This is a genomic window from Devosia sp. P3_B2 (assembly GCF_056402875.1).
In genome coordinates this window covers 1-111,907 of sequence record NZ_JBFUGO010000012.1, presented here as the reverse complement: position 1 = coordinate 111,907, position 111,907 = coordinate 1, and the positions used below count along the sequence as shown (strand labels likewise).

Genomic DNA, 111,907 nt, shown 5'->3' with positions numbered 1-111,907 from the left:
CATCACCGCGAACTTGAAGTCGTTCCAGTCGAAATAGTTGAAGGCGTCAGAGCCGCCCGCGCCCATGCCCGTCGCCGGCAACCAGTTGAGGTTGACGGCGAACAGGATCACCAGCACCACCGAGAGCCAGAAGGTGGGCACCGAGATGCCGAACACCGCGATCGCCGTTACCAGGCGGTCGACGACACCGCCCTGCCGGGTGGCGGCGATGACGCCGAGGACCATCGAGGCCACGAACGCCAGCACCACCGAAATCAGCGCCACTGTGAGGGTATTGAAGAATGCCCGCAGCACCTCGCCGGCCACCGGCATGTTGTTGGCGATTGACATGCCCAGGTCGCCGCACAGCACACGCCAGAGCCAGACGAAGTACTGGATCACCACCGGCTGATCGAGCCCGTAGTAAGCTCGCAGCTTGGCGATATCTTCCGGGCTGGTCTCAGGCCGAACCAGGTTCTGAACCGGATCGCCCGGAGCAAGCTTGACCAGGGCAAAACAGATCACCGTGACCCCGAGCAGGATTGGAATGGTCATCAGCAGGCGGCGCAATGCGTAGAGCCACACGTCACTATCTCCGGCTTTGGACACCACGGGAGGATCGCGGGCGCTTTGCAGCGCCCACGATCAGGATCAGGGATTGACCACTATCGGAGTCAGGTCCTGGAACCAGCTCTGGGCCTGCACGAAGCCGGTGAGCTTGGGCGACAGGGCGCGCGGGTTGAGGTCGTGGACAATGAACAACTCGGGCGCGTCCGCCATGACCATGGTGTTCATCTCGGTCAGCAGGGCGTCACGCTTGGCGCTGTCGAACTCGGCCATGGCCTCGAAGCCGAGCTTGTCCACCGCTTCGTTCTTGTAGAAGCCCCAGTTGCAGCAGTTCGGCGGCTGCATGGTGCTCATCCACTTGCCGATCACCCCCTGGGAGGCATCGATCGGCGCCATGGAGAAGTTGATGCCGTCAAACCCAGAGGCTTCCGCCCCCTGGAAGAACACGCTGATCAGGGCGTTCCAATCCATGGGGACCAGTTCGACCTCGAAGCCGGCCTCGTCGAGTTGCTCCTTGACCAGCTCGTTCATCGGCAGAGGCTGCATCTGGCCCGAGCCCGAAGTGGAGATGCCGATCTTGATCTTGCACGGCAGGCAGCCGGCCTCGGTCAGCAAGGCCTTGGCCCCCTCAGGATCGTACTCGTAGACCGGCGGCGAGCCATACCAGGGCTGGGAGTCGATCAGCGTGTTGAAGGCGGGGGTGGCCACGCCCTGCAGCATGTCAACCAAGTCCTGGCGGTTGATCGCCATATTGGCGGCCTGACGGACCTTGAGGTCGGCGAACGGTCCCTTGTCAACGCGCAGCAGGTAATCCCAGTTGTGCGGATAGGGCACGGTGATGATTTGCATGCCCGCGCCTTTGAGCGCCGGGATGGTGTCGGGCGAGGGGGCTTCGACGAAATCCACCTGGCCCGAAAGAAGCGCGGCGGCACGTGTCGAGGCTTCCGGCATCGGCAGCAGCACGAGCCGATCGTGCTTGGGGATGCGGTCGGGGTTCCAGTAGTTGGGGTTCTTGACCAGCTCGAGCCGCTCGTGCGGGACGAGCTTATCGAACATGTAGGGTCCGGTGCCCGCCGGGTGTTCGGCGTACTTGACGTAGTCGTTGCCGAGCTTCTCCACGCCGCAGTTGGAGATCATGTACAGCATGGCCATGCTGTAGGGCAGCATCGAGGACGGCACGGTGGAGTGCAGCTTGATGGTGTAGTCGTCGACCTTCTCGTAGGAGGCGACACTGCCAACCGCCCAGCCCTGCATGCCGGCATGGCGCGCATTGTACTGGGGCGAGGCCGAGTTCTTCACGCGCTCGAGATTCCAGATGGCGGAATCGGCATTCCACGGGCAGCCGTCATGGAAACTGACGCCCTCGCGCAGGTGGAACGTCCAGGTCAGCGGGTCGGCCGGATCGACCTCCCAGCTGGTGGCGAGGCCGGGGACGATATCCGCCGCCTTGTCCGAGCTCGACAGGTCCCACAGCGCCAGCGCGTCGTACATGGTGTAGCCAGCGAAACGGTAGCCCTCGTAGCCTTGGTCCGGGGCGCCGGTCCAATCCGGAATATCGGCCGCGGTCATTGCGACGCGCAGAACAGTCTCTTGCGCGGCGGCATGCCCGGCCGCACCAACGCTCGCCAGGGTGGCGAACGCGGCGGCCCTGAACACGCCTCGCAGTCCAGTCGATCTCATGATGCTTCTCTCCTGCAAACGGGGGGCGCCCATCGGGAAGGCGCACCAGGACAGCGTTGCAAGGGCCGTGCCAGCGTTGTCAGCGGTGGACGCATGCCAGACTAGCGTTGAGCTAAAATATTCAAATCTCTACGATTTCGCTGCAGTTGCGAATTGGAGCATCAGGTTCGGGCGTCGCAAAAGCGCCTTCCTGAGCAAAGAGATAGGCCGACCTGCCGGGACTTCTCTGCGCAAAAAACAAGCAAGCTGACCATTATTTTATCTCTCCATATTATCGTTTTCAAATATTTCATGGTGTAGTATATGAAGCCGGTTCGCCGAGGAGTCGCGCCATGAGCCAACCTATGACCACGCCCCCGCTGTTCGCGCCCGAAACCGAGTTGCGCTTCCGCCTCGCGGGTGTGGTTCCACCCGATGAGCGGGCGCACGGCACCTATGCCAACGCGCAGCGGCTGATGGCGACGCTGCATTGGCTGCGGCAGCCTCGCACAGTGGCGGCCGAGCCGTCGAACGTCTTCAGTCTCGTGGAGGGCAAGTGAGATGGCAGCCCTCGGTCCACTTAACGAGCTTTCGATTGCCGAAGCCGGCGCAGCGCTCAGAGCCGGCGACGTCACCTCGCGCGCGCTCACCGAAGCCGCGCTCGGCCAGATCGCCGAACTTGATCCGCTGGTCCACGCCTTCGTGCTGCTGACGGCGGAGCGAGCGCTCGCCGACGCGGACCAGGCCGATGGGGATTTTGCCGCCGGCCGCGATCACGGTCCGATGCACGGCATCCCCTACGCGCTCAAGGACATCTATTGCACGGCGGGTATCCGCACGACCTGCCACTCCAACCTCCTCCGCGATAATGTCCCGTCCGCCGACAGCGCGGTCCAGGAAAAGCTCGCTGCAGGCGGAGGCGTCCTGCTGGGCAAACTGGGGACCTTCGAGTTCGCCATCGGTGGCCCGAGCTTCGACCTGCCCTTTCCGCCGGCCCGCAACCCGTGGAACCTCGATCATTTCACCGGTGGCTCGTCGTCCGGCTCCGCCGCGGCGGTCGCTGCCGGCATGATGCGGATGGCGATGGGCTCCGACACCGGCGGCTCGATCCGCGGACCAGCAGCGTTCTGCGGTACGGTCGGGCTGAAGCCCACCTACGGCCGGGTGTCGCGGCGCGGTGTCTATCCCCTCGCCTATTCGCTCGACCACTGCGGGCCGCTGTCGCGCACTGTGCTGGACACCGCGCTCACTATGCAGGTGATCGCCGGCTACGACCCGCTCGATCCGGCATCCGCCAACGTGCCGGTGCCCGATTTCACGGCCTCGATCGGCGCAAACCTGACCGGGCTCCGCCTCGGCTACACGCGAAAGTTCTTTATCGAGAACCCGTTCCTCTCGGCCGAAGCCACCATGGCGCTCGACGCCACGGCTGAGCAGATGGCGGCGCTCGGCGCCGATGTCGTGGAAGTCGACATGCCGCCGTTCGAGCAGTTCGACGCCTGCGTGCGGACCATCCTGTTCGCCGAAGCCTATGCGATCCATGAGACGGACCTGAAGACCCGGCCCAACGCCTATGGCCGCTATGCCTACCAGCACCTCGTCTCGGGCGCGGTGTTGTCGGCGGCCGACGTGATGCAGGCGCAGCGGCTGCGGCGCGAGTTGACCGCCGCGGTGGACGGACTGCTCACGAGCTATGACGCGCTCCTGGCGCCCAACGCTCTCGACACCGCGGCGCCGTTCTCGAGTTTCGGGCTCGATGCCAACCGCTGGGGCGGCATCCTGACCGGGCCGTTCAACGTTACCGGCCACCCTGCCCTCGCCCTGCCGATCGGCTTCGCCTCCAATGGACTGCCGCTCAGTGCGCAGATTGTCGGCCGGCCGTTCGACGAACCCACTGTGTTGCGCATCGGCGCTGCCTATGAGGCCGCAGCCGGCGTCGTGGCGCGCCGGCCCGAGTTCCCTCTCATCGCGAAAGCCGCCTGACATGCTGAAGAGCCTGCCCCGGACCGACGACCTCCACTACGCCTCGCTGCTGGAAATCTCCGGCCTGATCTCATCCGGCGAGATCTCGCCGGTCACCGTCACCGAGATGATGCTCGAGCGCATCGCCGAGGTCGATCCGTCGCTCAATTCGTACCTCTCGGTCACCGCCGAGAGCGCCCTGGCGGACGCCGAGGCTGCGAAGGCGGAAATCGACAGCGGCCGGCGCCGCGGCCCGCTACATGGCGTGCCGATCGCCATCAAGGACCTGTTTCACACCACAGGCGTCGCCTCGACCTTCGGATCGGTTGCTTACAAGGATTTCGTCTCGGACAAGAACGCGACCATCGTCCACCGACTGAAGATGGCCGGCGCGGTGATCCTCGGGCGGTTGCACCTCCATGAAGGAGCCTTCGGCGAGCACCATCCGGCGCTGCCCAAGTGCCTCAACCCCTGGAACAAGGACTATTGGCCCGGCGGCTCGTCCTCTGGCTCGGGCTCGGCGACGGCCGCGGGGTTGTGTTTTGCCAGCCTCGGTACCGATACTGGCGGCTCGATCCGCTTTCCCTCCGCAGCCTGCGGCGTCACCGGGCTGAAGGTGACCTGGGGCCGGACCAGCCGGTACGGTGTGTTCCCGCTATCGGACTCGCTCGACACCATCGGACCCATGGCCCGCGATGCGGCCGACTGTGCGGCGATGCTCTCGGCCTTTGCCGGCGCCGACCCGATGGACCCGACCTGCCTCACCGAGCCGGTGCCCGACTACCTGGCCGGGCTAGACGGCATCCTCGGCGCCCGCGGCTTCCGTATCGGTGTCGACGAGGCCTATCTCGAGAGCGGCGTCGACGGCGAAACCATCGCCGCGATCCGGGCGGTGATCGCCGTCTACCGCGACCTCGGCGCCATCATCGTGCCGGTGAAGGTTCCCGCCCGCGGCGACGCGATCACCGCGCAGATGGTGATCACCGACACCGAGAGCGCCTTCTTTCACAAGCCGGTCTACGAGGCGGACAAGTCCCGGTTCGGCCCGCAACTGGCCAAGGCCATGGAGCGGGGGCTGAGCTACGACTCGATGGTGCTGGCAAAGGCCTACATCACGCAGGACCGCTTCAAGGGCGAGCTCAAGGCGATGTTCGCCGGCGGCATCGATGCGCTGATCTCGCCGGTCTACCCGATGGTCGGGGCGCGTTACGACGAGATGGACGCGCACCTATCCGACCTCCACGCCTTCCTCGGCTACACCTCGCCGTTCAACCTGGCGGGCGTTCCCAGCATCACCCTGCCCTGCGGTATCGCCGGGGTCGGCATGCCGCTCGGGGTGCAACTGATCGGGCCGCACCTGGGCGAGGCGAGCCTGCTCCGGGCCGCCCATGCCTATCAGCAGGCGACCGGCTGGCACCTGCAGCGCCCGTCCCTCCACTGAACTCCCCACAAGGCACGAGACATGCTCAGCACCAGCGACATCCCCTTCATGGCGTTGACCGACATCGCCGCCAGCATCAAGGAGGGGACGGTTTCACCCGTCACCCTCACCGAGACGATGCTGGCGCGCATCGCGTCGGTCGATCCCGAACTCCACAGCTTCATCGCCGTCACGGCCGACGAAGCCATGACCCAGGCGCGGCAGGCCGAGAGTGAGATCCGATCTGGCCGCTATCGCGGTACTCTGCACGGCGTGCCGATCGCCATAAAGGATCTGTTCTTCACCAAGGGCACGCCGGCGACCTTCGGCTCGATGGCTTACAAGGATTTCGAGTCCGACTACTCGGCGACAGTGGTCGATCGGCTGCTCGCCGCCGGCGCCGTGATCCTCGGGCGCCTGGCGCTGCACGAGGGCGCGCTGGCCGATCACCATCCGGGCTTCGGCCCGCCGCCGACCCACCCCTATGTGGCCGGGTTCTGGCCGGGCGGTTCCTCGTCCGGCTCGGGCGTCGCCACCGCGGCCGGCCTCTGCTTCGGCAGCCTCGGGTCCGACACCGGCGGCTCGATCCGCTTCCCGTCCGCCACCAATGGCCTGACCGGCCTGAAGCCGACCTGGGGCCGCGTCAGCCGCTACGGCGTGTTCACGCTCGCCGACTCGCTCGACTCAGTCGGGCCCATGTGCCGGTCAGCCGCCGACACCGCAGCGATGTTCGACGTCATCGCAGGCCACGACGACAACGACCCGACCAGCCTCACGGCCTCGGTTCCCAATTACTCGGCAGCGCTCGAGGGCGTGTTCGGTGCCCGCGACCTCAAGATCGGCGTCGACTGGGGCTATTTGAGCGACGGCGTCGACCCCGAGCTGGTCGAAGGCATCCGCGCCGCACTCGACATGTTCGCATCGATCGGCGCCAGGATCGTGCCGATCACCCTGCCGCCGATCGACAAGGTGACGCGCATGCAGCGCTTCATCATGGAGACCGAGTGCGCCAACTATCACCGCGAGCGCTACGCCGCCGACCCCGCGGGGTTCGGCCGGCTGCGCGAGACCATCGAGCGCGGCCTGCACTACGACCCGGCCGTTGTCGCCAGCGCCTATATCGAGAAGGAGCGCTTCCGGGGCGCCCTAAGCAAAGTGTTCGAGACGGTGGACGTCATCCCGGCGCCGATCATGCCGTGGGTCGGCGTGCGCTACGAGGAACTCGACAAGTTGTTCGAGGAGCTGCCGACCTTCGGCCGCTTCACCGGCCCCTACAACATGGCCGGCACCCCCACCATCACCTTCCCGGTCGGCAGCAATGCGATCGGGCTGCCGCTGGCCATGCAGCTCATCGGTTCGCACCTCAGCGAGGCGACGCTGTTCAAGGCCGCGCACGCCTATCAGCAGGCGACCGACTGGCATTTGCGCCGCCCACAGAATTTCACGACCTACAACTAGCGGAGACCCCAATTCATGTCGCTCGACACCATCCATTTTCAAGCGCTTACAACCGTCGCAAAGCACATCCAGGCGGGCGACATTTCCCCCGTCGAGGTAACCGAGGCGATCCTCACCCGCATCGAAACCTACGACCAGGGCCTCAAAAGCTACACCACCGTCACCGCCGACCTTGCGCTCGAACAGGCAAAGAAAGCCGAGGTCGAGATCACGAAAGGGATCTATCGCGGGGTAATGCACGGCATCCCGATCGCGGTCAAAGATCTCTGCTTTACCAAAGGGATAACCACCACCGGCGGGATGACCATCTATTCCGATTTCAAGCCGGACCACGACGCCACAGTCGTCACCAAGCTCAACGACGCCGGCGCCGTGATGCTCGGCAAACTCCATATGACCGAAGGCGCCATGCTGGAGCACCATCCGGACCTGCCCGAGCCGGTCAATCCGTGGAAGAAGGACCTGTGGACTGGCGTCTCCTCCTCCGGCTCCGGCGTCTCCGCCGCCGCCGGCCTGGCCTACGCAACCATCGGTTCCGACACCGGCGGTTCGATCAGATTTCCCGCTGCCTGCAATGGGTTGACCGGGGTGAAGCCCACCTGGGGACTGATTAGTCGCTACGGCATCTTCGATCTCGCGGCGACCTTCGATCACCTCGGGCCGATGGCTCGTTCCGCCGCCGACGCGGCAGCAATGCTGCAAACGCTGGCCGGCTGGGACCCGAACGACACTACCTCGCTCTCTACCCCGGTGCCCAACTACCTGGCGGCGCTCGACGGCATCTATGGTGCCCGCGGCGTCAAGATCGGGCTCGACTGGGACTTCGTCGCGACGGATGCCGACCCGATCACCATCGGTTTCGTCAAGGATGCCGTCGCGGTGCTGGAGGAAATTGGCGCGCTGACTCAAGTGGTTAAGTTCCCCTCGATCGCCAACCTCTTGAAGATGAACATGGCCGCCACCATGGCCGAGACAGCGGCGCATCACGACGCAACCTATCCCTCGCAGGCCGACAAATACGGCCCATCGGTCAAAGCGATGATCGAGCTTGGCCGCACCGCCAGCCCCGTCGATATCGGCAAGGGCATCATCGAGCGGCGGAAGTTCCGCGGCGCGGTGATCCGCATGTTCGACGACATCGATGTGTTCATCATGCCGGTCTTCAAACTCGGCACACCGACCTGGAGCGAGATGCGGGCGCAAGTGGCCGAGAGCTTTGATATTATTGGAAAATTCACCTCGCCGTTCAACGCCACCGGCACGCCGACCGTCACACTACCCGTCGGCTACACCGATGACGGCCGGCCGGTCGCGATGCAACTCGCCGGCGCGCCGGGATCGGAGGCGCTACTGCTCAAGGTAGCGCACGCCTACCAGCAGGCAACGGACTGGCATACACGCCGGCCGCCCGGTTTCTGAGGCTTTCCGACCCGTCGGAGGTTTGCACCAATCCTCGGACAGCGGGGGGCGCCGTTCCTGTCGCGGCGCCCCTTCTCGTTCGGTCCTCAGAAACAGAACGGCGCCCAGCCATCGCTGGCGGAGGCGAAGTTCATGCGTTGGCGCGTCCACCTACTGGATGAGTTCGCGCAGCAGATTGCGAAGTTCTGTGGCCCGCTCGGACTCGAGCAACTCGATGATGCGCTGCTCCTGCGCCGTCGAGACACCACGCAGGCGCTTGAACAGCGTCTTACCGCCAGCCGCGGTGAGGATCAGCACACGCCGGCGATCGTTCGGATCGGGAGCGCGATAGACCAGCCCCTCGGCCACCATCTTGTCGATGATCTTGGTCAGGGTCGGCGGCTCGATCAGCGACTGCGCGGCGATCTCCCCCATCGCGCAGGGCTCGCTCGTATCGAGCACCTCGAGGATGCGATATTGCTCGATCGGCACGCCACCCGGGCGCAGCCGCTCTTCCAGCTCGTTTTCGAGCTGACGGTTCACGCTGGCGATCATGTAGGCCAGCTGATCCTTCATGCGTGTGGTAGCCATAGCCTCCCCCTCACTTCTCGTCAGAACGATTCATTTTTCTACCATTGTCGTTGCCGGATCGCCTTGACGAGTCGGCTCAGTCTTGGCGCTGCGCTTGAATCGCGTAGCTGTCCGGCGCAGTGGATACCACCGCAGCCGGATACTGACAATATTTCATTATTAAATAGTTTTGGCGCTTAGTGGGTCAACGCGGTGACCACCTGGAGGGTCACGCCGTCGGCCTGGCCGAGATAGACGGTAGGCCGCCGTCCGGCCGCGTCGTCGTCGAGCAGATGCCGCGCGGCGGCCTGCCGCGAAGGGCGTGCGAGGTGATGTGCCAGTTGCCGGCTGTCGGTGGCGCCGAGTTCGCGAGCCAGACCGGCGAGGACATGCAGGCCCTCGTAGTAACCGACGTTCGCCGCCGACACCGGCGGAGCATAGGCGCCGAAGGCATCGTGGTAGAGCTCAAGGAAATGATCGTTGAAACGGGACTGGTGGCCGGCGAAGTAGTTGGCCGCAGTGAAGAGGTTGGTAGTCGCCTCGGCGCCGATGCCGCAGACCACGGTCTCGTCGACGATCAGCCCGAAGCGCAGCATCTTCTCATCGAGACCGGCGGCGGCGAAGGCGCGGTTGAACTCAACCGAGCACATGCCGACCAGCGCCTGGACCACCACCTGGGCACCGCTCCTGGCGATCTGCTTCACTACCTCGGTGTAGTCGTACTCGCGGGTCGCGACCAGCGCATGTCCAACAAGTTCAGAGCCTTGCTGGCGCATCAGGCGCCGCGTGGTGCTGAGCGCCATGCGCGGCCAGATGTAGTCGTTGCCGACGAAGAAGTAGCGGTCGGCGCGCCTGTTGTCCTTCATCCACTGCAGCGACGGGGCCATCAGTTCGTCGTCAACGCTGCCGATCGCCACGGTAGAGGGACCGACGGCGATGCCCTCGTATTGCGCCGTGTAAATGTAGGGTACGCGGCTCGCCACCCGCCGGCTGACGGCATCGCGGTTATTGCTGGTGTGGCCACCGATGATGGCGCCGACACCCTCAATTTCGATGAGAGCATCGACCGCCGAGAGCGCATCGCCGACCGAGAAGCCACAGTCGGCGAACACCAATTCGATCTCCTCGCCAAGGATGCCGCCGGCGGCGTTGATCTCGGAGGCTCCGACCAGTGCGGCGGCATCCATGGACGGGGTCCACATGCCCGTCACGCCGGATCTCGGATGCAACATGCCGATCTTCATCACTCGCCCTTCCCGCCCAAGTCCGCCGTCATCCAGCTTCGCCGCCGGCCTGTTGAGCGACCGGCGAAAAGGTTGCCGAGGAAAGCAACCGGGCGAAGCTGGACGGGGCACACTGCTACGGCTCAGGGCTTCTGTCAAACAATTGCTGAAACTTTGATCGAACGGTCAATATGCCTACCATTTGGGCAAACACCCATCGAGATTGACACTTGCAATTTCGATATTTTCGTATTTGACTATCTGCATTGATAGCAGGCGGATGGTTTGAGGCGACGCGGCCACACCAAACGGCCGCTGGATTGCCGCGACGATGAACACCTCCTGAACGGGAGATGAACGCGTCTTGAACAGACGCAGCCGATCGCCTGCCACATTGACGATTTCAACCGAAAGGTAGCCAGACAATGCACAAGGTTTCCATTCCCTCGCACATCGTCGACCGGATGCGTAGCATCCGCGGCAGCGACCACATCTATGCCAGCCTCGACATGAGCAAGGTGGCGCACGTCTGCGTCGACATGCAGGTCGGCTTCGTTCACGAAGGTGCGCCGATCGAAGTGCCCATCACTCGCGAAATCATCAGCACGATCAACGCCATCTCCAGGGCCGTGCGCGAAACCGGCGGCGTCAACGTGTTCACTCGCTACACCTACGACCCGGCCGAGAAACACAGCTGGGATTACTGGTTCAAGACACTCGGGACGACCCAGCTGGATGGCCAAGCCAAGATGTCGCGCGGCATGCCCGACTGGGAAGTGGCGCCCGAGATGGAGGTCGAGGCCGGCGACATTATCGTCGACAAAACCCGCTTCTCGGCGTTGATCCCCGAGACCTGCGACATGGATGCCCAGCTCAAAGCGCGCGGCATCGACGCGCTTGTTATCACCGGCACGCTGACCAATTGCTGCTGCGAGAGCACGGCGCGGGACGCGCTGCAGATGGGCTACAAGGTGATTTTCCTCAACGACGCCAACGCGACGCTGTCGGACGAGGAGCACAACGCGACGTTGATCAGCATGTACACGATCTTCGCCGACGTGATGGACACGGGGTACTTGCTCGACCTAATCGGCAAGTCCACCGCGACCCGGGCCGCGGCCTGAGGCGACCCGGCGCCCGGGCGGGCCACAGTCCGGGCGCTTCCCACCTGCCCCTCCGCGCTATCGGGAGCTTCCCATGAATGCCCTAGGCCAGACTGCCCAGACTTCCGAAATCGAGGTCGCCGAACTGACCGTCGCCGAGATCCAGCGCGGCTTCGCCGAGGGGCGCTTCAACTCGGAGACCCTTACCCTCGCGCATCTTGCCCGCATCGCGCGCTACGAGCCGTACTACAACGCCTTCACCTTCATGAACCCCTCGGCATTGGCTGATGCCAAGGCGATCGACGCCCGCCGCGCGGCTGGCGAAGCGCTGGGGCCATTGGCCGGCGTGCCGGTGGTAATCAAGGAGGCGATGGATTTCGTCGGCCTGCCCTCGACCGGCGGCTGGGCGCCGCTCTCGAGCGCGGCTGGCGGTTTCGATTTGATGCCGGAAAAGGATGCGCCGGTGGTCAGCCGGCTGAAGGCGGCTGGCGCCATCATCCTGGGCAAGACCAATATTCCGGCCTTCAGCCATGATGGGGCACGCGCCAACACCAGCTGGGACGGCCCGACCTTCAACGCGGTCGACCGCGCCATCGCGCCGGGCGCCAGCTCCAGCGGCACGGCGACGGCGATTGCAGCGAGTTTTGCCGTGGTCGGGCTCGCCGAGGAGACCGGAGGATCGATCCAGAACCCCGGCGCGGCGCAGAGCCTCGTCAGCGTCAAACCGACCTTCGCGCTGATCCCGAACAGCGGCGTCACGCCGCTGGCTGGCTCGACCCGCGACGTGGTCGGACCACACGCGCGGACTGTCACCGATGCCGCCATCCTCATGGATGTGCTCGCCGGCTATACCCCGGAAGACCCCAAGACCGTCGCCTCGATCGGCATGTTGCCCGAGGGCGGCTACACCAGCAGGCTGAGCATCGGGGCGCTGAAGGGCAAGCGCGTCGGCCTCTACGGAGCCGGCTGGCGCCGTAAGCCGCTCTCGGCGGAGGCCATGAAACTCTACGAGGCCGCCATCAAGGAGATCGAGGCGCTCGGCGCGGTGCTGGTCGACGATCCCTTCGCCGGCACCGAGTTCGACCGGCTCGCCGCCAATGACGGTGAGTTCGATCCGCGCGGCATGGAATCGATCGCCCACGATCTCGAAAACTATCTCCGGCGCCTGGGTGCCAGTGCCAAGGCCAGCTCGTTCGCCGCCCTCAAGGCACTGCTGCCAAGCGATCCGTTCGGGCCCGAGGGGATCCTAGGGGCGCATGCCAAGAACATGCCGATCCTCGCAAAATCGCTCGAGGACCCGACCGACGTTCCCGACCTCAGCGACTTCCTCGCAGCGCGGCAGAGCTACCTGCGGCTGTTCAACAAGGTAATGGTCGACAACCGGATCGACGTGCTGGCCTACCCGCAATCGTTCGCCGAACTGCCGGGTGTGTTCGACAAGGCCGAGTACCCCGCCACGACGGTGTCCGAGATCAACATCGCTGGCCTGCCCGGGGTGACCGTCCCTGCCGGCCAGTACGCCAATGGCGGGCCGTTCGCGCTGATCTTCGTCGGCCGGATGTGGAGCGAGGCGGAGCTCCTCGGTTACGCCTTCGACTACGAGCAGGCGACCGGCCACCGCATTGTTCCGAGCCTCGAGGAAACGCCGTTCGTCGCCCCTCAGGCCGCCGAGGATAAGCGGCAGGCGACCGAGCCCGCCTGATCGACTGACCGTACTGGAGCCTCGCCTCCGAAAGGGCATCATGCGCAAACTGCCACTCATCCTTATCGCCACCCTGTTCCCGACAGTCGCCTTCGCCCATCCCGGCGCCGGTGAGACCTCTGGGCTGCTGCTCGGCTTAGAGCATCCGCTTGCCGGCCTCGACCACATCATCGCCATGGTGGCGGTGGGCGTGTTGGCGGTTGTCATCGGTGGTCGGGCCCGCTGGCTGCTGCCGGCGAGCTTCATCGTCATGATGGTGGTGGGCTTCCTGCTCGGATGCACGGGGCTGGACGTGCCGTTCGTCGAGCTCGGCATCGCGCTGTCGGGCATCGCCATCGGCGGCGCCGCGGCGATGGGCCGGCAAATCCCGACGGCCGTGGCAGTGGCGCTGGTCGGCGCATTCGCAGTGTTCCACGGCCACGCGCACGGCTCCGAGATGGTAGCGGGCGCAAGCGGCTTGCAGTATGCGCTGGGCTTCGTCATCGCCACGGCACTCCTGCATGTCGCGGGCATTGCCGGCGCCCTCGGCGTTGGCCACTTGGCGGGCCGCTATGGCCGAACGGCTGCGCAGGTCGCAGGCGGAACCCTGGCGCTCGGTGGCACCTTCTTGCTGGTTTGGTTTTAGAAGCCGCTGCGGGCTCACGCCATGAAGCCTGCCAGCCGCCCTACCAACGCAGGGCGGCGGTGTGTACCGGCTCGTCCCATAGGCTCGTGGTCTCGTCGTCGAGGATGCTAAGCGTGATCGAGCAGCCGGCCATGTCGAGTGAGGTGACGTAGTTGCCAACGAGGGAACGCACGACGCGGGCGCCGCTCTTTTCGAACAGTCGGCGAGCAACATTGTACATGAGGTAGAGCTCCATCGCGGGGGTGGCGCCGAAGCCGTTGACGAACAGCAGCGCCGGCTTGCCGGCGATCGAGCCGAAATCGGCAGCGATCGCGCCGCAGATCTCCTCGGCGATGGCATCGGCGGATTTGAGCTTGTCGCGGCGGCGGCCGGGTTCGCCGTGGATGCCGACGCCGAACTCCATCTCGTCTTCGCCGATCACGAAGAGCGGCTTGCCCGAGGCGGGCACCGTGCAGGAGGTGAGTGCCACGCCCATCGAGCGGGTGGCTGCGTTGACGCGATCGCCCAGCGCCTTGAGGCCGGCGAGGTTCCTGCCCCGTTCGGCCGCCGCGCCGACGATCTTTTCAACCACCAGCGTGCCGGCAACACCACGGCGGCCGGTGGTATAAGTCGAATCCTCGACGGCAACGTCGTCGTTGACCAGCACCCGCTCAACCGGCCCTGCCATCATTTCGGCAGCCATCTCGAAGTTCATCACATCGCCTTCGTAATTCTTGACGATGAGCAGGAGGCCCGCGCCACCATCCACCGCCTCGGCGGCCGCCAGCATCTGATCGGGGGTGGGCGAGGTGAACACCTGGCCGGGACAGGCGGCATCGAGCATGCCCGAGCCGACGAGCCCGGCATGGAGCGGCTCATGCCCGGAGCCGCCGCCCGAGATCAGCGCGACCTTGCCCGGCTTCAACGCCTTGCGCCGGACGAACTTGTGCTCGGCGCCGAGTTCGAGGATGTCGGAACGGGCGGCGACGAGGCCGTCGAGACTCTCGGTGAGGATCGTGTCGACCCCATTGATCAGCTTCTTCATTCGTCCCCTCCCCCGGGGTGCATCAAGGCACCCATCCTTGAAATGAACTCGGCCACCGCCTTGTCGAATGCGGCGTTCTGCTTGTCCCCGATGTCCGGCACCAACAATGTCAGGTGGCGCGTACGCATCGGCTGGCCGATGTCGACCTTGCCGCGATGTGCCTTGCGGTAAGCAGTAACGAAGGCGTCGCGCTCGGCCGGGCTGAAATGGCAAACGGCGAAGATGGTCGCGAGGTGCTTTTGCGGGATCGGCGTGGTGTAGGTGGGGCTGGTGATCTGGGTGATGAAGCTGCGGTGCTTGCCCAGGGCATCGGCGAGGCGCTGCCGGGCGCCGGACGGGCGCGTGTCGAGCACATTGGCGAGCAGCAGCTTGTAAGCGCGGATCGCCTCGTCGGCGGCCTCGCGCGGGGCCTTATCGTCGGCCATCGGCATCGTCCCGGGTGACGGCGCGGGCAATGGCCGCCTTAGCCAGCGGCAACTGCGCCGGCGCGACGGACAGGGTGCGCAGGCCGGCACCGATCAGCAGCGAGATGACTGCCGGGTCGCCGCCGGCATCGCCGCAGAGGCTGACCGGGATGGCATTGGCTTCGCCGAACTGGGTGACATTGCGGATCAGCGAGACGACGGCCGGGTGGCGGACGTCGTTCAAGCCACCGACAGCGGCGCTGTCGCGCCCGGCCGCCAGCACGTACTGCGTCAGGTCGTTGGAGCCGATCGAGAAGAACGCCACGTCGAGGAAGGGCGACGGATCGATGGCGACGGCGGGGACCTCCACCATGATGCCAAGCGGCGGGAGCCGGTGCGGGATGCCGCTATCGGACAGCGCCAGGGCCTCCTCGCGGAAGATCACCTCGGCCGCGCGGTATTCGCCGGCTAGGGTGATCATCGGGAACATGACCTTGAGCTGACCGTGCACAGCGGCGCGCAGCAAGGCGCGGACCTGGGCCCTGAACACATCCGGCCGGGCCAGCGACAGGCGAATGCCGCGCAGGCCGAGGAATGGGTTGGTTTCCTCGATGGTGTAGTTGCGAACCGGCTTGTCGCCGCCGGCGTCGACGGTCCGGATGGTGACGGGCTTGCCCGCGGCCCATTCCAGCACCTTGCGGTAGGCCTGGTATTGCGTTTCCTCATCGGGGAGACCGCGGCTGAACAGGAACTCCGTCCGCATCAGCCCCACCCCGTCGCAGGTCGCGATATCGATGGTGTCGACGTCCACGGGCTCGGCGATGTTGACCAGCACCTCGACCTGCAGGCCATCGGCGGTCACAGCGGGCCGGCGCAGGTGGCTGCGCGCCAGGTTGAGCAACTGGTGGTGCGCCGTCGAGGCCTTGAGGAACTCGCGCTGGGCTTCGGTGTCGGGCAAGACGATGATGCGCCCGTGCTCGGCATCGACCAGCACCAGATCGTCATTCGCCGCTTCGATCGTCCCGACCCCTACAAGCATGGGCACACCACGCGAACGGGCGAGCATGGCGACGTGACTGGCCGAACTGCCGCTGTGGAGGACGATCCCGCCGCCCTGTTTCCAGTCCATCGCCAGGAACTGGGTCGGGGTGATGTCGTTGCCAAGCAGGACCGCCCCGGCCGGCGCCTTGCCGGACTTCGCGCCGGACAGCGCCCTCAGCACGCTGTCGCGGATATCGCGCAGGTCGGCGCTGCGGGCGCGGAAATAGGCATCGTCGGCGGACTCGTAGTCAGCGATCTGCCCGGCGAGCGCGTCGGACCATGCGGTCGCGGCATCGGCACCGGTCGTGATCGCCGCCAGTGCCGGCTCTGCAAGGCTTTCGTCTTCCAGCATCGCGACCTGGAACTCAAGGATCGCGGCAGACTCGAGCTCGGCCTTGGCCATCAGGTCGGCAACGGCATCTGAAGCGCGGCGAATGGCGGCCTTGAGGCGCTCGGCCTCGGTGGCGGCGTTGCCGCTTCCAACATAGTTCGCGGTGCTCCGCTCGATCAGGAACAGCGGTCCGGAGGCGTAGCCGATGGAAGCGACGGTGCCGGTGGCCCTATGCGTCGGCATGGGTCGCGCCCTCGTCGAAATCCCGCTCGACCAGCCCCACCAGCGCCTCGATGGCATCTTCGGCGTCATCGCCCTCGGCGCGAAGGTAGAGCGTCGAGCCCTTGGGGGCCTTGGTGGCCATCACCTTGACGATCGACTTGGCGTCGACCCACGGGCCCTCCTCGGCCAGCGCCAGGACGATGCGCGCACCAAACCCTTTCGCCAGCTTGGTGAGCTTCACCGAGGGGCGTGCGTGCAGGCCCACATCGTGGGTGATGAGCACTTTTGCCTGGGCCAAGTCGGTTGCCTTCTTCATGCCGGTGACAGTTCCTCTGCGGTGGCGCGAACCTCGGCGAGCGAGGCGCCGCCGGAGGCCTCGGTGGCCGCCATGACAGCGCCTTCGACCACTGGCGCGTTGCACACCACGACCTTGCGGCTGCGGTCGCCATCGAGCATCTCGATGGCCATTTCGGAATTCGTCTCGGCACCGCCAAGGTCGACGAGGATCGCAACGCCCCGATCGGACCAGGCGCGGTCGATGGCGGCGATGATCGCTTCCACCGAAGTACCGAGTCCCCCTTCAGGGTTGCCGCCGCACCAGGCGAGCGGCACCTCGTCGCCAACCATCTGGCGCACCATGTCGGCGGCGCCCTCGGCGACCAGCGGCGAATGCGAGACGATGACGATACCGACATTCTTCATTGCAGCGCTCCTGCAACCGCTTCGAGGATGAGGGCGCTGGAGCGCGCACCCGGATCAATATGGCCGATCGAGCGGTCGCCGAGGAACGAGGCGCGGCCGCGGATGGCCTTTCGCGGACCGGTGGCGGCCACCTCGGCATTGGCGATGGCCAGCAACTCGGGCAGCGGTTTGCCGGCGCCCAGGGCGTCGGCGACCGGATAGAGCACGTCGAGCATAGTCTTCTGGCCAATCTCCGACTTGCCGCGGGCGGCGACCGCATCAACGGCGCGGCGGAAGGCGCCGGCATAATCATCCGGTGACACCGCAAGCTCCTTACCCAAGGTCAGGAACAGCGTGCCATAGAGCGGTCCGGAAGCGCCGCCAATGGTCATCACCAGCTTGGTGCCGATGGCCTTGAGCGCATCGGGCAGCGGCTTGCTGGCAATCTGGTCGATGTCGGCGGCCACCGCATCGAAGCCGCGCTTCATGTTGACGCCGTGGTCGCCGTCGCCGATGGCCGAATCGAGCGCGGTCAGCTCCTCGGCATGGGCCGCGACGCTGGCCGCGACGGCGGAAACGAGCGCGTGCAGTTGCGCTTCTGAAATCATAGCGCGGCCCCTCCCACACGGTCGCCATTGGCATCGAAGCAGAGCGGATTGGTGTAGCGGACCATCACCTTGTCGCCGGCGGCAAGAGGCGTATCAGGCGGGGAGAGCGTGATCAACTTGCGCTCGCCGATGCGGACATGGAGGTGGTTCTGGTCGCCCAAATGCTCGATCCAATCCACAGTGCCGTCGGCATGGCCGTTGGTGGCCTTTTCGATGCTCAGGTGTTCGGTACGGGCGCCAATGGTCTGCGCCGTGTCGGGCAGGCCGGCATCGGGCAGAAGACCGCGCGGCAACAGGTTGATCGCCGGCTGGCCGAGGCGCGTCGCGACGTAGGCGCTGACCGGCGCAGTGTAGATCTCGCGGGGCGTGCCGATCTGGATCAGGCGGCCCTCTTTGAGGATGCCGATGCGGTCGGCCATGGTCATGGCTTCGATCTGGTCGTGCGTGACGTAGAGCAGCGTCGCGCCCAGCTCCCGCTGGATGCGCTTCAGTTCGAGCCGCATATCGGCGCGAAGCTTTGCGTCGAGCGAGCTCAACGGCTCGTCCATCAGGTAGATCGACGGCTGGCGGACCAGCGCCCGGCCGATGGCGACGCGCTGCATCTCGCCGCCCGACAGGCGGGTGGCGCGGTTGTCGAGCTTGTGATCGATGCGCACCAGCTTCGCGGTGTGGCGGACGCGGCGATCGAGTTCATCCTTGTCCAGCCGGCGCGCCGGCGAGCGCAGCGGGAAAGCGAGGTTTTCGTACACCGAAAGATGCGGGTAGAGCGAATATTGCTGGAACACGAAGGCCACGTCGCGCGCCGAAGGCGGGAGCGCAGTGACGTCCTCGCCGGCGATGGTCACCTGGCCGGTGTCAGGGCTCTCGAGCCCGGCAATGAGGCGCAGCGTCGTAGTCTTACCGGCACCGGTGGGGCCGAGGAGTACGACGAACTCGCCGTCGGCGATGGTGAGGTCGACAGTGTCGACCGCCGTGGTGCCCTTGAAGCGCTTGGTGATGTGGCGGAGGGTGATTTCAGCCATGGGTGGCTCCCTCGTACAACGCTGTCTCAACCGCGCGACCCGATGCTTTGTCGAACAGCGACAGGTGCTGGCCGCTCAGGCTCAAGCCGACGGTTTCGCCGGTGGCGACCTGGGCGCTGGCGGGGATGCGGGCTTTGACGGTGCCCTCGCCGGTTTCGACGACGACGATCTGCGTGGTGCCCAGATACTCGGCGCCAAGCACCTCGCCGCGCAGCTTCGAGCTGTCGTCGAGGCGGATGTGCTCGGGCCGCACCCCCAGCGCCAGGTCCGCCGGGGCGCGATCTTCGCGCAGCTCCGGCACCGCGACCTCGGCGCCGTTGATTCGCACACTGGTGCTGCCGCGCGCGAGGCCGGCGTGGAAACGCAGGAAGTTCATCGGTGGCGAACCCATGAAATCGGCGACATACATGGTGCGCGGCCGGTCGTAGATTTCGCGCGGCGTGCCGAACTGCTCGATGATGCCATGGTTCATCACGGCGATCTTGTCGGCCATCGACATGGCTTCGAGCTGGTCGTGCGTGACGTAGACGGTGGTCGCGCCGATCCGGTTATGCAACTCGCGCAGCTCGTGCACCATGAGGTCGCGGAACTCGGCATCGAGTGTTCCAAGCGGCTCGTCCATCAGAAAGCACATCGGGCGGCGGACGATGGCGCGCCCCAGCGCCACGCGCTGGCGGTCGCCGCCGGCGAGGCCGGACACGGGCTTGTCGAGGATGTGGTCGATGCGAAGGAGTTTTGCGACGTCCTCGACGCGGGTCCGGATCTCGGATTTGGGCATGCCCTGCGCGAGCAGTGGGAAACCGATGTTCCGGCGTACGTTCATGTGTGGGTAGAGCGCGAAAAGCTGGAACACGAAGGCGATGTCGCGTTCACGGGCGCGCTTCATCGTCACGTCTTCGCCGCCGAGCAGGATGCGGCCGGAGGTGGGCAGCTCGAGGCCGGCGATCATCCGCAGCGTCGTGGTCTTGCCGCAGCCCGAGGGCCCGAGCATGACGAAGAACTCGCCATCCTCGACCGTGAAACTCGAGTCCTCTACCGCCACGAAGCCGGTGAATTCCTTGCGCAGGTTCTCGACGCGGATTTCAGCCATCGCCCTACTCCGGAAACTTGGTGACGACGACGAACATCAGCGTCCCCACCAGCAGGGTGATGAAGGAGTACGAGTAGAGCTCGAGCACGAACGGCTGGAACAGCATGAAGAACCCAAGCCCGATCAGCACGATGGCGAGCATCTCCATCGGCCCGCGGCGGAGAAGTTTTGGCCAACGGGTCATTTCCGCACCGCCCCAAAGGTGATGCCGCGCAACAACTGCTTACGCAGCAAGATCGTGAACACCAGGATCGGCACGAGGAAAATAGTGGTGCCTGCGGCGACGGCCGGCCAGTCTTGCCCGCCCTCGCCGATGATCTGCGGGATGAAGGGCGGCGCCGTCTGGGCCTGGCCTGAGGTGAGGAGTGCCGCGAAGGCATACTCGTTCCAGGCAAAGATCAGGCAGAAGATGGCGGTGGCGGCGATGCCGGTGGTGGCCTGCGGCAGCACCACTTTCCAGAACGCGTGCAGCCTTGTGTAGCCGTCGATCATCGCAGCCTCCTCGTACTCACGCGGGATCTCGTCCATGAAGCCCTTGAGCAGCCACACCGCCAGCGAAACGTTGACCGCCGTGTAGAGCAGGATCATCCCCAGCGCAGAGTCCGAAAGACCGAGCTCGCGGTACATCAGATAGATCGGGATCGCCACGGCGATTGGGGGCATCATCCGGGTCGAGAGGATGAAGAACAGCAGGTCGTCGGCAAGCGGCACCTTGAAGCGCGAGAAGCCGTAGGCGGCGAGGGTTCCGAGGAACACCGCGCAGAAGGTCGAACCGAAGGCGATGACCAGTGAATTGATGAAGCGCGGCAGGAAGTTGGATGGACCGGCGATCACCATGTTGCGCTTGCGCGTGACCTCGTCGCAGAAGTTCGTCGGGGCCGGCAGGCTGGTTATGTATTCGGGGGTCTGACGGGTGCGAGTGGTGAAGAGGTTGCAATAGCCTTCGATCGAGGGCTGGAACACGATCTTGGGCGGATAGGCGATCGAATCCGGCGGTGTCTTGAAGCTGGTGGCGAAGATCCAGAACAGCGGCACGATCGAGATCAGCGCGTAGGCGATGACAAGCGCTGCGGCGACGCGCTTCGACACGCGGCTCGGCTCGACGACGGAATGGGCGGTGGTGAGGCTCATCTCTGCTTCACCCGGTTGAGCGCCTTGACGTAGATGTTGGCGAGGCCGAACACGGCGACGAAGAGGATGATGGCGAAGGCCGAGCTGTAGCCGGTGCGCCACTTCTCGAAGGCCTCGCGCTTCAGCGTGATCGAGGCAACCTCCGTGGTCGAGCCGGGTCCGCCGCCGGTCAACAGGTTGACCATGTCGAACATCTTGAAGTTCTCGATGCCGCGGAACAGCACCGCGAGCATGATGAAGGGCAGCGCCATCGGCAGGGTGATCGACAGGAACTGCCGTAGCGGGGAAGCTCGATCGACCTCGGCCGCCTCGTAAATGTAGTCGGGGATGGAGCGCAGCCCGGCGAGGCAGATCAGCATCACGTAAGGCGTCCACATCCAGGTATCGACGATGACGATGGCCCAGGGAGCCAACTGCACGCTCGAAAGCATGGTGATCTGTGTCGCCGGGATGCCGCTCACGAAACTGACGGCATAGGCGAAGAGCCCGATCTGCGGCTCGAACAGGAAGCGCCAGAAATTTCCGACCACGGCGGGGCTCAGCATCATCGGCACGAGGATGATGGTGGTCCAGAAGGCGTGGCCGCGAAACTTGCGATCGAGGAGGTAGGCGAGGCCGAAGCCGATCAGCGTCTGCAGCGCGATGGTCCAGAACACGAAGTTGGCCGTGGTCTGCATGGCGATCCAGATGTCGGGATCGGTGAGGATGCGCTGGTAGTTGCGTAGGCCCACATTGTCGATCGCCTCGTTGGGGCGATTGGCGCGGTAATTGGTGAAGCTCAGCCCGATCGCCCAGAACAGGGGAAAGATGTTGATGGCGAGCAGCAGCAGCATGGTCGGCGCGATGAACAGCCAGGCGACCATCCGGTCGGAAAGTCCGGTGACGCGCTTGCTGATCCCCAGCGGGGTCGAGCGGGCGGCGACATCCGCCGTGCGATCGAGCATCGATGTTCGGGTGTCGGTCACGGAACTACTCGCTTGGAGGAGGTGACGGCGCCGCATACTAGTACGCGGCGCCGGGGAGGAGAAACGGACGGCTAGAGCTTGCCGTCGTCCTCGAACACTTCGGTCCAATCCGCGACCAGGCCGTCGAGGGCTTCCTTGGCGGTCCCCTGACCGGCGACGACATAGTCGTGGAAGCGCTTCTGGCTGGCCTGCAGCAACGAGGCGTAGGCGGGCTCGGCCCAGAAATCCTTCACGATGGACATCGAGTCGAGGAAGGTCTGCGCGTAGGGCTGGCTGGCGGCAAAGCCCGGGTCCTCGACCACGGCGCGGAGGCACGAGAAGCCGCCGAGCGACCACCACTTCTTCTGCACGTCGGGGTTGGCGAACCACTTGATATACTTGAGCGCCGCTTCCTGCTTGGTCGAGTACGACACCACCGAGATGCCCTGCCCGCCGAGCTGGGCGAACTGCTCGCCATCGGGGCCCTTGGGATTGGCGAAGTAGCCGATCTTGTCGCCGCCGACGGCTTCGTCCTTCTGCAGGCCCGGCCAGGTGAAGGCAAAGTTCATGTGCATCGCCACCTGCCCGGATTTGAAGGCATCGACGCCCTCGCCCATGTAGCTGTTGGCGGCGCCCGGCGGGGTGCAGCAATCATAGAGCGACTTGTAGAACTCGAGGCCGGCCACCGACTTGTCGGAGTTGACGAAGCCTTCCATCTCGTAGGGCTTGTCCGGGTTCTCGTACTTGAAGCCGTAGCTGTAGAGCACGTCCATGGCGCCCATGGTGATGCCTTCGGAGCCGCGCTCGGTGTAGATCGAGGCGCCGTAGACGGTCTTGCCGTCGATCTGGCGGTTCTGGAAGAACTCGGCGATCTGCTTGAGCTGGTCGAAGGTGGTGGGGGCGGCGAGGTCCCAGTTGTACTTGGCCTTGAACTCAGCCTTGAGCTCGGGGTTTTCGAACCAGTCCTTGCGGTAGGTCCAGCCGACGACGTCGCCCATGGCGGGGAGCGCCCAGTAGTTCGGGGTGTTCTTGGGCCACTCGGAATAGCCGACGACGGTGGCGGGGACGAAGTCGTCCATCTTGATGCCGTTGGCATCGAAGAAGTCGTTGAGCTTGATGTAGTGGCCGTTCTCGGCCGAGCCGCCGATCCACTGGCTGTCGCCGATGATCAGGTCGCAGAGCTGGCCCTTGCTGTTGAGTTCGTTGAGGAAGCGTTCGGCATAGTTGGTCCACGGTACGAACTCGAACTTCATGTCGATGCCGCTCTCGGCGGTGAAGTCCTTGCTGAGCTCGACCAGTGCGTTGGCCGGGTCCCACGCAGCCCAGCAAAGGGTCAGTTCTTCGGCTTGTGCGGCGCCCGCAGATACCAGCGGCGCCACGGTTCCTAGAGACAATAGTGCTACGCCCGCAAAAGCGGTCCTCAACGTCGGATTCATGCTGTCCTCCCAATGCGGGACTGCCCACGCAGCCCCTGATACGAGCGCCCCTCAGCGCTCCGTATGGCTCCCTCGACACGCCTCTGCGTGTTTAGTTCTTATGTTTAGTAATGCACTATTCACTAAACAATTCAAGTAGGCATGGGACACTGGATCGGAGGGCTACTCCGCCATCGGGAATTCGCTTGGCAGGACAATGCTTTTGCGGGCGGCTAGGCCGTCCAGCAGGCGGTGCAGAAGCACCGAAGCGCTGGTCACTTGGTGATGGCTGGAGACCCGGCGTTGGTCCCGAGGTAGCGCTCCTCCCACCAGGAAAACAGCATGTCGCGTAGTGCCGCGCCCTCGTCGTCGCCGTAAAGCGGCAACCGTGCCGCGTCGAACATCGCCGCCTCTTGCTCGGTCAGCGTGACGGCAAGCTCCTCGATACGGATCGGCACGTTGGTGAAGGCCGGCGCGTAGGCGGGATCGCGGTAGAGTTCGCGGTCGGCCTTGATGTTGGGCTGGCGGAAGTCTTTCGGCGTCCGCTGGCTGCGGAGGATCGGCGTCGCCGGGACACTCGCGAGGTCCGCCTCCGTCGCCTCGAACACCGTGAGACGGATCGGCTTCAGCGAGAAGTTCGAGGTGCGCATGACGTCGGCGCCGCAGACATTGGGCACGGCCAGCACATCGGTGAGGGCCAGGAGATCGACGTGGTCCCCTGCCCGGCTCGACTGACGGGTGATCGTCGCCCGCCCGTCGGCGCCGATTTCGGTGTTCATGAAGAAGTTGAAGCTGTCATGTACGTCGTCCGGGGTCAGGCCGTACTCGCGCTGCGCCTCGGACTGGATGTCGTGGCAGTTGGTGTGGTCGTGAAAGCCGTAGGCGCTTTCGTAGAGATAGGCCGAGCAGCGCGGGAACAGTACGTCGTTGCGCTTGACGGTGTCTTTGAGGATGTAGAGAAGCGCGCGCTCGCGCGGCGGCTGGCTCCACAGGAACGTGCCCTCGGTGGGGTTGAAGCCGTGCACCGTGCGGGTGCGCCCGCAATGCATGAACTCCTTGTAGTCGTGGAGGTTGAAGGCGTTGAAATCGACGCATTGACCGCCCTCCACCTGCTCGATGCGGAGGATTTGGCCGGCTAGCAATTCGATCGCCTTGCCGGTGCCGGGCTCGAGAACGCGGGTCTGAAGCACCGTCCTCATTTGGCGTGCTTCTCCGCGTGTTCGCGAATGGCGAGCTTCACCAGCGCTGCGCGGTCGGGAGCGGCGCCCTGCGTGATCGTGCGGTCGATCAGTTCGAGCTGTTGCTGGTTGAGCTTGAGGATAATGGTCCTGGCCGGCATGCGCCCCTCCGTGTCTCGGATACCAAAACTGTATACATGATTGGACGATCGGCGATCCGAAATCCTGCAGATCAGCCATGCATTTCCTGCATGTTGGTCACAACCTGCTCAGATTCATAGAGCTTTTGCCTGATCGACGCCGAAATCTTGCATACTTGTCACCTGCAATCTCGTATGCATGAATGTGCGAATAACATGAGGCCCCGATGACCCGACCGTCTCCCCGCATCGATATCGCTCATGAGGCGCTGAAACAGGCGATCCTCGAGCGGGCGCTGCAGCCGGGTACCAAGCTGCCCGAAGACGAGATCGGCGCGCATTTCGGCATGAGCCGGACGCTGGTGCGCGCGGTATTGGCAAAGCTCCAGTCGGAGGGGCTGGTCGACGCCCGCCCCAAGCGCACGGCGATCGTCGCCCAGCCGACCCTGGCGGAAGCCCGCGACGTGTTCGAGGTCCGGCGTGCGCTCGAGGCCCAGGCCGTCGACCTCGTCATCAAGCGCTGGAAACCCAGTTTCGGCGCCGAACTCGAGGGGCTGGTGCGGGAAGAAGATGCGGCGCGCGAGCGGCACGAGGAGCATGTTGCCGGGCGTCTCGGCGGCGAGTTCCATATCCGGTTGGCAAAGCTCAGCGGCAATGTGCTGCTCGAGCGCTACATGTCCGAACTCGTGACCCGTTGCTCGCTGATCCTTGCCGTCTATGGCTCGCCGCATACCCACGATCACGGCGGCCCCAACGAGCACACCGAGATCATCGCCGCGCTGCGGGCCGGTGACGCCGTCAAGGCCATCGCCATCATGGACGTGCACATGGCCGCCGTGGAGCGCCGGGCCCTGCACGATACCGACCCCGCCAGCGTGGCGCTCGGCGACGTGCTGTCCCGCTATGCCGGCGCCATCGCGGGCCGCGGCAGCGCCATCCCGCTCAAGCGGAAACGCGCCAAATGAGCGGCCATCTGCATTTCGACTTTGCCGAACTGAGCGCCCGCGAGCGGTACAAGCTGCTGATCGGCACGGTGATCCCACGGCCCATCGCGTTCATCACCACGCTGAGCCGCGAAGGCCGGCGCAATGCCGGACCGTTCAGCTTCTTCAACGTCCTTACCCACGATCCGGCGATCGTTGCCATCGGCATCGAGAATTACGATGACATGCGGTTGAAGGACACGGCCCGCAATATCCGCGAGACCGAGGAGTTCACTGTCCACATTGTCGACGATGCGCTAGCCGCGCAGATGGAGATCTGCGCCATCAAGTTCGGGCCCGACGTCGACGAACTAGCCGAGGCCGGCCTCGAAACAGTCCCGGGCGAGGCCGTGCGCAGCCCGCGCATCGTCTCTGCGCCCGCGGCGCTGGAATGCCGCCGCCACATGACGATCGAGGTCGGCAAGGCGCGCGAAATCGTCTTGGGCGAGGTGCTGGGCATCCATATCCGCGCCGACATCGTCGATCCGGCGCGCCTCTACGTCGACCAGATCAAGATGGACGCGATCGGCCGCCTCGGCGGCCATGGTTATGCCCGCACGCGCGACCAGTTCGACATCAAGACGCTCAGCGTGGGCGAATACGAACAGCTCAAGGCCGACCGCCTTGTGACTGAAGCCGGCGCCGCCTGACAGCGCGCCGGAGCTAACCGACTAGACCAATCGCCGCGCCGCCGCGCGGCCGAGACGGTGGGCGCATGCCGCGCTCCCCGGACGATGAAACCTGGACTCATGGGGGTGCAACCTTGTCCAACTTCTCAATGAACCGCCGTCACTTTCTCGGCAGCGCCGCTGCCGGATCGCTGCTGCTCGCGAGCGGACTGAAGGTACAGGCCGCGACGCCGCTCACCATCGGCATGATCTATGTCGGGCCGGTCACCGATTTCGGCTGGAACCAGGCCCATGCCGTCGGCGCCGCCGCGCTCAAGGCCCTGCCGGATGTCACCGTGGTCGAGGAGGAGAATGTCCCCGAGACCGATGCCGTCGCCCAGTCGATGGAATCGATGATCAGCCTTGATGGCGCAAAACTCCTGTTTCCGACCTCGTTCGGCTATTTCGACCCGTTCATGAAAGAGGCGGCGAAGAAGCACCCGGACGTCGAGTTCCGCCACCCGACCTCGCTGTGGAACAAGGACACCGATCCGATCAATCTGGGCGGCTATTTCTGCTACCTCGACCAAGGCCACTACGTGAACGGCGTGGCCGCCGGTCTCTCCACCAAATCCAACAAGATCGGCTTCATCGCCGCCAAGCCGATCGCGCTGGTGCTGCGCAACGTCAACGCGTTCACGCTGGGCGTCAAAAAGGTGAACCCCAACGCCGAGGTGCGCCTCATCATCACCGGCGAGTGGAGCCTGCCGGTGCGTGAGGCCGAAGCGACCAATGCGCTGGTGGATGCCGGCTGCGATGTCATCGCCTGCCACGTCGACAGCCCCAAGGTTATCGTCGAGACGGCCGAAGCGCGCGGGGTCAAGAGCTGTGGTCACAATGCCGATCAGGCTTCGCTGGCGCCCAAGGGCTTCATCACTGGCGCCGAGCTGAAATGGGGCACGGTCTACACCGAATACGCCAAACTGATTGCCGCCGGCGAGAAGCTGCCCAACGTTAATGAGGGCGGCTACGACAAGGACATGGTCGCGTCCACCGCGTTCGGCGCGGGGGCCACCGAAGAAGCGATCGCCGCCGCCACCAAGGCCATCGCCGAGACCAAGTTCGGGGCCCCGATCTTCGTCGGCCCGCTCAAGGACAATACCGGCAAGCTCGTCGTCGAGGGTACGCTCGGCCTCTACGACGGCGCACTGTGGGGCACGGACTACCTGATCGAGGGTGTGGTCGGCTCCATCACCTGAGACTGCATTGTGAGCGGGCCCCGTTGTTCGGCGGGGTCCCGCATCAGCCGAGTTCAAGACAGCGGTCACCCCTCCGCCATGCGGTCTGCCGTGTGTTCTGCAAGTTGACCACGCTCAGAGTCCGCGCATCTCACAGACCTAGTTCTGTAGTTCTGTTTGCAACGGCTTTCACGGACATAGCCTGGGACTCGGGAATATCTGCCGATCGGCATCGTTCGCCCGCGGCATCGTTCCTCGGCACCGAGGTACAGGTGACGCCCATGCTACCGCGCGCACTATTCTCCAAATAATCTTGTGAATTCATCTGCCGCCGTGATGTTGCGGTTACGGCGCGACTGATTTGGCGGGCCTCAACCCGGCATAGCCAACCGCTCTCGTGGCCATCCGTTAGGCGCCCCTCAATGTGCTGGTTTGCCCGAACTCTTCCTGGTGATCAGTCTTGGCTCGAACAGTTCTACCTTGCCGGTTGGGGTGGATTTGCTGCGGATTTCGGCGAGGAGGATGTCGGTGGCGCGCATTGGGCCATCTGTTAGGCCGGGGATATCCTCGACGTCGCCCTCCTCGCGCTGTTCGTCCACCTGTTCGTCCGTAACGGCACGGCCGTCGGCGCCAGCGACGATTGGCGTGCGGCTTATCTCACTTAGGCAGGGTCAGCGCGGCGAGGGTGGTGCCTGATAGATCAAGGTTGCCAAGGGTTTGCGGGATGCCGTTCAGCTCAACGTGGGTTGGAGCGTCGACGAAGACCAGTTGATAGCGGCGCGGGAGCTGGGCGGGGGCAGTCACCCTGACGACGCCGGCGAACTGGGTGATCTCGATGCCGTCGTGATGGAGGGGCTGGTTGTCCTGGAGGCCGGCGATCAGGAAGACGGTGACCTGTGGGGCGCCGATGTCGGAGGGCATGGGGGCGCCCAGGCGGATTTCCTGGTCGAAGGCCAGGGGGAGGATGGTGCCTTCGCGCAGATAGACCGGGATTTCCTCAAGCGGAGCAGCGACTTGGTGGGTCCGCCCGCCTTCGTACCAGCGGTTCTGGAAGAGGTGCCACCAGCGGCCTGCGGGGAGATAGACTTCGCGCGACGTTTCGCCTTCGCGGATGATCGGGGCGACGAGCAGATCGCGGCCGAACATGTACTGATCCCAGAGGGGGATAACTCGACTATCCCTTTGATAATCCAGCAGCATTGCGCGCATCAGCGGCTGCTTCCGAGCGACGCACCAGGCCGTCTCCTGCTGCAGGTAGGGCATGAGCGACATGCGGAGGTTGGCGTAGAAGCGGTAGCCGGTGAGGGCGCGCGGGTCGCCAGAGCGCTCGGCGATGTTCCAGGGGGTGCGGTCCTGGTTGAACTCGGCCTTGCTCTCTGCGTGGTACTGCATGATCGGGCAGAAGCACGCCATCTGGGCCGAGCGGATGTAGAGCTCGGCGCTGGGGACTTCGCCGGAGAAGCCACCGAGGTCCCAGCCCCAGAAAATCACTCCCGACATGCCGGCTGAGAGGCCGGCGAGGATCGAGCGTTTGAACGCATCCCAGGTGGATCGTTCATCGCCGGCCCAATGTGCCGGAAAAGTCTGCGCCCCGGTGTAGCCGGCGCGCGAAAAGCAGATGCCCCCGTTCTGTTGCGCGAACCGATAATAGGCCGAGATGTAATCGCGGGGATAAGTGTTGCGGTTTTCGAGGCCGGTGGTGCCGTCGGCGAAGACGAGGTCGCGGCCCCAGACCATCTCGCCGCCATCGGTCTTGAAGCCGTCGACGCCGAGTTCGTCGATGAGGTACTGGCGTTTGCTGAACCACCAGTCGCGGCCCTCGGGATTAGTGAAATCCACCAGCAGGCTGTCCTTGAACCAGCCTTCGGGCAGACGGAGCGGCGTGCCGTCGGGGTGGCGGACGCCGTAACCCTCGGCAAAGAAATGGCTTTCGTCGTTGCGCTTCTGGGCGTGCTTCAGCGCCGGGGACTGCTTGATGATGGGGATCTGCCATAAGATCAGACGCAGGTCGTTGTCGTGCAGGTGCTCGGTGAGGCCTTTTGGATCGGGCCAGCGGCCCCATTCGGGGAAGGTGAAATCGCCGTAGGCGAAGGCGTTCGCGCCGGGCTTTTCGGCATACTGCGCGTCGTTGAAGATGTAGAAGGTCGCCTCGTCCGACCAGGCCTCGATGACCAACACGGTGGCGGGGATTTCGTGCTCGAGCGTGAGGGCCACCTGCTTCCTGACTTCGGCCTCGGAGTCCCAGTTGTTGGAGCTCATCCAAGGGCCCAGCGCCCATGCGGGGACCGGTTCGGGGTCGCCGGTGGTGGCCATGAACTGGCTGACCTGCTCGGCGATAGAGCCGGTGAACAGGTCGATGGCGAGGTGGTCGGCCTCGACGCCGAAGCGGGTTTCGCCTGGGGTGGAGAGATCGAACCAGGAGTAGGAGTCGGTCGCGAGGTGGAGGCCGAAGCCGGCCTCGGTGTAGCCGACGGGCATTGGCATGTAGGTCCTAAGCCCTTGTTCCTTATACTGGTTGTAGACGAACTGATCGACGAAATTGCCGGCCTGGTTGAGGGCGTTGTAGCGCTCGCCGAAGCCGTACCAGCCGCAAGGCGGGTGGAGCAGCGTGGCGGAAATCTCGCGGATCTTGCCGGCGCGGTCATGCAGGTAGGAGACTTCGGTGAGGGTCGCCGGGCCAAGACGGATTGGTGAGAAACCAGAACCTACGCCGGGAACGAGGTCGAGGCGGGAGCCGGTAAGGTCAGCCGAGCTGACATTCTGAACCCGGGTCAGGACCTCGTAGCTGAACGGTCCCTGCACGACGTCTGAATGGCTTTTGAAGCGGATGAGGTACTCGACGAGTGAACCGGCGGGGGTGCGGGGAAGGATGAACTCCCAGCAGTCGCTCTTCAGCATGCCGGGAATGGCCGTATTGCCGACCAGCAGCTCGAGCGGCTCATCCGCCGACAGGGGCGAAGCGACGGCCCGGACGATGACCTCATCGGTGTCGGTGATGAGCTTGGGGAAGCGCTCCTCGACCAGCGGCTCGTAGCGGTTGCCGTTGCCGTCGGGGCTGTGGCGGATGAAACGGGTTTCGAGCTGGCCGAGGGTCTTGAGGCGCTGCGCGACGATGGGGGCCGGGGTGTCGGCGAGGAGCTTGCGGCTTTTGGCGTAGCTGCCCTGCTCGGCATAGTACCAGGCGAGCAGCTGGCGATCGGCGGCGGTCGCTGACGCGAGACGGTCGGGCGTGGTGAGGCTGCGGACGGCGTCGACGAGGACGAGGTCCTCGCAGTCGAACAGGCCGAAGGGGACGGCGGCGAGGAGCACGTTGAAGTCGAGCGTCGCCTTGTCGGAGGACGACATCAGCGCCCCCATACGGACGTGGTGAGCGTAGACGTGGTTCTTCACCCGGCCGACCAAGCGGGTAGTGGCTTCGTCGCGGACGACGTGGTTGGTCTCGCGCAAAGCGGCGACCCAGAGGGCGACGACCCAGGTGTCGGTGAAGTGGTTCTGGTTAGGGGAGAGTTCGCGCTCGAGGCGGGTGGTGATGGACGTGCGGAGCGCCGCAGCTTTGGTGGAGCGGAGCAGCGCTAGGTCGCCGGTCGATTGGGCAACGAGGGCAGCAAGGTAGAGGGCCAGGGCGGCTTCGATCGGGTCGCTGGGATCGGCGGTGGTGAGGCGGGTGGCGACCTCAGGGGCGGCGGTCGTCGGATCGCGCAGCAGGGCGGCGTAGAGGTCGAGGAACCAAGGGTGGTGGGCGGCGAGGGCGGGTTCGCGGGTGTCGGTGGTCATGGCTGGTTCCGGTGGTGAGTGGCCGAGAGCCCGCGGGCTCCCGGCCTTGCCCTTTGGGAGGCAAACCTTGGGGTGGAGCGGAGAGGTCGTGGCTCCGCACCCCCGCCCTTGCTCCCTCCCCGCGAGGGGGAGGGAGACGACTGAGAGGCAGGTAGCGCTAGAGCAGCCCCTCGATCGCGACCTTGGCGTCCTTCAACGCCTGTTCGGGGGTCTTCTGGCCGAGTTTGGCGGCTTCGAGTTCCTTGCCGACGGCGTCGGTGAGCTGGTTCCAGTTGCCGATCACCGGCGGGACGACGGCGGTGTCGAGGGCCTGGAACACGACTTCGCGGCTCTCGGGGACCGGCTGGTCGAGGTATCCCTGGACGGCGGCGGCGTCGGAGACGGCGGGGAGTTCCCAGCCGGCGGCGATGCGGAGGTCGACGGCGGCCTTCGACGAGGTGAGGAACTTGATCCACTGGTAAGCGGCGTCAGCGTGGGCGCTGTTGGCCGAGACGGCGACGCCGTTGGCGAAGAAGTGGTGCGCCTTGTTGGTCTTGCCGGGCTCGAGCGCAATGTCCCACTTGAACTTGGCGTTGGCGGCGAAATCGCCGAGCAGCCAGATGCCGGTGCGCAGCATGGCAATCTTGCCGGCCTTGAACAGGTCCTCGGAGGACTGGCCCGCCATTTCGACGTCCGACGGGGTGACCTTGTACTTCGACACCTTGTCGATCATCCACTGCAGCGTCTCGACATTCTGCGGGCTGTCGATGGTGACGGTCTTCTTGTCGGGCGAGAGGATCGAGCCGCCGTTCTGGGCGATGGTCTTGTAGAATTCCCAGAACTGGATCGGGGCGAAGTCGCCCCACACGCCGGCACTGGCATTGGTCAGCTTCTGCGCTGCCTCGAGCTCCTCGGTCCAGGTCCAGTCGGCGGTCGGGTAGGCGACGCTAGCCGCGTCGAACAGGTCCTTGTTATACAACAGCACGACGTTGGAGAAGCTCTCGACCAGGCCGTACTGCTTGCCATCCTGCTGGAAGGCGGCGAGCGCCGTCGGGTTGTAGACGCTGGTCGAGAAGCCCGTGTCAGCCGATATCAGCGGGGTGAGGTCGGCGAGGGCGCCCTTGTCGGCATAGGTGACGAAGTTCTCGAAGTTGAGCTCGAAGGCGTCGGGCGCCTGCTTCGCAGCAACGAGGGTCTGCAGCTTCGTGAAATAGGCGTCCCAGGCGGCGGTCTCGTAGGTGACCTTGATGCCGGGGTGATCGGCCTCGAAGGCAGCGATGGTGGCGTCGAGTTCCTTCAGGTAGTTCGGCGCGGCCGAGAAGGTCATGTACTTGACGGTGACGTCCTCGGCGAGCGCCGGGGTGATGAGGGCGGTTGCGAGCAACAGTCCGGTAAAAGTCCTACGCAGCATGGTCGTTCTCCTCCTTGAGACCTTTGGTCCGTTATTTGAGCCCGGTATGGGACAGGCCCTTGATGATGAAGCGCTGGGCGAAGATGTAGACGGCGATGATCGGCAGGGTGGCGATCACCGTGCCGGCCATCAGCACGTTCCAGTCGGTGGTCCAGCGGCCCTGCAGGGCGGATAGCCCGAGCGGCAGGGTCATCATCGACTGGTCTGTGGTGATGATCAGGGGCCACAGGAAGCTGTTCCAGCTGGCCATGAAGGCGAACACCGCCAGCGTCGCGAGCGCCGGGCGCGCCAGATGGATGGCGATGGTGAAGAAGATCCTGATGTAACCGGCGCCATCGATGAAGGCGGCTTCCTCGATCTCCTTGGGGAGGCGAAGGAAGAACTGGCGGAGCAGGAACGTGCCGAAGGCACCGAAGCTCGAGGGCAGGATCAGCGCCTGGTAGGTGTTGGTCCAGCCGAGGAAGTTCATGATGATGAACAGCGGGGTGAGGGTCACCTGCTGCGGGATCATCAGGGTGGCGAGGTAGGCGTAGAACAGCACGGTGCGGCCTGGGAATTCGATGCGGGCGAAGGCGTAGCCCGACATGGCGCAGAAGAGGACCATCAGCGCAGTCGAGGTGACCGAGACGAAGATCGAGTTGATGAGGAACTGGCCGACGGGGGCCGAGTCGAACACCCTCGTGTAGTTGTCGAGGGTGGCCGGGTCGGGCAGCCATTGCGGCGGCGTGACGAAGGTGGCGCCGGCGGTCTTCAGCGAGGTCGAGACCATCCAGGCGAAGGGCAGCAGCATGACGACTGCGCCGAGGATGAGGATCGCGTAGGTGGCGAGGTCGGCTATCCGGACCGGCGGGCGCTTGCGCTCGGCGGCGCGGCTCAGCGAGTTCGCGGTGAGAAGGGTCGCGTCAGCCATCGGACCGATCCAGCTTCTTCTGCAAGAGGTTCTGGGCGATGGTGACGGCGAAGATCAGCGCGAACAGCACCCAGGAAATCGCCGAGGCGTAGCCCATTTTGTAGTAGCTGAAGGCGTTCTTGTAGATCAGCTCGACCATCACCGACGTGGCGCCAGCGGGGCCGCCCTGGGTCATGATCCAGACCTGGTCGAACACCTGGAACGACGAGATCAGCGAGATGGTGGTGACGAAGAACGTCGTCGGCGCCAGCATCGGGAAGGTGATCGACCAGAAGCGCTGCCAGGGTGTCGCGCCATCGAGCGCGGCGGCCTCATAGAGCGGCTCGGGAATATCCTGGAGGCCCGCGAGATAGATCACCGTGACGAAGCCGATATCCTTCCACACCGAGGTGAGGATGACGCCGGTCATCGCCCAGGCCGGGTCGAACAACCAGCCGGGGCCCTTGATGCCGATGGCGCCGAGCGCGAAATTGACCAGCCCGTATTGCGGGTTGAGCAGCCACTTCCAGATCAGCGACACCGCGACCCAGGAGGTGACGACCGGGACGAAATAGATCGCCCGGAACACCACGCGTCCCTTGATGCGGCGGTTGAGCAGCAAGGCGAGGCCGAGCGCGATGATCACCACCGATGGCAAGTAGCCGAGGATGAAGGTGAGGGTGTTACGGAGCGCGCCGAGCACCGCAGGATCGGCGAGCGCGGTGAGGTAGTTGTCGATACCGACCCAGTTGATCTCGCCGATCAGGTCCCACTCGGAGAAGCTGAGCACCAGCGACGACAGCACCGGGGCCATCAGGAACACCACCATGCCGGCGAGGCTGGGCAGCAGCAGCACCGCCAGCGCGACATACTTCGAGCGATCGGCGGCGGGGCTCATAACGTGCTCCGCGTGGCGACGCTGTCGCGCTCGACGATGGCGACGTCGATGAAGCTTTCGCGCGGGGCGTCGGTCTTGCCGAGGATGGCGCTGATCAGCCGGCCGGCGAGTTGGCCCTTGCCGAGGATCGACTGGTCCATCGTGGTGAGCGCCGGATAGACCATGCGCGAGATCGACAGGTTGTCGAAACCCATCACCGAGTAGTCCTCGGGGATGCGCTTGCCGAGCTTGTGCAGCCCGGCGAGGAGGCCTGCGGCGATCAGGTCGGCGGTGCAGAAGGCGGCAGTGGTGCCGGGGAGCGCGACGAGCTGCTCGGCGGCCTCGGCGCCCCAGTCGAAGGTGACGGAGCCGGAGAGGATACGCGCTGGATCGAAACCGATGCCGGCTTCCGCTAGCGCCCGCTTGTAGCCGGCCACGCGGCGCTCGATGACACCATCGGTGCGGATGACGCCGGTGATCAGCGCCACGCCGCGATGGCCCTTGCCGATCAGGTAGCGCGTCGCCTGGTAGGCCGCGGCTTCGTCGTCGACGCCGAGGCGATGGAAGGCGGGGTCGTCGATGTAGCTGTCGATCAGCAGCGTCGGCAGGTCGAGTTCGCGCAGCCGCTCGTAGAGGGCTTCGCGGTAGACGCCGAGGACGATCAGCGCGTCCATGTTCCAGTGCGACAGGGTATCGAGCTGTGCATTGCTCTCCCCTACCCCGCTGAGCATCATGTAGTAGCCGTTGGCGCGCAGGGCGCTTTCGATGCCGGAGATCATCTCGGCATAGAACGGGTTATCGAGCAGCAGCTGGTTCTGGTTTTCCGTGAACGGGATGATCACCCCGACCATGCGCGAGGCGTTCGAGACGAGGCTGCGGGCGCTCATGTTCGGCCGGTAGCCGAGGGTCTTCACCGCCATCATGATGCGCTCGACGGTGTCGTCGGAGGCCTTGGCGCGGCGGCCGTTGATGACGTTGGACACGGTCATCGGCGACACGTTCGCAGCCTGTGCTACGTCCTTGATGGTAGCTCGCGCCAAAGTCGAAATCCTCCCCTGGTTTCGCGTTAAACCTCTAAGCCCATGTTTCCGCGCGACGATTCTTGGTTCGATCGAACTGCGCGGAGAGGCTTGAATTGGTTTTACGTTAAACCGTCGGGTTTTTCTACGCCGGGGTGACGGGCCTGTCAACGGCGGCGGTGTGAGGCGGGGTGTGGCGGAGGCGGCCGGGCAACGATTTCTCTAACCCGTTCGGAGGGTTGCCAAGGTTGGCTCGGGCTGTAACCTGCCCCGGGCTCGCGCGGAGGATTGCGGGCAGAGTGAGGGAGACGTGACGTGAAGATCACTTCGGTGAAGACGGCGGCGACGAGCGGCCATTGCATGCATCTGTGGGTGAAGATCGAGACCGACGCGGGGATCACCGGTCTCGGCGAATGCGTGCATGGCGGCCACCAGGCCATCGCCATCATCCAGGAACTGGCCGAGAGGCTGGTGGGCCGCGACCCCTTCGCCATCGACGCGATCTTCGAGGAGACACGGCGCAGCCTGGTGTTCGAGGGCGGCTTCGCGGGGGCGCTGATCACGGCGCTGACCGGGATCGAGATTGCTCTGTGGGACCTCAAGGGCAAGGCGCTGAAGGTGCCGATCTACGAGCTGATGGGCGGCAAGTTCCGCGACGACATCCGCGTCTATTGCGACTGCGAAGTCTCGCCCGGCATGAACATGGGCGAAGTGCAGGCGGTGGTCGACGAGGTGCTGGAGGCCGGCTTCACCGCGCTCAAGGTGGATCTCGACATCCGCGCCTATGGCCACACCGGTTCGGAGACCGGCTGGTACGAAAAGGACAAGTTCAACATGACTCCCAACAAGTGGGAGCATGACCGCATGGTCGAGCTGGCCGAGATGGTGGTAAAGGCCGCCGGCAAGGAGGTCGATGTCGCCTGCGACCTGCACACGCGGCTCGACAAGCACTCCGCCATCCGGCTCGCCAAGGACCTCGAGCACTTGCAGCTGATGTGGCTGGAGGAGCCGATCCCGCCGGAAAACATCGACGCCATGGCAGAGATCACGCGCTCGACCAGCGTGCCGATCTGCGGCGGCGAAAACCTCTACCTGCGCCATGGCTTCCGCAAGGTGTTCGAGCAGCAGGCCCTCGACATCATCATGCCGGATATTCCGAAATGCGGCGGGCTCAGTGAGTGCCGCAAGATCGCCGAGATGGCGGACCTCTACTCGATCCCGTTTGCGCCGCACAACGTGTCGTCGCCGATCGGCACCATGGCTTCGGCACAGGTTTGCGCGACGGTGCCGAACTTCCTGATCCTCGAGTTCCACTGGTTCAACCGCGACTACTGGTCGACGATCACCGATGGCGGCGACATCATCCAGAACGGGCGGATCAAGCTGAGCGACCGACCGGGGATCGGCCTGGAACTGAACGAAGAAGTGGCGAAGGCGCACCAGTATCCGGGGACGACCTGGTTTGCTTGAGTCAGCATTGACCTAGCGGGGATTGCCTTCTCCCCTTGTGGGAGAAGGTGCCCGAAGGGCGGATGAGGGGTATCTCTCCGAGCACTCCGTCGCTCGTCGCTTTCGCTCCGATCGCGCAACCCGTGGTTGCGGGCCCCCTCATCCGGCGCTTCGTGCCACCTTCTCCCACAAGGGGAGAAGGCAGACCGGTGCCCTACCTCACCAGCGCTGGCCGCTTCGGGTCGAACGTCCAGCCCGGGATCAAGTACTGCATCGCCGCTGCGTCATTGCGGCTCCCGGCCGGCAGCGCGCGATAGCGCTGGTGCGCGGCTTCCAGCGCCGCCTCATCCAGCTCCACTCCTAGCCCCGGCCGCTCCGGCACCGCGACGTGGCCGTCGCGGATCAGCGGCGGTTCCACTGTCAGCCGCTGGCCGTCCTGCCAGATCCAGTGGGTGTCGAGTGCGGTGATGGCGCCGGGTGCGGCGGCGCCGACCTGGGTGAACATGGCGAGCGAAATGTCGAAGTGATTGTTCGAGTGGCTGCCCCAGGTGAGGCCCCAGCGGGCGCAGAGCTTTGCGACGTCGATCGAGCCGCGTGGGGTCCAGAAGTGGGGGTCGGCGAGCGGGATGTCGACGCTGCCGAGCGTTATCGCGTGGCCCATCTGCCGCCAGTCGGTGGCGATCATGTTGGTCGCGACTTTGATACCGGTGGCGCGCCGGAACTCTGCCAATACCTCGCGCCCTGAGAACCCATGCTCGCCACCGCACGGATCCTCGGCGTAGGCGAGGATCGGCGCCAGCCGTTTCGCGATGCCGATCGCCTCATGCAGCGACCAGGCGCCGTTGGGGTCGATGGTCAGCCGCGCATCGGGGAAGCGCACCGCCATGGCCTCGATAGCGTCCGCCTCCTGCTCACCGGCCAGCACGCCGCCCTTGAGCTTGAAATCGCGGAAGCCGTACCGCGCCTCGGCGGCCTCGGCGAGGCGAACGATCGCTGCCGGATCGAGCGCCGGCTCGTCGCGCAACCGGATCCAGTCGTCGCCGACCTGGTTGGCGCGATAGCCGAGCGGCGTGCGGGTCCGGTCGCCGACATAGAACAGGTAGCCGAGCATCTCGACCCGGTCGCGGACCTGGCCATCGCCGAGCAGCTCGGCCATCGGCACGCCGAGGAACTGGCCCATCAAGTCGAGCAGCGCGCATTCGAGGGCGGCGACGGCGTGAATGGTGATGCGGAGGTCGAAGGTCTGCGCGCCGCGGCCACCGGCATCGCGGCCCGCAAAGGTCTCGCCGACCTGCCGCAGCAGGGTGCGATAGGCGCCGATCTCGCGCCCGACGATCAGCTCGCGGCTGTCCTCGAGCGTGCTAGCGATGGCCTCGCCGCCCGGCACCTCGCCGAGCCCGGTATGCCCGAGGCTGTCGGTGAGGATGACGATGTTGCGGGTGAACAGCGGGGCGTGCGCGCCGCTGAGGTTCAGCAGCATGCTGTCCTCGCCGGCGACGGGCACCACCCGCATGCCGGTGACGATGGGTGTGGCGTTCGTCACTCTGGGGATCTCTCGAGCAGGAAGCGGAGGGCGCCGGCGGCGCCCCCCGGGTTTGTTTACTAGCCCTTGACGCCGCCGACGGTGAGACCGCCGACGAGGAAGCGCTGGGTGTACATGTAGAGCACCGCCACCGGCACCGCGGTCAGCAGCGAGGCGGCCATCAGCTTGCCCCAGGGCAGGATGTCGCCCACCACCATTGATTGGAGGCCGATGGGCAACGTGCGGAGCGATTCCGAGGTGATGAACACGAAGGCGAAGAGGAACTCGTTCCACGCGTTGGTGAAGGCGAACAGCGTCACCGACAGCAGTGCCGGCGCCGCCAGCGGCAGGGTGATCTTCCAGAACGCGTAGATGCGGCTCGCCCCGTCGATCATTGCCGCTTCCTCGAGCTCGACCGGGATGGTGCGGAAGTAGCCGATCAGCACCCAGGTGGCGAAGGGCATCAGGAAGGTCGGGTAGGTGACGATCAGCGAGCCGTAGCTGTTGATGAGACCCAGGTCGCTGAGGGTCTGGTAGAGCGGGATGAAGATCAGCGTGCCAGGCAGGAGGTAAGTGATCAGGATGAACGTGGTCAGCAGCCCTGCCCCGGTGAATTTCAACCGCGTCAGCGCGTAGGCGGCAAGCGCCGCGAACGTCACCGAGACGAGCGTGCTCACCGCCGCCACCAGCACCGAGTTGCGCAGCCAGGTGAGGAACTGCGAGTCGCGGATCAGCGAGACGTACTGATCGATCGTGAACGGCTCCGGCCAGAAGATCGAGGTCCGGGCGCTGATCTGCGGCGTGGTCTTGAACGAGGTGATGATCACCCAGAAGAACGGGAACAAGACGAAGATCAGGATCGGCAGCAGCACTAGCAGCCTTATCCCGATATAGATGCGCTCGTTGCGTTGCTTGGCGACATACTTCTTGCCCGGTGGGACGGGGAAGCGGCGGCCAACTGCCGTCGCGACGAGCCCGAAGCCGCGGAACAGCATGTCGAACGGCCAGAACAGGACATCGAGCACCCTGCCGAAGGCAGCCTGCACCACCCGGGCGACCCGGGCGCCGAAGCTGGGCTTGCTGTCGATGGCGGCAGCACGCTCTTCGCGCCGCATGGTCTTGGCGAGGAAGTAGATAAGGATCGCCATCAGCGGCGCCACGCTCAGAGCAATCGCGCTACCCGGGCCGTATTGCAGCGAGCCGATGGCCTTCTCGTAGGCAAGGATCGAATAGAGTTTCGTCGCGCCGCCCGGGCCACCGCCGGTCATCAGGAAGATGAGGCCGAACTGGTTGAAGGTGGAAATGAAGCTCAGCAAGAGCACGACGATGATGACGTATTTGAGCCCCGGCAGGGTGACATAGCGGAAGCGCTGCACGGCGCTCGCGCCATCAACCTCGGCGGCTTCGAGTTGCTCGTTGTCGATCGCCTTGAGGCCGGCGAGCAGCAGCAGGGTGAAGAACGGGATGCCCTTCCAGACGTTCACCGCAATGACGCTGCCCATCGCCATCTTTGGGTCGGACAGCCAGCCCAGCGGCTTCTCGATGACGCCGAGGCCCTGGAGGATCGGGTTGAGGCCGCCGAACAGCGGGTCGTAGATGCTCTTCCAGGCGAGCGCCGTGACGATTTCGGGGACGATCCAGGGCAGCAGCATGATCGCGGCCAGGAGGTCGCGGGTCGGCAGCTTGCTGTTGAGGATCATGGCGATGGTCATGCCGGTGACGAATTTGATGCTCAGCGACCACAGGGTGAAGGTGATCGTGTTCCCCATCGCCAGCAGGTAGTCGGAGTTGGTGAACAGGCGCTGGAAGTTCTTGAGACCGACATTGACGGTGTCGCCGGTCTGGAAGTTCAGCGTGGTCATGCTCATCAGGATGGCGTTGACGAAGGGCCAGAAGATCAGCCCCACCATGATCACCGCCATCGGCAGGATGAACAGGATCGCGATTTTCCAATCGCGCCCGAGTATCGCCTGCAGGCGGCGCGCGGTGGACATTGGCCGTGCTGCCCGCACCGGCGCGCTGTCTACCTGAGCCTGATCAACCATGAACTGTTCCCTTCAAAGTCTTGTATATCGCGCTTTCGGCCGAACCGGATGTGACGGCTTTGTGAACCGTTGCAGACAGCCGCGCTCACGCCCCGCGAGGGAGGATGGCCGTCGTCGACGCTGTGCTATCGAAATCGGGAGGGCGGTCGCGCCGCCCTCCCTCGCATCGGACATCAGTCCTACGGCTGCGTCATGCCGCCTTCTTCGAAGATATCGCGCATCTTCTGGTGCGCATCCTTCACCGCATCGGCGGGGGCCATGCGCCCGGAGATGACGTTGGCGACGGACTGCTCCACCACGCCCTGCGCGCGGATGGCATCGACACCGGCGTTCGGATCGGCCGGCCAGGACTGGCCGAGGAACGGGTCGGTGACGCTGACCTGCTCCTTGATGACCTTCAGGTTCGGGTCGCCCGCCAGCAGTTCGTCGGTCCACAGGTTCTTGTAGGCCGGCGTGAACAGCACGCTGCCGAGCGCCGCGATCTTGCCGAAGTTCACCGGATCGAGCAGGTCGAGAGCGAGCTTCTTGGCGAGGTCGGCGTTCTTGGCGCCCTTGAACACGGTCATCCACCCGCCGACCTGGCCGCCATTGCGGCTGTCGCCGTTGTTGGCCGTCGGAGCCGGCAGCAGCACGATGTTCGGATAGACCGGGTTGTTGTCGCGCTTCGACTGCGCATAGACGCTGAACGCGTTATGCGTGTAGCCGATCTGGCCAGCGAGGAAGGCCTCGTTGTTGGACGTATCGGTCCAGCTTTCGACGCCCGGCGGCAGCATGGCGGCGTACTTGCCGTTGCGGTCGTAGGTCTCCTTGAGCCACTCGTAAGCGGCCACCGTCTCGGGCGAGTCGAACTGCACGATCTGGCCCGCCTTGTCGGTGAAGTGACCACCGAAGGCCTGGATCAGGAGGATCAGGAAGCCGAAGCCGTCACCGGACTGGTTGGGGGTAACGCCCCAGCCGTAGAAATCCGGGCCGGAGATCGCAAGGGCCGCTTCGCGACGATCGCTGAAGGTCTTGAGCGAAGCCGGATCGATGCCCTTTTCCTTCAGTTTGTCGCCACGCATATAGTAGCCCGTGGTGGTGCCGATGAGCGGAACCGCCGCCCAGCGCCCGTCGAACTGGGCGGTCTTGGCCGCGTTCAGCCCCGGCATGATGTCGCCATAAAGCTTGACCGCTTCGTCGACGACGTCGGTCATGTCCTCGACTAGGTCGAGCAGGTGCAGTTGCGAGATGGAGACGTTGCTGGTGTAGGCGAAATCGGGCGGATTGCCGGCCTTGACGGCCGCCGACATCTTGCCGAGGAAATCGCCGAACGATTCCGGGTTGGTGGTCGAGATATCGAGCTCGACATTGTTGGCCTTCGCGAAAGCACTGACGGTGTCGCGGAAGGCGGTTTGCGCAGCTTCGAAATATTCGGTGCGGTGGATGACGGTCAGCTTGTCGGCCGAGCCTACCGGAAGCGGCGCGTCAGGTGCGGGCTTGGCTGCATCCTGAGCGAAAACCGGCAGGCCGCTTCCCGCGGCGAGAAGGCCGGCGCCTGTAGCAACTGTCCCCCTCAGGACGTCGCGACGGCTTAACTTCTTGAAAGTCATTAAGATTTCTCCTCCTGGTGTAGCAGTCTCTCCTAGTCACGGCTCGATCTGGCGGTTCTTCGTGCCCGCCTTGCTGATCGTAGCCTCTGCAACATTGAACAGTTTTCCTTCCGCTGCAACACGTACCTCAGCGTTCGCCGCGGATATGTTCGCTTCGAGTAGGAAACGCTTGCGGGGCGGGAGCTTACGGCTCGCGCAGGAAACCGGCCGAGCGGGCGGACAGCACGCCGATAATGGTAGTGGCGCCGAGGAAACCGGTGATGACGATGGCGCCGAGGTCGACGGCGGCCAGCGTTGCGGCGTCGAGCGCGAAATCGACGTCGAGCAGCACCATGGTAAGGATCCAGGCGAGGGCGATGCCGAGCGGCGTCGCCAGCAAGGCCGCGAAGGCGGCCAGCAGCACGTAGTGCAGCACGGAAACGACGAGCACGTCGAAGCGCTTGGCGCCGAGCACCTTGGTGATCACGGCATCGGCCTGGCGCTGCCGGCGTCCGGTGGCGAGGCTGCCGATCAGGACGAGCAGGCCGTTGCCGACGGCGAGGCCGCCGACCAATGAGGCCGCGAGCGACAGCTGGCCCAGGGCCCGGGTGATCTGCTCGAGGGTGGCGCCGATAGCGATGAAGCGGACATCGGGGAGCGTGGTGGCGAGCATGCGCTCCACCGCCTCTTCGCGGCCGGGGGCGGCGGTGACGGCGCCGAGCAGGGTCGAGGGGTAGGCCTCGAGCACGCCGGGCGAGAAGGTGGCGAGGAAATCGATGCCGCCCTGCCAGGAATAGTCACGGAAGTTCGCGACTTCCGCGGTGATGGTTTCGCCGAAGATCTGGAAGGACAGCTTGTCGCCGAGATTGACGCCCAGCCCGGAGCGGAGGCTCTGGTGCAGCGAAACCAGCGGCGGGCCCTGGTAGTCGTTGGCCCACCACTGGCCGGCCACGAGTTTGGAGGTGGTCGGGAGGTGCTGGCGGTAGGTCAGCGGGATTTCGCCCGAGAGCAGGAACGAGGCTTCGGGTCCGCGCGGCTGCAGCAGGGCCGCCGGCTTGTCGTTCAACGCGCCGAGGGCGCCGCGCAGCATCGGGGTGGCGGAGAAGGCGGTGACGTCGCCGCCGGAGTCTTCCATGGCCTGCAGGGTTTCGACTTCGTCGGGGAAGAGGTCGGAGGCGACGAGGGTGGGCGCATCGAACACCGAGGCACCGAGATATTCGTTGCGGAGGTTCACCTGCAGCACCAGCACGACCACCAGCATGGCAAGCGCCAGCCCGACCGAGACGACGACGGAGGAGGCGTTGTTGCCGGTGGTCGCGATATTGCGCAGGGCGTAGCGCAGCACCCGGTTGCGGGGCTCGGGCAGGCGGTGCAGCGCGTAGCGGGCGACAACGATGCCGAGCTGGAACAGCAGCACCGACAGGATGCTGACGATGCCGAAGGCGGCGACCAGCATCGGGTCGTCGGTCATGACGATCGCGAGCCACAGGAACAGCGCGCCGGCGAACAGCAGCGGCAGGATGCGCGCGGAGAGCAGCAGCTTGCCCCACTCGATCGGCGGGGCGGCGAGGCCCTTGGAGCGGAACAGCGTCACCGGGCTGATGGTCTGCGCCTGCTGCAGCGGCAAGTAAGAGAAGGCAAAGGCAGTGATGAGGCCGACGCCCGCGGCGACCAGCAGCGGCTGTACATGCAGGGTTGGCGCCAGATGCACTCCGACGGCGCCGCCGATGATCGGCAGCGCGAGGAGCGCGGTGCCGGCGCCGATCACGAGGCCGATGCCGACCCCGATGGCGGCCAGGGCGGCGATCTGGGCGAAGAAATGGATGAAGATGCGTGCCTTGCCGGAGCCCATGCTGCGCAGCACCGCGATGACATTGGCGCGTTCGGCGACATAAGCCGAGATGCTGGTCCAGACGCTGACGCCGCCGATCAGCAGCGAAGCGAGGCCGACGATGACCAGGAAGCGCATGAACAGGTCGTAATAGCGCACCATCGGGCCCAGACCTTCGCGGGCGGAACGCACGGTCCAGCTGGGGTCGGCGAGCGCGGCTTCGAGCGCAGCCTTGCCGGAATCGGCATCGCCTTCGGTGAGCAGCACCTTGTAGCGGAAGAAGGTGCCGAGGCCGGGTAGCGGCGAGGTGCGATCGGAGAGGATGGCAAGGGCGTCGGTGGTGATGACGGCGGGGAGGCCGAGGCGGAAGCCGCGCACTGCGGCATCGGGCAGGCTGGCCAGCACGCCGCGGGCCTGGAAATCGGTGCCGCCGATCTGCAGCGTGTCGCCGATGGAGATGCTTAGCTGATCGAGCATCAGCGGATTGACCAGCGCGCCAAACATGCCGTCGCGGTAGGCGAGGAAATCGAACGGGGTTTCACCTGCCGGCAATTGCGCGCTGCCGACAGCGCCGAGCAGCGGGTAGCTGTCGCCGACGGAGATCAGATCGACAAAGGCGTCCGCGTCCCCGACTTCGGCGCGCACGTTGGTGTCGATGACACTGGAGACCTTGCCGAAGCCCGAGATCAGCGCGAGCTCCTCGGGGGTCGCCTGCCGGTCGGCGCGGGACAACTCGACATCGCCGCCCATCAGCACCGCGGCGTTCTCCTCGACTGCCTGGCGGATGCTGGCGCCGACCGAGCTGACGCCGGAGATCAGCGCCGTGCCGACGGCGAGGCAGATGATCAACAAGCCGAAGCGGCGCATGTCGCCGCGCATATCGAGCAGGCCGATGCGGATGGCTGCCAGCAGGGCTCGCATCAGGCGCGGACCGTCTCGACCAGGTCGCCCTGGGTCATGGTGAACACCCGGTCGGCGCGCGCCGCGAGCGACGGATCGTGGGTGATGAGGACCACCGCTGTGCCCTGGCGGCGGGCTAGGTCGAACATCAGGTCGACCACGACGGCACCGGTCTGCTGGTCGAGATTGCCGGTCGGCTCGTCGGCCAGCAACAGGCGCGGCTTGGCGATCATGGCGCGGGCCAGCCCGACGCGCTGCTGCTCGCCGCCCGAGAGCGCGGCAGGCCGGTGATCGAGCCGATCGCCGAGGCCGACGGCGGCCAGCGCCGCAGCCGCAGCCTCGCGCACCTGGGCCAATGGCAGGTCGGGCGAGGCGATCTCGAGGGCGAGGCCAACATTGTCCAAGGCGGTCAGCGAGGGGATCAAATGGAAGCTCTGGAAAACAATTCCCAAAGTGTTGCGCCGAAACACCGCCAGTTCATCTTCGGTCAGTAAGGAAAGATCCTGTCCGGCGACGACCACCTTGCCGGAGGTGGCCCGCTCGAGCCCCGCCAGCAGCATCAGAAGCGAGGTTTTGCCGCTGCCTGAAGGCCCAACAATCGCTGCAACTTCAGAGGCTTCGACCCGAAGCCCGACATTGCGAAGAATGTGCAGCGGGCGTGAGGCGACCTCCAAAGTGTAGTTCACGCCGGAAGCGTCAACTATCGGCTGTGCTGCCGAAGGGAGCGGGCTGGCGTTGTGGTCTTGGATCAGTGCCATTTGGGACTTGCGGTAGGGGCCAAAGCAAAACAATGTGCGGCCGATCTTGCTTATTTCGGTCCGCGGCATGATCTCTGGCATCGCCGGGCGGGCAAGTCAAAATGGAACCGAGCTGAATACCCGGTCGCTTACAGATTTCGGTGTTCTTGGGGACGCGGTGCGCCGATGGAGGGCGTGTGAAGATGAGACGGCATTTGCAAGCAGCCGTAGCCGTGGCGGCAATGGCCCTGACGGGGCCGGCGTTGGCCGGGCCGGTAGAACTGCTGGAGTCCTATGTCGGCGACTGGAAGGGCACGGGAGCGCTGGTCGGGGGCCAGAACCCTGAACCGTTCAAGTGCCGGCTTGGCATATCGAAGGGTAACCTGAACAAGATCAACTACGCCGGCCGTTGCAGCCTGGTCGACATGACGCTGTCAGTCAGCGGCACGATTGCCTACGACGACAAGGCCCAGCGCTACCAGGCAGCGATGAGCTCGAACGCCGGCTTTACCGGCGTTGCCGTTGGGCGCATCGCTGGCGACACGGTCAGTTTCGACCTGCGCGAAAAGCAGAAGGATCGCGGCGGAAACGATGTCCGCATCGGTTCGCGCATCCTGCTGAACGGCGGCTCCATCACCGTCGACTTCGAGGTCGAGTTCAACGATTCCGGCCAGGTCCTCACTGCCTCGGTGCCGTTCGCCCGGTAATCCGACACGACGCGACAGGACTCGAGCGCGCTCAGCGCTCGAGCCGGGCGAGCAGGCTCGAGGTATCCCAGCGCTTGCCGCCCATTGCCTGCACTTCGGCGTAGAACTGATCGACGAGCGCCGTCAGAGGGAGCTTGGCACCATTGGCGCGGGCTTCCTCGAGCACGATGCCGAGGTCCTTGCGCATCCAGTCGACGGCGAAGCCGAAATCGAACTTGCCGGCATTCATGGTCTTGTAGCGGTTTTCCATCTGCCAGGACTGCGCCGCGCCCTTCGAGATCACGTCGATCACCGCCTCGATATCCATGCCCGACTGCTTGCCGAAATGGATGGCCTCGGCGAGGCCCTGCACTACGCCGGCAATGCAGATCTGGTTCATCATCTTGGCGAGCTGGCCGGCGCCGGGCGGCCCAAGCAACCGGGCTGCCTTGGCAAAGCTCATGATGGTGGGCTGCGCTGCGTCGAAAACCGGCTGGTCGCCGCCCACCATCACGGTGAGCTGACCGTTCTCGGCGCCGGCCTGGCCACCTGATACCGGGGCATCGAGAAAGCTGAAGCCGGCTGCGGTAGCGGCAGCGTGCAGTTCGCGCGCGATGCCGGCGGACGCGGTGGTGTGATCGACGAAGATGGCGCCCTCTTTGAGGCTCTTGAACGCGCCGTTGTCGCCCAGCGTCACTTCGCGCAGGTCATTGTCGTTGCCGACGCAGGCGAACACGATGTCCTGGCCCTCAGCGGCCTCGGCGGGCGTTTTCGCGAGGTTCCCGCCATGCTCCGAAACCCACTTTTCGGCCTTGGCGGTGGTGCGGTTGTAAACGGTGACCTCGTGCCCCTTGGCCTGCAAATGGCGCGCCATCGGATAGCCCATCACGCCGAGCCCGAGGAATGCTGCTTTCACCATTTGTCGTCCGTCCTTGCTGTCTGCTGAGTGTGGCGCCGAGGCGAGCGCTGCCGCACCATCTGCAATTGGCGCCGGACATTCAACCGGTCCGATAGTCGGTTATCGACACGCGCCGGCTAAGTGACGGAAGCGGCGGAACTTTTGATCTGGATCAAAGCGATCCGTCGTTGCGCATGATGGCCTTGGCCCCTTCAAGCAAGGACCGCCAAATGCCGCCCGAAGCCATCATCGTCGTTACCGCCGTGATCATCGCCTTCAGCCTGCTGATGGGCACGCTGGCCTGGGTGTTGTGGTACGCCAAACCTGGCCCCCGGGACTGATTGCCGCGTGCGACAAACCTCACCACGGCCGCGCCGCGTTGAGACAGTATCGCGGCAGCTGACCAAGCTGCGCCAGCTCGGGACGATCGGCATCACCAACAACCGCACCATCGAGGTGGACGATCTCGCCTCGCTCCGGGTGCGCTGCGGCTAGACCGCCGCGTGACGGCGTTCGGACAGCTTGCCGGCGCGCAGGTCCAGCACGCGCGTGAAGCTTGGGGGCACCGCGGCGTGGGTAATGACGATGGCGGCGCGGCCGCGGGTCAGCACGGGCAGTTCGGTAAGGAAGGCGGACTCGGTTTCGAAATCGAGGCCGCTAGTCGGCTCGTCGAAGACCACGACATCGGCTTCTGACAGCAGGGTGCGGGCAAGGCAGATGCGGCGCGCCTGCCCGGCCGACAAGGTGCGGCCGGCCTCGTCAACGACGGCATCGAGTTGCGCCGGCAGGGTGCGGACGAAATCGGCGAGGTGCACGGCCTCGAGCACGTGCCAGAGTTCCGCATCGCCGGCGGTGTCGCGGCCGATGCGGAGGTTGGCGCCGATGGTGTCGAGGAAGACAGGCGCATCCTGCGTCATCAGCGCGATGCGCTTGCGCAGGTCGGCCCCCGCCAGATCGCGGAGGTCGGTGCCGTTGAAGCGGACGGTGCCGGCATCGGGATCGGCGAGGCGGAGCAGCAGTTGCGCGATGGTGGACTTGCCCGCGCCGCTTGGGCCGGCGATCGCCACACACTCGCCCGTGCGGATGGAGAAGCTCAGGTCGTCAACGATCGGGCGGGTTGGGTCGTAGCCGAAACGGACGGCTTCGAATTGCACCGATCCGCCCGGCGGAATCGGCAGGGGCGTCGCGGGCTCGGTGATCGCCGGTGCGCTGGTGGCGATGGCCTGCAGCCGATCGGCGGCGGCAGCCGCGCCGGCGAGACGGGTGGCGCTGCGCACCAGCAAGGCCGAGGCTTCGAAGCTGGCAATGATAGCGAGCAGCAAGCCGGCCAGCAGCGGGCCGCCGATCTGCTGCGCCTCAAGGGCGCCGAAGCCGGCGACCAAGGTGCCAATCAACGCGGCGCCGGCCAATAGCTGCACCAGCGCCGCGGCAATTGCCGCGTGTAGCCCGAGGCGACGTCGCGCGCCGGACAATCGATCAGCCGCCTGCCCCGAGCTCGCAATCGCCTCGCCGCGCGCGCCGAACAGCGCGAGGTCCTGGTGGCCATCGATACCGTCGAGCACCAACCGCCGCAGCGCTGCACCAGCAGCAACCACCTCGGCGCCGACAGCTCGCGAGGCCAGCACCAGGCCGACCGGTACCAACAGCACAGCTGCGAAGAACAGCAGCGCATAGACCACCGCCGCGCCGGGCAGCAGCCAGGCGAGGACGACGGTCATCGCCAGCCCGGCCAGCACGGCGGTGCTGATGGGACCGAGCGCGACGAGGAACAGCGTATCGAGCGCTTCGACATCGGCCAGCAACCGGCTGACGAGATCGCCGCGGCCGAAGCGGCGGCCCAGCGGCACCAGCGGGAACAGTCTTGCGAACAGCCATGCCCTGAGATCGGAGAGCAGCCGCAACGTCATGTCGTGGCCGCTCAGCTTTTCGCCGTAGCGCGACAGGATGCGGATGAACGAGAGGCCACGCACCCCTGCCGACGGGGCGAAGATGTTGAAGGCCGAGCCCAGGGTGCTGAGTGCCGCCGCGGTGAGGAACCAGCCCGACAATCCCAATAGCCCGATGCCCGCTGCAAGCGTCAGCAGCGACAGCAGCAGGGTCAGTAGCATCGGCCTCTTCAGCCGGGCGAATAGCGGGGCGAAGGCGAGAATGGCTTTCATGCCGCCCCCGCAGTGCGGTGGGCGACCACCGGTTTGGGCGCAGGGAGCAGCTTGCCGCCGGCGATGCGGAACACCTTGTCCATGCGCGCGGCGACGGCATGCGAGTGGGTGGCGACGATCAGCGTGCGACCTGCCGCGAACTCCGCGAGCCCATCGAGCACCAGCGCCTCGGTTGCGGCATCGAGATGGGCGGTCGGTTCATCGAGCAGCACCAGGCCGGGGTCACGGAGATAGATGCGCGCCAGCGCGATGCGCTGGATCTCGCCGCCGGACAGCCCAAGTCCGTCCTCGCCCAGCCGCGTCGCCAATCCTTCGGGCAGTGCATCGGCGAAATCGGCTACGCGCGCCTGCTGCGCAGCCAGCCGGACCGCCGCGTGGTCAGCATCGCGGCGGCCGAGCCGGATATTGTCGGCTATGCCGCCGGCAAACAGGCGCGGGCGCTGGCCGAGCATGGCGACGCGCCTGCGCAGGTCGGGCTCGGCGACGTCGGCGAGTGGGTGGAGGTCGATGCGGATATCGCCGGTGAACTCACGCAACCCGGCGATGGCTTCGAGCAGGGTCGATTTGCCGATGCCGCTGGCGCCGAGGATGGCGATTTGCGCGCCTGGCTCGAGCAGGAGATCGGCCGCTTCGATCACTGGCCGGCCGCCGGGATCGGCAATCGTCACGCCACTGAGTTCGAGCGTCGCCGCCCCGCTCGATCCAATCGCCGGAGTTGCGTCAACGGCCGGCGGCGCCACCTCCGGCAATGCATCGAACTCCTGCTCGATCGCGGCGGCGGCCGCCCTGGCCGAGGCGCGGTCGTGGTAGTGGGCGGCGAGGAGGCGTAGCGGCTGGTATACCTCGGGCGCCATCAGCAGGCAGAACAACCCGGCCTGCAGGGTGAGTTCGGTGCCGCGCACGGTCACCAGATCGAGGAAGGTGAGGCCGACGTACAGCGCCACGCCGGCGACCCCGAGCGCGGCGAAGAACTCGAGCACCGCCGAGCTGAGGAATGCGATCCGCATCACCCGCATGGTGCGGACCCGCAGCTCTTCCGACGCCAGCCGCACCCGCGCCGTCTCCGCCTCGTCCTGCCCGAACAGTTTCAGCGTCACCAGCCCGCGCAGCCGGTCGGCGAAGCGGCCGCTCAACCGGTTCAGGGCACTCGCCTGCGAACGGCTCGCCGCTTCGGCACCCCAGCCGGCCAGCGCCATGAACACCGGGATCAGTGGCGCCGAAATCAGGAACAGCAACCCGACGATCCAATCGACCGAGAAGGCGATGGCGGCGAAGGCAATCGGCAGGATCGCCGCCTGTACCATGGCCGGCAGGTAGCGGGTGAAATAGCCATCCAGCGCCTCGACCTGCTCCAGGACGGTGCTCGACAGCGCGCCAGAACTTTTCGACGCGGTCCAGGTCGGCGAGCGGCGCAGCAAATCCGACACCAACCCGGCGCGCAACCGCTGCTTGATCGCTTCGCCGAACTGCACGGCCGCCATTTCGCCAACCGTGCCGAGCCCGATGCGGATCATGAGGATCGTCGCGAGCAGCAGCACCTGCGGGATCAGCGTCGCCAGCCCTGCCCCCTCGACGATGGCCCGATGCAGCAGCGCCGCCAGCACCAGGGCCTGCGCCACCAACAAGGCACCGGCGAGCAGCGGCAAGCCGAGGACCGCCGCAAGCAACGGCCTGTCGACGGCCGCGAGGCGGTTCAGCCAGCGACCCTGTGCGGCAATTTGAGCCTTATCTTCCATCAAGCTTCCGTCTGGAGAAGGTCTCCTAGCATAAGTAATAGTAGCGCGGCGTTGCGTTGATCTGGATCAACGCGATGCGACGCGAATGCAGCTATTGCGGCAAGCATGCCGGCGACAGCCGGACAACACGAGGCATTCCCCATGGTCGATCCCATCGTCGTCGATCTGTCGCGCATCCAGTTCGCTGCGACAGCGATGTACCACTTTCTGTTCGTACCACTCACCCTCGGCCTTTCCTTCATCATGGCCATCATGGAGAGCGTCTACGTGATGACCGGGCGGGTCGTCTGGCGCAAGGCGACACTGTTCTGGGGCGTGTTGTTCGGCATCAACTTCGCGATGGGCGTCGCCACCGGCATCGTGATGGAATTCCAGTTCGGGATGAACTGGAGCTACTACAGCCACTATGTCGGCGACGTGTTCGGCGCGCCGCTCGCCATGGAAGGGCTGATGGCCTTCTTCCTCGAGGCGACGCTGGTCGGGCTGTTCTTCTTCGGCTGGGACCGGCTGAAGCCGGTGACCCACCTCGCCGTCACCTGGCTGGTGGCGCTGGGCGCAAACTTCTCGGCACTGTGGATTTTGATCGCCAATGGCTGGATGCAGAACCCGGTGGGCGCGGCCTTCAACCCCGATACCATGCGCATGGAAGTCACCGACTTCATGGCCGTGCTGTTCAACTCGGTGGCGCAGGCGAAGTTCGTCCACACTGTCTCGGCCGGCTATGTCTGCGGCTCGATCTTCGTGCTCGCCGTCAGCGCCATCTTCCTCCTCAGCGGCAAGCACGTTGAATTGGCCAAGCGCTCGATGGTGGTCGCCGCCAGCTTCGGCCTCGCCTCGGCGCTGTCGGTGGTCGTCCTCGGCGACGAGTCGGGCTATGTCGCGACCGAGCACCAGAAGATGAAGATCGCCGCGATGGAGGCGATGTACGAGACCGAGCCGGCCCCGGCCGCGCTCACCCTGTTCGCCATTCCAGGCAGCGACGGACGGCCTGCCTTCGAGGTGCAGTTCCCGTGGGTGCTCGGCCTCATCACCACCCGTTCGCTCGATCGCGACCTGCCGGGGATTACCGAGCTGACCGAGCACGCGGCGCTGCGCATCGCCAGCGGCATCGAGGGCTACAAGGCGCTGAACGCGATCCAGGCCGACCCCAATGACGCGGCGGCGCGGGCGATCTTCGACGAGCGCAAGGCCGATCTCGGCTATGCGCTACTGGTCAAGAAGTACCGCCCGGATGTCGAGAACGCCACCGGCGAGGAGATCGCAAAGACGGCGCTCGACACCGTACCCGACGTCTGGCCGCTATTCTGGAGCTTCCGCATTATGGTGGGGGCCGGGTTCTTCTTCATCGCGTTCTTCGCGCTGTGGTTCTGGAAGGCCTCGACCAACCGGATCGAGAAGCCGCGCTGGCTTTTGTGGATCACGGTGGCCGTGCTGCCGCTGCCGTGGATCGCCATCGAGTCGGGCTGGTTCATCGCCGAGTACGGGCGACAGCCATGGGTGGTGGAGGGCGTGTTGCCAACCTTCTACGCCGCCTCGGGCCTCCACTTCTCGGACCTCGTCATCTCGCTGGGCTTCTTCATGGTGCTCTACACCGCGCTGCTCGTCGTCATGATCTGGCTGATGGTGCGCACCATCCAGCATGGCCCATCCGACAAGCTGAACTTCGATCAGTCGGTCGAGCCGGTCGAAACGGCCACCGTCATTCCCGCCAAGTAAGGAGCAGCAAGATGAGCACTATTCCTCTCGACTACGAGACGCTGCGCATCCTGTGGTGGGCGCTACTCGGCATCCTCCTCATCGGCTTTGCCATCATGGGCGGCCGCGATCTCGGCGTCGGCACACTGCTGCCTTTCGTCGCCCGCACCGATGAAGAGCGCCGCGTCCTGATCAACCTCGTCGGCCCCACCTGGGAGGGCAACCAGGTGTGGCTGATCCTTGGCGGCGGCGCGATCTTCGCCGCCTGGCCGCCGCTCTATGCAGTGAGCTTTTCCGGCTTCTACATTGCCATGATCGTCATCCTCCTGGCGCTCATCCTGAGGCCGGTCGGCTTCAAGTTCCGCGGCAAGGTCAGCAATCCGCGCTGGCGCGCCGTGTGGGATACTGCGCTGTTTATCGGCGGCTTCGTGCCATCGGTGGTGCTGGGGGTCGCGGTCGGCAACGTGCTGATCGGCGTGCCGTTCCAGGTCGATGCCACCCTGCGCATTACCTATTCGGGCAACTTCTTCGGCCTCCTCACGCCGTTCGCACTGCTGGCCGGGCTGACCAGCCTCGCGATGATCGTGACCCAGGGCGCCACCGTCATTGCCGGCCGCACCGAGGGCGAGATCGCGGCGCGGGCCCGCCGCTATGGCCGCTGGGCGGCTCTGGCCACCATCGTGCTGTTCGTCCTCGGCGGGCTCTACGCCATGTACGGGATGGATGGCTTCCGCCTCGCCAGTGCGCCGGAGCCGTTCGCCCCGTCGAACCCGCTCGGCAAGGACGTGGTGATCGAGCCCGGCGCCTGGCGAGGCAACTATGCGGCGATGCCGTGGATGGCGGTAGCGCCGATCCTGGCGCTGCTCGGCAGCTTTGTCGCCTGGTGGGGGCTCAGTGCCCGCGCTGGACTCGTGAGCATCCTCGGCTCCAGCGCCGCGGTCACCGGCATCATCGTCACGGCTGGACTGACACTGTTCCCGTTCCTGCTGCCTTCGTCGCTCGATCCGGAATCGAGCCTCACGGTGTGGGATGCGTCGTCGAGCCAGCTGACGCTCTTCGTCATGCTATGCGCCACCATCGTCTTCCTGCCGATCATTCTCGCCTACACCGGCTGGGTCTACCGGGTGATGCGCGGGCCGGTGACGACGCAGAGCTTCGGCCGCAACCCCAACGCTTATTAGAGAGCCCCTCCGATGTGGTATTTTTCCTGGATCCTCGGCGTCGGCCTCGCCTGCAGCTTTGGCATCCTCAACGCCATGTGGTTCGAGTTCCGCGAGGACGCGAACAACGCCAAGGCGAAGCCGGACGACACGCGTCCGGCCACCTGACGGAAAGGCCGGCTAGGGCGCGAGAGTGTTCTTGTAGATCTTGCCGGCCTTCATGATCACCACGAAGTTGGTGGGATCGGCCACCAGCTGGATGTTCTCGAGCGGATCGCCATCGACCAGCAGCAAATCGGCCAGCGCGCCTTCCTCGACGACGCCGAGCTTGCCCGGATAGGGGTTGCGGAGGCCGGTCAGCTGCAGCAGTTCGCCGTTGGTGCCGGTGGCCATCGCCAGCGCTTCGGCCGGGGTGTACCAGTTGGTGAGCAGCGTCAGGATGTGCCCCTGCATCTGCGCCATGGCGGGCGAGAACAGGACATCGGTGCCGAAGGCGGTCTTGATCCCATACTTCTTGGCCCAGCCATAGATGCGATCGGTACCGCTGATCACCTGGCGGAGCTGCCGGCGGCTCTCATCGGAAAGCGGGGTGCCCTCCTCGAAACTCGAATCGAACGGCTGGGTCGAGAGCCAGACGCCCTTTTCGGCCATCGCCTTCGCGTCGGCTTCATTCATCAGATGGCCGTGCTCAATGACCTTTACGCCGGCTGCCAGGCTGCGCTCGATCGCTTCGGACGTGTAGGCATGCACCGCCACGTAAGTGCCCCAGTTCTCCGCCGCCTCCACTGCGGCGCGTAGTTCCTCGCTGGTGAAGGTCGAGACGTCGAGGGGGCTGAAGGGTGAAGCGACGCCACCTCCCGCCGTCAGCTTGATCTGCGAGGCACCCAGCATCAACTGCTCACGTGCCCGCATCCGCACTTCATCGGGGCTGTCGGCGATCATCGCCATGCCGAGCTCTTCCATCCGGCTCAATTCGCCGGGCCGGCGCGGCAGTTCGTGCAGCTGGCGGAAATCGCCGTGGCCGCTGGTGACGCTGATGATGGCGCCTGAGGGATAGATCCGGGGACCTGCGACGAGCCCCTCATCGATGGCGCGCTTCAGCGAAAAACTGTAGCCGCCCATGTCGCGCACCGTGGTGAAGCCGCGCATCAGTGTCGCCTCGGCCTCCGCGGCGGCCTGCAGGGTGGTGTAGCCGGAGTCGTTGTTAAGACCTTCCTCGGGCGTCGACCGGACGAGCATCGCGTGCCAGTGCGCGTCGATCAGGCCCGGCATCAGCACTCGGCCATCGCCGTCGATCACCGTGGCGTCGTCGGCGGTTATCGCATCGGCGGAGATGGTTTCGATAACGCCGTCGCGGACCAGCACATTGCTGGGCTCTGTCAACGCGTCGCCTGTTCCGTCAAATATTCGTACGTTTTCGTACAATGTGGCGCTGGCGACTTGTGCCATTGCCGGCATCGTCAGCAATGTTGTCGCAATTTCAAATGCAATTCCGCAGACGATAGATATCGATACCCTCTTGAACATCTTCATCTCCACATGCGCAATGTGTGATCCAACGTGCATCGATCGACATTAACTACATATCAGACCATTGCCAGAGATGTTGACTCAATTTTTCTGCTGATTGCAGGCGAGCGCAGCTACGGCGTCGGCGCATCGGGGCGCAACAGGCCCTCGTGCTTCAGCTCTGCCCAGAGCTGGTCGGGCACCGGCACGCGCATGCTCTCGACATTGCGGCGTGGGTGATCCGGATGGAACCCGCCCGGGATCACCGAGGCGACGATCGGATGATGCAGGGTGAACTGCAGCGCGGCAGCGGCCAGCGGCACGTCATGCCGCTCGCACACCGCCTGCACGCGGCCGATGCGGGCCAGTTGTTCCTCATTGGCGATCTGGTAGTTGTAACGAGCGCCAGGCACCGGGCCGGTGGCGAGGATCCCGGAGGCGAAGACACCACCGATGATCACACCGACGCCGCGCGCCTCGCAAAGCGGAAACTCGGTATCCAGCACCGGCTGTTCGGCGAGCGTGTAGGGCAACGCCACGAGGAAGAAATCGAGATCGAAGCGTTCGAGGAAGCGCGGGATGGTGCCCATGCGGTTGACCCCCGCGCCAATCGCCTTGATCAGCCCCGCCGCCTTCAGCCCGCTTAACGCACGCATACCGCCGCCGGCATCGAGCTCGTCGAGGTGCTTTGCCACCAGCTCCTCGGAGCCGAGATTGGCGAGGTCGAGGTCGTGAATGACCAGCAGATCGACGCGGTTGAGCCGCAGCCGCTGCAGACTGTCCTCGTAGCTGCGCATCACCCCGGCATAGGTGTAGTCGTGCCGGTGCTCGAATTTCAGCCCGTTGGGCCAGCTCCGCTCGCTGACCTCGAAAGCCGCGACATCGTCGGGCGCGAACAACACCCGGCCGACCTTGGTCGAAACGATCGCCTCACCCGGTGGACGGAGATACAGCCCGCGCCCGGTGCGGTGTTCGCTGAGCCCGCGGCCGTACCAGGGCGAGGTATCGTAGAAGCGCACACCCGCCTCCCAGGCCGCGTCCATGGTGGCATCGGCCTGGCTATCCGGGATCACGTTGAAGATGTTGCCGAAGGCTGCGCCACCGAACCCGAGCTGCGGCAGCTCGAGATTGGTCCGGCCGAGCGGGCGCAGCTTGAACGGGTCCATCTCAGCCCCCGAAGGCGACCGGCGTCGGCACGATGGTCGCGAGCAACTCGTCGATCTCGCGCTGTGTGATCGGGTCGATTGCCGTGGTCGGGCTGCGGACCAGTGCGTGGCGGATGATGCCGCGGCGCACCAGCAGTTGCTTGTGGATGGCGTAGAAGATGTCGCCGCCCTGGTTGCCGAGCCGGTTCACCGCCATGATCGTCGCATCGAAGTGCACGCGCGCCGTGGCTTCGTCGCCCTTCTTGAAGGCGTCCCACACCGCGACAAAATCGGCCGGCTGGCTGCAGAACGGCATTGTGCCGTGGGCGCCGCGCCGCAATTCCTCGATGAAGTAGCTGCCCCCGGCGCCACCGAAAATGGTCAGCCGATCGCCGACCGCGTCGGCCATGGCCTGCACCTTGCCGGTGACCGGCACGGTTTCGACCTTGATGTATCTGACGTTCTTGCAGGTGTCGGCGATGCGGAGCGCCAGTCCGGGCGAGATCGGCCCCTGCGGCACGTCCTGCAGGATGATCGGAACACCGACAGCCGCATCGATCGCCTTGTAGTAGTCGAAAATCTCCTCCGAGCTGACCGGCATAAACGAGGGTGGGATCACCATCAGCGCGTCAGCCCCGGCCGCTTCCGCTGCCTTCGAGTAGAACACCGCAAGGTCGGTGCCGGCGGCACCCGAGTTGATGATGACCGGCACCCGGCCATTCACCGCCTCGATCGTGGCGCGGGTGATCTGCGCCCGCTCGGCCTCGTTGAACTTGAACACCTCGCTGCCCAGCGCCACCCCAAGGCCATGCACGCCCGCTACGATGTTGAAGTCGATCAGGCGCGAAAGGCTCTCCTCGTCGATCGACCCATCGAGAAGAAAGGGTGTGACGAGAATGGGCACTACGCCCCTGATGGCAGCCGAACTCATGGACAATAGCTCTTTCAGCGATTTTCGAAGTTGAACATTTCCTCGACCGGGCGTTGCACCGGCGAGAAATCAGGATTGGTTTCCATGTAGGGCGCCATCATCTCCCACCAGCGCCAGGTGAGGTCGCTGATCGGCTTGCCGGGAACCGGTTCGCTGTCGCGCTCCATGTAGGCGAAGAGGTCGAGCCCGTTGCGGTAGATCGAGAAGGTTCGCACGCCATCGCGCTTCATGGCCGCGAGCATCTCGGGCCAGATCTCGTCGTGCTTCTGCTTGTAGATCGCCTCGTTGCCGGGCTTCAGCTTCATCATCCAGGCGAGGCGAACCACAAGTCTTCTCCTTAGCCGGCGAGGCGGGCAGCCGCTGAAGCGGCGGCCGGCGGCCATTCACCGGCATATCCAAGCCGGCGGCTCACATGCTCGCAGGCGTTCCAGAGCTGCGCGACGATCGGCATAACGTTGTCGCCGCCCGGCTTTTTCACCGAAGGCCCGGTGACGCTCATCGCGCCCACCGAGTGGCCGGTGCGGTCGAGCAACGGCACGGCGACGCAATAGACGCCCATCACCACTTCCTGGTCGTCGATCGAATAGAAGCGGTCGCGGATGCGCCCGATCTCCTCGCGCAGCTTGTTGGCATCGACGATGGTGTGGCTGGTGAGCGCAGGCAGCGGATGGGTGTAGACCTCCTCGCGCCGTTCCTCGGGCATGTATGAGAGCATCGCCTTCCCCGCACCACCGCAGTTGAGCGGCCCACGCGAGCCGATGCGCAGGTCGAGCTGCATGCCCTCGTTGCCGCGTACTTTGTCGATACACACTCCGTAGAGGCCGCTCAGCGCGTTGACGTTGACCGTCTCCCTGGTCGCCTCGGCGATCTGTTCGGCAAAGGGCCGGCAGAGCCGCGGCAGGTCGATGCGCTCGAGCTGCAGTCCGGTGATCTCGAGCAGCCGGAATGACAGCTCCCACTCGCCGGAAGGGGTGCGGTCGACCACCCCCTCCTCGGCGAGATCGAGCAGCATCCGGTGCACCGAGCCGAGCGGCAGCTGCAGCTGCTGCGCGACGGCGCGCACTCCCAGCGGACCCTTGCGTGCAAGAAGATCCATGGCCTGGACTGACCGGGTAATGCTCGACATGCGGCCTCGCTAGCTCGTTACCAGTGGGTCTTCTTGGTCGTGGCGTTGGGTTCGATCAGATTGTCGTCGATATAGTCCCACTCGATTTCGTAGCCCATGCCGGCGCCCTTCGGCAGGTGCACAAAGCCCTCGGAATCGATCTTATCGACAGTGTTCTTGAGGTAGGGATGCGGCGCGTCGTAATCGACGCCCGGCGCCAGCAGGCCCTTCTCGTAATACTCGGACGTATCTTCCGAGGTCGCGCCGATCACCTGCAGGTTGCCCCAGCCGGCCATGTGCATTTCGCAGCGCAGCCCATAGGCCTCGGCGACGATGGCGGTCTTGCGCGCCCCGGTAATGCCGCCGCGGACCACGTCGATGCGGCTCATGTCGCCGGCGCCGCGCAGGATCCACTCGGCGCGCGAGAACACGCCACCGGCAATGATCTCGGGCGAGAGGATCGGGATCGACAGCTCGCGGGAAAGCCGCACGTAGCTCTCGGTCCGGTATTCCGGCATCGGGTGCTCGTACCAGTAGAAGTTCAGCTTCTCCAGTTCGCGGCCGACCTGGATCGCCTCTTCCATGGTCATGTAGGTGCCCCACGGATCGAACATCAGCACGTAGTCCGGGCCCACCGCCTCGCGCACCAGGTGGCAGGTCTCGATATCGGCCTTGATGTTGGACGGGCGGCCGGTCGTCGGGGTGCCGGTCTCGGGGTTCCAGAAGTAATGCGGATGGATCTTGTAGGCCTGGTAGCCCTCGGTTTTGCAGGCGAGCGCGTGCTCGGCATAGACGTGCGGCTTGCCGATATTGGGGTAGGTCGAGGCGTAGGCCTTCACCTTCTCGCGCCCGGCGCCGCCCATCAGCTTGTAAACCGGCAGGTTGGTGTAGCGTCCTGCGAGATCCCAAAGCGCGTTGTCGATCACCGAAGCGACATTCTCCTGGACGTTGGCGACCCACATCCACTTCCAGATCATCTCGCGATCCATCGGGTCCTGCCCGAGGAGCAGGTCCTTGATGCGCCACAGGATCTGCTGCTGGTCGACGACGTTCAGGCCCTCGTTGTCGCCATGCGAGCCGCCGCCGAGATAGTGCCCGACCACGCCTTCGTCGGTGTGGATGGTGAGCACGGTCTGCATCATCTGCGTATTGGGCAGCGGCAATGCATGGCCGACATCCCAGCGGTCGGCATGGGTGCGGAACGACTTGATGGTGATGTCCGAGATCTTCACGGCACAGTATCCTTGGATCGAGTGATAACTGGTTATTATTCGTAGGCGTCGCCGCCGCGCAGGCGGTCGAGCAGGACCGCGGCAAGCAGCAGCAGGCCGACAATGATGTTCACGTAGTACGGGCTGATGCGCCCCAGATCGAGAATGTTGGCGACCCCGGCCACGGCGAGCAGGCCAAGCGCCCCGCCCACCGGGTTGCCGACCCCGCCGCGCAGGATCGAGTAGCCGCCGATCATCAGCGCGGCATAGACCTGGAACTCAAGGCCGAGACCGGTCGCACCGGCGGCGCTGCCGAGCTGGCCGACATAGATCATTCCGCCTAGCCCGCCACCAACAGCGCTGAGCAGCAGCGCCGCGGTCCGCACGCCCCTGACCGAAATACCGGCGCGTGCTGCAGCGCGGTCGTCGCCGCCTACCGCCTGTACGTGGCGGCCGACCCGCGTCTTGGTGACGACCACCGCGGCGATCAGCGTCAGCACGATGGCAAGCAGGAAGAACAGCGGCAGGCCGAAGACCTGCTGGTTGATCAGAGTGAAGAAGTCGATGTCGAAGGCCGGGATCATGCGCTGGTTGCCGCATAGCACCCAGGTGATGCCGCGCAGTGCCGTAAGCATGCCCAGCGTCGCAGCGATCGGATCGGCGCCGAACCGCACGACGGCCAGTGCGTTCAGGCCGCCGATCACGAGGCAGATCGAGAGCGTCGCACCCGCGGCGGGCCAGATGCCCCAGCCATGGGTGATGAGCCAGGCGAAAATCGCCGCCGAAATCCCGACGATCGAGCCGATCGACAGGTCGACCACGCCGGCGAGCAGGGCAAAACCCGAAAACGCCCCGACGACCAGCGGCACGATGAGGAAGCTGCCGATGATCGAGACGTTGCCGAAGGAGACGAACTTCGGCCCGATCCAGATCAGCCCGACGGCGATCACCGCGATGAAGGTGAAGGCGATGCTCGCTACCGACCCGGTCAGCGCGTCGCGGATCGGGTGGTGCGGCAGGTGTGCGGGCAGCGTGCGGCTTGCAGCGGCGGTGTCGGTCATGGCGTGCCCCTCCGCGCCCGATAGCCGTCAATGGCCACAGCGATCATCAGCAGAATGCCCTGGAAGATGGATTGGGTATCGGACGAGAGCCCGAAGAAGACGAGCGAGGTCGGGATGGTGGACAAGAACCCGACGCTGAGCAGCAGCATCCAGAAACTGCCACGCCCGCCGGCAAGCGAGATCCCGGCAAGGATGACGGCGGCGATGACGTTGAGCTGCATGGTGCTCGCGGAACTGGGATTGAATGGGCCCGCCGCCGAGGCGAACAGCACCGCGGCGAAGCCGACGAAGCCACCGGCCGCCATGAAGGTGGCGAACCGGGTTTTCTTCAGCGAGATGCCGCGCGCTTGCGCAGCGAACCGGTTGCCGCCAACGGCGGTGATGCGGCGCCCGTAGCGGGTGTAGCGCATCAGGAACCCGACGATGATGATCAGCACCAGCATTGGCCACCAGATCACCGGCAAGCCCAGGAAGCTGGCGCGGCCCATGTGGTAGATTTCGCTGCCGTTGGGCACCTGCGCGAGCTGGAAGACGAGGTAGAGCGCCGCGAGGCCGATAAAATTGGTGGCCAGCGTCACGATCACCGGGTTGAGCTTGGCGAGAACGACGATGGTAGCGTTGAACGCGCCCCATGCCATGCCGACAAGCACCGCGCCGACAAACACCAGTGGTAGCGGCAGGCCGGCTTCCGACAGGCGGACGGCAATGAGGCTGGTGAGGATAAGACAAGCGGGCTGGCTCAGATCGATGAAGCCTCCCGAGATGCCGATAATGCCCTGGCCGATGGCCAGCACGCCGACGATCGACATGGTGAAGGCGATGGCGAGCACGGTCTGGTGTGCGAAGAAATCCGGCCGGTAGATACCGGTGGCAGCGATCAGCAACGCCCACACAGCCACCAGCGTGATCGCAGTACCCCAGCCCTGGAAGCGGACCGCGAGCGGGGTCGCGGTGGGCGTAGCATCGATGGCTTGGTCCGTGGACATGGGCGCTTCCTGAGGGCGGCTGACAGATCAAGGCAACAGCCGGCAATCTGGGATCGCCGGCTGCCGCTCAGATCAAACCTACTTGTTGGGGCAGAACAGGTCGTATTCCGTCGTCCCGGCAGGAGCAGCGAGCAGTTGCGCGACGCGTTCCGGCATGTCCGGCACGGCCTTGGCCTGCTCGGCCGAGACCGGGCACGGCTGGACCTTCGATGCCGGATCGCCAGCATCGGCCTTGAGGGCAACTTCCTTGCCTTCGGCGATCGGCCCGATCACGTCCTTGATGGCGTACACGGCGTAGCCTTCAAGGAAGTAGAACACCGAACCGGCAAGATGCGGGTTGACGTTGTCACCGGTGATGAAGGCGCCGTCCTGGCCCCAGCCGATCACTTCATCGGCACGACCAAGCTGCTCGGCGGCATTGATCAGGCCGAGCACGCCGCCGTCGTTGATGCCGACCACGGCCATCTTCACGGCATTGGGGTTGGCAGCAAGCAGGTCGCGGGCGGCCGGCAGTGCGACGGCGGCGTCGCCGCTACCCTCGAACGAGATGTACTTTTCCGCCGGGATGTCCGGGCAGATGTTCTTGACGCCGGTGCGCATGCCGCCGGTACGCCATTCGTTGACGATGCCGGCGCCGGCACCCTCGGACGAGATCACCAGGTCGGGTTCGCAGTTCCACTTTTCCTTCATGATCTTGCCGAGCTGCTCGCCGCCGGCAATGCCGGCCGCGAGGTTGTCGATGCCGACGAAATACATGCCGGGATCGGCGATGTCGTAGGTGACGATCGGGATATTGGCGGCCTTCATCACGGCGCTGATGGCCGGGTTGGTCGAGGGCTGGCCGTTGAACTGGATGGCAGCGTCGACGCCTTCCTGCACCATGATCTGGGCATTCTTCAGCGCCGTGGCCGGATCATTGTTGTTGGAAAGTTCGACATAGTCCCAGCCCATTTTCTCGGCCAGCGCCCGGGCGACGTCGCCCTGCGCCTTCATCCACTCGCAGCAGGTGTTTCCACCCACCATCATGCCGAGTTTGAACTTGTCCTGAGCTTGAGCGACACCGGCGAAGCCGATGAGCGCGGGTATCGATAGCGCCATGATGGCGAATGCACGTGCTGAGTTACGCAAGATGGTCTCCTCCCTTTGCGGTAACGTGGAATGCGATCGTGTTTGCGGCCCCGGGCGTGATGCCTCAGGCCGCAACTTGCGCGGCGCGTGCCTCGGGCGAGTCGCCCGGGATGGCGCCGGTAATCAGGCCGACGATCTCGTTGACCTCGGTGTCCTTGACGGTGCGGGTGGCGATCGAGCGGCCGAGCCGCATTACGGTGATGCGGTCGGCGACGCTCATCAGCTGCTGCATGTTGTGGCTGACGATGATCACCGAGACGTCCTGCTCGCGCAGGCTCCGGATCACCTCGAGCACCTGCCCGGTTTCGCGCACACCGAGCGCGGCGGTCGGCTCGTCGAGGATGACGATGCGGCGCCCCCAGAGCAGCGCGCGGGCAATGGCGAGGCACTGCCGCTGGCCGCCCGACATGCCCTTCACCGAGACATTGATCGAGGGAACCTTCACCTTCAGCGAGTCCAGCACCTGTCGGGCCCGCTCCCGCATCTGCCGGTCGTCGACGAGGTTGAACAGCCGGGCCAGCGGGTTCTTCGAGAGTTCTTCGCGGCCGAGATAGACGTTCTGGTAGGCTGACATGGTGTCGACCAGCGCGAGGTCCTGGTAGACCGTCTCGATCCCCGCATCCATGGCATCCTGGGCGCGCTTCAGCACCACCGGCCTGCCGTCGATGACGATCTCGCCACCCGACGGGGTGAGGATGCCGGAGAGGATTTTCAGTAGCGTCGACTTGCCGGCGCCGTTGTCGCCGACCAGCCCCACCACTTCACGCGGATAGAGCTGCAGCGATGCATCAGCGAGCGCCACGACCGCACCGAAATGCCGCGAAATATTGCGTGCCTCAAGGACAGGCGAGTGCGCCTCGTTCCCCATGAGCCTTCCTCCCAACGCTTCTCTGTGTTCCACTATTGGAACGAGCGTTTCATATTAGGGACAGCTAAGCGCCGGTGTCGGTGCTTGTCAACGGGGACCGAGATTCGACTTGCGGATGAGAGGCGCCGGCCCCGCCATTGTCCGAGGCCATAGTTCAGGCTAGTATTTGAGAGGAGCGCGAGTGACTGGAGTGCGGAATGCCAAGTCCATCGAAGTCTCGCTACGAAGTAACAGCCTACATTATCGTCACGGTAATCATCGGCACGCTTGTCGGCGCGCTGATCGGTGCGATGTTTGCCGATACTGATGCCGGACGGGCGTCGGTCGGCATCGTCGCCGCCTTCGTCGCCGTGGCCGCCGAGAGCCTGATCCGCCGCTATCTGGGGCGATCGCTGCCGCAGTTCTTCCTCAGCGATCGCGAACGCAACGCGCCGCTATCAGTGTGGGTCGGCGCCTTCGTTACCGCCGTTGCGGCCGGTCTCGCCACCAGCAGCATCGGCCAGGTGATGGGCACCCAGGACAGCATGATGATCGGCCTCCTGGCCGGCCTGTTCGCGGGACTGATAACCTCGGTGCTTGTGGTGCTGCACGACCACGAAGCCAACCTCAGGAGCGGCAGCAGGCGAACGGTCGACGACGCAGTCTAGGAGCGCAGAGGTCTCGGCCTCACGTCGTCAGCACCCGGTGCAATACCCCCTGCAAATGTCGGTCCAACCCGTCACACGCAGCGTCCACATCCCCTGACTTCAGCGCGTCGATGATCACCAAGTGCTCCTCCATCGAGGTCACCGTGTTGGCCGGCCCGACCGCGTTCAGGTTGTGCAGCCGCAGCAGGTACATCTTCTGCGTCAGCCGGGCATAATTGACGCGGATCTGGTCGTTGTCGAAAGCCGCAACGAAGGTGTCGTGGAACTTCCGCTCCAGCAGCTTCACCGGGATGCGGTAGCGCTCGATCTCATTCACCCGGCGAACGAAGTCGATGATCTCGACATGCTCGTTGCGCATCGTCGTGGTCCACTCCGGCGTCACCGTCTGAGCGAACTTGCGCAGCCCCTCGCGCTCGAGCAGGCCGCGGAACTGGAAGCAGTTCCCGACGAATTTCACGTCCGGATAGAAGATCGTGATCCCGACCTTGCGGCGGACGGTGATCAGCCCCTCCGCCTCGAGCAGCGTCGTGGTCTCGCGCATCGGCGACAGCGACAGCCCCAGCACCTTGCACAGCTCGTCCTGCGTCAACGTTTGGCCGAGCTTCAGCCGCCCCGCAACCAGCGCGTCGAAGAATGCCATGTATCCGGCATTCTCGATCTCCCCCCTCATCCTTTTCTCCTATCCCGCGCACGTTGACAGCGGTTTGAACCGCATAATACGCTCTTAATAGCGCTATTAAATATATTTAAAAGCCAGCGCAGCGAGAAAACTGTGAGCGGCTGGCCGTTTTGGCCCTTCCCGCTCCACTCAAATCGGGATCCCGCAGGGAGGCGGGCCGCCCACCGAAAACCGATCGCCCGGGCGATCGGTCCGGCACTGTTCTTTCCAATTGCCAAGCCGCAACGAGCTCATCTTGGAGGAGAGCCCATGACCAACAAAACCGACACCCAGAAGACGTCCGGCTGGTCGCGCCGCCGCGTGCTGACGACCGCCGCGAGCGGCCTCGCGCTGGCCGCTGCCAGCGGCTTTCCGATGCCCGCCATAGCGCAGGGCAAGAAGCTCACCTACTGGGGCGGGCTGATCTTCTCGGATGACGCCAACAAGCTGCTTACCGACACCATCATGGCGTGGGGCGCTGCCAACGGCGTTGCCACCGAGGTGGTGATGATCAACCAGAACGAGACGGTGCAGAAAGTGTCGGCGGCGGTCGCTTCCAACACCATGCCCGACGCGCTCGACGTCGGCCTCGACCTGTTGCTGCTGCTGTCGCGGCAGGACCAGTTTATCACCATCGACGACCTCTACAAGAAGGTCGGCGAAGCCCAGGGGGGCTGGTTCGAGGGTCCGGATCGGGCCACCGACACCACAGCGATCGCCGGTGGCCGCACGGGCCTGCCCTTCGGCGTCAACGGCAACCTGCTGCTCCGCCGCAAGGACCTGCTAGAGCCGGCAGGGTTCACCGAAGCCCCCAAGACCTGGGAAGAACTGGTCACCCAGGCCACTGCCGTCAACGCCCCGCCGGTCTCCGGCCTCGGCCTCGCGCTCTCCAATGTCGGCGATGCCAACGTGCAGGTGAACGTGCTGCAGTCCTATGGCGGACGTATCGCCGATGACGCCGGCAAGAAAGTCACCATCAAGTCCGAGGAAACCCGGACCTACCTGACCTGGCTGAAAGACGCCTGGGACAAGGGCCTGTTCCCGCCCGGCGCCACCACCTGGGACGGGGCCGGCGACAACCAGGCCTATCTCTCGGGCCAGGCCGCCTTCATCGCCAATACCGGCTCGGTCGGCATTGCCGCGAAGAAGGACGATCCGGAGCTGTTCGAAGCCAGCGCCTTTTCGCCGCTGCCGGCCGGTCCGAAGGGCCAGGTCTCGCCGATCACCCCGCAGACGCGTGCCATCACCAAGGGCAGCGCCAGCCAGGATGAGGCGAAGGCCCTGCTCGAGCACCTGTCTTCGCCGGAGTTCATGAACGCCTACTTCAACGTGGCGATCTATGGCCCGGTGCTGAAGAACCAGGAACAGCTCGCCGCCTTCGATGGCAAGAACACGATCCTGACGGGCCTGCTCGGCCTCGCCAAGGCGGGCACTGCGCCGGCTTACCCGGACGTGCTCAACGCCGCCTATGTCGATGTCGGCTCCAACTTCGTCATCCCGAAGATGGCGCAGCGCGTGGTCGTCGACGGCTGGGACTTCGACAAGGCGATGGACGAGGCGCAAGCCTCGGCCCAGGCGATCTACGACAAATACTGATCCCGTAGTTCCTCCCTGCCGCGGATGGCCTCGCGCCATCCGCGGGCTTCTTCCGCATCGAGGACAGAGAACGCATGACAGCGGCGATCGATAAGGAGCCAGGTCCCCCTTCCCGCCCCCGCTTCGGCGGCGGCTTCCGGATCAAGCTGTTCGCCTACGCGCTGGTCGCCCCGGTGGTCCTGTTGATCATCGGCCTCGTCGCCTATCCGTTCTTCTTTGCCATCTGGGTGTCGTTCACCGACCAGGTGATCGGTAGCGTCGGTAACTTCATCGGCTTCAAGAACTTCCAGTATCTCGCCGGCACGGCGACATTCTGGAGCGCCATCTGGAACACCATCGTCATCGTCCTGGTATCGGACGGACTGAAGCTCTGCATCGGGCTCGGCCTCGCGCTGCTCGTCCACCAGAAACTCCCCGGCCGCGGCATCTTCCGCTCGTTCCTGATGCTGCCCTGGGCGATGCCGGCCTTCGTCGCCTTCCTCACCTGGCGCGTGCTGTACCAGCCGATCGGCGGCGGCATTAATCTCATTCTCACGCAGACCGGCCTCTACCCGCATGTGGTCGATTGGCTCGGCTCGCGCTCCACCGCCATGGGCGCGGTGATCACCGCCTCGGTCTGGCGCGGCTTCCCGTTCTGGTTCGTCTCGCTGCTCGCCGCCCTGCAGTCGGTGCCCAAGGAGCTCTACGAGGCGGCCATCGTCGATGGCGCCAATGTCTGGCAGCGCTTCTGGAACGTCACCCTGCCCGGCATCCTGCCGGTGATCATCGTGACGACGCTGCTGAGTTCGATCTGGACCGCCAACGGCTTCGAGCACGTCTGGCTGCTAACGGCCGGCGGCCCGTCCGACGCTACCATGGTGTTCCCAGTGCTGGCCTATTTCGGCATGCAGACGCAGCGCATCGGTGAGGCCGCCGCGGTGTCGGTTTACATGCTGCCGGTGCTCGCCATCCTCGTCCTCTTCGCCACCTCGCTGATGATGCGGAGGGAAGAGTGACCACCCTCGCAGACGTCGTGGCGCCCGCCGCCTCCAGCCCGAACACCGCACTGCGCCGCCTGTGGATCGGCCGCGGCCTCAGCTATCTCGTCCTCGCCATCGCCGTGCTGCTGGTGCTGTTCCCGATCTACTGGATGATCATCACCTCGCTGAAGCTGCCGCGCGAGATCTACCGCGTGCCCTCGCTGTGGCCGAAGACCTTCACGCTCGACAATTTCTCGAAGCTCCTCGCCGACGGCGGGTTCCTGCTCGCCATCCGCAACAGCCTGATCGTCTCGACCATCGTGACGCTGATCTCGGTGACCATCTCGTCCTTCGCCGCCTACTCGATGGTGCGCTTCCGCTACCGCTTCCGTGGCGTGTTCGGGCGGCTGATCCTCTTCGCCTACCTGACGCCCGGTTCGCTGCTGTTCATCCCGCTGTCGATCGTCATGGCGCAGTTGCACCTGGGTAATTCGCTGGTCGGGCTGGTGCTGGTCTATCTCACCTTCTCGCTGCCGCTCTCCACCTGGCTGCTGCAGGGCTATTTCCGCGGCGTGCCGCGCGAGCTCGAGGAACAGGGAATGATCGATGGGCTCAGTCGCTTCGGCGCGCTGATCCGCATCGTCCTGCCGCTCTCGGCGCCGGGTATCGCGGCGGTGGCCATCTTCACCTTCACCGGGGCGTGGAACGAACTGCTCTTCGCACTCGTCCTCATCACCTCCGAAAGCCAGCGCACCGCGCCGCTGGCGCTCAACTATCTCATCACCAGCGACGTGTTGCCGTGGGGGCCTTTGATGGCCGGCGCGGTGATCTCGTCGGTGCCGCTGATGATCCTCTATTTCGTCGCCCAGCGCTTCATGGTGGCGGGCATGACCGAGGGATCGGTCAAGGGCTGAACACCCGGCGAGACATCTCAAGCCAACAGGAACATACGACGATGGGTATCAGGGTTGCGGTAGGCCAGTTCCACGAACTGAGCGAGGAGAGGCTCCGCTTCGCGGCGCAGATCGGCGCCACCGGGTTGCAGATGAACAACCCTACGCTCCCTGGCGACAGCCGCTGGGAAGAGAAGGATGTGCGGGCGCTGGTCGACCAGGTCGAAGCCGCCGGCCTTAAGTTCGAGGCGATCGAGAACGTTCCGACGCACTTCTACCACAAGGCGATGATGGGCCTCGACGGCCGCGACGAGCAGATCGAGAACTACCAGGCGACCATCCGTGCCGTCGCCCGCGCTGGCATTCCGGTGCTCGGCCTCCACTTCATGCCCAACTCGGTGTGGACCACCAAGCGTGACGCCGCGACCCGCGGCGGCGCCGTGGCCCGACAGTTCGACATGGCCGTGGTCGAAGCCAATATCGACAATCTCGAGCTGCTCCGCTCGTTCATGCCGACCACGCTCGGCCGCGCCTCCTCGATGCCACTGTTCGGCAAGGATGGCCCGCTGATCACCGAAGAGCAGATGTGGAGCAACTACGAGTACTTCATGAAGGCCGTGCTGCCGGTCGCCGAGGAGGAAGGCCTGAAGCTCGCGCTGCACCCGGATGATCCGCCGGTGCCGATGCTGGGCGGCGTGGCGCGCCTCTTCTACAAGCCCGAGAACTTCAAGAAGGCCTACGACCTCGTCGGCCGCTCCGAAGCCTGGTCGCTCGACCTCTGCCTCGGCTGCTGCTCGGAAATGGAAGGCGGCAAGGCCAACGTCAACGAGATGATCGAGTACTTCGCGCCCAAGGGCCGCATCTCCTACATCCACTTCCGCGACGTGAAGGGCTCGGTGCCGAACTTCGTCGAGTGCTTCATCGGCGACGGCAATTTCGACCCGGCCGAAGTCATCGTGCTGCTCGCCAAGAACGGTTTTGACGGCTTCCTGCTCGACGACCACGTCCCCAAGATGGACGGCGACAGCGACTGGAACCACCGCGGCCGCTCACACGCCATCGGCTACATGCAGGGGCTGATCCGGATGGCGGAGTTCTTGGGCAAGGCGTGACGACAACCGTCAGGGGGGCGGTCCACCCGGTCGCCACCTCCCCTTGATGGGGGAGGCAAGTGGAGCTTGGGAGCATAGCGACCTAGCGCAGCTCGGAGGGGGTGCGACCGACCCGGGCTCCCGTGCGGAGGGAGCTTCGCACCCGAGTGGTTGCTCGGCATCGAGCGCGAAATGGCAGCGCGAGCCCGCCCGCCGCGCGTTCATTGTTTGAAGGTGTTCTCGCGATGCCATTCCAGAAATGCCGGATGAGGTCTGTCCCGCGCGACAAGCGGCCCCATCAGCCGACCGGTCTTGTTGATCAATCCCTCCACGCCATCCCTGTCGTTGACGTGACGCGAGACAACGATCTTCAGGTCGTCGGTAAAGGTGATCAGCCCACGGTCAAACATCCAATGCGCGGTGCCAGACAGCGCAATCCCGTTATTGATGATGTCGGGGCCACTCGCCTCAACCGGTCGAATGTGGGCAGCCGCGACCTCGGCCCGCCCCCCGCCATTGATCAGTTTCAACCCGGTCACACCGCAACGTTCGCCGTAGGCGCGGAGCACGACCCGACGGAAAACTCGGTCTCGCACGATGCGCGAGGTGAGCAGCGGTAACCGCTGGCGTTCCTCCTCGTGGACAAACGGCATTTGGACGTCCTCGTCGAACTCATTTCGAACGACGTCCACGCGCGGGAGGACAGCGTCGACCTCGGCGAGTCCCCGGGACACAATCTTTCCGAAGTCAGCGACCGACAGGGAACGCACAGCCGCTTGAGCACGACCGGAGATGCGTCCAACCTCGTTGAGCAGTCCGGTTTCGACGGGAAGCCGATCAGCTCCGATGAAGGGCACCGGGTCGGCAAACTCAAGGTAGCTATCGGGGACGATCAAGGCCAGAAACATGCCCTGGGTGCTGGGGTCAGGAACGATCTCACCCACCTTGGCGACCGCGAAATACCCGCGTGAAAATGGCACCTTGGTTGGCTCGTAGTAGACGATCCATTCGCCGACGCATTTGGAGACGCGCGAAAAGTACTGGCTCGGAAACTGATACCGTTGCGCTGGGCTGTCCTCGTAGATCGAGTCCGCCCGATGAATGAAGACGCCAAATGCCATCGTTCCCCCGACGCGACCATGCCTGGTGCCACGCCGCCCGTCTATGCCTTTGAAGTCCCTGGGGCTTTACCCTCCCAGCATGCGGTCAGCCACGCTGTAGCTGTGGCTCGCCTGATAGGCGTTCCGTCCCCGGTTCATGTGGGTCAGGTTGAATCGTCGAATGGCCCGCAACGCGGTGGGGTTCGACAGGAATTTGCGGATCGAGGCGGAGCTCCGCACGGTGACGCCGAAAATGTCCTGGCCGCGCGGGAAGAAATAGCCGACGTCCTCGGGTGTCGCGACGCTCTGCTCGAGGAAGCTCTCGTCGACGCGCGCCTCATCGAGCGAGTTGTCCGTGGTGAAATCCGAGAGATGCAGGATGAACCTCGAGCGCACGCCCTCACCGTCCGCGTAGAGAGTGAACAGCTCCATCCAGCTCGCGTTGACCCGCACCAGCGGCTTGTCGGAGGTCGACGGCAGGCAGGACACCGACCAGTAATAGCGCTCGGTCTGGCGCGGGATGGGGAGGCAGCTCGCGCCGTAGCGGCGCAGAATCTCGAGGACGTCCGGTGCCTGCGGGCGACGAAGGAGCTTCTCGAACCGTGGGAGGTACTTGAACCGCAACTCCAGCGACTCCGGGCGCTCCTCGGCGTCAGGCAAGTCCGCCTTGCCGTCCAGCCAGTCGCTCTGCTGCTCCGGGGTAAGAAACTGGCGCAGGCCCTTGGTCGTGTCGCTCTTCATGCGCATCCTCCCGCAAGCGCAAAGGGCGCCACTGTGGCGCCCTTCTCATTCAGTGGAGTCCGCTGCCTCAGTGGCTCGGGCTCGGCGGCAGGCCCTTGGCCTTGCGCCACGCCTGGTACTCTTCCTCGGCGTCGGGGTGCAGCGGGTAGTAGCGGCGGAGCGATTCCCCCGCCGTCAGCTTCTCGCGGCTGAACACTTCCCACTCGGCGTGCTTCTTGGAATCCTCGATGACCTTTTCGGCCATCGACTGGGGCAGCACGACGACGCCGTCGTCATCGGCCATGATGATGTCGCCCGGGATGACCATGACGCCGCCGCAGGAGATCGGCACATTCACCGCGGACGGCCAGATCGAGACCTGGACGTGGTAGTTCGGGGTCCAGCCGCGCATCCAGATGGCGAGATCGAGCTTGTCGACGTTCGGCTTGTCGCGCATCACGCCGTCGATGACGATGCCGGCGCCTTTGCGGCCCTTGAAGTAGGTCGACATCATGTCGCCGAACACGCCCGAGCTCAGGTCGCCGCGCGCATCGACCACGACCACGTCGTTCTCCTCGACTTCGTAGAGCACGTGGCGGTGCAGCTGCTTTTCGGGATCCGAATACTCGCCCTCGCTGAACAGGTCCGGGCGCTGCGGCATGAACTGCAGCGTCAGCGCCGTGCCGACGATCGACTTGCCCTTATACTGGCTGACCGGGCCGACCATGTGCGGGTTGCGGAAGCCGGAATGGCCGAGCGAGCCGGCGACCGTGGCGGTGCCGATATCCTTCAGCGCGGCGATGACGTCCTTGCTCGGACGCTTGAACGCCGGGATCGGGCTTTGCATGATGTGGACCATGTATGTCTCCTCCAGAAATGAGATGTGGGTCTACCAGTTGGTGACTGAACCGTCGCGGCGCTTCAGGTGGGGGGCTTCCCAGAACTTGAAGCTGTCCTTGTCGAGTAGTGCTTCGTTGATTTCGATGCCGAGCCCCGGCGCATCCGGCACGTGGAACACTGCGCCATCGAGCATTGGCATCACCGGGAACAGGTCCGCGGTGGGCGTCCCGGCATAAAGGTCGGTGGCGTTGGCGCGCACTTCGAGCGCGAAGAAGTTGGGCGTTGCCGCCGAGAAATGGATGGTCGCCGCAGTGCAGATCGGCCCCAGCGGGTTGTGCGGCATCAGGTCGACATAGTGCGCCTCGCTCCAGCCGGCCACCTTCATCGCCTCGGTGAAGCCGCCGACATTGCAGAGGTCCAGCCGGTTGTACTGGTGGATGCCGCGCTCGATGTAGGGCAGGAACTGCCACTTGGACGAGAACTCCTCGCCGATGGCGAAGGGCACGTCGGTGAGCTTGCGCAGGTTCTCGTAGGCTTCCGGCGTCTCGTCGCGGATCGGCTCCTCGAGGAAATCGAGCGTGCCCGACGGCATTTTCTGGCAGAAGCTGGCGGTCTCAGCCACGGAAAGGCGGTGGTGGTAGTCGATGCCGAGCACCACGTCCTCACCCAGCGCCTCGCGCGCTTTCACCAGGAACTTCGCGGTCTTGCCGATCGATTCCCGCGGCTCGAAAATGCCCTGCGCGTCGTTCCACTCCGCCGGGAAGAAGCGGATGGTCGACCAGCCGCGCTCCATCAGCTTTCTCGCATCCTCGATGGTCTCGTCGCCGGTGATCGAGCCGGTCGACGCGAAGGTCGGGATGACGTTGCGGTGCTTGCCGCCGAGCAGTTCGTACACCGGCACGCCGAGCGCCTTGCCCTTGATGTCATGGAGCGCGATGTCGAGCGCCGACTGCGCCGCGGTCAGCACACGTCCGCCTTCAAAGTACTGGCTGCGGTACATTTCCTGCCACAACGCGCCGATCTGCATCGGGTCGCGGCCGACGAGGAACTGCGCATAGTGCTCGAGCGCGCCGACCACCGCTTTCTCGCGGCCGCTCAGCCCGCTTTCGCCCCAGCCGAAAATGCCGGCATCGGTCTCGATCTTGACGATCAGCTGGTTGCGATGGCCGACCCAGACCGGGAACGGCTTGATGGCGGTGATCTTCACTCTGGTCTCCTCACCAGCTGGTCATGGCGCCGTCTTCGAGACGGGCGATCGGCAGGTAAGCCTGCTTGTAGGGGTATTTGGCAGCGAGACCTTCGTCGAAATCGACGCCGTGGCCCGGCACCTCGCCCGGCTGCAGGTAGCCGCGGTCATACGACCATGCGCACTTGAACACATCGAACATCTCAGCGGTGTAGCTGGCGAACTCCTGGATGCCGAAGTTCGGGATCGCGATATCGACATGGATGTTGCAGCCCATCGCGATCGGCGACACGTCCTGCGGCCCGTGGCAGGCCGACTTCACATGGTAGATCGCCGCGAGGTCGAAGATCTTCTTGATGCCGGTGACGCCGCCCGCATGGGTCGAGGTCACCCGGGCATAGTCGATCAGCTGCTCGGTGATCAGCGTGTGGGTGTCGTAGATCGAGTTGAACACCTCACCCACGGCCAGCGGCTGCGTGGTGTGCTGGCGGATGATGCGGAAGCCTTCCTGCAGCTCGGCGGGGATTGCGTCCTCCAGCCAGAACAGTCGGTAGGGCTCGAGGTCCTTGCCGAGCCGGGCCGCTTCGATCGGCGTCAGCCGGTGGTGCACGTCGTGCAGCAGGTGCACGTCCCAGCCGACCGCGTCGCGGACCTTCTCGAACAGCTTTGGCACCAGCGGCAGGTACTTGTGTGTCGCCCAGACTTCCTCGTGCGGTACGATCGCGCCACGGCCCTTAAGCGCCGCCGTGTCGGTGGAATCGCCGGTGCCGTAGATCGGCGGCAGGCCGGGGATCGCCACCTGGGCGCGGATCGCCTCGACGCCTGTCTCCTTGATGGCCAACACACCCTCGACCACCTCGGAGATTTCGAGGCCGGAGGCGTGCCGGTAGACCATCACCTTGTCGCGCGACCGGCCGCCGAGCAACTGGTAGAGCGGCAGGCCCGCGACCTTCGCCTTGATGTCCCACAGCGCCATGTCGATGGCCGAGATCGCCGCCATGGTGATAGGGCCGCGACGCCAGTAGGCGCCCTTGTAGAGATACTGCCAAATGTCCTCGGTCCTGAGCGGATCCATGCCGATCAGCGCCGGCGCAACGTGATCCTCGAGATAGCTCGCCACCGACAGCTCGCGGCCGTTCACCGTGCCGTCGCCGATGCCGTAGACGCCCTCGTCGGTGATGATCTTCACCGTGGTGAAGTTCCGTCCGGGCGAGCAGACGATGACCTTGATCTCTTTGATTTTCATGGGGCGTCCATGCTGGCTGGAGCTTCCGGCAATGGAAGCGGGTAGTCGGCGGGGTCGGCGATGTTCAGGCGGTTGGCGGAGAGAGACGGCTCCCTCCCGGCCTCCCCCATGAAGGGGGAGGTGAAGAGTCGAGGCTGTGGCTCGATCGTGCAGCACGCACCGGCGGGGCACCTCCCCCTTCATTGGGGAGGATGGGAGGGGGCCGTCTGGTGGCGTTAGTCCCTGCGCGCATCGTCAGCTCGCCTTGAGCGCCATCTCGGTCTCGCCGTCGAACAGGTGCATCCGGTTCTGGTCGAACTCGAGGAACACCGGTTCGTCGGGCCTGAGCTGGAAGGTCGGCTCGACGCTGACATTGACCACGGCGCCAGAAACGAAGACCTGGGCGAAGGTGACGTCGCCGGTCGGCTCGACGGTATAGACCTTGCCCGGCACCGAACCCGGCACCTGCGCCTTGTGCACCTTGATGGTCGAGTGCCGGCCGCCAAGCACCACCTTGTTCGACTTGGCCGAGAGCGCCTTCCTGGCATTGGCGGCGGAGAGCGGCAGCTCCCAGCCTTCGGGGCTGGTGAGGACGACGTCGGTGCCCTTCGACAAGGCTGTCAGCGGCACGAGGCTCATGGCCGGTGAACCCACGAAGCTCGCGACAAACATGTTCACCGGATTGGCGAAGACGTTGGCCGGGCTGTCGTACTGCTGCAGGAACCCACCGTTCATCACCGCCATCTTGTCGGACATGGTGACGGCTTCGAGCTGGTCGTGCGTCACATAGATGATGGTGGCGCCGAGATCCTGGTGGAAGCGCTTGATCTCGGAACGCATCTGAACGCGCAGCTTGGCGTCGAGGTTCGACAGCGGCTCGTCCATGAGGAAGGCGCGCGGCTCGCGCACCAGCGCCCGGCCGAGCGCGACGCGCTGCTGCTGGCCGCCGGAGAGTTCGCGTGGCTTACGCTCGAGCAGATGCGTGATGTCGAGGGTCTTGGCGGCCGCCTGGACGCGGCGGTCGATCTCGTCCTTGCTCATCTTCCGCATCTGCAGCGGGAAGGCGAGGTTCTTGTAGACCGACTTCTGCGGGTAGAGCGCGTAGTTCTGGAACACCATGGCGATGTCCCGGTCCTTGGGATCGAGGTCGGTAACGTCTCGGTCGCCGATGCTGACGGTGCCGCCCGACATCGGAATGAGGCCGGCGACGAGGTTGAGCGTCGTCGTCTTGCCGCAGCCTGACGGGCCGACCAGCGCGACGAACTCCCCATCCTCGACGGTCAGTGACACGTGGTTCACGGCATAGACGTCGCCGTAGTTCTTCACCACGTCCTTGAGGAGAACCTGAGCCATATGGGTTCCTTGTGCTTTCCGTTAGTGCTTCACGGCGCCCTCGGTCAGGGCGCGCACGAAGTAGCGTTGCAGGACGAGGAACAGCACCACGACGGGGATGCTCATCATGAAGGTGGCGGCCATCAGCCCCGGCCAATCCGTGGCGTTCTCCGAAAAGAAGCGCTGGATGCCGACCGGCAGGGTCATCTGATCGTGCCGGGTGAGGAAGGTATAGGCGTAGATGTACTCGTTCCACGCTCCGATGAAGCTGTAGATCGAGGTGGCAATAATGCCCGGCGTCGAGAGCGGCATGACGATCAGGAAGAACGCCTGGAAGCGCGTCGCGCCATCGATGCGGGCCGCCTGTTCGAGCTGCACGGGGATGTTGTCGTAGAACCCTTTGAGCAGCCAGATGGCAAGCGGCAGCCCGAAGGTCAGGTAGGTGAGGATCAGCGAGCCGTGGGTATTCACCAGCCCCAGCGCCTTCATCAGGATGAACAGCGGCACGAGGAACACCACGGCCGGGAACATGTTCCTGAGCAGCACTGCGAAGAACAGGAAGTTGCGGGCCGGGAAGCGGAAGCGCGAGAAGGCATAGGCCGCCGGCACCGCCACCACCACCGCGAGGATGGTCGTGAGGGTCGAGACCCAGACGCTGTTCCAGAAATACTGCAGGAAGTCGCGGCCGACGCTGCCCGAGGGGTCGATCAGGCGCCAGTAATTCTCCAGCGTCGGCGAAGCCGGCCACCACTGTGGCGGGTATTGCATCGCGGCAAAGCCCGTCTTCAGCGAGGTGATGAACATCCAGATCATCGGCATGACGGTGAAGCCGAGCAGCAGCACCAGGAAGATGCGTCCGGCCCAGCGCCAGCCGCCCGCGCCCTTGCGCTGGGTCACTGCAGCTTCGGTGATGGCGGTCATGTGGCGGCCCTCGCGTCGTCGCCCTTGGTCAATGCGCGGACATAGAAGTAGCCGAGCACCATCATCACGATGAACAGGATCACCGCGTAGGCCGAGGCGACGCCCCAGCGCTGCCGCCCGAAGGCGAGCTGGTAGATATGGGTGATCCAGATGTCCGACGAGCCGGCCGGGCCGCCGCCGGTCATGATCCAGGGGATGATGAAGGAGTTGAAGTTCGACACCGCGAGCAGCAGCAGGGTGACCATCGACACGCCCTGCAGATGCGGGAACGTCACGTGCCAGAACCGCTGCCAGGGGCTCGCGCCATCGACCTGTGCGGCGCGCAGCAGCGTATCGGGCACGGTCTGCAGGCCCGCCATCAGCATGATCATGGCGAAGGAGAATTCCTTCCACACGTTCACGACGATCAGGGCGTAGAGCGAGGTGCTGGTGTTGTCGACGAAGTTGATCGGCTTGTCGGTCAGGCCGATCTGGCTCAGCATCGCGCTGATGGCGCCGAAATCGGAGTGATAGAGCCACTTCCACACATACGAGGCCGCCACCGCGCTCACCACCCACGGAATGAGGAGGAGCGCACGCAGGAACCCGCGGCCGATGAACTCGCGATGCAAGGCAAGCGCGGCACCGAGGCCGAGGAGGAAAGCGAAGCAGGTGGAAAGCACCGTCCACAGCACCGTCTGCCAGGTGACCTTCCAGAAGATCGGGCTGGTGAGGATGGTGATGTAATTGTCGAGGCCGTTGAACGTCTTGTCGCTCAGGGCGAGGCTCGCGGGCGTATTAAAGAAGCTCAGCTCGATCGTGTAGTAGATCGGGTAGCCGATGACGACCAGCATCACCAGGATCGCCGGCGCTACATAGAGATAGTCGAACCGGCTGTTCCACACCTTCTGGCGCAGGCCGATGCGCTTGGGCTCGGGCACGTCACGAAAGATGGCTTGTCCCTGAACGGTGCTCACAGCGCATACCCTGGTTGTGAAGATAAAGGACCGGCGGCGATGCCACCGGTCCGGGATTGTGCAGTCCGGCGATCAGATGCCGCCGCCGCCGTCGACGATGGCCTTCACCTTGGTGGCCGCATCCTCGACCGCCTGGTCGACGGTCATGTTGCCGGTGAGGGCGTTCTGCAGCATGTCAGGAACGATGATGTTCATGATTTCCGGAGCCTGCGGGATCACCGGGAACGGGATGCCGTTGGGCAGCATCGAGGTGGTGACATCGAGGAACTTGATGGTGTCGAGGCGTTCCTTCATGGCATCGGTCAAGAAGCCGTTGATGTTGCCGGGGTTGGAGCCGACCCAGGCGAGCTTGGTCGACCATTCCGGGCTGTCCCAGAAGCAGATCAGTGCCTTGACGGCCTGCTCGTCGACCTTGCCGCCCTGCACGAACTCGGGCTTCACCACGTGGATGTTGGAGCCGCCGAACACCACGGCGCGCTTGCCGTCGGGGCCGGTCGGGATCAGGCCGTAGCGCATGTTGGCGACCACGTCGTCGGCGACGGCCTTGTCGGTACCAGTGGCCTTACTGGCGAGGTCGTTCATCTTGGCGTATTCGGCCGGGTGGGCGATCATCATGCCGAGCTTGCCGGCGATGAACGGCGCCTGGTTTTCACCCTGCGTGTTGGTCAGTGCGGAAGTCGGAACCGACTTGTCGACCGCGTACATCTGGTAGGCGGCCTGCAGGGCTTTCTTCGAGCCCTCGTTGTTGATCCAGACATCCTTGTAGGTCGGTTCGGCCGAAGCTTCGTCGAGCGCGCCGCCACCGTAGGCCCAGAGCTGCGGCATGAAGCGGAACGGCGTGTTGCCGGCGTTCTGCTTGGCGACGAGCCCGTAGCCCGGGATACCGAGCTTGTCGTGGATCTGCTTGGAATAGGCGACGACGTCGTCCCAGGTAGCCGGCGGATTTTCCGGATCGAGCCCGGCATCCTTGAACACCTTGGCGTTCCAGATCATCGCCATGGTTTCGTTGTTGGTCGGCAGGCCGTAGCCGACGCCCTCGTAGGTCACCGACTTCAGCGCGCCAGGCCAGAAATCGGCGGCGGTGTAGCCGACATCTTCCGGCTTCAGCGGCTGCAGGTAGCCCTTGGCGGCGAATTCGACGCCACCCAGGATCTGCAGGCGGATGACCATCGGAGCCGAGTTGCCGAGCAGCGAGGTGCGGAACTTGTCGAGCAACTCGTTATAGGTGATCGACTGCACGTCGGTGGTGATGTTCGGATAGGCGGCCTTGAAGGCGTCCCAGAACGCCTTGTCCATGTCGTGCGCGATCTGCGGATCGGCTTCGAACGGGCCGGTGTACCAATAGCTGACATTGCCGGTGTAGTCGTTCGGCACCACCGCGCCGCAATCCTTGGCGGCGTCGAACTGCTTGGTGCCGGCGATCGACTTCACGTATTCCGGCGACCATTTGCTGAGGTCCACGCTCTGCGCGTAGGACGCGGTCGTCGCGGTGGTCAGCATGGTGGCCGCGCTCAGCACCGCCATCGAAAGGCCAAGCAGACGCCGGCCGGTCTTGTTATGCATTGAGAATACTCCTCCTCAAATCGGTAGCGGGCCCGGCTCATGGCCGCGGTCAGCTCCTACAGCATGCGCTGTTCCTCGCCTCCGGAACCGGACTTGGCGCCGGCTTTTCCCAACTGGTATGGCAGAGTTCCAGCAAAGCCTGTGTATGTCAACCTTGCCAAAGTCGTACATTATTTCGGCGAGTTTACGTGCTAACGGGGCTTGGCTTGCTCAAAAAATATGCATAGACAGAACTGATGAGCGAGGTAACCGTCAAGCCGGACCAGCCCGAGGAAAGCCTCGAGCAGCAGCAGGCCTCCGTCTACGAGATGATCCGCGAGGACATCGTTTCGGGACGGCTGGGGCCCAATGAGCGGCTGAAGGTCGCCGACCTCGCCGAGCATTACGAGACATCGACCAACCCGGTGCGCGAAGCGCTGCAGCAGCTGCGCGGCGAGGGATTCGTGCTGATGGAGCCCAATCGCGGGGCGCGGGTCCGGCCGATCGACGCCGATTTCGTGCGCGACATCATCGAGATCGAGGTGCTGATCGAGGCGGCGCTGACGCGCTGGTTTGTCTCGATCGCGTCGGATTCCGACATCGTCGAACTCGAGCGCATCCAGTCCGAGCTCGAAGCCAACAATTTCGAGGATCGGGTGCGGCACGGCCAGCTCGATACCCGTTTCCACCAGTTCATCTACGACCGTCATTACAACCGGCATGCCGCGGAGCTGTGGTGGAAGCATCGCGAGATCCTGCGCGCCATCAGCCGGCGCTTTCCGACCTCGCTCAGCCGGCGCGTGGCGGTGCTGCGCGAGCATCGCGAACTCATCGAGTGCATCCGCCAACAGGATGCCGACGGCGCCGCTGCGGTGGTGGCCCGGCACGTCGAGGGCTCGGGCCGTCACATCATCGAGCAGATGGGCGTTGCCCAGAGGGGCGGAACACAGCGGCGACCATAAGTCGCCGGCTTCCGCACTGAAACCCGCGGGCAACCGATCAAGTCATTTTGGAGGAGAGACTAGTGACTATCGATAGTTCCGTGCGCACGGCTTCGCGGCCGAGTGAGTTGCGCATCACCGACATTCGCGTGGCCGAAATCACCGGCGCGCCGTTCCGATCGGCACTGCTCAAGATCTACACCAACCAGGGCATCGTCGGTCTCGGCGAAGTGCGCGACGGCGCCAGCGCCACCTATGCGCTGATGCTGAAGAGCCGGCTGCTCGGCGAGAACCCCTGCGACATCGACCGGTTGTTCCGCCGCATCAAGCAGTTCGGCGGCCATGGGCGCCAGGGCGGCGGCGTATCGGCGATCGAGATCGCGCTGTGGGACCTCGCCGGCAAGGCCTATGGCGTGCCGGTCTACCAGATGCTGGGCGGCAAGTTCCGCGACAAGGTCCGGGTCTATTGCGACACCGATGCCGACCGGCCGAGCGGCACGGCGATGGGCAAGCGCCTCAAGGAGCGCATGGACCTGGGGTTCACCTTCCTCAAGATGGACCTCGGCCTGATGCAGATCGCCGATGTCCCGGGCGCGGTGGTCGGCCCTGCCGGCGTGCTGGAAGCCTTCCACCACCATGCCGGCGGCATCGAGGCCAAAACCCTCGAGGAGCGCAAGGCGCGCAACCTGATCTACGACGCGCAGAACGTCATGCATCCGTTCACCGGCCTGCACTTCAGTGAGAAGGGCCTCGACCTGCTCGATCAGTACATGGCCGAGGTCCGCGCCGAGATCGGCCCGGAGATCCCGCTCGCCATCGACCACCTGGGCCATATCTCCCTGCAGGACGGCATCCGCCTCGCGCAGCGGATCGAAAAGTACACCCCGGCCTGGCTCGAGGACGTGATCCCCTGGCAGCACGCCGAGAGCTATCGGCGGCTGCAGGAAGCGACCTCGGTCCCGATCTGCACCGGCGAGGACATCTACCTCAAGGAAGGCTTCGAGCCGCTGTTCAATGCCGGCATCTCGGTCATCCATCCGGACATCCTCACCAGCGGCGGCATCCTCGAGACCAAGAAGATCGGCGACGCCGCGCAGGAGCACGGCATCGCCATGGCCATCCACATGGCCGAAAGCCCGATCGCCGCAATCGCCGCCGCGCATGTCGCGACCGCCACCGAGAACTTCCTCGCGCTCGAGTATCACTCGGTCGACGTCGACTGGTGGGCCGACATCGCCGTCGGTAGCCCAGTGGTCGACAACGGCTTCATCACGCTGACCGACAAGCCCGGCCTCGGCATCGACGACCTCAACGACGAGCTGCTGCGCCAGCACCTGCAGCCAGGCGTCACCGACATCTGGCAGCCCACCGACCAGTGGGACAACGACTTCTCGTGGGACCGCACCTGGAGCTGACCCGGACGGCTACCGCCGTTTGCCTTCTCCCCTTGTGGGAGAAGGTGGCGCGAAGCGCCGGATGAGGGGTCCGCGGCACGAAGTGTCGCGAGACCGGAGCAGAGCGACGGGCTGAGTGCGGGTGGAGAGCACCCCTCATCCGCCCTTCGGGCACCTTCTCCCACAAGGGAGAAGGCAGAAGTTTGACAGTTGGGACGCCTGCTCTGGCAGGAACGAGGAGACATCATGAAAATCACCGACCTGCGCGTTGCCGTCATCGGCAAGCATCCGATCGTCCGCATCGTCACCGACGAGGGCCTCTACGGCATCGGCGAGGTGGAATACACCAAGACCTACCTGAAGCCCTTTATCCTGCATTTCCGCGATGCGCTGGTCGGCGAGGACCCGACCGACGTCGAGCGCTGCATGATGAAAATCCGCCAACGCGGTTCGTTCAAGCCCTATGGCGCCGCCGTCTCGGTGATCGAGCATGCGCTGTGGGATATCGCCGGCAAGGCCGCGAACGTCCCGGCCTACAAGCTGCTCGGCGGCAAGGTGCGCGACCAGGTCCGCGTCTATAACGGCTCGATCCGCGGCAAGCGCAAGGGCGACAGGCCCGAGGATTACGCCGCCGACGTCAAATGGATGATGGAGCAGCCGCAGGGCTTCTTCATGGTGAAGCAGGGCATCAGCTTCCACTCCAACATGAAGGACTCGGTCGCCGACTTCCATTACGGCCCGGTCGGCCGGAAGGCCGGCTATCACGGCGCCATGGACCAGGGCCAGATCTCCGAGCACGGCTTCAACCACATGCTCGACTGCGTCATCGCGATGAAGGAAGTGCTCGGCGACAAGGTCAGCCTGGCGCTCGATTGCGGCCCCGGCTGGTTCCTCAACGACGCCATCAAGTTCGCCAACGCGGTCGAAAAGTACAACCTGATGTGGCTCGAGGACATGCTCACCGGCGACTACGTGCCGTGGGTCAACCCGCAGGCCTACCGCGAGCTCACCACCTCGACGACCACGCCGATTCATACCGGCGAGCAGATCTACCTCCGGCACAACTTCAAGGAACTGATCGAGACCCAGGCGGTCCGCGTGGTTGGGCCCGATCCGGCGGATATCGGCGGCATCGCCGAGCTCAAGTGGGTGGCCGAGCACGCCTACATGCACTCGATCATGATGGCGCCTCACGGCACCGCCAATGGCCTGCTCGGTCTCGGCGCCCTGATCAATGTCTGCGCCACGCTCCCGGCCAACTACATTGCCTTCGAGTATCCCTCGGCCTCCGACGATTTCTGGAACGAGATCGTCACGGGCCTGCCGTCCGGCCCGCTGGTCAAGGACTCGATGATGGACCTGCTGCCGGGCCCCGGCCTCGGCCTCGATATCGATGCCAAGGCCGCCAAGCGCTACCTCAGGGAAGAAGACGCCGGCTTCTTCGACTGATCTCTACGCAGTGAAGAACCGGGCCGGGCGGCTTTCCACCGCCCGGCCCGGTTCATTTCTTACGCCGCTTCGGCCGTGGCCGGATCGACGACCACCTTGATCTGGGTGATCTTGTTGGCCGGGAAACCGCTGAGTTCGGCGTGGCGCCGGATGTCCTCGGGGTCTTCGGCCAGATAGACGCAGTAGGTCATGTCGTCGGCGAAGTACGAGTGCACCCACTGCACCTTCGGCGCGAGCTTGGCGAGGGCTTCGTTCGAGACGGCGGCTGCGTCGCGGTATTCCTGGGCCGACAGCTTGCCGACGCCCGGGATCATGCGTTCAATCACATAGCGCTTCATTTGGTAGTTCTCCTCAGTTGGTGGCTGCGACGGTCGCGTCGCAGGAGACGTTGGGGTTCATGTCGGCGAAGGTGCCGGTGGGGTTCGCCCGCCAGGCCCASACRTGCAGCTCGTAGAACGSCGGCAGGCCRTARCGRTTGGGSGMRTTGGTGAAGCTGAACAGGTGSCCRTCGAGATTGGCCGGCCCGGTGGTCGTGATGTACTCGACCGCCACCAGCTGCATGCTGCCGTCGGCCTGCGGCTCGTACATCACCGCCTCGGGCTTACCGATGTCCACGAGCCCATCCTCGATGAGGGCGCCGTTGACGTAGTGGACGCCCATGGCGCCGCCCTCGATGCCCGAGACGCAGGGGATCGGAGCATAGCCTTCCGCCGTCGCCACGCTGACGTCGGCGAAGCGGGCGTTCACCTCGCGCACCTTCGCGGCAAGCGGGTTTGCCGCTTCGACCCCGGCATGCGCGGCATGGGCAACGAACACGGCCTTGCCCGCCTCGCGATAGCGCGGGCTGGTGAGGCCCGCGGGGTCACCCACTCCACCCAGATACGGCATGTAGCTGGAGGCGACGCCATGCGTCTCCCCATTGTGGGCCGACGCCGGGCCGGCAATCAGCACGGCGGCGAGAGTTGCAGCGATGACGGCTCGTCTGGAACCGTTGCGATCCGGCAGCCGCCGGGTGGTCGGGTCTACGATCTGGCGCAGCATGGCGCTTTCTCCTTATCGTGCAAACGGCGTCTGCTACGCTTTTGCACCGGTGCAATACCCCTTGGCGCGGCAGATGCGCTTTTCCGGGGATAGAGTCAAGCACAATTTTGCACCGGTGCAATCGTGTGCTAGGGTGCCGCGCATGAAATCGCCCGTAACGCTTCTCGATGTTGCCGACGCCGCCCAGGTGTCGAAGTCCACGGTGGCCAATGTCTTCAACCACCCCGAACGGGTGCGGCCGGAAGTTCGCAGCCGCATCGAGCAGATCGCCCGTGACCTCGGCTTTGCCGGGCCCGATCCGCGGGGGCGCCTGCTCAGCAGCGGCAAGGCCAACGTCATCGGGGTCGTGCCCTCGGGGGAGGGCATCAGCTGGGTGTTCGACAATCCCTACATGCGGCAATTCCTTGCCGCCGTTGCCGAGGAGTGCCAGGAGCACCGCACCGCCATTCAGCTGATGGATGGCTATGGCGAGGCCGGCGCCGAGACCATCCGGCGCACCATCGTCGATGGCCTGATCCTCCACACTGCCGATCAGGTCCGTGCCGTCGACCCAGCGCTGCGGGCCAAGATGCCGATCGTGGTGATGGACCGCATCGAGGATGCCGACGTCAGCTCGGTCAGCATCGACGATCGCGGCGGCGCCTACGCCCTCGCTCGCCACCTGCTCGAACTCGGCCATCGGCGCTTCATGGTCACGACGCTCGGGCGCAGCTATGTCGCGCCGATCCTGCACCCTCCTACCGGGGCGCCGCGCCGCTTCGTCTCGACTTATGAGATCGACGAGCAGCGCATCGCCGGCATCGGCGACGCGCTTGCCGAGGCGGGCCTGTCCCTCCACGACATGCCGATCATCGAGGCCTGTGGCAGTGATGAGGAAACCCGGCTCTACGGCGCCGCTGCCGACCTCGTTCTCGATGCGCTGGACGGCGCCACGGCGGTCATCGCGCTTGGCGGCGAGTTGGCGATCGGCGTGGTCGCCGAAGCCAGGCGCCGCGGCATCGCGGTCCCCACTGAGCTCTCAATCGTCGGCTTCGACGATCCGCCGGAAGCAACCCTCACCGACCCGCCGCTGACCGTCATCGCCGCCCCGGTCGCCGAGACGGCTCGTCTCGCCACCCGCCTGTTGTTCTCCGGCGGCCCCCCGCAGCACATCCAGCTGCCAGTCGAACTCAAGATCCGATCGTCCAGCGGCGTCGCTCCGGGTGCGTAGCCGGATCGTCGTTCAGCTCGCGGGCGGGATGAGGCTCACCTTCATATCCTGCGCCAGGTAGACGCAGGACGACGATGGCCCTTTCCGTGCCGCCCGCCATCGAGGCTGATTTCGGTGGGGTTATCCGCCTGGCCTCACGCGTCACAAGCGTTCGCGCGAGCGACAAGGAAGGCTGCTTCCCGCGCGTTGCGGCTGAGCTTGGCTGCTACCTCGAATTCGGCGCGGGCCTCGGCGCGGCGCCCGGCCCGAAACAGAAAGTCGCCCCGCGCTGCCGGCAGCGGCGCGTAGTTGCGCAGGGCCGGATCAGCGGCAATCTCATCCACCAGCCTCAGGCCCGCTTCGGGCCCGAAGGCCATGCTGTGGGCGATGGCGCGATTGAGATCGACCACCGGCGAGGGCATCACCTGGCGTAGCCGGTCATAGAGCGCGGCGATGCGGGGCCAATTGGTATCGGCCGCGCTGGGCGCGCCCGCATGGCAGGCGGCAAGCGCGGCTTGCAGCACGTAGGGGCCATCGCCGCCCAGCGTTTCGGCGCGGGCCAGCGCGTCGAGCCCCTGGCGGATCAGCAGCTGGTCCCAGCGGGTGCGATTCTGCTCGGTCAGCGGCACCGGTGCGCCATCGGGGCCGATGCGCGTCATGAGGCGCGATGCCTGGATCTCCATCAGGGCCAGGAGGCCATGCACTTCGGCATCGCCGGGCAGCAATGCGGCCAGCATCCGGCCCAGCCGTTGGCCCTCGAGGCAGAGGCCCGGCCGGACGAGATCATCGCCCGCCGTGGCCGCATAGCCTTCGTTGAAGATGAGGTAGATGACATCGAGCACCGAGGGCAGCCGCGCGGCCCGCTCGTCGCCCCTTGGCACCTCGAAGCTCAATCCTGCCTTGGCGATCGCCTGCTTGGCGCGAACGATGCGCTTGGCAATCGTCGCCTCGTTGGTGAGGAATGCCCGGGCAATCTCGTCCGTCGTCAGGCCGCCGATGACCCGCAGCGTGAGCGCGGCCCGCGCGTCGGCCGACAGCATGGGGTGGCAGGCGGTGAAGATAAGGCCGAGCAGCTCGTCGCCGAGATCATCGCTCATCGCCGCCTCGATCACCTGGGCGGCGTCGTCGGACGCCTCGTCCAGCGTCCGGGCGATTTCCTCGTGCTTGCGCTGGCGCATCCTGTCGTGGCGGATTGCGTCGATGGCGCGCCGTTTGGAAGTCGTCATCAGCCATGCGCCGGGATTGGCGGGAACGCCGGTCCTCGGCCACTCGGCAAGGGCAATCACGAGGGCGTCCTGCGCCAGCTCCTCGGCACGATCGATATTGCGCAGCAGCCGGGCGAGGCCCGCGATGAGCCTCGCCCGTTCAATGCGAAAGGTCGCTTCGATCGCCCGGTGTGCCTCGTCCGCGGTCATGCCTTGTTGTCGGCCAAGACCGCAGGGGAGACAAGCCGCCTAGCCAACGGATCTGGTCAGGCCGGCCGATAGACCTGCGCCACCATGCCCCCCGGGAAACGCCTTGGCGCTCACAAGCTTCAGCGGCAGGGGAGCCGCTAGGTCCGAGAACAGCGACAGGCCGTTGCCGAGGGCTATCGGGTGCACCGACAGGACGAACTCGTCGACCAGTCCTCGGGCGACGAGACTGCGGGCGAAGCCGACGCCGCCATGGGCGAGGATCGGCTTGCCCTCCCCTGCCTTCAGCTTGGCGATTTCCTCCTCGAGGTCGCCACCCAGCACATCCGCCTCAGCCCAGCTTTCGGCCCCGGGCAGCCGCTTGCTCTCTGTCGCCGCCTTCACGACTGCCGACCCCCGCTTGGAGAAGACCGCCTTGGGGATCTGGTTCATCGGCGGCGCGAACTCGATGGTGGAGGTCGGGTAGAAGGGCGCCATCACCTCGAAGCTCCGGCTGCCCATGATGTGCAGGCTGGCGTTCCAGGTGGTCGCTACGCCAAAGGCCACAGCTTCCGGATCACCGCCGTACATCCAGGTGTTCGTGCCCGCGAGGTCGCTCACGAGGCCATCCATCGACATGGACAGCTTCAGGATCAACTCTCTCATCACGCGACCCCGAGCTTGCCGCGCTCGCCGTCACGCGGCGTCGCCAGCTCCTCGGGCGTCAGGAACTCGGCCAGGTCCGCTGCCTCGAGGAACGGGCGGATCTCGACTTCGCTCTTGCCCGGCATGGGGTTGGGGTAGCGCTTCAGCCAGGCCACCGCCTCGTCCATGTCCTTGACCTCCCAGATCTGGAAGCCGGCGACCAGCTCGCGGGTCTCGGCGAACGGCCCATCGATGACCGTGCGCCGGTCGCCCTCGATGGTCATGCGCTTGGACTCGGCGCTGTTCTTGAGCCCGGCGCCGGCCACGAGGACCCCCGCCTTGACCAGCTCCTCGGTAAACCGGTCCATCGCCGCAAACGCCTCGGGCGTGGGCGCCTCGCCCTTTTCGCTGCCCTCGCTGGCCTTCCCGAACACCATCACACGCATCGATTGTCTCCTTTGTCAGAGCCGGCCCTGATCGGCCTAGCAATGGAACGACGAACGGGGCTTTCAGAAAAGGACACCGTCCCTGCGAATTTCTCGTCAGAGGAAATTGAGGCGGCCGCCGGTGTCCATCGCAATATCAGGGGATCTGCCTTGCGGCCGGTTTTGAATGTGGCGCTCGGGCTGATCCGCGTTAGGCTTGTGTTCGAGTTGAGCACCATCGGGGTCGAATCGGGAATGTCGTCAAGGGGATGGGAGGCACTTGCGCGGTGGGGTGATGACGTAGCGCGCATCGAACCCCTTACCGGCGGCGTGGCCAACGACGTGTGGAGCGTGCGGATCAATGGGCGGCTGGCGGTCGGTCGCCTCGGCAGCAGGAGCGACGCTGATCTCGCGTGGGAAACTGGGCTCATGCAGCACCTCGACCGCGCGGGTCTGATCGTGCCGGTGCCGATCCCGACCATCGACGGCCGGCTGTTCGCGGACGGCCTGGTGGTGATGAAATACATGGAGGGCGGACCGCCCGAGACGGCGGCCGACTGGCGTCGCGTCGCCGATACGCTGCGCCAACTGCATCGGTTGACGCTGGGCTGGCCGCAGCGCCCAGGCTGGCGATCATCGACCGACCTCCTCGTCGCCGAGACCGGAACGAGGATCGATCTCACCGCGATGCCGCCCGACGGCGTTGCGCGATGCCGAGCAGCGTGGGCGCGTCTCGCCGGACGTGAGACATGCGTTGTCCACGGCAACCCCAACAGTCCCGCCAATGTGCGCATGACTACGAACCAGGTCGCGCTGATCGACTGGGACGAGGCCCATGTCGACGTCCCCGACCTTGACCTGGGTTCTTTGCCCCACAACGCCGCCGGCCTCGATGACGCTGCTCGTGACATCGCCGGGCAAGCGTCGGCCGCGTGGGAAGCCGCCGTCTGCTGGGACGACGAGTACTCCATCAAGCGACTTGCCGAAGTTCGAGCGGTCTGAGCAGCGATAGCCGATGCGAGCCATTACGAGATGAAGCCGCACCCGCAGTTCAAGAACAGATCAATTCCCGCCGTCCGTACCCTGGGGGATCTCACGCTGAGGGCGCTCTCGATCAATGACCTCGAGAGAGACTTCAGCGCGGTCACGGAAAGCGCGGCCGATATCAAGGCCGCGAACCCAGGTTCGAAGTGGCCGGACGGCCTGACCAAGGAAAAGAACCTCGTCGATCTCGCCTGGCATCAGCGAGAGTTCGAGGCCCAGCGGAGCTTTGCGTGGGTGATCGAGAACACCGACGGGACGTACCTCGGGTGCCTCTATGTCTATCCATCGATCGCCGGCGAGGCATCGGCAGATGTCATCTGGTGGTGGCGCACGGGCGTGGCGGTTTCCAACCAATCCTTCCGGGCGCTTCTGCTGGAATGGCTGTCCGGCAATGATTGGCCGCGCCTCACCTACAACCTGCAGGACGAGTGAGCACCGCTACGGCGTCAGGGTAGCTTCGTAAGCCACCTGCATTTTGGCGAAGGCCGATACCTCGGGCGGCGGCGCTCCGAGGTGGATATGCCGCAACTCCTGCATGAACTCGGACCAGAGCTGCGGGCCGCCATCCTCGAGCACTTGTGCGCCCGTCGCGAGGTCTGCCGCCGGTAGTGTGTGACGCAGTCCCCAGCTGCCCATCACGGCCATCAGGGGCACGAGTTCGATCGCCTTCTCCGTCAGGCTGTAGACAACCCTCTGCTTGTGGCCCGGATCAGCACTGCGCGTGAGCAGCCCATTGGCGGTCAGGCGCTTGAGGCGGTCAGTGAGGATGTTTGACGCGATCCCCTCGATGCTCTCGGTGAGATAAGACCGAAAAGTGCGGCGACGGCCGCCGAACATACTGTCGCGCAGGATGATAAGGCTCCAGCGATCCCCGAAGGTCTCAAGCGTATTGTTGATCGGGCATCCCGCGCGTCGGTAGCTCATCGCATCCATCCGCCAAAACTGGTTGCAAAATAGAGGTGGTTCCGGGCCGAGACCGACTGTTAGCACAGTGTTCGGCGCAAATGAACGCGGTCCCGGCGGACCGCCGCCAATCGATTGGAGCCAGCGCATGGCAAAGCTCGTCTTTGGAATGAACCAGTCTCTGGATGGCTATGTCGACTACACCGCGTTTGCACCAAGCCCCGTGCTTTTCCGCCACTTCATCGAACAGGCGCAGAGCAATGCGGGGAGTCTCTACGGTCGCCGCCTCTACGAGATCATGCAGTATTGGGACGAAGACCAGGCCGATTGGGGGGCGGACGAACGCGACTTCGCGGTGGCATGGCGGCGTGCGCCGAAGTGGGTGGTGTCGAGAACGCTGAAGTCGGTCGGTCCCAACGCCACGCTCGTCGGCCCTGACCTCGAGGCGGCGGTGCGCAACCTCAAGGCGGAGCATGATGGGGTGATTGAAGTTGGCGGACCGGTCCTGGCGCGGAGCCTGACCGAGCTTGGGCTCATCGATGAGTATCGTATCTACCTTCACCCCGTGGTGCTCGGGTCCGGCGACCCCTTCTTCGCCGGCCCCCGGCCGCCGCTCCACCTTGCCGCCAGCGAGCAGGTGGACAACGACGTGATCCTCCTGACCTACGTGCCGGCCTGAGGAGGCGTGAGCGATGCTGAGCTGGCAGGTGGGCCGGGTGAAGATCACCCGCATCGTCGAAATGGATTTGCCGGTGCCTGTCGAGTTCATGCGAGGAGCGACGCCTGAGGCGCTGCGCAAGTTGCCGTGGCTCTATCCGCACTTTGTCAGCGCGGACGACGGCACGCTCAACCTCAGCGTCCACGCGCTGCTGGTCGAGGCTCCAGGGCTAAGGCTGGTGGTGGACACCTGCGTCGGCAACGACCGGCCGCGCGAGTTCACCGGTGGTGAGGCCCTGTCGACGCCGTTCCTCGAGCAGCTTGGCGAGGCGGACTGGTCGCGCGACAGTGTCGACGCCGTGGTATGCACGCATCTCGATGTCGACCACATCGGCTGGAACACCATGCTCGAGAACGGCAAATGGGTGCCGACCTTCCCTCGGGCGAGCTATCTCATCGGCCGGCAGGAATACGATTTCTGGAAGGGCGTCGACGAAGCCGAACAGGTGACGGCGATGGCAGACAGCATCAAGCCGATCTTCGAGGCCGGCCTCGTCCAGCTGGTGGAGCAGGACCACGTGATCTCGCCGGAGATCCGGCTCGCGCCGTCCATCGGCCACACGCCCGGCCATGTCAGCGTGATGATCGAGTCCGAGGGCCAGCGGGCGGTGATCACCGGCGACATGACCCACCACCCATGCCAGATGGCGCATCCCGACTGGATGCTCGCGGACGTCGACCCCAAGACCGCCGTGCTCACCCGCTCGCGCCTGTTTGCCGAATGGGCCGACCAGCCGATCCTCGTCATCGGCACCCACTTCGCGGCCCCCACCGCCGGCCACATCGTCCGCGACGGCGACGCATTCAGGTTCGTGGTGTGAGGGCCTTCGCTTTCCGGCGCTGAACGGTTGTTGTGGACATCGTGCCACTCCTGCGCCGCTGCGCCTGTGGAACGTGGAGAATCTCTTTGGTACTCCTTCGCGGCCGGTGCACTGTACATTCGCTTGGGCTGTGGAGGGAAATCGTGCTCGCGAGATCAATTGCATTCGTGGTGGCATCATTCTTGATGATCACCGGTGCGCTCTCTCAGGATGGAGCGCGTGCCTATCATCTGCTTCCTGAAGGCACCGACATCATCAGCTTGACTGCGACGGGCCTGCACACGGAACTTCCCTCTGGCGTGTACGATGTGGGCGTCGTGACGCCATCGTATCGGCAGTCGATCAACGTGTTCGGAAACGCCGGCGCCATTCTGATCGGCATGCCGATTGGCGGCTTGTCCGGCTCCCTCATGGGGGGCGTCATCGAGCAGAGCACTGGCCTCGTCCAGGGCGATCTCTTCGTGGGCGGCGTGTTGGGGCTCGTCGGGTCGCCATCGCTCTCGCCGATGGATTTCGTCCAGTACAAGCCAGGTTTTCGCGCCAACCTTGCCGCAAAGCTGTTCCTGCCGACCGGGGCCTATGACTCGGACCAGTTCGTGAACCTGGGACAAAACCGGTGGTCGCTGCAGGCCAGCGTGCCTATCAGCTACGTGCTGGCAGACTCGATGATCGACCCCGAGCTGATGACGTTCGAAATCGTCCCGTTCGTGCAGATCTTCGGTGACAACGAGGATACGCCCGGCCCGATCACTGTGACCAGCCAGGAGCCGATATGGGGGCTCGAGGGCCATATCACCCGCAACTTCAGCCCGACCGTGTGGGCTTCCCTCGACGGTGCCTACATCGCCGGCGGTGAGACCTCGTTCGACGGCGTCGCGCAGGGTGACGCACTGGAGACGCTTGCGCTCGGGGCAACACTCGGCCTGTCGCTTAGTCCGTCCGTTGCGCTGCGGTTGAGCTACGAGGAGTTCGTCTATTCAAGCGACCCGGATACGGCGGCCCGCGGCTTCAAGGCCACCTCGTCCTTCCTCTTCTAGCTCAGACCCGCATCTTGGCGCGGGCATAGGCGTTCGGCAGGTCGTCCATCACCGTTCGCCCGCCATATTCCGGGGCGCGACGGCGTTCTTCGGCGATGAACTCGTGGAAGCTCGGGCCGGTGGCGCCGGCTTCGAGCTGGCGCGACTGGCGGTCGAGGCGCTTGATCGCATCGAGCTCCTCGTCGCGGCCGAGCCTCGCCTTGCCCACCGCTGACTTCAGCACGCGGATGGTCTCGTCGTAGACCTTGAGCGGCACCGGGAAGGGATGGCCGTCCTTGCCGCCATGCGCCATGGCAAAGCGGGCAGGATCGGCGAAGCGGTGCGGCGCGCCGTGCACCACTTCGGCCACCTGCGCCAGCGCCCGCACGGTGCGCGCGCCGACGCCCGGCACCAGCAGCAGTTCGGTGAAATCGGTGGGTGCGCGGTCGGCCGCCGCGGCGAGGCTGCCGTGCAGCCGGCGCAGCATCACGTCCTTGGGGCGGATATCGTGATGCTCCGGCATCACCAGGTGCGGCAGCATCAGCTGGTCATCCGCCACCGGCGCCGGCTCGACGATCCCCTCGAGGCGGCCAACCTCTCGCACGATGGCATCCGGCCCCATGCCGCCCAGGATATCAACCTGCGAGGTCCGCGAGCGCGCCGCCCGCACGTCGGTCAGGTTGACGATCGTCCCCTGGCCCGCCCCCTCGATCGCCGCATGTGGCTGCTCGACAAAGCTGCGTAACCCCTCGGAGCGCCAGTGATAGCGCCGCGCGGTCTTGGCATCGCCCTTCATCCCCTGCTGCACCACCACCCAATGCCCATCATCGGCAACGATGAAGCCGTGGAGGTAGAGCTCGAACCCGTCCTGCACCGCGGCGCTGTCGACCTTCGCCACCAGCCGGCTGGCCTTGGCCAGCGCCGCGCCATCGAAGCCGACGCGGTTGCCGATCGCCACCAGTTCATCGGGGGTCTTCCGCGAATGCCGCCCGCGCCCGCCGCAGACATGCAGCCCAAGTTCGCGCTCCAGCGGCCGCAACCCGCCCTTCAGCGCGCCGATGACGCTGGTCGTGATGCCCGAGGAGTGCCAGTCCATGCCCATGACGGCGCCGAACGACTGGAACCAGAATGGATGCGCCAGCCGGCTCAGCAGCTCGTCCCGGCCATATTCCATGACGATCGCCTGGCAGATCACCGCCCCGAGCCGCGCCATCCGCTCGCTCAACCATTTCGGCACCCGCCCGCCATGCAGCGGCAGATCGGCGCTTCCGCCTCGATTGGCCATCGGTCAGTTCCTTCGTTCGATGGAACCTTACCACAGGAACAAACAGGAAACAAACCACCTCGCGATGCGTGCCGACCCGACCCCTAAGGGGACAGGAGGGGCGGTCAGCTCGCACCGGTGCAAGCCGTCCCTAGAATTTGCCCGACAACGTGAACTTCACCGCATGCGCCGAGGCCTCGCCGCCGAACTGCCCCTGATAGCCGAGATCAAGGCTCACCCCAGGTGCGAGCTCGGTGCCGAACCCTGCATCCAGCAGCAAGGCGGTATCGCCGATCCCCGCCCCCGTCACCGTGAACGGCGAACCTCTGTCGAAGCCGTGCGTCGCCGACGGCTGGTCGCCTGCCATGTGCTGCATCCCGACCATCCCCCTGGCGTGCACCACCACCCCGTCGCCGAGCGTAAAATCCTGGGCCGCCTTCAGCCCGGCGATCAGCACCGCAGCGCCAAGATCGCCCGAGGCGCCGGCAAGCGCTGCGTCGCCACCGCTCTCACGGTAGCTGCCGCCCGATTGCCCGATCAGTGCCGCGCGCACGAACGGCGTCAGCGTCGCCTCGCCGAGTTCGAACGCGTAGCCGAGTTCGCCAAACAGCTGCGCCGTGGTGGTGGTGTAATCCGCGGTCAGCGTCTCACTGAAGCCGACAAAATCAGGCATGCGGGTCACCGACAGCTGGTGCGAGGCCATGGCCGCGCCAAATGCCACACGCACCTCGCCCAGCGCCGCGCCGCCATAGACGCCGAGCTGGTAGCTCGCCGCCTCGGCCCGCGAGTCCCGCTCCGGCAGGTCGACGGCCACCCCGCCGATCCCCGCCAGCACACCGAGGAACACGTCTCGGCTCACCACTCCATCGACGCCAACCAGCAACCCGCCCGTGCCGTAGTCCAAACCGGCGGCATTGCCGTCGCCCTCCACCGTGCCGCCGGCGCCATAGCTGCGGACCCAGATGTTGCGTGCGCCGACCTGGCTTTCGGCAATCGCCGCGAACGCCGCATCGACCCGATCGAAGGCTGCGTCGCGCGGATGCCGGCTGGCGTCGAGCAGCACCCGCAGCGTTGAAGCATGGATCTCGCCCGAGAGGTCATCGAACGGGCGTTTAGGCGATCGCGGGGAGGTTCGTGATCGCCGAAACGCGCAACCACACCTCGCCGGGTGTGTCGTAATCGAGCACGAATTCGAGGAAGGCGGAGTCGTCGACCACGGCGGTGAAGCCGCCCGCAACGCCCCCAGCGGTGAGGATCTGATAGCCGCTGCCGAGTGCGTAGGAGCCGGAACCGGTGGTGACGCTCACCGTGCCGCCGCTCAGCGTCGCGACGCCTGAAACGGCGAGCTTCCCGGCAACGGCCGCCGGGGTGACTCCGACCCTGAAGGTGCTGCCGCCCTCGTTGCCATAGGTGCCGGTAACGTTGACCGTGCCAGCCGTCAGGTCCATTGTGCCGGCATTCTTCACCGCGCCGACCAGCGTCCCCATGCCCTTCACCGTCCCCAAGGCGCGAATGTCGATGCTCGGGCTGGTCAGCGTACCCTGCACGTTCAGCACGCCCGCCTGCACCTCGGCACTGGTGGTGAAGGCACCGGCATTGCTGATGCTCCAGGCGCCGCCCTGCATCGAGAACGTCTCGAAACTGAGGAATTTCGCGAGGCTCTCGCTGCCGCTGCCCAGCAGCACCAGGTTGTCCGTGCCGGTGCCGCCCTGCACCAGCCCATTCAGCACCGAACCGGTGTCGAGGTTGAGGGTCCGGGCATAGTTGCCGCTGAAATTGATGGCGTTGAGCGCACCGGTGATGGTGCCCGAATTGGTCACTGTCCCCGCGCGGGCGAGATAGAGTCCATCGCCCGCCGCCGACTTGATGGTGCCTGAATTGAGGAAGGTGCCGCCGCCGGTCGCCTCCACGGCCTTGGAGTTGGCGTTGCTGCCGGTCGACTGGATGGTCCCGGCATTGGTGAAGGTCAGGATCGCGGTGGCGCTGGCATAGACGCCGTTGTAGCCGCCCTTGATGACCGCGCCGGCCGTGTTGGTGATGGTGCTCGGTCCGCCCTGCACGAATACGCCGGTCGAGAAGCCGGTGAGCCGGGTGTTGATGATGCTGCCCGAGTTGATGACGGTGCGCTCGGTGCCCTGCCCAATCGACACTGCGTTGCCGGCGCTGTTGCCGGTGATGACGCCGGTCGCCGTATTGGCGACGGAGCCACCGAACTGCAGCAGCACCAGGTCGCCGCCGGAAACGACCTGGGTGATGGTGCCGGAGTTGGTCACGATACCGGGACCGACTCCCGGGTTCCCCCCGCTCGGGAACTTGCCGATGCTGATGGCGCTGCTGGTGGCATTTATCGTCGCGCCCTGCGCGTTGACCACCGTGCCGCCGCCGACCAAGGTGATGGAGTTGCCGCCGGTGAGCGTGCCCAGATTGGTGACGCTGGAGCCGGCGCCGTCGAGCTTGATCTGTCCGCTGACGCTGCCATTGTTGCTGAGCGTCCAGGTTCCGGTCCCGCCGACGGCCGGCGCGCCGCTGACCGACACGCCGGAGAGGATGTCGACGGTCGTGCCGGCATAGAGGTTGAGGTTCACCCCGGTCGTGACATTGGCGGCGATGTCGACGTCGGCCGCCCGCACCGGCGCCAACGCCACTCCAAGCGACAGCTCAATCGCGATCGCCACGGCGAACGCGCGCCGCGCTGCCCCCTTCGACTGATGCATCCCCAGCTACCCACGTCCGGCCAACCGGGTCGAGACTAGGAGGGCCGCCGCCCGCGTCGTAGCTGGTCACTCGGGGCAGGAGGGGGCAACTCGGGGGCTAGGCCGGGGCAACTCGGGACATGGTTCAGCGGTAGGGCGTCATCCACCCGAGCCCCTCGCTGGTCCCGGCCAGTGGGCGGTACTCGCAGCCGACCCAGCCGCCATAGCCCAGACGGTCGAGCTCGGAGAGCACGAAGCCATAGTTGATCTCGCCGGTGCCCGGCTCATGCCGGCCGGGCGTATCGGCGATCTGGATGTGGCCGATCCGGTGCTTGAGCCTCTCAAAGGTCGGCACCAGGTCGCCGGCCGTCACCTGCTGGTGGTAGATGTCGTACTGGATCAACAGGTTGTTCGAACCCACCGCATCCAGCACCCGCTCCGCGTGGCGCGCGGTGGAGAGATAGAAGTCCGGAATGTCCCGCGTGTTGATCGGCTCGATCAGCAGGTTCACCCCGGCCTCGGCAAAGCGTGGCGCCGCGTACCTTAGGTTCGCGACGAAGGTCACCTCCAGCATGTCAGTCGGCACGCCCGCCGGCGCAATCCCGGCAAGGCAGTTCACCCTGGGGCAGCCGAGCACCCGCGCATAGCTGAGCGCCACGTCGACACCAGCACGAAACTCGTCCACCCGATCCGGATGGCAGGCGATGCCCCGCTCGCCACCGTCCCAGTCACCCGCCGGCATGTTGAACAGCGCCTGTTCGAGGCCGTGCGCGGCGAGCAACGCCGCCAGTTCCTCTGCCTCCGCCACATAAGGCACCGCATATTCCACCGCCCGAAAGCCATCAGCCGCGGCCGCGGCAAAGCGGTCGAGGAACGGCAGCTCGGGATAGAGGAACGACAGGTTGGCGGAGAATTTCGGCAAACGCGGCACCTCGACGGGCCCGCGAAATTGCCGCCCTCCGGCGCGCCGGGAGAGCGCGTCGGAGGACATTTTCCGGGAGGACCCCCAGAAAAGCTAGACCAAAAGCCGGGTCGGGTCAGACCTTCACGCGGATCATCTGGTACGAGTAGGGCGCCAGCTTCACGCTCAACGTCTTGCCGTCGACCTTGGCGCCCGAACCCTTGGCCGGGGCGACGTTGGTCTGGGCGGTCGCGGTGTTCACCGCGCGCAGATTCTCGTGGGTCATCACCTGGTGGTCGATCACGGTCGCAGCGCCGAAGCCTTCGAGGCTCAGGTCCACATCGATCGATTCCGTGGCGTGGCGGTTCACCGCGAAGAAGCTGATGGTGCCGTCTTCCTCGTTGTGGACGCCCGAGACGTCGACATAGCCGATATTGTCGCCATGCACGGAGTCGTAGCCGGGCGACTTAACATTGAGCTGCAGCGTCGTGCCACGGCCGAACACCGAGGCGAAGTAGTAGGGGTAGTAGATGGTCTGCCGCCAGGCCTGCCCTTTGGGGTCGGTCATGATCGGCGCGATCACGTTCACCAGCTGCGCAATACAGGCGAGCTTCACCACGTCGGAACGGCGGATGAAGGTGTTGAGGATCAGGCCGACCTGCAGCACGTCCTCGAAGTTATAGATGTCTTCGAGCAGGCGCGGCGCATGCGGCCAGCCGCCATTGCCGTCGAGGATGACGCGGTCCTGCTTGTTGGAGTGGTACCAGACGTTCCACTCGTCGAAGCTGATATAGACGTTGTGCTTCGAACGCTTCTTCGCCTTCACGAAGTTGATGGTCGAGGCGACCGTCGCGATGTAGCCGTCGAGCTTTTCGTTGAGCGCCAGGTAGTTGGCGCTGTTCTTGGCCAGCACGTCCGGGCCGGCGCCGTCGAGCAGGGCCTGCTCGTTCTCGCGGTTGGCGAAGTACATATGCAGCGAGATATGGTCGACGTTGTCGTAGGTGTGCTCGAGCACCTCGCGTTCCCAATCGGGATAGGTCGGCATGTTGGCGTGGGACGAACCGCAGACGATCAGCTCGAGCTTCTTGTCGAAGGCGCGCATGGTCTTGGCGACTTCATTGGCCAGCCGGCCGTACTCGTGCGCGGTCTTGTGGCCGACCTGCCAGGGGCCGTCCATCTCGTTGCCGAGGCACCAGAGCTTGACGTTGAACGGGTCGGCGCGGCCGTTCTTCTTGCGGAGGTCCCCCCAGTACGAACCGGTCGGGCCGTTGACGTATTCGAGGAAGTTGCGGGCGTCGTCGAGGCCGCGCGAGCCGAGGTTGATGGCGAGCATCATCTCGGTGTCGACGAGGTCGCACCAGTCGGCGAATTCGTGGACGCCCACGGCGTTGCTGTCCGAGGTGTGCCAGGCGAGATCGAGGCGGGTCGGGCGCTGCTCGCGCGGGCCGACACCGTCTTCCCAGTTATAGGCCGAAACGAAGTTGCCACCCGGATAGCGGACCATCGGCACCTTCAGCTCGCGCACCAGCTGGGCGACGTCGCCACGCATGCCGTTCTTGTCGGCGGTCTCGTGGCCGGGCTCGTAGATGCCGGTGTAGATGGCGCGCCCGAGGTGTTCGAGGAACGCGCCATAGACGCGATCGTCGATCTTCGAAATGGTGTAGTCCTTGTGCGCCGTGACCGTCGCCCGCATCGGCTCCTCCTATGTCACCCGTTTTGGTGATTTATATCGTCTAGCTTGATATGGAACCGACGGCGACGCGTCAAGGGGGCAGAGCCACCGGCAGAAGTTCATGGTCCAGGCGTGGACTTTGGGCCGGTTTAGGCCAGTCGAAAGCCTGCTATTCGGTCTCGATCCGGAGCACGATGTCCTGATCGTAGTTGCCGAAGCCACGGCCGAAGATGTTGATGCCGCCCGGGTGCTTGGCATCCTCCTTCACCCCGATCCTGAGCCGGATCGAGTGGTGGGTATCGAGATCGAGGTCCTTCAGCGACACCGGCGAGATCTTCATGCCATCGACATAGGTGCCCGAGCCGTTGACGCGGAAGCTCTTCAGCTTGCCGTACTGGCTGCCCTTCAGCTTCCACCAATCCGGGGTGTAGACGCCACGCTTGTCGCCGAAATCGCCGGGCGAGGTCCACGTGCCGATGTCCTGGCCGTTGACCCCGACGGTGATGTCCGATGGCCAGTCGGCGCTGGTGCCCGGCACCTCGGAGCTCAGTTCGATGGAAAACTCCATCGAGTTGATCTTCTGCTGCGCCAGCCTTGCATTGTTGGGGAACTGGTACTCGACATAGCCGCGGGTAAACCAGATCAGCCCGGTTTTCATGCGCTCGGGGTCGAGGAAAGTGTCGGGCACGTCGAGCAGCCCGATGATCCCCTCGGTGGAGCACAACCCGCACGGCGCCGAGACTTCGCAGCTGGTATAGAGCCCCAGCGGCATCGCCACTTCGATGACATTGGCCTTGAGCGGGCGGATGTCTTCCTTGAACATCACCAGCACTTCGTCGAACAGGCTGTGGCAGATCTTCTGGTTGCCCTTGCGTGCCTTCTGGGTCTCGGTGCGCACCAGCCCGGCCTCGACCAGCGTCTGCATGTTCGAGCTGACCGTCGATTGCGGCTGCTGGAGCTTGGCGGCGATGTCATTGACGTTCATCGCCCCTTCGATGTGGAGGAGCTTGAGGATGGCCACGCGCACTTCGGAGGCCAGCGCCTTCAGCACCTCGGGCCTCTCCTCAGGGTCGATAAGCAGGAAGTTGCGGCTCATGAGTCGTGGCGCCCCCAAAAACGCAGAGGGCGTTTGTATCAGGAAGTTCGGTACAGTCAAACGATGGGCTGCTGCCGGTGCCGGCTCAATCGGTGTGGAACACCTCGTCCACCGAGGCCCACCATTCGCCGTCCTTGCGGGTCTCGAGTGGCTGCTGCATCGGCATGCAGACCGACCACCACTCCTGGGTCACCGGGTCGGCAGCCATCGCCGCCATGTCGGCCTCGTAGTCGGTGCCGACATACTCGAAATACGAGAACAGCAGGTTTTCCGGCTGCTTCAGGAAGATCGAGTAGTTGCGGATGTTGGAGTTCCTGATCTGCTTCAGCACATCCGGCCACACCGCGGCATGCACCCGCACATAGTCGGCTACCGCCTCGGGCTTCAGCCCCAGCACCGCCCCATAACGCTTCATTTGCAATATCCTCCTCAAATATGCCGTGCGGCAGGTGCCGCTTATTGATCACCCGCGGCGTTGCGAAATCTCCTGGCCGCTGGCGATCAGCATCTGCAGCACTACGTCGCCACTGGGCGCGGTCTTGACGTCGAGCCGCTCCGAATAGGGGCAGGTGAACACCGCGAGCACCCGGCCCATCGGCCCGAGGATCGGCACGGAGAGGTTGTTCACGCCCGCGATCTGCAGGCTCTGCATGTTCTCGAACCCTTGCTGACGCACCCGCGTCAGGCGCTCCTCCAGGGCCGGGGTCAGTTGCTCCGGCTGGTCCTGCTCGTCGAGCATCAGGCGCCGCTCGTCGGCAGCAGCGAAGGCGAGAAGCACGTGCCCCGAACCGGTATTGATCAGGCTGATGCGCGAGCCGACTCGCACCGACACATTCCAGTAGCCCGGCCCGTCGACCTGCGCCGCCACCACCAGGTTGCCGCGATCGTAGGTGGCGAGATGGCAGGCCTGCTCGGCATCGCGGGCGAAGCGGCGCATCACCGGCATGGCCTGGCTCAGCAGCCGCTGCAGCGGTGGCCGCGCGTGGGCAAGCTCGAACAGCTTCAGCGTCACCTCGTAGCGATCGGCCGGGGTGCGGCGGACGAAGCCGCGATGCACCAGCCGGTCAAGCATGCGATAGATCTCGTTGGGCGACCGGTCGAGCGCCTTGGCGATCTCGGCCTGGCTGAGGCTTTCTTCGGTGGCCGCCAGCAGTTCGAGGATATCGAGGCCCTTGTCGAGGGCGGGCGCGCGGTACTTCTCCAGATCTTCGACCTGAACCATGCCCCCTCCGTTCGGCGCGATTGACGCCGCAAACCCCTCGTGCTTACTCACGAATAGTCTTTTCACATATGCACAACAAGCCGGATTCAGCCGGTGCGCGAGACTGCTGGAGGGAACCATGGCGCGGATCGCGCGGGTCGAAGTGCAGATGGTCGACCTCGTCCCCAAGGTGAAGCGGGTCGACGCCATCCAGTCCTTCGTTTCGCAGGAAACCCCGATGGTCCGGATCACGGACAGCGACGGGGTCACCGGCACCGGCTATAGCTACACGATCGGCACCGGCGGGCATTCGGTCATTGAGCTGCTGAAGCGCACGCTGGTCCCCGCAATCGTTGGCCGCGAGGCGCTGGAGATCGAAAGGATCTGGCGCGACCTGCTCTTCCTCACCCACGCCACCACCACGGGCGCCATCACCTCCATCGCACTGGCTGCGATCGATACGGCGCTTTGGGATTTGAAGGCGCGGAGACTCGGGCTGCCGTTGCACATCCTTGCCGGCGGCGCACAGGATGCCATCCCACTCTACACCACCGAGGGCGGGTGGCTGCATCTCGAGGAAGCAGCCCTGATCGAGGATGCGCTGCGCGCCAAGGCCGACGGATTTGGCGGCTGCAAGCTGAAGGTGGGGCGGCCGATCCACGAGGACGTGCGGCGTATCTCCGCGGTGCGCGAGGCGGTGGGGCCCGGTTTCGAAATCTTCACCGACGCCAACCAGCGCTTCAATGTCGACGAGGCGATCCGCCGGGCACGCGCCTACGAACCGCTGGATATCGGCTGGTTCGAGGAGCCGCTGACCGCCGAGGACATTTCTGGCCACGCGCGGCTGGTCGACCATACGTCGATCCCGATCGCGGTGGGCGAGAGCCTCTATTCGGCGATGCATTTCCGCGAGTATCTCGAGCGCCACGCCTGCTCGATCGTTCAGGTCGATGTCGGTCGCATCGGCGGCATCACGCCGTGGCTGAAGGTCGCCCACATGGCCGAGGCCTTCAACATCGCCGTCTGCCCGCATTTCCTCATGGAGCTGCATGTCGGGCTCTGTGCCGCCATCCCCAATGGCCGCTGGGTCGAGTACATTCCGCAGCTAGACGAATTGACGACTGAACGGATGACCATCCGGGATGGTAAGGCGATCCCGTCTTCGAAGCCGGGCCTCGGCATCGCATGGGACCTGGACGCCATCGAGCGGATGACCGTCGAAGGCTCGCATTCGATCCATCTCTAGGAGCGCCGCCGTGCCGATTGTTGGAAGCGAGCCAGCCAGCCTAGAGCGGAGCTTCGGCAGGGAAGCGTTCGGCGCCGACCCCGCGAACTATCACAGCGCCCGGCCGCCCTATCCGCAGGCGACGTGGGAGGCGCTCGTGCAGGGGGCCGGCCTGCGTGCCGGCATCGATATTCTCGAGATTGGCGCCGGCACCGGCCTCGCGACACTGCCGCTGCTGGCACATGATCCGGCGCGGCTGGTGGCGATCGAGCCGGATCGTCGCCTCGCCGGCTTTCTCACCAAGGCCGCCGACGATCCACGCCTCACGGTGATCGACGAGACATTCGAGGATGTGGAACTGCGGCCCGCGTCCTTCGACCTAGTGATCAGCGCGACCGCGTTCCATTGGCTCGACCCCGTTCCGGCGCTCAAAGGCATCAGCGACATGCTGCGAGATGATGGCGCCGTGGCGCTGATCTGGAACGACTTTGGCGACGCCGGCCGTCCTGATCCGTTCCACGAGGCCACAGCACACCTGTTCGAAGGACACCGCGTCAGCGCGGGTAATGGTTCGGGCAGACTTTCGTTCGCCAGCGACGCCGACGCCCGTCTCGCAGATTTTGACGCGGCAGGGTTCGTTGCAGACGAGCCGCAGTTCCTGCGCTGGACGCACGCCCTCGACCCCGGAGGGGTACGCGCGCTCTACTCCACCTATTCCAACGTGACGGCGCTGCCTGCGCTCGAACGGGTGCGCCTTCTCGACGGCCTCTTCGAGATCGCAGCCACGCAATTCGATGGCCGCGTCGAACGCAACATGACCACCGCCATCTACACCGCTAGGCACGCGCCGGACGCGCACCTCGCTGCCTGAGACAACAAGCAAGAACTGGAGCAACCCCATGGCCGACATCAGCGGCAAGATCGTCCTCATCACCGCCGCAGCGCAGGGCATCGGCCTCGCTTCGGTGCATGCCTTCGTCAAGGCCGGCGCCAAGGTCATCGCCACCGACGTCAATGCCGCCAAGCTGAAAGAGCTCGACGGCACCCCGGGTGTCACCACCCGCGTTCTCAACGTGCTCAGCACTGAAGAAGTGAACAAGGCCGTGGCCGAGATCGGCCACATCGATATCCTGTTCAACTGCGCCGGTGTGGTGCACTCGGGCAATGTCATGGAGATGCAGGACAAGGACCTCGAGTTCGCCTTCGATCTCAACGTCTGGGCGCAGATCCGCGCCATCAAGGCCGTGCTGCCGCAGATGCTGGAACGCGCCGATGGCTGCATCATCAACATGGCGACCGTTGCCTCGTCGGTGAAGGGCGTCCCCAACCGCGCCGCCTACACCATCTCGAAGGCGGCAGTGGTCGGGCTCACCAAGTCGATCGCCGCCGACTACACCGCCAAGGGCATCCGGGTGAACGCCATCTGCCCCGGCACTGTGGATTCGCCGTCGCTGCATGAGCGCTGGCACGCCACCGGGGATTTCGAGGCAGCCAAGAAAGCCTTCATCGCCCGCCAGCCGATCGGCCGCATCGCCCAGCCGGAAGAGGTCGCCGACCTCGCCGTCTACCTTGCTGGCGCGACCTACACTACCGGCCAGACCCACATCATCGATGGCGGCTGGACCGCGTAAGCGTCCCATAACGTGTAATGATCAAGCGCCGCGGCCTTGGGGTCGCGGCGTTTTCGCATCCGTCAGTCGTCGTCAAAGCCCTTGGCGACAGGAGCCCGGCACACTCCGGCGGTTTCCAGCTGATGGGCGATCCTGAGGCAGACGTCCTCGCGCCAAGGGGCCGCGATCACCTGCACGCCGAGCGGCAGGTCCGCGCCATCGAGCCACACTGGCACCGAAACCACCGGCAGGCCGATGAAGGAGATCGGCTGGGTGAAGATGCCCATGTTGGGCCGCACCGGCAGCTCGACGCCGCCGAACATCGCGGTCTTCTGGCCGAGCAGCGGTGCCTTCATCGGCGTGGAGGGCGCGAGGATGGCATCGACGCCGTCGAACAGCCGCAGCACCTTCTCGCGGAACACCCGGCGCAGCTTTTGCGCCCGCTCCACCCACACCGCCGGCAGCATGGCGCCGGCGAGCAGGCGATCGCGCACCTCGGGGTCGAAGTCGTCCGGCCGTTGCCGGAGCCGGTCGAGATGCAGCGCCGCGCCTTCCGCCATGGTGATGATGAACGCCGCTGCTCGTGCCGCCTGGGCGTCGGGCAGGGTGACGGTCTTGGTCACCTCGAGCGCCTTCGCCACCTTCTGCACATGCGCCTGCGCCTCGCTGGAGCCGAGGAAGTAGTCGCCGGCCACGGCGATACGGAGCCCCGGAAGCGGGTTCTTCAACCGCGCCACCGTCGGTTCGTTCGCCCGCTTCGATTGCGCCGGATCGGCCTCGTCGAACCCCTGCATCACGTCATAGGCCAGCGCCAGGTCGCGGGTCGAACGGCCGAATGGGCCGAGATGATCGAGGCTGGCGACGAAAGGAAAGCTGTGCGCCCGGCTCAGCCGACCATAGGTCGGCTTCAGCCCGAACAGCCCGCAGAGCGAGGACGGCACGCGGATCGAGCCATTGGTATCCGAGCCCAGGCTCAGCGGCACCAGCCCGCCGGCCACCGCGCTCGCCGAACCGCCCGAGGATCCACCCGACATCCGGTCCAGCGCGTGTGGGTTGCGCGACGGGCCGTCGTGGACGTTCTCGCCGGTGAAGTCATAGGCATACTCGCCCATGTTGAGCCCGCCGAGTAGCACGGCGCCCGCCGCCTCCATGCGAGTGATCAACGTCGCGTCGCGCGTCGCTGGCGGGTTGTCGCGGTTGATCTTCGAGCCGGCGCGCGTCACCACGCCCTCGATGTCGAACAGGTTCTTGACCGCGAACGGCACACCGGCGAGTGGGCCGGGGTCCATGGCGTTCCTGATCTTGCCGTCGATCAGTTCGGCCTGCTCCAGCGCCCGCGCCGCTGTTACGTCGGTAAAGGCGCCGAGCATCGGGTTGTGCTTTTCGATGCGGGCTAGCGCCGCCTCGGTCACGGCACGTGCCGTTGTGGCGCCGCTCTTTACGGCCTCGGCAATTTCGGCGGCGCCGGCGGTGGCCTTCATGGGCGATAGACCGGCGCGGGTTCGGCGTCGTCATCGAGCTTTACCTGCTCGACCAGCGCCGCCATCTTCGATGCGGTCTTCAGGTTCAGCTTGATGCCGGCACGATGCTCGGGGGCGATCCGCAGTTGCAGCAGCGGCGCCGCAGCATCGATCAGCGCATCGGCATCGAAGGGTTTGTAGGCCATGTCGCGTGACGCCTCAAATCGACCAGCCGAGAGCGGCCCCCCGCTCTCGAAATGCCGGCCGGAAATAATCCTCACACGACAGCACCTTGCGCGGCAATCATCTTGATCGTCGCACTGACGCGAGCGCGAATGACTGGTTTCACCACAACTGACATGTTAGCTCTCGTTACGAGGAAACGGCCGGGAAACCGGCAACGAGGGAACCCAAGTGAATCAGATCGATCTGAACGGGCAGGTGGCCGTGATCACCGGCGGCGCCTCCGGCTTCGGCCTTGCCTGCGCCAAGCGTTTCATCGCCTCCGGCGCCAAGGTCAGCCTCTGGGACCGCGACGCCGAAGCGTTGAAGGTTGCGGTCGGTCTGCTCGGTGCCGGCGCCTCCAGCAAGACCGTCGACGTCACCGATTATGATGGGCTCGCCGCCGCGCATGCCGCGGTGGAGAGCGAGGTCGGGCCGGTCTCGATCCTCCTCAACTCGGCGGGCATCGCCGGCAAGAACGCGCCGCTCGACGAATATGGGCTCGACGAATGGCGCAGGGTCATCGAGGTCAACCTCAACGGCACGTTCTACGTCAACCGCGTCGTCATCCCCTCGATGAAGGCCCGCAATTACGGCCGCATCGTCAACATCTCGTCGGTCGCCGGCAAGGAAGGCAACCCCAACGCTGCCGCCTATGCCGCCTCGAAATCCGGCGTGCTCGGGCTGGTGAAGGCGCTGGGCAAGGAAGTCGCCAAGTACGACATCGCGGTCAACGCCATCACCCCGGCAGTTGCCAACACGGCGATCCTCAAGGACGTCAGCAAGGAATTCATCGAGTACATGCTGAGCCGCATCCCGCGCGGCCGCTTCCTCGAGGTGGACGAGCTCGCCAACATGGTTGCTTGGCTGGTGAGCAAGGAGAACAGCTTCACCACTGCCTCGGTGTTCGACCTCAGCGGCGGAAGGACGACCTACTGATGACCATCCGGCACTGTGTCTTCGTCAAGTTTCGCGCCGACGTTCCTGACGCCGAGAAGCGGGGCATCTATGAACAGCTCGCGGCGCTCGGCGAGCATCTCGAGCTCGATGCCATGAGCTACGGGCCGAATATCTCGCCCGAGGGCCTGCACCAGGGCTTCGTCGACGGCTTCACCATGGATTTCCCGGACGTGGCGGCGCGCGATGCCTACCTAGCCGACGGCAAGCACAAGGAGGCTGGCGCGCGGCTGGTAGCCGCCCTCGAAGGCGGTCGCGACGGCCTGTTGGTGTTCGACATCGAGGTCTAGGCGAACCGCGTGATCGAATGCGCCGCATAGCGCTCGTCCGCGGCTTCGGCGACGAGTTCGCCGATCATGATGGCGGTCTTGGCCGACTGGCTCAGCCCGTAATGGCCGTGCCCGACAGCATAGAACACGTTCGGGTGCCTGCCGGAGCGCGAGATCACTGGCACCGAATCCGGCACTGACGGCCGATGCCCCATCCACGGGTTGGCCTCTGCCCCGGCGAGTTCGGGCAGCACCGCGCCGGCGATCTCGGCCATTTTCTTCCAGCGCGAAGGGTTCGGCGGCAGCTCAGTGCCGCCCAGTTCGGTCCAGCCGCCGAGCCGCAGGCCTGGGGTCAACGAGGTTGCCACGACGCCGCGGTCGCTCAGCACCAGCGGCCGGTTGATGGCCGCCTGCCGCCCGGGGAAGGTCAGGTTGTAGCCGCGTTCGGCCTCCACCGGCAGGTGCTCGTCCAGCCCATCGGCCAGCGGCCGAGACCAGACACCGGCGGCAATCAGCGCTGCGTCGAACGGTGTTGCGCGACCATCCGCGACCAGCTCGACGCCCTCGCCCGCCGGCGCGACCGCTGTCACCTCGACGCGCTGGTGCGTGATACCGCGCGCCAGCCCAGCCTCGAACAGGCCGGTCACCACCTCGAATGGATCGGTGACGATGGCCCAGTCGTCCGACAGCACGCCGCGCGGGAAGATTGGCGCAAGGTGCGGCTCGAGCTCGCGGATCGCTGCCCCGTCGACGAAGTGCGAGGCAAAACCCTCGGCGATCCGCCGCTTCCAGTGCGAGCGCGAGGCGTTCCAGCTGGCTTCGCTCTCATAGAGGTAGAGCGCCGGCACCCGCTTCAGCATGTGGCCGATGCCTGCCCGGCCCCACAGCGCCTCGGTGTCCTCGACCGCGCCGCGGTTCATGCCGATCAGCGCCTGAATGCCGCGCTCGTAGGCATCGCCATAGCTGGCGCGCCAGAAGCGCCAGAGCCACGGGGTGATCTTGCCGAGATAAGCCGGCGGCACCTTCAGTGCCCCCTCGGGATCGGCGAGCATCCGCAGGCCGGTGAGCGCGATGCCCGGTTCTGCCAGCGGGAAAATGCCGGAGCCGACAACATGTCCAGCGTTGCCGAAGCTTGGCCCGGTGCGTCCGGGCTCCGCCCGATCGTAGAGCGTGACGCGATAGCCGCGCTCGTTGAGCACATAGGCGGCGCTGGAGCCGATGATGCCGCCGCCGATGACGGCAATGGTCGAGCCTTGAGCGAGTGGTTTCATCAGTTCAACAGATCGAACGCGTCGCCCCAGGTGTCGGCCACGGAGTAGCCATGCGGATAAGGGTCGGACGGATCCCAGCCCACCTGGTGGATACCGTGGATCCAGCCACGCCCCGCAATGGTCGGGATGATCGCCGACCGGCCCGCGACGCTCGCGTCGGCGGAATAGGAGACCTCGAAGGTCGAGTCGATGATCGAGCGCGCGGTGAACTTGTCGCCGAGCTTCGCTTCGCCGCGCGCCGCCGCCACCGCAAGGCGCGCTGAATTGCCGGTGCCGCAGGGCGAGCGGTCAATGCGGCCGGGCGGCAGGATGGTGGCGCCCTTCAGTTCGCCCGCAGCATTGCGGCCGGTGAACATGGTGTAGGAGATGCCGCGGATCGCCTCGATCTCCGGATGCCGGATATCGAGCTTCTGGTTGATGGCGCGATGTACCGCCGTGCCAGCCTCGACGAGGCGCTTCGCCATATCCGGCCGAATTTCGAGGCCCAGCTGCGCGGCGTCGATCAGCCCATAGAAGATGCCGCCATAGCCGATATCGACCTTCACTTTGCCCAGCCCCTCGACCTCGACCACCACATCGAGATCGTAGGCGAAAGACGGGTTCATGGTCAGCGTCACCCGCTCGCACTTACCGTTGCGGCAGTGCGCGCGCGCCGTGACCAACCCGGAGGCGGTGTCGATCCGCACAATGGTCTCGGGCTCGGTCATCGGCAGCATGCCGGTCTCGAGCAGCACCGTGGTGAGGCAGATCGAGTTCGAGCCGCTCATCGCGTGCGCCTTGTCACCCTGCAGCACGAGGAAGCCGATATCGGCATCCGGCCGGGTGGGCGGAAAGATCAGGTTGGTGCTCATCGCCGCGGCGCCACGCGGCTCGAACACCAGGAAGCGGCGGAGGCTGTCGTCCACCTCGTTGATATGCCGCAGCTTGTCGGCGATGGTCGCGCCGGGCACGTCGATCACCCCACCGGTGACGACGCGGCCGACCTCGCCCTCGGCATGCGCCTCGACCATGGTCACGGTTCTCTGCCAGCGCATCCGTCGCTCCGTCTCTACTCAGCTAGCCCTAGCGCAAAGCACTCGCGCCCCGCAATCAAGTTGTCGACAATCTGCATTCACTGCGGCTCCTTGTAGCGGCCGGACCCGAACGCGCGCCGGTCGGCAAGTCAAGTGGCATCGCGATCTGACAACGCGTGATCCCGGGCGTCGAGCTTTCGACAGTATCGTGAACGGCCGCAAAGTTCTCATTTTGTCCCACGGCCGATTCGATTAGTGTGGCGCGCCTGAAGATGGGAAACGAGATGTCCGAATACGTTATCGCGCCGCCGCCGCAGCCTGCCGTCCCCGTCGCCGGTGGCGGCCTCTATCCGGTGCGCCGCATCTATTGCGTGGGCCGTAACTATGCCGAGCATGCGCGCGAAATGGGCCATGACCCCCATGCGGAACCACCGTTCTTCTTCTCCAAGCCCGCCGATGCGCTGGTGATCAACCGCGCGGATTCGCCCTATCCGCCGCAGACCGACAACTACCACCACGAGATCGAGCTGGTCGCCGCCATCGGCACCGGCGGCAAGAACATCGCCGTCGCCGATGCGATGAGCCACGTCTGGGGCTATGCCGTCGGCATCGACCTCACCCGCCGCGACCTGCAGGCCTGGGCCAAGAAGGGTGCGAAACCCTGGGAAGTGGCAAAGGGCTTCGATCATTCGGCTCCCATCGGCACGCTGGTCCCGGCCAAGGGCATCGCTGCGCCCCTGACAGGTGCTATCGAACTCCGCGTCAACGGCGAAACCCGGCAGTCGGCCGATATCGCCGACATGACCTGGGACGTCGCCCACGTGATCGCCGAATTGTCGAAGTACTTCGAACTCTTCCCCGGCGACCTGATCTTCACCGGCACTCCGGCCGGCGTCTCCGCCGTAGCGAAAGGCGACCTGCTCGAAGGCTCGATCGCAGGCATCGGAACCGTCACGGTGCGCATCGCCTGATGGAGTGGTCGCCGCAACAGGATGAAGCGCTGCAGGCGGTGTCGCGCTGGCTGAAGGAGAAGGACGGCCCACAGGTCTTCCGCCTGTTCGGCTGGGCAGGCACCGGCAAGTCGACGCTCGCCCGCCATCTTGCGCAAGGCGTGAAGTCGGTGAAGTACGCCGCCTTTACCGGCAAGGCGGCGATGGTGATGCGCAAGTATGGCGCCCGCGGTGCCTCGACCATCCACTCGCTGATCTACGCCTTGGTGTCGGAGAAGGACGGCGAGCCGAAATTCGCGCTCGACCCCGAGAGCGAGGCGCTGACCGCCGACCTCATCGTCATCGATGAAGTCTCGATGGTCGACGAGCAGCTCGGCCGCGACCTCCTCAGCTTCGGCACCAAGGTGCTGGTGCTGGGCGATCCGTTCCAGCTCCCGCCGGTGCAGGGTGCCGGCTTCTTCACCGCCGACGAGCCCGACTATATGCTCACCGAAATCCACCGGCAGGCGGCGGACAATCCGATCATCCGCATGTCGATGGAGATCCGCGAGGGCGGCTATCTCGAGCACGGCCGCTACGGCGAAAGCCTCGTCATCCCGCGCTCCGACGTCGACCGCGATGCGGTGATGGAGGCCGACCAGGTGCTGGCCGGCCGCAACAAGACGCGCGTCGCCTACAACGACCGCATCCGCGAGATCAAGAACCTGCCCCGGCACGAACCGGTCTCCGGCGACCGCCTCGTCTGCCTGCGCAACAACCCGATCAAGAAGCTGCTCAACGGCCAGATCTGGACCGCCGCCGAAGTCAAGAAGCGCTCCAACGCCCGCTATTCGATGACGCTCGATCCGGACGAAGTCACCGGCGCCAAGGTGACCCAAGCCAAGGTCGTCACCCACGCCGCATTCTTTTCCGGCGAAGAAGATCAGCTGAGCTGGCCCGAACGCCGCCAGTACGACGAGTTCACCTTTGGCTACTGCCTCACTGTGCACAAAGCCCAGGGCAGCCAGTGGGACAACGTCTACCTGTTCGACGAAAGCTACGTCTTCCGCGAGGACCGGCAACGCTGGCTCTACACCGGCGTCACCCGCGCCAGCGAGAAGATTACTGTCGTCAGCTAGGCTGCTGCGACTTTGCGGTAACACCTTGTCGGTATTTCGTTTCCCGGGTTGCGACCGCTTCTGCTCGGCCGAAGCGATAGCGCCACACCCCGTCCCACGCACCGCCGGAGCGTGTTGCGCCCCCCACCCTTGATCCCTCCCCGCAACGGGGGAGGGAGACAACTGCCGCATCAAAGAAAATCTGCACCCAACTTATCCCCCCACTCCTACACCATGCGATTCTGCCCCCGTCACCCACACGGGCGCGGTCGCGTACGGACGGTCGGTGGGGCGACTTCGGTGCTGGGGGAGCCGTCCCCTGGCGGCCGCGGCTATGGGCACCCGTCCACCGTTTCCGT

Annotated in this window: 109 protein-coding genes (1 of these 109 cut by a window edge); 38 read left to right on the top strand and 71 right to left on the bottom strand. The window is 65.2% G+C overall.

The features are described from left to right. Both AC1DV8_RS18300 and AC1DV8_RS18295 read right to left on the bottom strand, forming a co-directional pair. Nucleotides 1-564, bottom strand: partial view of an ABC transporter permease gene (locus AC1DV8_RS18300; protein ID WP_477158423.1) — the 5' portion only. The gene continues 393 nt to the left of window position 1, outside the view; 564 of the gene's 957 nt are visible here — the first part of the coding sequence; its start codon is at nucleotides 562-564; its stop codon lies off the left edge, out of view. A 66-nt stretch (nucleotides 565-630) separates the two neighbouring features. Then, nucleotides 631-2,226 carry an ABC transporter substrate-binding protein gene (locus tag AC1DV8_RS18295; protein WP_477158422.1) on the bottom strand — a complete coding sequence of 532 codons (1,596 nt, stop codon included), beginning with the start codon at nucleotides 2,224-2,226 and terminating at the stop codon, nucleotides 631-633. A gap of 332 nt (nucleotides 2,227-2,558) precedes the next feature. On the opposite strand from AC1DV8_RS18295, the gene AC1DV8_RS18290 reads away from it, so the two are divergent. From AC1DV8_RS18290 to AC1DV8_RS18270, 5 genes are read left to right on the top strand one after another with little or no spacing between them, the layout of a single operon-like run. Then, nucleotides 2,559-2,765, top strand: a complete 207-nt coding sequence (locus AC1DV8_RS18290; protein ID WP_477151879.1) for a hypothetical protein — start codon at nucleotides 2,559-2,561, stop codon at nucleotides 2,763-2,765. Nucleotide 2,766: 1 nt separating this feature from the next. Further along, entirely contained in the window at nucleotides 2,767-4,188 is a 1,422-nt protein-coding gene (locus AC1DV8_RS18285; protein WP_477158421.1) for an amidase, read from the top strand. A gap of 1 nt (nucleotide 4,189) precedes the next feature. After that, entirely contained in the window at nucleotides 4,190-5,608 is a 1,419-nt protein-coding gene (locus AC1DV8_RS18280; RefSeq protein WP_477158420.1) for an amidase, read from the top strand. 21 nt (nucleotides 5,609-5,629) lie between these two features. Further along, nucleotides 5,630-7,045, top strand: a complete 1,416-nt coding sequence (locus AC1DV8_RS18275) for an amidase (protein WP_477158419.1) — start codon at nucleotides 5,630-5,632, stop codon at nucleotides 7,043-7,045. Between the two features lie 15 nt (nucleotides 7,046-7,060). Further along, nucleotides 7,061-8,464: an amidase gene (locus AC1DV8_RS18270; protein WP_477158418.1), complete on the top strand. Its 1,404-nt coding sequence runs from the start codon at nucleotides 7,061-7,063 to the stop codon at nucleotides 8,462-8,464. A 150-nt stretch (nucleotides 8,465-8,614) separates the two neighbouring features. Here the strand turns inward: AC1DV8_RS18270 and AC1DV8_RS18265 are convergent, their stop codons facing one another. The 3 genes from AC1DV8_RS18265 to AC1DV8_RS18255 form a co-directional block, all read right to left on the bottom strand. After that, complete coding sequence (locus tag AC1DV8_RS18265) at nucleotides 8,615-9,034, bottom strand: MarR family winged helix-turn-helix transcriptional regulator (protein ID WP_477158417.1); 420 nt, start codon at nucleotides 9,032-9,034, stop codon at nucleotides 8,615-8,617. Nucleotides 9,035-9,210: 176 nt separating this feature from the next. After that, nucleotides 9,211-10,245 carry a substrate-binding domain-containing protein gene (locus tag AC1DV8_RS18260; RefSeq protein ID WP_477151885.1) on the bottom strand — a complete coding sequence of 345 codons (1,035 nt, stop codon included), beginning with the start codon at nucleotides 10,243-10,245 and terminating at the stop codon, nucleotides 9,211-9,213. Nucleotides 10,246-10,431: 186 nt separating this feature from the next. Next, nucleotides 10,432-10,662: a hypothetical protein gene (locus tag AC1DV8_RS18255; RefSeq protein ID WP_477158416.1), complete on the bottom strand. Its 231-nt coding sequence runs from the start codon at nucleotides 10,660-10,662 to the stop codon at nucleotides 10,432-10,434. Between AC1DV8_RS18255 and AC1DV8_RS18250 the strand changes: the two genes are divergently transcribed. From AC1DV8_RS18250 to AC1DV8_RS18240, 3 genes are all read left to right on the top strand, one after another. Then, entirely contained in the window at nucleotides 10,662-11,360 is a 699-nt protein-coding gene (locus tag AC1DV8_RS18250) for a cysteine hydrolase family protein (protein WP_477158415.1), read from the top strand. The two genes, AC1DV8_RS18255 and AC1DV8_RS18250, sit on opposite strands and share 1 nt — an antisense overlap. A 73-nt stretch (nucleotides 11,361-11,433) precedes the next feature. Continuing rightward, a complete protein-coding gene (locus AC1DV8_RS18245; RefSeq protein WP_477151888.1) occupies nucleotides 11,434-13,041 on the top strand; it encodes an amidase in 1,608 nt (535 codons plus the stop codon). 40 nt (nucleotides 13,042-13,081) lie between these two features. After that, nucleotides 13,082-13,666, top strand: a complete 585-nt coding sequence (locus tag AC1DV8_RS18240) for a HupE/UreJ family protein (protein ID WP_477151889.1) — start codon at nucleotides 13,082-13,084, stop codon at nucleotides 13,664-13,666. 40 nt (nucleotides 13,667-13,706) lie between these two features. Here the strand turns inward: AC1DV8_RS18240 and dhaK are convergent, their stop codons facing one another. The 14 genes from dhaK to AC1DV8_RS18170 all read right to left on the bottom strand — a co-directional run bounded on the left by dhaK (nucleotide 13,707) and on the right by AC1DV8_RS18170 (nucleotide 24,918). Further along, nucleotides 13,707-14,690, bottom strand: a complete 984-nt coding sequence (dhaK, locus tag AC1DV8_RS18235) for a dihydroxyacetone kinase subunit DhaK (protein ID WP_477158414.1) — start codon at nucleotides 14,688-14,690, stop codon at nucleotides 13,707-13,709. Next, entirely contained in the window at nucleotides 14,687-15,115 is a 429-nt protein-coding gene (locus tag AC1DV8_RS18230) for a hypothetical protein (protein ID WP_477151891.1), read from the bottom strand. Before AC1DV8_RS18230 ends, dhaK begins: the two co-directional genes overlap by 4 nt. Further along, the gene (gene ptsP / locus AC1DV8_RS18225) at nucleotides 15,102-16,709 is read right to left on the bottom strand and encodes a phosphoenolpyruvate--protein phosphotransferase (RefSeq protein WP_477158413.1); all 1,608 of its coding nucleotides are present in this window, start codon (nucleotides 16,707-16,709) and stop codon (nucleotides 15,102-15,104) included. The genes AC1DV8_RS18230 and ptsP overlap by 14 nt, the downstream gene beginning before the upstream one ends. After that, complete coding sequence (locus tag AC1DV8_RS18220; RefSeq protein ID WP_477151893.1) at nucleotides 16,696-17,004, bottom strand: HPr family phosphocarrier protein; 309 nt, start codon at nucleotides 17,002-17,004, stop codon at nucleotides 16,696-16,698. Before AC1DV8_RS18220 ends, ptsP begins: the two co-directional genes overlap by 14 nt. Then, a complete protein-coding gene (gene dhaM, locus AC1DV8_RS18215) occupies nucleotides 17,001-17,390 on the bottom strand; it encodes a dihydroxyacetone kinase phosphoryl donor subunit DhaM (protein ID WP_332812765.1) in 390 nt (129 codons plus the stop codon). The genes AC1DV8_RS18220 and dhaM overlap by 4 nt, the downstream gene beginning before the upstream one ends. After that, nucleotides 17,387-17,974: a dihydroxyacetone kinase subunit DhaL gene (dhaL, locus tag AC1DV8_RS18210; RefSeq protein ID WP_477151977.1), complete on the bottom strand. Its 588-nt coding sequence runs from the start codon at nucleotides 17,972-17,974 to the stop codon at nucleotides 17,387-17,389. The genes dhaM and dhaL overlap by 4 nt, the downstream gene beginning before the upstream one ends. Then, entirely contained in the window at nucleotides 17,974-18,999 is a 1,026-nt protein-coding gene (locus AC1DV8_RS18205) for an ABC transporter ATP-binding protein (RefSeq protein ID WP_477158412.1), read from the bottom strand. Before AC1DV8_RS18205 ends, dhaL begins: the two co-directional genes overlap by 1 nt. Then, entirely contained in the window at nucleotides 18,992-20,089 is a 1,098-nt protein-coding gene (locus tag AC1DV8_RS18200) for an ABC transporter ATP-binding protein (RefSeq protein WP_477158411.1), read from the bottom strand. The genes AC1DV8_RS18205 and AC1DV8_RS18200 overlap by 8 nt, the downstream gene beginning before the upstream one ends. 4 nt (nucleotides 20,090-20,093) lie before the next feature. Then, nucleotides 20,094-20,273 carry a hypothetical protein gene (locus AC1DV8_RS18195; RefSeq protein WP_477158410.1) on the bottom strand — a complete coding sequence of 60 codons (180 nt, stop codon included), beginning with the start codon at nucleotides 20,271-20,273 and terminating at the stop codon, nucleotides 20,094-20,096. Next, nucleotides 20,270-21,220, bottom strand: coding sequence for a carbohydrate ABC transporter permease (locus AC1DV8_RS18190; RefSeq protein WP_477158409.1), 951 nt, complete (start codon nucleotides 21,218-21,220; stop codon nucleotides 20,270-20,272). Before AC1DV8_RS18190 ends, AC1DV8_RS18195 begins: the two co-directional genes overlap by 4 nt. Continuing rightward, a complete protein-coding gene (locus tag AC1DV8_RS18185; protein WP_477151978.1) occupies nucleotides 21,217-22,164 on the bottom strand; it encodes a carbohydrate ABC transporter permease in 948 nt (315 codons plus the stop codon). The genes AC1DV8_RS18190 and AC1DV8_RS18185 overlap by 4 nt, the downstream gene beginning before the upstream one ends. 92 nt (nucleotides 22,165-22,256) lie before the next feature. Further along, a complete protein-coding gene (locus AC1DV8_RS18180) occupies nucleotides 22,257-23,600 on the bottom strand; it encodes an ABC transporter substrate-binding protein (RefSeq protein WP_477151898.1) in 1,344 nt (447 codons plus the stop codon). Between the two features lie 254 nt (nucleotides 23,601-23,854). Then, nucleotides 23,855-24,778: a DUF1989 domain-containing protein gene (locus AC1DV8_RS18175; protein ID WP_477151899.1), complete on the bottom strand. Its 924-nt coding sequence runs from the start codon at nucleotides 24,776-24,778 to the stop codon at nucleotides 23,855-23,857. Further along, nucleotides 24,775-24,918 carry a hypothetical protein gene (locus tag AC1DV8_RS18170; RefSeq protein ID WP_477151900.1) on the bottom strand — a complete coding sequence of 48 codons (144 nt, stop codon included), beginning with the start codon at nucleotides 24,916-24,918 and terminating at the stop codon, nucleotides 24,775-24,777. The genes AC1DV8_RS18175 and AC1DV8_RS18170 overlap by 4 nt, the downstream gene beginning before the upstream one ends. Before the next feature lie 206 nt (nucleotides 24,919-25,124). On the opposite strand from AC1DV8_RS18170, the gene AC1DV8_RS18165 reads away from it, so the two are divergent. The 3 genes from AC1DV8_RS18165 to AC1DV8_RS18155 all read left to right on the top strand — a co-directional run bounded on the left by AC1DV8_RS18165 (nucleotide 25,125) and on the right by AC1DV8_RS18155 (nucleotide 27,747). Next, entirely contained in the window at nucleotides 25,125-25,862 is a 738-nt protein-coding gene (locus AC1DV8_RS18165) for a GntR family transcriptional regulator (RefSeq protein ID WP_477151901.1), read from the top strand. Next, nucleotides 25,859-26,530, top strand: coding sequence for a flavin reductase family protein (locus AC1DV8_RS18160; protein ID WP_477158408.1), 672 nt, complete (start codon nucleotides 25,859-25,861; stop codon nucleotides 26,528-26,530). Before AC1DV8_RS18165 ends, AC1DV8_RS18160 begins: the two co-directional genes overlap by 4 nt. A gap of 128 nt (nucleotides 26,531-26,658) precedes the next feature. Beyond that, the gene (locus tag AC1DV8_RS18155; RefSeq protein ID WP_477158453.1) at nucleotides 26,659-27,747 is read left to right on the top strand and encodes a BMP family ABC transporter substrate-binding protein; all 1,089 of its coding nucleotides are present in this window, start codon (nucleotides 26,659-26,661) and stop codon (nucleotides 27,745-27,747) included. Between the two features lie 398 nt (nucleotides 27,748-28,145). Here the strand turns inward: AC1DV8_RS18155 and AC1DV8_RS18150 are convergent, their stop codons facing one another. The 6 genes from AC1DV8_RS18150 to AC1DV8_RS18125 form a co-directional block, all read right to left on the bottom strand. Further along, complete coding sequence (locus AC1DV8_RS18150) at nucleotides 28,146-28,325, bottom strand: hypothetical protein (protein WP_477158407.1); 180 nt, start codon at nucleotides 28,323-28,325, stop codon at nucleotides 28,146-28,148. A 58-nt stretch (nucleotides 28,326-28,383) separates the two neighbouring features. Next, nucleotides 28,384-31,500, bottom strand: a complete 3,117-nt coding sequence (locus AC1DV8_RS18145; protein ID WP_477158406.1) for a glycoside hydrolase family 31 protein — start codon at nucleotides 31,498-31,500, stop codon at nucleotides 28,384-28,386. 157 nt (nucleotides 31,501-31,657) lie between these two features. Then, nucleotides 31,658-32,890 carry an ABC transporter substrate-binding protein gene (locus AC1DV8_RS18140; protein ID WP_477158405.1) on the bottom strand — a complete coding sequence of 411 codons (1,233 nt, stop codon included), beginning with the start codon at nucleotides 32,888-32,890 and terminating at the stop codon, nucleotides 31,658-31,660. Nucleotides 32,891-32,921: 31 nt separating this feature from the next. Continuing rightward, nucleotides 32,922-33,800, bottom strand: coding sequence for a carbohydrate ABC transporter permease (locus tag AC1DV8_RS18135; RefSeq protein WP_477158404.1), 879 nt, complete (start codon nucleotides 33,798-33,800; stop codon nucleotides 32,922-32,924). Then, the gene (locus tag AC1DV8_RS18130) at nucleotides 33,793-34,677 is read right to left on the bottom strand and encodes a carbohydrate ABC transporter permease (RefSeq protein ID WP_477158403.1); all 885 of its coding nucleotides are present in this window, start codon (nucleotides 34,675-34,677) and stop codon (nucleotides 33,793-33,795) included. Before AC1DV8_RS18130 ends, AC1DV8_RS18135 begins: the two co-directional genes overlap by 8 nt. Next, a complete protein-coding gene (locus AC1DV8_RS18125; RefSeq protein WP_477158402.1) occupies nucleotides 34,674-35,696 on the bottom strand; it encodes a LacI family DNA-binding transcriptional regulator in 1,023 nt (340 codons plus the stop codon). Before AC1DV8_RS18125 ends, AC1DV8_RS18130 begins: the two co-directional genes overlap by 4 nt. Nucleotides 35,697-35,990: 294 nt before the next feature. On the opposite strand from AC1DV8_RS18125, the gene AC1DV8_RS18120 reads away from it, so the two are divergent. Continuing rightward, nucleotides 35,991-37,145, top strand: coding sequence for a mandelate racemase/muconate lactonizing enzyme family protein (locus AC1DV8_RS18120; protein WP_477158401.1), 1,155 nt, complete (start codon nucleotides 35,991-35,993; stop codon nucleotides 37,143-37,145). A 193-nt stretch (nucleotides 37,146-37,338) separates the two neighbouring features. Here AC1DV8_RS18120 and AC1DV8_RS18115 read toward each other — a convergent pair whose 3' ends face one another. The 5 genes from AC1DV8_RS18115 to AC1DV8_RS18095 form a co-directional block, all read right to left on the bottom strand. Then, nucleotides 37,339-38,637 (bottom strand): enolase C-terminal domain-like protein, encoded by a 1,299-nt coding sequence (locus tag AC1DV8_RS18115; protein WP_477158452.1) that lies wholly within the window; start codon nucleotides 38,635-38,637, stop codon nucleotides 37,339-37,341. Between the two features lie 89 nt (nucleotides 38,638-38,726). Next, on the bottom strand, nucleotides 38,727-40,691 hold the full coding sequence (locus AC1DV8_RS18110; protein WP_477158400.1) for an ABC transporter permease: 1,965 nt from the start codon (nucleotides 40,689-40,691) through the stop codon (nucleotides 38,727-38,729). 179 nt (nucleotides 40,692-40,870) lie between these two features. Next, nucleotides 40,871-42,280 carry an ABC transporter substrate-binding protein gene (locus tag AC1DV8_RS18105; RefSeq protein WP_477151909.1) on the bottom strand — a complete coding sequence of 470 codons (1,410 nt, stop codon included), beginning with the start codon at nucleotides 42,278-42,280 and terminating at the stop codon, nucleotides 40,871-40,873. 184 nt (nucleotides 42,281-42,464) lie between these two features. Continuing rightward, nucleotides 42,465-45,011, bottom strand: coding sequence for an ABC transporter permease (locus AC1DV8_RS18100; RefSeq protein WP_477158399.1), 2,547 nt, complete (start codon nucleotides 45,009-45,011; stop codon nucleotides 42,465-42,467). Beyond that, on the bottom strand, nucleotides 45,011-45,748 hold the full coding sequence (locus AC1DV8_RS18095) for an ABC transporter ATP-binding protein (RefSeq protein ID WP_477151911.1): 738 nt from the start codon (nucleotides 45,746-45,748) through the stop codon (nucleotides 45,011-45,013). Before AC1DV8_RS18095 ends, AC1DV8_RS18100 begins: the two co-directional genes overlap by 1 nt. 194 nt (nucleotides 45,749-45,942) lie before the next feature. On the opposite strand from AC1DV8_RS18095, the gene AC1DV8_RS18090 reads away from it, so the two are divergent. Further along, the gene (locus AC1DV8_RS18090) at nucleotides 45,943-46,434 is read left to right on the top strand and encodes a hypothetical protein (protein WP_477151912.1); all 492 of its coding nucleotides are present in this window, start codon (nucleotides 45,943-45,945) and stop codon (nucleotides 46,432-46,434) included. A gap of 31 nt (nucleotides 46,435-46,465) precedes the next feature. Here AC1DV8_RS18090 and AC1DV8_RS18085 read toward each other — a convergent pair whose 3' ends face one another. Next, nucleotides 46,466-47,332 (bottom strand): NAD(P)-dependent oxidoreductase, encoded by an 867-nt coding sequence (locus AC1DV8_RS18085; RefSeq protein ID WP_477158398.1) that lies wholly within the window; start codon nucleotides 47,330-47,332, stop codon nucleotides 46,466-46,468. A 327-nt stretch (nucleotides 47,333-47,659) separates the two neighbouring features. Here AC1DV8_RS18085 and AC1DV8_RS18080 point away from each other — a divergent pair, with 327 nt between their 5' ends. Continuing rightward, entirely contained in the window at nucleotides 47,660-47,806 is a 147-nt protein-coding gene (locus AC1DV8_RS18080) for a hypothetical protein (protein ID WP_477158397.1), read from the top strand. Here the strand turns inward: AC1DV8_RS18080 and cydC are convergent. Beyond that, on the bottom strand, nucleotides 47,803-49,470 hold the full coding sequence (gene cydC, locus AC1DV8_RS18075; protein WP_477158396.1) for a thiol reductant ABC exporter subunit CydC: 1,668 nt from the start codon (nucleotides 49,468-49,470) through the stop codon (nucleotides 47,803-47,805). The two genes, AC1DV8_RS18080 and cydC, sit on opposite strands and share 4 nt — an antisense overlap. Continuing rightward, the gene (cydD, locus tag AC1DV8_RS18070; RefSeq protein ID WP_477158395.1) at nucleotides 49,467-51,206 is read right to left on the bottom strand and encodes a thiol reductant ABC exporter subunit CydD; all 1,740 of its coding nucleotides are present in this window, start codon (nucleotides 51,204-51,206) and stop codon (nucleotides 49,467-49,469) included. Before cydD ends, cydC begins: the two co-directional genes overlap by 4 nt. A 141-nt stretch (nucleotides 51,207-51,347) precedes the next feature. On the opposite strand from cydD, the gene AC1DV8_RS18065 reads away from it, so the two are divergent. Genes AC1DV8_RS18065 through cydX form a run of 3 tightly spaced genes read left to right on the top strand, consistent with a single transcriptional unit; the run spans nucleotide 51,348 to nucleotide 54,229 of the window. Then, nucleotides 51,348-52,922: a cytochrome ubiquinol oxidase subunit I gene (locus AC1DV8_RS18065; RefSeq protein ID WP_477158394.1), complete on the top strand. Its 1,575-nt coding sequence runs from the start codon at nucleotides 51,348-51,350 to the stop codon at nucleotides 52,920-52,922. An 11-nt stretch (nucleotides 52,923-52,933) separates the two neighbouring features. Then, the gene (cydB, locus tag AC1DV8_RS18060; RefSeq protein WP_477158393.1) at nucleotides 52,934-54,082 is read left to right on the top strand and encodes a cytochrome d ubiquinol oxidase subunit II; all 1,149 of its coding nucleotides are present in this window, start codon (nucleotides 52,934-52,936) and stop codon (nucleotides 54,080-54,082) included. Nucleotides 54,083-54,094: 12 nt separating this feature from the next. Continuing rightward, nucleotides 54,095-54,229 (top strand): cytochrome bd-I oxidase subunit CydX, encoded by a 135-nt coding sequence (gene cydX, locus AC1DV8_RS18055; RefSeq protein WP_477151919.1) that lies wholly within the window; start codon nucleotides 54,095-54,097, stop codon nucleotides 54,227-54,229. Nucleotides 54,230-54,241: 12 nt separating this feature from the next. Here the strand turns inward: cydX and AC1DV8_RS18050 are convergent, their stop codons facing one another. The 10 genes from AC1DV8_RS18050 to AC1DV8_RS18005 all read right to left on the bottom strand — a co-directional run bounded on the left by AC1DV8_RS18050 (nucleotide 54,242) and on the right by AC1DV8_RS18005 (nucleotide 64,005). Further along, entirely contained in the window at nucleotides 54,242-55,519 is a 1,278-nt protein-coding gene (locus AC1DV8_RS18050) for a metal-dependent hydrolase family protein (protein WP_477158451.1), read from the bottom strand. A 185-nt stretch (nucleotides 55,520-55,704) separates the two neighbouring features. Next, a complete protein-coding gene (locus tag AC1DV8_RS18045; RefSeq protein WP_477158392.1) occupies nucleotides 55,705-56,736 on the bottom strand; it encodes an aldo/keto reductase in 1,032 nt (343 codons plus the stop codon). Nucleotide 56,737: 1 nt separating this feature from the next. Then, on the bottom strand, nucleotides 56,738-57,646 hold the full coding sequence (locus AC1DV8_RS18040) for a dihydrodipicolinate synthase family protein (RefSeq protein WP_477158391.1): 909 nt from the start codon (nucleotides 57,644-57,646) through the stop codon (nucleotides 56,738-56,740). A 14-nt stretch (nucleotides 57,647-57,660) separates the two neighbouring features. Further along, nucleotides 57,661-57,972 carry an L-rhamnose mutarotase gene (locus AC1DV8_RS18035; RefSeq protein ID WP_477158390.1) on the bottom strand — a complete coding sequence of 104 codons (312 nt, stop codon included), beginning with the start codon at nucleotides 57,970-57,972 and terminating at the stop codon, nucleotides 57,661-57,663. A gap of 11 nt (nucleotides 57,973-57,983) precedes the next feature. Next, nucleotides 57,984-58,772, bottom strand: coding sequence for an IclR family transcriptional regulator (locus AC1DV8_RS18030; RefSeq protein WP_477151924.1), 789 nt, complete (start codon nucleotides 58,770-58,772; stop codon nucleotides 57,984-57,986). Between the two features lie 17 nt (nucleotides 58,773-58,789). Then, a complete protein-coding gene (locus AC1DV8_RS18025; RefSeq protein WP_477158389.1) occupies nucleotides 58,790-59,983 on the bottom strand; it encodes an enolase C-terminal domain-like protein in 1,194 nt (397 codons plus the stop codon). Nucleotides 59,984-60,018: 35 nt separating this feature from the next. Beyond that, nucleotides 60,019-61,023: an ABC transporter permease gene (locus AC1DV8_RS18020; protein ID WP_477158388.1), complete on the bottom strand. Its 1,005-nt coding sequence runs from the start codon at nucleotides 61,021-61,023 to the stop codon at nucleotides 60,019-60,021. Next, entirely contained in the window at nucleotides 61,020-62,009 is a 990-nt protein-coding gene (locus tag AC1DV8_RS18015; protein WP_477158387.1) for an ABC transporter permease, read from the bottom strand. Before AC1DV8_RS18015 ends, AC1DV8_RS18020 begins: the two co-directional genes overlap by 4 nt. A gap of 78 nt (nucleotides 62,010-62,087) precedes the next feature. Then, nucleotides 62,088-63,137: a sugar ABC transporter substrate-binding protein gene (locus AC1DV8_RS18010; RefSeq protein WP_477158386.1), complete on the bottom strand. Its 1,050-nt coding sequence runs from the start codon at nucleotides 63,135-63,137 to the stop codon at nucleotides 62,088-62,090. Nucleotides 63,138-63,201: 64 nt separating this feature from the next. Further along, nucleotides 63,202-64,005, bottom strand: coding sequence for an ATP-binding cassette domain-containing protein (locus AC1DV8_RS18005; protein ID WP_477158385.1), 804 nt, complete (start codon nucleotides 64,003-64,005; stop codon nucleotides 63,202-63,204). Between the two features lie 197 nt (nucleotides 64,006-64,202). Between AC1DV8_RS18005 and AC1DV8_RS18000 the strand changes: the two genes are divergently transcribed. Continuing rightward, nucleotides 64,203-64,652, top strand: a complete 450-nt coding sequence (locus AC1DV8_RS18000) for a hypothetical protein (RefSeq protein ID WP_477158384.1) — start codon at nucleotides 64,203-64,205, stop codon at nucleotides 64,650-64,652. Nucleotides 64,653-64,671: 19 nt separating this feature from the next. On the opposite strand, the gene AC1DV8_RS17995 is transcribed toward AC1DV8_RS18000, so the two are convergent. After that, a complete protein-coding gene (locus AC1DV8_RS17995; RefSeq protein WP_477158383.1) occupies nucleotides 64,672-65,322 on the bottom strand; it encodes a GntR family transcriptional regulator in 651 nt (216 codons plus the stop codon). Between the two features lie 258 nt (nucleotides 65,323-65,580). Between AC1DV8_RS17995 and AC1DV8_RS17990 the strand changes: the two genes are divergently transcribed. The 4 genes from AC1DV8_RS17990 (at nucleotide 65,581) to AC1DV8_RS17975 (ending at nucleotide 69,870) form a co-directional block, all read left to right on the top strand. Further along, nucleotides 65,581-66,906 (top strand): ABC transporter substrate-binding protein, encoded by a 1,326-nt coding sequence (locus AC1DV8_RS17990; protein WP_477158382.1) that lies wholly within the window; start codon nucleotides 65,581-65,583, stop codon nucleotides 66,904-66,906. Between the two features lie 74 nt (nucleotides 66,907-66,980). Next, nucleotides 66,981-67,901, top strand: coding sequence for a carbohydrate ABC transporter permease (locus AC1DV8_RS17985; protein WP_477158381.1), 921 nt, complete (start codon nucleotides 66,981-66,983; stop codon nucleotides 67,899-67,901). Continuing rightward, nucleotides 67,898-68,779: a carbohydrate ABC transporter permease gene (locus tag AC1DV8_RS17980; RefSeq protein WP_477158380.1), complete on the top strand. Its 882-nt coding sequence runs from the start codon at nucleotides 67,898-67,900 to the stop codon at nucleotides 68,777-68,779. Before AC1DV8_RS17985 ends, AC1DV8_RS17980 begins: the two co-directional genes overlap by 4 nt. 41 nt (nucleotides 68,780-68,820) lie before the next feature. Beyond that, entirely contained in the window at nucleotides 68,821-69,870 is a 1,050-nt protein-coding gene (locus tag AC1DV8_RS17975) for a mannonate dehydratase (protein ID WP_477158379.1), read from the top strand. A 200-nt stretch (nucleotides 69,871-70,070) separates the two neighbouring features. Here AC1DV8_RS17975 and AC1DV8_RS17970 read toward each other — a convergent pair whose 3' ends face one another. From AC1DV8_RS17970 to AC1DV8_RS17930, 9 genes are all read right to left on the bottom strand, one after another. Next, nucleotides 70,071-70,970, bottom strand: coding sequence for an HNH endonuclease (locus AC1DV8_RS17970; RefSeq protein ID WP_477158378.1), 900 nt, complete (start codon nucleotides 70,968-70,970; stop codon nucleotides 70,071-70,073). Between the two features lie 66 nt (nucleotides 70,971-71,036). Beyond that, nucleotides 71,037-71,690 (bottom strand): hypothetical protein, encoded by a 654-nt coding sequence (locus AC1DV8_RS17965; protein WP_477158377.1) that lies wholly within the window; start codon nucleotides 71,688-71,690, stop codon nucleotides 71,037-71,039. 67 nt (nucleotides 71,691-71,757) lie between these two features. Further along, the gene (locus AC1DV8_RS17960; RefSeq protein WP_326868961.1) at nucleotides 71,758-72,528 is read right to left on the bottom strand and encodes a ribonuclease activity regulator RraA; all 771 of its coding nucleotides are present in this window, start codon (nucleotides 72,526-72,528) and stop codon (nucleotides 71,758-71,760) included. 30 nt (nucleotides 72,529-72,558) lie between these two features. Next, a complete protein-coding gene (locus tag AC1DV8_RS17955; RefSeq protein ID WP_477158376.1) occupies nucleotides 72,559-73,716 on the bottom strand; it encodes a mandelate racemase/muconate lactonizing enzyme family protein in 1,158 nt (385 codons plus the stop codon). A gap of 10 nt (nucleotides 73,717-73,726) precedes the next feature. Beyond that, nucleotides 73,727-74,941, bottom strand: coding sequence for a D-mannonate dehydratase ManD (manD, locus tag AC1DV8_RS17950; protein WP_477158375.1), 1,215 nt, complete (start codon nucleotides 74,939-74,941; stop codon nucleotides 73,727-73,729). Nucleotides 74,942-75,175: 234 nt separating this feature from the next. Further along, nucleotides 75,176-76,273 carry an ABC transporter ATP-binding protein gene (locus tag AC1DV8_RS17945; protein WP_477158374.1) on the bottom strand — a complete coding sequence of 366 codons (1,098 nt, stop codon included), beginning with the start codon at nucleotides 76,271-76,273 and terminating at the stop codon, nucleotides 75,176-75,178. 21 nt (nucleotides 76,274-76,294) lie between these two features. Further along, the gene (locus tag AC1DV8_RS17940; RefSeq protein WP_477151941.1) at nucleotides 76,295-77,173 is read right to left on the bottom strand and encodes a carbohydrate ABC transporter permease; all 879 of its coding nucleotides are present in this window, start codon (nucleotides 77,171-77,173) and stop codon (nucleotides 76,295-76,297) included. Further along, complete coding sequence (locus AC1DV8_RS17935; protein WP_477151942.1) at nucleotides 77,170-78,129, bottom strand: carbohydrate ABC transporter permease; 960 nt, start codon at nucleotides 78,127-78,129, stop codon at nucleotides 77,170-77,172. Before AC1DV8_RS17935 ends, AC1DV8_RS17940 begins: the two co-directional genes overlap by 4 nt. A gap of 72 nt (nucleotides 78,130-78,201) precedes the next feature. Then, nucleotides 78,202-79,653, bottom strand: coding sequence for an extracellular solute-binding protein (locus AC1DV8_RS17930; protein WP_477151981.1), 1,452 nt, complete (start codon nucleotides 79,651-79,653; stop codon nucleotides 78,202-78,204). Between the two features lie 275 nt (nucleotides 79,654-79,928). On the opposite strand from AC1DV8_RS17930, the gene AC1DV8_RS17925 reads away from it, so the two are divergent. The 3 genes from AC1DV8_RS17925 (at nucleotide 79,929) to AC1DV8_RS17915 (ending at nucleotide 83,455) form a co-directional block, all read left to right on the top strand. Further along, nucleotides 79,929-80,633, top strand: a complete 705-nt coding sequence (locus AC1DV8_RS17925) for a GntR family transcriptional regulator (protein ID WP_477151943.1) — start codon at nucleotides 79,929-79,931, stop codon at nucleotides 80,631-80,633. A gap of 62 nt (nucleotides 80,634-80,695) precedes the next feature. Then, nucleotides 80,696-82,027 carry a mandelate racemase/muconate lactonizing enzyme family protein gene (locus AC1DV8_RS17920; protein ID WP_477151944.1) on the top strand — a complete coding sequence of 444 codons (1,332 nt, stop codon included), beginning with the start codon at nucleotides 80,696-80,698 and terminating at the stop codon, nucleotides 82,025-82,027. 225 nt (nucleotides 82,028-82,252) lie between these two features. Next, complete coding sequence (locus AC1DV8_RS17915; RefSeq protein ID WP_477158373.1) at nucleotides 82,253-83,455, top strand: mandelate racemase/muconate lactonizing enzyme family protein; 1,203 nt, start codon at nucleotides 82,253-82,255, stop codon at nucleotides 83,453-83,455. Between the two features lie 59 nt (nucleotides 83,456-83,514). Here the strand turns inward: AC1DV8_RS17915 and AC1DV8_RS17910 are convergent, their stop codons facing one another. Both AC1DV8_RS17910 and AC1DV8_RS17905 read right to left on the bottom strand, forming a co-directional pair. Further along, nucleotides 83,515-83,793: a DUF4242 domain-containing protein gene (locus AC1DV8_RS17910; protein WP_477151946.1), complete on the bottom strand. Its 279-nt coding sequence runs from the start codon at nucleotides 83,791-83,793 to the stop codon at nucleotides 83,515-83,517. 13 nt (nucleotides 83,794-83,806) lie between these two features. Then, nucleotides 83,807-84,343, bottom strand: a complete 537-nt coding sequence (locus AC1DV8_RS17905; RefSeq protein WP_477158450.1) for a hypothetical protein — start codon at nucleotides 84,341-84,343, stop codon at nucleotides 83,807-83,809. Between the two features lie 295 nt (nucleotides 84,344-84,638). On the opposite strand from AC1DV8_RS17905, the gene AC1DV8_RS17900 reads away from it, so the two are divergent. Next, entirely contained in the window at nucleotides 84,639-85,706 is a 1,068-nt protein-coding gene (locus AC1DV8_RS17900) for a LacI family DNA-binding transcriptional regulator (RefSeq protein WP_477158372.1), read from the top strand. Nucleotides 85,707-85,840: 134 nt separating this feature from the next. Here the strand turns inward: AC1DV8_RS17900 and AC1DV8_RS17895 are convergent, their stop codons facing one another. Genes AC1DV8_RS17895 through AC1DV8_RS17885 form a run of 3 tightly spaced genes read right to left on the bottom strand, consistent with a single transcriptional unit; the run spans nucleotide 85,841 to nucleotide 88,167 of the window. Next, nucleotides 85,841-87,100, bottom strand: coding sequence for an RNA polymerase sigma factor (locus AC1DV8_RS17895; RefSeq protein ID WP_477158371.1), 1,260 nt, complete (start codon nucleotides 87,098-87,100; stop codon nucleotides 85,841-85,843). A gap of 39 nt (nucleotides 87,101-87,139) precedes the next feature. Continuing rightward, nucleotides 87,140-87,742 carry a dihydrofolate reductase family protein gene (locus AC1DV8_RS17890; protein WP_477158370.1) on the bottom strand — a complete coding sequence of 201 codons (603 nt, stop codon included), beginning with the start codon at nucleotides 87,740-87,742 and terminating at the stop codon, nucleotides 87,140-87,142. Then, on the bottom strand, nucleotides 87,742-88,167 hold the full coding sequence (locus AC1DV8_RS17885; protein ID WP_477158369.1) for a YciI family protein: 426 nt from the start codon (nucleotides 88,165-88,167) through the stop codon (nucleotides 87,742-87,744). The genes AC1DV8_RS17890 and AC1DV8_RS17885 overlap by 1 nt, the downstream gene beginning before the upstream one ends. A 234-nt stretch (nucleotides 88,168-88,401) precedes the next feature. Here AC1DV8_RS17885 and AC1DV8_RS17880 point away from each other — a divergent pair, with 234 nt between their 5' ends. Together AC1DV8_RS17880 and AC1DV8_RS17875 are read left to right on the top strand one after the other, a co-directional pair. Continuing rightward, entirely contained in the window at nucleotides 88,402-89,148 is a 747-nt protein-coding gene (locus AC1DV8_RS17880) for a phosphotransferase enzyme family protein (RefSeq protein WP_477158449.1), read from the top strand. A gap of 30 nt (nucleotides 89,149-89,178) precedes the next feature. Beyond that, entirely contained in the window at nucleotides 89,179-89,622 is a 444-nt protein-coding gene (locus AC1DV8_RS17875) for a hypothetical protein (RefSeq protein ID WP_477151951.1), read from the top strand. A gap of 6 nt (nucleotides 89,623-89,628) precedes the next feature. Here the strand turns inward: AC1DV8_RS17875 and AC1DV8_RS17870 are convergent, their stop codons facing one another. Continuing rightward, the gene (locus tag AC1DV8_RS17870; protein WP_477158368.1) at nucleotides 89,629-90,114 is read right to left on the bottom strand and encodes a winged helix-turn-helix transcriptional regulator; all 486 of its coding nucleotides are present in this window, start codon (nucleotides 90,112-90,114) and stop codon (nucleotides 89,629-89,631) included. Nucleotides 90,115-90,241: 127 nt separating this feature from the next. On the opposite strand from AC1DV8_RS17870, the gene AC1DV8_RS17865 reads away from it, so the two are divergent. The 3 genes from AC1DV8_RS17865 (at nucleotide 90,242) to AC1DV8_RS17855 (ending at nucleotide 92,668) form a co-directional block, all read left to right on the top strand. Continuing rightward, complete coding sequence (locus AC1DV8_RS17865) at nucleotides 90,242-90,772, top strand: dihydrofolate reductase family protein (protein ID WP_477158367.1); 531 nt, start codon at nucleotides 90,242-90,244, stop codon at nucleotides 90,770-90,772. A gap of 13 nt (nucleotides 90,773-90,785) precedes the next feature. Continuing rightward, nucleotides 90,786-91,631, top strand: a complete 846-nt coding sequence (locus tag AC1DV8_RS17860) for an MBL fold metallo-hydrolase (protein ID WP_477158366.1) — start codon at nucleotides 90,786-90,788, stop codon at nucleotides 91,629-91,631. A 185-nt stretch (nucleotides 91,632-91,816) separates the two neighbouring features. After that, nucleotides 91,817-92,668 carry a transporter gene (locus tag AC1DV8_RS17855; RefSeq protein WP_477158365.1) on the top strand — a complete coding sequence of 284 codons (852 nt, stop codon included), beginning with the start codon at nucleotides 91,817-91,819 and terminating at the stop codon, nucleotides 92,666-92,668. A gap of 1 nt (nucleotide 92,669) precedes the next feature. On the opposite strand, the gene AC1DV8_RS17850 is transcribed toward AC1DV8_RS17855, so the two are convergent. The 8 genes from AC1DV8_RS17850 to AC1DV8_RS17815 form a co-directional block, all read right to left on the bottom strand. Beyond that, nucleotides 92,670-93,932 (bottom strand): DUF763 domain-containing protein, encoded by a 1,263-nt coding sequence (locus tag AC1DV8_RS17850; RefSeq protein WP_477158364.1) that lies wholly within the window; start codon nucleotides 93,930-93,932, stop codon nucleotides 92,670-92,672. A 130-nt stretch (nucleotides 93,933-94,062) separates the two neighbouring features. Next, nucleotides 94,063-94,995 (bottom strand): autotransporter outer membrane beta-barrel domain-containing protein, encoded by a 933-nt coding sequence (locus AC1DV8_RS17845; RefSeq protein ID WP_477158448.1) that lies wholly within the window; start codon nucleotides 94,993-94,995, stop codon nucleotides 94,063-94,065. A 28-nt stretch (nucleotides 94,996-95,023) separates the two neighbouring features. After that, nucleotides 95,024-96,625 (bottom strand): beta strand repeat-containing protein, encoded by a 1,602-nt coding sequence (locus AC1DV8_RS17840; RefSeq protein WP_477158363.1) that lies wholly within the window; start codon nucleotides 96,623-96,625, stop codon nucleotides 95,024-95,026. A gap of 124 nt (nucleotides 96,626-96,749) precedes the next feature. Continuing rightward, complete coding sequence (gene hyi / locus AC1DV8_RS17835) at nucleotides 96,750-97,526, bottom strand: hydroxypyruvate isomerase (RefSeq protein WP_477158362.1); 777 nt, start codon at nucleotides 97,524-97,526, stop codon at nucleotides 96,750-96,752. Nucleotides 97,527-97,641: 115 nt separating this feature from the next. Continuing rightward, nucleotides 97,642-99,198 carry an arabinosylfuranosidase ArfA gene (gene arfA / locus AC1DV8_RS17830; protein ID WP_477151960.1) on the bottom strand — a complete coding sequence of 519 codons (1,557 nt, stop codon included), beginning with the start codon at nucleotides 99,196-99,198 and terminating at the stop codon, nucleotides 97,642-97,644. A gap of 148 nt (nucleotides 99,199-99,346) precedes the next feature. Further along, nucleotides 99,347-100,273, bottom strand: a complete 927-nt coding sequence (locus AC1DV8_RS17825; RefSeq protein WP_477151961.1) for an ArsR/SmtB family transcription factor — start codon at nucleotides 100,271-100,273, stop codon at nucleotides 99,347-99,349. Nucleotides 100,274-100,358: 85 nt separating this feature from the next. Next, nucleotides 100,359-100,688, bottom strand: a complete 330-nt coding sequence (locus AC1DV8_RS17820) for an L-rhamnose mutarotase (RefSeq protein ID WP_477151962.1) — start codon at nucleotides 100,686-100,688, stop codon at nucleotides 100,359-100,361. A gap of 48 nt (nucleotides 100,689-100,736) precedes the next feature. After that, the gene (locus AC1DV8_RS17815) at nucleotides 100,737-101,495 is read right to left on the bottom strand and encodes an IclR family transcriptional regulator (RefSeq protein ID WP_477151963.1); all 759 of its coding nucleotides are present in this window, start codon (nucleotides 101,493-101,495) and stop codon (nucleotides 100,737-100,739) included. A gap of 118 nt (nucleotides 101,496-101,613) precedes the next feature. On the opposite strand from AC1DV8_RS17815, the gene AC1DV8_RS17810 reads away from it, so the two are divergent. From AC1DV8_RS17810 to AC1DV8_RS17800, 3 genes are read left to right on the top strand one after another with little or no spacing between them, the layout of a single operon-like run. After that, on the top strand, nucleotides 101,614-102,720 hold the full coding sequence (locus AC1DV8_RS17810) for a mandelate racemase/muconate lactonizing enzyme family protein (RefSeq protein ID WP_477158361.1): 1,107 nt from the start codon (nucleotides 101,614-101,616) through the stop codon (nucleotides 102,718-102,720). 10 nt (nucleotides 102,721-102,730) lie between these two features. After that, nucleotides 102,731-103,570, top strand: a complete 840-nt coding sequence (locus AC1DV8_RS17805; RefSeq protein WP_477158360.1) for a class I SAM-dependent methyltransferase — start codon at nucleotides 102,731-102,733, stop codon at nucleotides 103,568-103,570. A gap of 28 nt (nucleotides 103,571-103,598) precedes the next feature. Continuing rightward, complete coding sequence (locus AC1DV8_RS17800; protein ID WP_477158359.1) at nucleotides 103,599-104,330, top strand: SDR family oxidoreductase; 732 nt, start codon at nucleotides 103,599-103,601, stop codon at nucleotides 104,328-104,330. Nucleotides 104,331-104,392: 62 nt separating this feature from the next. Here the strand turns inward: AC1DV8_RS17800 and AC1DV8_RS17795 are convergent, their stop codons facing one another. Together AC1DV8_RS17795 and AC1DV8_RS17790 are read right to left on the bottom strand one after the other, a co-directional pair. Then, entirely contained in the window at nucleotides 104,393-105,790 is a 1,398-nt protein-coding gene (locus tag AC1DV8_RS17795) for an AtzE family amidohydrolase (protein WP_477158358.1), read from the bottom strand. Then, nucleotides 105,787-105,975, bottom strand: coding sequence for a DUF4089 domain-containing protein (locus tag AC1DV8_RS17790; protein WP_477151968.1), 189 nt, complete (start codon nucleotides 105,973-105,975; stop codon nucleotides 105,787-105,789). The genes AC1DV8_RS17795 and AC1DV8_RS17790 overlap by 4 nt, the downstream gene beginning before the upstream one ends. 208 nt (nucleotides 105,976-106,183) lie before the next feature. Between AC1DV8_RS17790 and AC1DV8_RS17785 the strand changes: the two genes are divergently transcribed. Beyond that, nucleotides 106,184-106,930, top strand: coding sequence for an SDR family NAD(P)-dependent oxidoreductase (locus tag AC1DV8_RS17785; RefSeq protein ID WP_477158357.1), 747 nt, complete (start codon nucleotides 106,184-106,186; stop codon nucleotides 106,928-106,930). After that, nucleotides 106,930-107,238: a Dabb family protein gene (locus AC1DV8_RS17780; RefSeq protein WP_477151970.1), complete on the top strand. Its 309-nt coding sequence runs from the start codon at nucleotides 106,930-106,932 to the stop codon at nucleotides 107,236-107,238. The genes AC1DV8_RS17785 and AC1DV8_RS17780 overlap by 1 nt, the downstream gene beginning before the upstream one ends. On the opposite strand, the gene AC1DV8_RS17775 is transcribed toward AC1DV8_RS17780, so the two are convergent. Continuing rightward, entirely contained in the window at nucleotides 107,235-108,488 is a 1,254-nt protein-coding gene (locus AC1DV8_RS17775) for an NAD(P)/FAD-dependent oxidoreductase (RefSeq protein WP_477158356.1), read from the bottom strand. The genes AC1DV8_RS17780 and AC1DV8_RS17775 overlap by 4 nt on opposite strands. Next, nucleotides 108,488-109,522 carry a proline racemase family protein gene (locus tag AC1DV8_RS17770; RefSeq protein WP_477158355.1) on the bottom strand — a complete coding sequence of 345 codons (1,035 nt, stop codon included), beginning with the start codon at nucleotides 109,520-109,522 and terminating at the stop codon, nucleotides 108,488-108,490. The genes AC1DV8_RS17775 and AC1DV8_RS17770 overlap by 1 nt, the downstream gene beginning before the upstream one ends. 263 nt (nucleotides 109,523-109,785) lie before the next feature. Between AC1DV8_RS17770 and AC1DV8_RS17765 the strand changes: the two genes are divergently transcribed. Both AC1DV8_RS17765 and AC1DV8_RS17760 read left to right on the top strand, forming a co-directional pair. Continuing rightward, the gene (locus AC1DV8_RS17765; RefSeq protein ID WP_477158354.1) at nucleotides 109,786-110,472 is read left to right on the top strand and encodes a fumarylacetoacetate hydrolase family protein; all 687 of its coding nucleotides are present in this window, start codon (nucleotides 109,786-109,788) and stop codon (nucleotides 110,470-110,472) included. After that, nucleotides 110,472-111,569: an ATP-dependent DNA helicase gene (locus tag AC1DV8_RS17760; RefSeq protein ID WP_477158353.1), complete on the top strand. Its 1,098-nt coding sequence runs from the start codon at nucleotides 110,472-110,474 to the stop codon at nucleotides 111,567-111,569. Before AC1DV8_RS17765 ends, AC1DV8_RS17760 begins: the two co-directional genes overlap by 1 nt. Nucleotides 111,570-111,907 lie beyond the last annotated feature (338 nt).

Coding starts and splice junctions, on each gene's coding strand:
- AC1DV8_RS18295 (WP_477158422.1), bottom strand. CDS start 2,226: ATGAGATCGACTGGACTGCGAGGCGTGTTCAGGGCCGCCGCGTTCGCC.
- AC1DV8_RS18290 (WP_477151879.1), top strand. CDS start 2,559: ATGAGCCAACCTATGACCACGCCCCCGCTGTTCGCGCCCGAAACCGAG.
- AC1DV8_RS18285 (WP_477158421.1), top strand. CDS start 2,767: ATGGCAGCCCTCGGTCCACTTAACGAGCTTTCGATTGCCGAAGCCGGC.
- AC1DV8_RS18280 (WP_477158420.1), top strand. CDS start 4,190: ATGCTGAAGAGCCTGCCCCGGACCGACGACCTCCACTACGCCTCGCTG.
- AC1DV8_RS18275 (WP_477158419.1), top strand. CDS start 5,630: ATGCTCAGCACCAGCGACATCCCCTTCATGGCGTTGACCGACATCGCC.
- AC1DV8_RS18270 (WP_477158418.1), top strand. CDS start 7,061: ATGTCGCTCGACACCATCCATTTTCAAGCGCTTACAACCGTCGCAAAG.
- AC1DV8_RS18265 (WP_477158417.1), bottom strand. CDS start 9,034: ATGGCTACCACACGCATGAAGGATCAGCTGGCCTACATGATCGCCAGC.
- AC1DV8_RS18260 (WP_477151885.1), bottom strand. CDS start 10,245: ATGTTGCATCCGAGATCCGGCGTGACGGGCATGTGGACCCCGTCCATG.
- AC1DV8_RS18250 (WP_477158415.1), top strand. CDS start 10,662: ATGCACAAGGTTTCCATTCCCTCGCACATCGTCGACCGGATGCGTAGC.
- AC1DV8_RS18245 (WP_477151888.1), top strand. CDS start 11,434: ATGAATGCCCTAGGCCAGACTGCCCAGACTTCCGAAATCGAGGTCGCC.
- AC1DV8_RS18240 (WP_477151889.1), top strand. CDS start 13,082: ATGCGCAAACTGCCACTCATCCTTATCGCCACCCTGTTCCCGACAGTC.
- dhaK (WP_477158414.1), bottom strand. CDS start 14,690: ATGAAGAAGCTGATCAATGGGGTCGACACGATCCTCACCGAGAGTCTC.
- AC1DV8_RS18230 (WP_477151891.1), bottom strand. CDS start 15,115: ATGGCCGACGATAAGGCCCCGCGCGAGGCCGCCGACGAGGCGATCCGC.
- ptsP (WP_477158413.1), bottom strand. CDS start 16,709: ATGCCGACGCATAGGGCCACCGGCACCGTCGCTTCCATCGGCTACGCC.
- AC1DV8_RS18220 (WP_477151893.1), bottom strand. CDS start 17,004: ATGAAGAAGGCAACCGACTTGGCCCAGGCAAAAGTGCTCATCACCCAC.
- dhaM (WP_332812765.1), bottom strand. CDS start 17,390: ATGAAGAATGTCGGTATCGTCATCGTCTCGCATTCGCCGCTGGTCGCC.
- AC1DV8_RS18205 (WP_477158412.1), bottom strand. CDS start 18,999: ATGGCTGAAATCACCCTCCGCCACATCACCAAGCGCTTCAAGGGCACC.
- AC1DV8_RS18200 (WP_477158411.1), bottom strand. CDS start 20,089: ATGGCTGAAATCCGCGTCGAGAACCTGCGCAAGGAATTCACCGGCTTC.
- AC1DV8_RS18195 (WP_477158410.1), bottom strand. CDS start 20,273: ATGACCCGTTGGCCAAAACTTCTCCGCCGCGGGCCGATGGAGATGCTC.
- AC1DV8_RS18190 (WP_477158409.1), bottom strand. CDS start 21,220: ATGAGCCTCACCACCGCCCATTCCGTCGTCGAGCCGAGCCGCGTGTCG.
- AC1DV8_RS18185 (WP_477151978.1), bottom strand. CDS start 22,164: ATGCTCGATCGCACGGCGGATGTCGCCGCCCGCTCGACCCCGCTGGGG.
- AC1DV8_RS18180 (WP_477151898.1), bottom strand. CDS start 23,600: ATGAATCCGACGTTGAGGACCGCTTTTGCGGGCGTAGCACTATTGTCT.
- AC1DV8_RS18175 (WP_477151899.1), bottom strand. CDS start 24,778: ATGAGGACGGTGCTTCAGACCCGCGTTCTCGAGCCCGGCACCGGCAAG.
- AC1DV8_RS18170 (WP_477151900.1), bottom strand. CDS start 24,918: ATGCCGGCCAGGACCATTATCCTCAAGCTCAACCAGCAACAGCTCGAA.
- AC1DV8_RS18165 (WP_477151901.1), top strand. CDS start 25,125: ATGACCCGACCGTCTCCCCGCATCGATATCGCTCATGAGGCGCTGAAA.
- AC1DV8_RS18160 (WP_477158408.1), top strand. CDS start 25,859: ATGAGCGGCCATCTGCATTTCGACTTTGCCGAACTGAGCGCCCGCGAG.
- AC1DV8_RS18155 (WP_477158453.1), top strand. CDS start 26,659: ATGAACCGCCGTCACTTTCTCGGCAGCGCCGCTGCCGGATCGCTGCTG.
- AC1DV8_RS18145 (WP_477158406.1), bottom strand. CDS start 31,500: ATGACCACCGACACCCGCGAACCCGCCCTCGCCGCCCACCACCCTTGG.
- AC1DV8_RS18140 (WP_477158405.1), bottom strand. CDS start 32,890: ATGCTGCGTAGGACTTTTACCGGACTGTTGCTCGCAACCGCCCTCATC.
- AC1DV8_RS18135 (WP_477158404.1), bottom strand. CDS start 33,800: ATGGCTGACGCGACCCTTCTCACCGCGAACTCGCTGAGCCGCGCCGCC.
- AC1DV8_RS18130 (WP_477158403.1), bottom strand. CDS start 34,677: ATGAGCCCCGCCGCCGATCGCTCGAAGTATGTCGCGCTGGCGGTGCTG.
- AC1DV8_RS18115 (WP_477158452.1), bottom strand. CDS start 38,637: ATGCGGGTGGTGCCCGTCGCCGGCGAGGACAGCATGCTGCTGAACCTC.
- AC1DV8_RS18110 (WP_477158400.1), bottom strand. CDS start 40,691: ATGGTTGATCAGGCTCAGGTAGACAGCGCGCCGGTGCGGGCAGCACGG.
- AC1DV8_RS18105 (WP_477151909.1), bottom strand. CDS start 42,280: ATGACTTTCAAGAAGTTAAGCCGTCGCGACGTCCTGAGGGGGACAGTT.
- AC1DV8_RS18100 (WP_477158399.1), bottom strand. CDS start 45,011: ATGCGAGCCCTGCTGGCAGCCATCCGCATCGGCCTGCTCGATATGCGC.
- AC1DV8_RS18095 (WP_477151911.1), bottom strand. CDS start 45,748: ATGGCACTGATCCAAGACCACAACGCCAGCCCGCTCCCTTCGGCAGCA.
- AC1DV8_RS18085 (WP_477158398.1), bottom strand. CDS start 47,332: ATGGTGAAAGCAGCATTCCTCGGGCTCGGCGTGATGGGCTATCCGATG.
- cydC (WP_477158396.1), bottom strand. CDS start 49,470: ATGAAAGCCATTCTCGCCTTCGCCCCGCTATTCGCCCGGCTGAAGAGG.
- cydD (WP_477158395.1), bottom strand. CDS start 51,206: ATGGAAGATAAGGCTCAAATTGCCGCACAGGGTCGCTGGCTGAACCGC.
- AC1DV8_RS18065 (WP_477158394.1), top strand. CDS start 51,348: ATGGTCGATCCCATCGTCGTCGATCTGTCGCGCATCCAGTTCGCTGCG.
- cydB (WP_477158393.1), top strand. CDS start 52,934: ATGAGCACTATTCCTCTCGACTACGAGACGCTGCGCATCCTGTGGTGG.
- cydX (WP_477151919.1), top strand. CDS start 54,095: ATGTGGTATTTTTCCTGGATCCTCGGCGTCGGCCTCGCCTGCAGCTTT.
- AC1DV8_RS18050 (WP_477158451.1), bottom strand. CDS start 55,519: ATGCCGGCAATGGCACAAGTCGCCAGCGCCACATTGTACGAAAACGTA.
- AC1DV8_RS18045 (WP_477158392.1), bottom strand. CDS start 56,736: ATGGACCCGTTCAAGCTGCGCCCGCTCGGCCGGACCAATCTCGAGCTG.
- AC1DV8_RS18040 (WP_477158391.1), bottom strand. CDS start 57,646: ATGAGTTCGGCTGCCATCAGGGGCGTAGTGCCCATTCTCGTCACACCC.
- AC1DV8_RS18030 (WP_477151924.1), bottom strand. CDS start 58,772: ATGTCGAGCATTACCCGGTCAGTCCAGGCCATGGATCTTCTTGCACGC.
- AC1DV8_RS18020 (WP_477158388.1), bottom strand. CDS start 61,023: ATGACCGACACCGCCGCTGCAAGCCGCACGCTGCCCGCACACCTGCCG.
- AC1DV8_RS18015 (WP_477158387.1), bottom strand. CDS start 62,009: ATGTCCACGGACCAAGCCATCGATGCTACGCCCACCGCGACCCCGCTC.
- AC1DV8_RS18005 (WP_477158385.1), bottom strand. CDS start 64,005: ATGGGGAACGAGGCGCACTCGCCTGTCCTTGAGGCACGCAATATTTCG.
- AC1DV8_RS18000 (WP_477158384.1), top strand. CDS start 64,203: ATGCCAAGTCCATCGAAGTCTCGCTACGAAGTAACAGCCTACATTATC.
- AC1DV8_RS17995 (WP_477158383.1), bottom strand. CDS start 65,322: ATGAGGGGGGAGATCGAGAATGCCGGATACATGGCATTCTTCGACGCG.
- AC1DV8_RS17990 (WP_477158382.1), top strand. CDS start 65,581: ATGACCAACAAAACCGACACCCAGAAGACGTCCGGCTGGTCGCGCCGC.
- AC1DV8_RS17985 (WP_477158381.1), top strand. CDS start 66,981: ATGACAGCGGCGATCGATAAGGAGCCAGGTCCCCCTTCCCGCCCCCGC.
- AC1DV8_RS17975 (WP_477158379.1), top strand. CDS start 68,821: ATGGGTATCAGGGTTGCGGTAGGCCAGTTCCACGAACTGAGCGAGGAG.
- AC1DV8_RS17970 (WP_477158378.1), bottom strand. CDS start 70,970: ATGGCATTTGGCGTCTTCATTCATCGGGCGGACTCGATCTACGAGGAC.
- AC1DV8_RS17965 (WP_477158377.1), bottom strand. CDS start 71,690: ATGAAGAGCGACACGACCAAGGGCCTGCGCCAGTTTCTTACCCCGGAG.
- AC1DV8_RS17960 (WP_326868961.1), bottom strand. CDS start 72,528: ATGGTCCACATCATGCAAAGCCCGATCCCGGCGTTCAAGCGTCCGAGC.
- manD (WP_477158375.1), bottom strand. CDS start 74,941: ATGAAAATCAAAGAGATCAAGGTCATCGTCTGCTCGCCCGGACGGAAC.
- AC1DV8_RS17945 (WP_477158374.1), bottom strand. CDS start 76,273: ATGGCTCAGGTTCTCCTCAAGGACGTGGTGAAGAACTACGGCGACGTC.
- AC1DV8_RS17940 (WP_477151941.1), bottom strand. CDS start 77,173: ATGACCGCCATCACCGAAGCTGCAGTGACCCAGCGCAAGGGCGCGGGC.
- AC1DV8_RS17930 (WP_477151981.1), bottom strand. CDS start 79,653: ATGGCGGTGCTGAGCGCGGCCACCATGCTGACCACCGCGACGACCGCG.
- AC1DV8_RS17925 (WP_477151943.1), top strand. CDS start 79,929: ATGAGCGAGGTAACCGTCAAGCCGGACCAGCCCGAGGAAAGCCTCGAG.
- AC1DV8_RS17915 (WP_477158373.1), top strand. CDS start 82,253: ATGAAAATCACCGACCTGCGCGTTGCCGTCATCGGCAAGCATCCGATC.
- AC1DV8_RS17910 (WP_477151946.1), bottom strand. CDS start 83,793: ATGAAGCGCTATGTGATTGAACGCATGATCCCGGGCGTCGGCAAGCTG.
- AC1DV8_RS17900 (WP_477158372.1), top strand. CDS start 84,639: ATGAAATCGCCCGTAACGCTTCTCGATGTTGCCGACGCCGCCCAGGTG.
- AC1DV8_RS17895 (WP_477158371.1), bottom strand. CDS start 87,100: ATGACCGCGGACGAGGCACACCGGGCGATCGAAGCGACCTTTCGCATT.
- AC1DV8_RS17890 (WP_477158370.1), bottom strand. CDS start 87,742: ATGAGAGAGTTGATCCTGAAGCTGTCCATGTCGATGGATGGCCTCGTG.
- AC1DV8_RS17885 (WP_477158369.1), bottom strand. CDS start 88,167: ATGCGTGTGATGGTGTTCGGGAAGGCCAGCGAGGGCAGCGAAAAGGGC.
- AC1DV8_RS17880 (WP_477158449.1), top strand. CDS start 88,402: ATGTCGTCAAGGGGATGGGAGGCACTTGCGCGGTGGGGTGATGACGTA.
- AC1DV8_RS17875 (WP_477151951.1), top strand. CDS start 89,179: ATGAAGCCGCACCCGCAGTTCAAGAACAGATCAATTCCCGCCGTCCGT.
- AC1DV8_RS17870 (WP_477158368.1), bottom strand. CDS start 90,114: ATGAGCTACCGACGCGCGGGATGCCCGATCAACAATACGCTTGAGACC.
- AC1DV8_RS17865 (WP_477158367.1), top strand. CDS start 90,242: ATGGCAAAGCTCGTCTTTGGAATGAACCAGTCTCTGGATGGCTATGTC.
- AC1DV8_RS17860 (WP_477158366.1), top strand. CDS start 90,786: ATGCTGAGCTGGCAGGTGGGCCGGGTGAAGATCACCCGCATCGTCGAA.
- AC1DV8_RS17855 (WP_477158365.1), top strand. CDS start 91,817: ATGATCACCGGTGCGCTCTCTCAGGATGGAGCGCGTGCCTATCATCTG.
- AC1DV8_RS17850 (WP_477158364.1), bottom strand. CDS start 93,932: ATGGCCAATCGAGGCGGAAGCGCCGATCTGCCGCTGCATGGCGGGCGG.
- AC1DV8_RS17840 (WP_477158363.1), bottom strand. CDS start 96,625: ATGCATCAGTCGAAGGGGGCAGCGCGGCGCGCGTTCGCCGTGGCGATC.
- arfA (WP_477151960.1), bottom strand. CDS start 99,198: ATGCGGGCGACGGTCACGGCGCACAAGGACTACACCATTTCGAAGATC.
- AC1DV8_RS17825 (WP_477151961.1), bottom strand. CDS start 100,273: ATGAGCCGCAACTTCCTGCTTATCGACCCTGAGGAGAGGCCCGAGGTG.
- AC1DV8_RS17820 (WP_477151962.1), bottom strand. CDS start 100,688: ATGAAGCGTTATGGGGCGGTGCTGGGGCTGAAGCCCGAGGCGGTAGCC.
- AC1DV8_RS17815 (WP_477151963.1), bottom strand. CDS start 101,495: ATGGTTCAGGTCGAAGATCTGGAGAAGTACCGCGCGCCCGCCCTCGAC.
- AC1DV8_RS17810 (WP_477158361.1), top strand. CDS start 101,614: ATGGCGCGGATCGCGCGGGTCGAAGTGCAGATGGTCGACCTCGTCCCC.
- AC1DV8_RS17800 (WP_477158359.1), top strand. CDS start 103,599: ATGGCCGACATCAGCGGCAAGATCGTCCTCATCACCGCCGCAGCGCAG.
- AC1DV8_RS17795 (WP_477158358.1), bottom strand. CDS start 105,790: ATGAAGGCCACCGCCGGCGCCGCCGAAATTGCCGAGGCCGTAAAGAGC.
- AC1DV8_RS17790 (WP_477151968.1), bottom strand. CDS start 105,975: ATGGCCTACAAACCCTTCGATGCCGATGCGCTGATCGATGCTGCGGCG.
- AC1DV8_RS17780 (WP_477151970.1), top strand. CDS start 106,930: ATGACCATCCGGCACTGTGTCTTCGTCAAGTTTCGCGCCGACGTTCCT.
- AC1DV8_RS17775 (WP_477158356.1), bottom strand. CDS start 108,488: ATGAAACCACTCGCTCAAGGCTCGACCATTGCCGTCATCGGCGGCGGC.
- AC1DV8_RS17770 (WP_477158355.1), bottom strand. CDS start 109,522: ATGCGCTGGCAGAGAACCGTGACCATGGTCGAGGCGCATGCCGAGGGC.
- AC1DV8_RS17765 (WP_477158354.1), top strand. CDS start 109,786: ATGTCCGAATACGTTATCGCGCCGCCGCCGCAGCCTGCCGTCCCCGTC.
- AC1DV8_RS17760 (WP_477158353.1), top strand. CDS start 110,472: ATGGAGTGGTCGCCGCAACAGGATGAAGCGCTGCAGGCGGTGTCGCGC.